113 protein-coding genes, 17 tRNA genes, 1 rRNA gene, 1 pseudogene, 1 riboswitch and 1 other annotated feature (1 of these 134 running past the window's edge) are annotated in these 114,107 nt (G+C 50.3%); of the genes and pseudogenes, 27 read left to right on the top strand and 105 right to left on the bottom strand.

The window, feature by feature from the left end:
* The 12 genes from KJS57_RS18725 to KJS57_RS18665 form a co-directional block, all read right to left on the bottom strand.
* Nucleotides 1-222, bottom strand: the beginning of a protein-coding gene (locus KJS57_RS18725) for a hypothetical protein (RefSeq protein WP_244861620.1). The gene continues 552 nt to the left of window position 1, outside the view; 222 of the gene's 774 nt are visible here — the first part of the coding sequence; it begins with the start codon at nt 220-222; its stop codon lies off the left edge, out of view.
* Nucleotides 209-517, bottom strand: coding sequence for a hypothetical protein (locus KJS57_RS18720; RefSeq protein WP_213655952.1), 309 nt, complete (start codon nt 515-517; stop codon nt 209-211). Before KJS57_RS18720 ends, KJS57_RS18725 begins: the two co-directional genes overlap by 14 nt.
* Nucleotides 518-877, bottom strand: coding sequence for a cold-shock protein (locus KJS57_RS18715; RefSeq protein ID WP_213655951.1), 360 nt, complete (start codon nt 875-877; stop codon nt 518-520).
* Between the two features lie 2 nt (nt 878-879).
* Nucleotides 880-1,251: a hypothetical protein gene (locus KJS57_RS18710; protein ID WP_213655950.1), complete on the bottom strand. Its 372-nt coding sequence runs from the start codon at nt 1,249-1,251 to the stop codon at nt 880-882.
* A gap of 317 nt (nt 1,252-1,568) precedes the next feature.
* Nucleotides 1,569-1,778: a hypothetical protein gene (locus KJS57_RS18705; RefSeq protein WP_213655949.1), complete on the bottom strand. Its 210-nt coding sequence runs from the start codon at nt 1,776-1,778 to the stop codon at nt 1,569-1,571.
* The gene (locus tag KJS57_RS18700; RefSeq protein ID WP_213655948.1) at nt 1,771-2,160 is read right to left on the bottom strand and encodes a hypothetical protein; all 390 of its coding nucleotides are present in this window, start codon (nt 2,158-2,160) and stop codon (nt 1,771-1,773) included. Before KJS57_RS18700 ends, KJS57_RS18705 begins: the two co-directional genes overlap by 8 nt.
* A gap of 414 nt (nt 2,161-2,574) precedes the next feature.
* Nucleotides 2,575-3,345 (bottom strand): hypothetical protein, encoded by a 771-nt coding sequence (locus tag KJS57_RS18690; RefSeq protein ID WP_213655946.1) that lies wholly within the window; start codon nt 3,343-3,345, stop codon nt 2,575-2,577.
* A gap of 270 nt (nt 3,346-3,615) precedes the next feature.
* Nucleotides 3,616-4,035 carry a hypothetical protein gene (locus KJS57_RS18685; protein WP_213655945.1) on the bottom strand — a complete coding sequence of 140 codons (420 nt, stop codon included), beginning with the start codon at nt 4,033-4,035 and terminating at the stop codon, nt 3,616-3,618.
* 13 nt (nt 4,036-4,048) lie between these two features.
* Nucleotides 4,049-4,501, bottom strand: a complete 453-nt coding sequence (locus KJS57_RS18680; RefSeq protein ID WP_213655944.1) for a helix-turn-helix domain-containing protein — start codon at nt 4,499-4,501, stop codon at nt 4,049-4,051.
* Nucleotides 4,502-5,297: 796 nt separating this feature from the next.
* Entirely contained in the window at nt 5,298-5,654 is a 357-nt protein-coding gene (locus KJS57_RS18675; RefSeq protein ID WP_213655943.1) for a hypothetical protein, read from the bottom strand.
* Entirely contained in the window at nt 5,647-5,835 is a 189-nt protein-coding gene (locus KJS57_RS18670) for a hypothetical protein (RefSeq protein WP_213655942.1), read from the bottom strand. The genes KJS57_RS18675 and KJS57_RS18670 overlap by 8 nt, the downstream gene beginning before the upstream one ends.
* Before the next feature lie 93 nt (nt 5,836-5,928).
* A complete protein-coding gene (locus KJS57_RS18665; RefSeq protein ID WP_213655941.1) occupies nt 5,929-6,444 on the bottom strand; it encodes a hypothetical protein in 516 nt (171 codons plus the stop codon).
* A gap of 151 nt (nt 6,445-6,595) precedes the next feature.
* On the opposite strand from KJS57_RS18665, the gene KJS57_RS18660 reads away from it, so the two are divergent.
* Complete coding sequence (locus tag KJS57_RS18660) at nt 6,596-6,847, top strand: XRE family transcriptional regulator (protein WP_213655940.1); 252 nt, start codon at nt 6,596-6,598, stop codon at nt 6,845-6,847.
* Nucleotides 6,848-7,088: 241 nt separating this feature from the next.
* Here KJS57_RS18660 and KJS57_RS18655 read toward each other — a convergent pair whose 3' ends face one another.
* The 4 genes from KJS57_RS18655 to KJS57_RS18640 form a co-directional block, all read right to left on the bottom strand.
* Nucleotides 7,089-7,403, bottom strand: coding sequence for a hypothetical protein (locus KJS57_RS18655; protein ID WP_213655939.1), 315 nt, complete (start codon nt 7,401-7,403; stop codon nt 7,089-7,091).
* Nucleotides 7,404-7,450: 47 nt separating this feature from the next.
* The gene (locus tag KJS57_RS18650) at nt 7,451-7,744 is read right to left on the bottom strand and encodes a hypothetical protein (protein ID WP_213655938.1); all 294 of its coding nucleotides are present in this window, start codon (nt 7,742-7,744) and stop codon (nt 7,451-7,453) included.
* Between the two features lie 119 nt (nt 7,745-7,863).
* Entirely contained in the window at nt 7,864-8,892 is a 1,029-nt protein-coding gene (locus KJS57_RS18645; protein ID WP_213655937.1) for a tyrosine-type recombinase/integrase, read from the bottom strand.
* Nucleotides 8,893-9,118: 226 nt separating this feature from the next.
* A complete protein-coding gene (locus KJS57_RS18640; RefSeq protein WP_213655936.1) occupies nt 9,119-9,475 on the bottom strand; it encodes a HesB/IscA family protein in 357 nt (118 codons plus the stop codon).
* Nucleotides 9,476-9,676: 201 nt separating this feature from the next.
* On the opposite strand from KJS57_RS18640, the gene mqnE reads away from it, so the two are divergent.
* Both mqnE and KJS57_RS18630 read left to right on the top strand, forming a co-directional pair.
* On the top strand, nt 9,677-10,783 hold the full coding sequence (gene mqnE / locus KJS57_RS18635; RefSeq protein WP_211026028.1) for an aminofutalosine synthase MqnE: 1,107 nt from the start codon (nt 9,677-9,679) through the stop codon (nt 10,781-10,783).
* 48 nt (nt 10,784-10,831) lie between these two features.
* Entirely contained in the window at nt 10,832-11,899 is a 1,068-nt protein-coding gene (locus tag KJS57_RS18630; RefSeq protein ID WP_213655935.1) for an NAD(P)/FAD-dependent oxidoreductase, read from the top strand.
* A 23-nt stretch (nt 11,900-11,922) separates the two neighbouring features.
* Here the strand turns inward: KJS57_RS18630 and KJS57_RS18625 are convergent, their stop codons facing one another.
* A complete protein-coding gene (locus KJS57_RS18625; RefSeq protein WP_373316843.1) occupies nt 11,923-12,150 on the bottom strand; it encodes a YuzB family protein in 228 nt (75 codons plus the stop codon).
* A gap of 95 nt (nt 12,151-12,245) precedes the next feature.
* Between KJS57_RS18625 and KJS57_RS18620 the strand changes: the two genes are divergently transcribed.
* Nucleotides 12,246-12,491 carry a NifU family protein gene (locus KJS57_RS18620; protein ID WP_211026008.1) on the top strand — a complete coding sequence of 82 codons (246 nt, stop codon included), beginning with the start codon at nt 12,246-12,248 and terminating at the stop codon, nt 12,489-12,491.
* A 78-nt stretch (nt 12,492-12,569) separates the two neighbouring features.
* Here KJS57_RS18620 and KJS57_RS18615 read toward each other — a convergent pair whose 3' ends face one another.
* The 7 genes from KJS57_RS18615 to KJS57_RS18585 all read right to left on the bottom strand — a co-directional run bounded on the left by KJS57_RS18615 (nt 12,570) and on the right by KJS57_RS18585 (nt 18,827).
* Nucleotides 12,570-13,343 (bottom strand): SDR family oxidoreductase, encoded by a 774-nt coding sequence (locus tag KJS57_RS18615; protein WP_213655934.1) that lies wholly within the window; start codon nt 13,341-13,343, stop codon nt 12,570-12,572.
* Nucleotides 13,344-13,522: 179 nt separating this feature from the next.
* Complete coding sequence (locus tag KJS57_RS18610) at nt 13,523-14,386, bottom strand: MetQ/NlpA family ABC transporter substrate-binding protein (protein WP_211026004.1); 864 nt, start codon at nt 14,384-14,386, stop codon at nt 13,523-13,525.
* A gap of 56 nt (nt 14,387-14,442) precedes the next feature.
* Entirely contained in the window at nt 14,443-15,111 is a 669-nt protein-coding gene (locus KJS57_RS18605) for a methionine ABC transporter permease (protein ID WP_213655933.1), read from the bottom strand.
* Nucleotides 15,111-16,136, bottom strand: coding sequence for a methionine ABC transporter ATP-binding protein (locus tag KJS57_RS18600; RefSeq protein ID WP_213655932.1), 1,026 nt, complete (start codon nt 16,134-16,136; stop codon nt 15,111-15,113). The genes KJS57_RS18605 and KJS57_RS18600 overlap by 1 nt, the downstream gene beginning before the upstream one ends.
* 100 nt (nt 16,137-16,236) lie before the next feature.
* A riboswitch (SAM riboswitch) is annotated at nt 16,237-16,396 on the bottom strand.
* Nucleotides 16,397-16,490: 94 nt separating this feature from the next.
* A complete protein-coding gene (locus tag KJS57_RS18595; protein ID WP_213655931.1) occupies nt 16,491-17,207 on the bottom strand; it encodes a Cthe_2314 family HEPN domain-containing protein in 717 nt (238 codons plus the stop codon).
* A gap of 97 nt (nt 17,208-17,304) precedes the next feature.
* Complete coding sequence (locus KJS57_RS18590) at nt 17,305-18,249, bottom strand: COX15/CtaA family protein (RefSeq protein WP_211025995.1); 945 nt, start codon at nt 18,247-18,249, stop codon at nt 17,305-17,307.
* A 212-nt stretch (nt 18,250-18,461) separates the two neighbouring features.
* The gene (locus KJS57_RS18585; protein WP_211025993.1) at nt 18,462-18,827 is read right to left on the bottom strand and encodes a thioredoxin family protein; all 366 of its coding nucleotides are present in this window, start codon (nt 18,825-18,827) and stop codon (nt 18,462-18,464) included.
* A gap of 152 nt (nt 18,828-18,979) precedes the next feature.
* Here KJS57_RS18585 and KJS57_RS18580 point away from each other — a divergent pair, with 152 nt between their 5' ends.
* Entirely contained in the window at nt 18,980-20,422 is a 1,443-nt protein-coding gene (locus tag KJS57_RS18580) for a DUF2515 family protein (protein WP_213655930.1), read from the top strand.
* A gap of 31 nt (nt 20,423-20,453) precedes the next feature.
* On the opposite strand, the gene KJS57_RS18575 is transcribed toward KJS57_RS18580, so the two are convergent.
* The 11 genes from KJS57_RS18575 to KJS57_RS18525 all read right to left on the bottom strand — a co-directional run bounded on the left by KJS57_RS18575 (nt 20,454) and on the right by KJS57_RS18525 (nt 32,471).
* The gene (locus KJS57_RS18575; protein ID WP_213655929.1) at nt 20,454-22,103 is read right to left on the bottom strand and encodes a putative polysaccharide biosynthesis protein; all 1,650 of its coding nucleotides are present in this window, start codon (nt 22,101-22,103) and stop codon (nt 20,454-20,456) included.
* Between the two features lie 16 nt (nt 22,104-22,119).
* Nucleotides 22,120-22,602, bottom strand: a complete 483-nt coding sequence (locus KJS57_RS18570) for a DUF456 domain-containing protein (protein WP_213655994.1) — start codon at nt 22,600-22,602, stop codon at nt 22,120-22,122.
* Between the two features lie 10 nt (nt 22,603-22,612).
* The gene (locus tag KJS57_RS18565) at nt 22,613-23,371 is read right to left on the bottom strand and encodes a Cof-type HAD-IIB family hydrolase (RefSeq protein WP_211025987.1); all 759 of its coding nucleotides are present in this window, start codon (nt 23,369-23,371) and stop codon (nt 22,613-22,615) included.
* Nucleotides 23,372-23,892: 521 nt separating this feature from the next.
* Complete coding sequence (locus KJS57_RS18560; RefSeq protein WP_213655928.1) at nt 23,893-24,774, bottom strand: metal ABC transporter permease; 882 nt, start codon at nt 24,772-24,774, stop codon at nt 23,893-23,895.
* Nucleotides 24,774-25,748 carry a metal ABC transporter permease gene (locus KJS57_RS18555; RefSeq protein WP_213655927.1) on the bottom strand — a complete coding sequence of 325 codons (975 nt, stop codon included), beginning with the start codon at nt 25,746-25,748 and terminating at the stop codon, nt 24,774-24,776. Before KJS57_RS18555 ends, KJS57_RS18560 begins: the two co-directional genes overlap by 1 nt.
* 5 nt (nt 25,749-25,753) lie before the next feature.
* The gene (locus KJS57_RS18550) at nt 25,754-26,512 is read right to left on the bottom strand and encodes a metal ABC transporter ATP-binding protein (RefSeq protein WP_213655926.1); all 759 of its coding nucleotides are present in this window, start codon (nt 26,510-26,512) and stop codon (nt 25,754-25,756) included.
* Between the two features lie 41 nt (nt 26,513-26,553).
* Entirely contained in the window at nt 26,554-27,528 is a 975-nt protein-coding gene (locus tag KJS57_RS18545; protein ID WP_244861619.1) for a metal ABC transporter solute-binding protein, Zn/Mn family, read from the bottom strand.
* A gap of 372 nt (nt 27,529-27,900) precedes the next feature.
* Nucleotides 27,901-28,290 carry a hypothetical protein gene (locus KJS57_RS18540; RefSeq protein ID WP_213655925.1) on the bottom strand — a complete coding sequence of 130 codons (390 nt, stop codon included), beginning with the start codon at nt 28,288-28,290 and terminating at the stop codon, nt 27,901-27,903.
* Between the two features lie 155 nt (nt 28,291-28,445).
* Entirely contained in the window at nt 28,446-30,488 is a 2,043-nt protein-coding gene (locus KJS57_RS18535; protein WP_213655924.1) for a peptidoglycan D,D-transpeptidase FtsI family protein, read from the bottom strand.
* Between the two features lie 342 nt (nt 30,489-30,830).
* On the bottom strand, nt 30,831-31,982 hold the full coding sequence (locus tag KJS57_RS18530; protein ID WP_213655923.1) for a transglutaminase domain-containing protein: 1,152 nt from the start codon (nt 31,980-31,982) through the stop codon (nt 30,831-30,833).
* A 48-nt stretch (nt 31,983-32,030) separates the two neighbouring features.
* Nucleotides 32,031-32,471 carry a hypothetical protein gene (locus tag KJS57_RS18525; protein ID WP_213655992.1) on the bottom strand — a complete coding sequence of 147 codons (441 nt, stop codon included), beginning with the start codon at nt 32,469-32,471 and terminating at the stop codon, nt 32,031-32,033.
* Between the two features lie 217 nt (nt 32,472-32,688).
* Here KJS57_RS18525 and KJS57_RS18520 point away from each other — a divergent pair, with 217 nt between their 5' ends.
* Both KJS57_RS18520 and KJS57_RS18515 read left to right on the top strand, forming a co-directional pair.
* Nucleotides 32,689-33,837 carry an MFS transporter gene (locus tag KJS57_RS18520; protein ID WP_213655922.1) on the top strand — a complete coding sequence of 383 codons (1,149 nt, stop codon included), beginning with the start codon at nt 32,689-32,691 and terminating at the stop codon, nt 33,835-33,837.
* A gap of 769 nt (nt 33,838-34,606) precedes the next feature.
* The gene (locus tag KJS57_RS18515) at nt 34,607-34,954 is read left to right on the top strand and encodes a toprim domain-containing protein (protein WP_211026020.1); all 348 of its coding nucleotides are present in this window, start codon (nt 34,607-34,609) and stop codon (nt 34,952-34,954) included.
* A 22-nt stretch (nt 34,955-34,976) separates the two neighbouring features.
* Here KJS57_RS18515 and KJS57_RS18510 read toward each other — a convergent pair whose 3' ends face one another.
* The 3 genes from KJS57_RS18510 to trpS form a co-directional block, all read right to left on the bottom strand.
* Nucleotides 34,977-35,576 carry an SCO family protein gene (locus tag KJS57_RS18510; protein ID WP_211025967.1) on the bottom strand — a complete coding sequence of 200 codons (600 nt, stop codon included), beginning with the start codon at nt 35,574-35,576 and terminating at the stop codon, nt 34,977-34,979.
* A 13-nt stretch (nt 35,577-35,589) separates the two neighbouring features.
* Nucleotides 35,590-36,531, bottom strand: coding sequence for a heme o synthase (gene cyoE, locus KJS57_RS18505; protein ID WP_211025965.1), 942 nt, complete (start codon nt 36,529-36,531; stop codon nt 35,590-35,592).
* Between the two features lie 276 nt (nt 36,532-36,807).
* The gene (gene trpS, locus KJS57_RS18500; RefSeq protein WP_213655921.1) at nt 36,808-37,791 is read right to left on the bottom strand and encodes a tryptophan--tRNA ligase; all 984 of its coding nucleotides are present in this window, start codon (nt 37,789-37,791) and stop codon (nt 36,808-36,810) included.
* Between the two features lie 69 nt (nt 37,792-37,860).
* Nucleotides 37,861-38,117: a binding site (T-box leader), on the bottom strand.
* A gap of 139 nt (nt 38,118-38,256) precedes the next feature.
* Between trpS and KJS57_RS18495 the strand changes: the two genes are divergently transcribed.
* Nucleotides 38,257-39,234, top strand: a complete 978-nt coding sequence (locus KJS57_RS18495) for an aldose 1-epimerase (RefSeq protein ID WP_213655920.1) — start codon at nt 38,257-38,259, stop codon at nt 39,232-39,234.
* 162 nt (nt 39,235-39,396) lie between these two features.
* Nucleotides 39,397-39,633, top strand: coding sequence for an alpha/beta-type small acid-soluble spore protein (locus tag KJS57_RS18490; protein WP_211025960.1), 237 nt, complete (start codon nt 39,397-39,399; stop codon nt 39,631-39,633).
* 88 nt (nt 39,634-39,721) lie between these two features.
* Here KJS57_RS18490 and KJS57_RS18485 read toward each other — a convergent pair whose 3' ends face one another.
* The 7 genes from KJS57_RS18485 to KJS57_RS18455 form a co-directional block, all read right to left on the bottom strand.
* Entirely contained in the window at nt 39,722-40,141 is a 420-nt protein-coding gene (locus tag KJS57_RS18485) for an O-methyltransferase (protein WP_213655919.1), read from the bottom strand.
* Nucleotides 40,142-40,337: 196 nt separating this feature from the next.
* A complete protein-coding gene (locus KJS57_RS18480) occupies nt 40,338-41,417 on the bottom strand; it encodes an NAD(P)/FAD-dependent oxidoreductase (protein ID WP_213655918.1) in 1,080 nt (359 codons plus the stop codon).
* A gap of 183 nt (nt 41,418-41,600) precedes the next feature.
* Nucleotides 41,601-42,458, bottom strand: coding sequence for a MurR/RpiR family transcriptional regulator (locus KJS57_RS18475; RefSeq protein WP_213655917.1), 858 nt, complete (start codon nt 42,456-42,458; stop codon nt 41,601-41,603).
* 69 nt (nt 42,459-42,527) lie between these two features.
* A complete protein-coding gene (locus tag KJS57_RS18470; protein WP_213655916.1) occupies nt 42,528-43,235 on the bottom strand; it encodes a hypothetical protein in 708 nt (235 codons plus the stop codon).
* A 28-nt stretch (nt 43,236-43,263) separates the two neighbouring features.
* Nucleotides 43,264-45,405 (bottom strand): hydantoinase/oxoprolinase family protein, encoded by a 2,142-nt coding sequence (locus tag KJS57_RS18465; RefSeq protein ID WP_213655915.1) that lies wholly within the window; start codon nt 45,403-45,405, stop codon nt 43,264-43,266.
* Between the two features lie 44 nt (nt 45,406-45,449).
* Nucleotides 45,450-46,748: a citrate transporter gene (locus tag KJS57_RS18460; protein ID WP_213655914.1), complete on the bottom strand. Its 1,299-nt coding sequence runs from the start codon at nt 46,746-46,748 to the stop codon at nt 45,450-45,452.
* A gap of 67 nt (nt 46,749-46,815) precedes the next feature.
* Nucleotides 46,816-48,165, bottom strand: a complete 1,350-nt coding sequence (locus KJS57_RS18455) for an FAD-dependent oxidoreductase (protein WP_213655913.1) — start codon at nt 48,163-48,165, stop codon at nt 46,816-46,818.
* A 225-nt stretch (nt 48,166-48,390) separates the two neighbouring features.
* On the opposite strand from KJS57_RS18455, the gene KJS57_RS18450 reads away from it, so the two are divergent.
* Together KJS57_RS18450 and KJS57_RS18445 are read left to right on the top strand one after the other, a co-directional pair.
* Nucleotides 48,391-49,095, top strand: a complete 705-nt coding sequence (locus tag KJS57_RS18450; RefSeq protein WP_213655912.1) for an N-acetylmannosamine-6-phosphate 2-epimerase — start codon at nt 48,391-48,393, stop codon at nt 49,093-49,095.
* Nucleotides 49,092-50,030: an ROK family protein gene (locus tag KJS57_RS18445; protein ID WP_213655911.1), complete on the top strand. Its 939-nt coding sequence runs from the start codon at nt 49,092-49,094 to the stop codon at nt 50,028-50,030. The genes KJS57_RS18450 and KJS57_RS18445 overlap by 4 nt, the downstream gene beginning before the upstream one ends.
* A gap of 57 nt (nt 50,031-50,087) precedes the next feature.
* Here the strand turns inward: KJS57_RS18445 and KJS57_RS18440 are convergent, their stop codons facing one another.
* Nucleotides 50,088-51,011 (bottom strand): copper amine oxidase N-terminal domain-containing protein, encoded by a 924-nt coding sequence (locus KJS57_RS18440; RefSeq protein ID WP_213655910.1) that lies wholly within the window; start codon nt 51,009-51,011, stop codon nt 50,088-50,090.
* Nucleotides 51,012-51,146: 135 nt separating this feature from the next.
* Nucleotides 51,147-52,949: a M3 family oligoendopeptidase gene (locus KJS57_RS18435; protein WP_213655909.1), complete on the bottom strand. Its 1,803-nt coding sequence runs from the start codon at nt 52,947-52,949 to the stop codon at nt 51,147-51,149.
* Nucleotides 52,950-53,088: 139 nt separating this feature from the next.
* Here KJS57_RS18435 and KJS57_RS18430 point away from each other — a divergent pair, with 139 nt between their 5' ends.
* Together KJS57_RS18430 and KJS57_RS18425 are read left to right on the top strand one after the other, a co-directional pair.
* The gene (locus KJS57_RS18430; protein ID WP_211025936.1) at nt 53,089-53,262 is read left to right on the top strand and encodes a YycC family protein; all 174 of its coding nucleotides are present in this window, start codon (nt 53,089-53,091) and stop codon (nt 53,260-53,262) included.
* A complete protein-coding gene (locus tag KJS57_RS18425; RefSeq protein WP_211025934.1) occupies nt 53,259-53,489 on the top strand; it encodes a hypothetical protein in 231 nt (76 codons plus the stop codon). Before KJS57_RS18430 ends, KJS57_RS18425 begins: the two co-directional genes overlap by 4 nt.
* 24 nt (nt 53,490-53,513) lie before the next feature.
* Here the strand turns inward: KJS57_RS18425 and KJS57_RS18420 are convergent, their stop codons facing one another.
* Both KJS57_RS18420 and KJS57_RS18415 read right to left on the bottom strand, forming a co-directional pair.
* Complete coding sequence (locus tag KJS57_RS18420) at nt 53,514-54,212, bottom strand: DUF2225 domain-containing protein (protein ID WP_211025932.1); 699 nt, start codon at nt 54,210-54,212, stop codon at nt 53,514-53,516.
* A 41-nt stretch (nt 54,213-54,253) separates the two neighbouring features.
* Nucleotides 54,254-54,637 (bottom strand): globin domain-containing protein, encoded by a 384-nt coding sequence (locus KJS57_RS18415; RefSeq protein WP_211026016.1) that lies wholly within the window; start codon nt 54,635-54,637, stop codon nt 54,254-54,256.
* A gap of 386 nt (nt 54,638-55,023) precedes the next feature.
* On the opposite strand from KJS57_RS18415, the gene spoVV reads away from it, so the two are divergent.
* The 3 genes from spoVV (at nt 55,024) to KJS57_RS18400 (ending at nt 58,624) form a co-directional block, all read left to right on the top strand.
* Nucleotides 55,024-56,265, top strand: coding sequence for a dipicolinic acid transporter SpoVV (gene spoVV, locus KJS57_RS18410; protein WP_213655908.1), 1,242 nt, complete (start codon nt 55,024-55,026; stop codon nt 56,263-56,265).
* A 67-nt stretch (nt 56,266-56,332) separates the two neighbouring features.
* The gene (locus tag KJS57_RS18405; protein ID WP_211025928.1) at nt 56,333-57,136 is read left to right on the top strand and encodes an NAD kinase; all 804 of its coding nucleotides are present in this window, start codon (nt 56,333-56,335) and stop codon (nt 57,134-57,136) included.
* Nucleotides 57,137-57,163: 27 nt separating this feature from the next.
* Nucleotides 57,164-58,624, top strand: coding sequence for a S41 family peptidase (locus KJS57_RS18400; RefSeq protein ID WP_211025926.1), 1,461 nt, complete (start codon nt 57,164-57,166; stop codon nt 58,622-58,624).
* A 388-nt stretch (nt 58,625-59,012) separates the two neighbouring features.
* On the opposite strand, the gene KJS57_RS18395 is transcribed toward KJS57_RS18400, so the two are convergent.
* Both KJS57_RS18395 and lipA read right to left on the bottom strand, forming a co-directional pair.
* Complete coding sequence (locus KJS57_RS18395; RefSeq protein WP_213655907.1) at nt 59,013-59,354, bottom strand: YutD family protein; 342 nt, start codon at nt 59,352-59,354, stop codon at nt 59,013-59,015.
* Between the two features lie 20 nt (nt 59,355-59,374).
* Nucleotides 59,375-60,274 carry a lipoyl synthase gene (lipA, locus tag KJS57_RS18390; protein WP_211025734.1) on the bottom strand — a complete coding sequence of 300 codons (900 nt, stop codon included), beginning with the start codon at nt 60,272-60,274 and terminating at the stop codon, nt 59,375-59,377.
* 288 nt (nt 60,275-60,562) lie between these two features.
* Here lipA and KJS57_RS18385 point away from each other — a divergent pair, with 288 nt between their 5' ends.
* Nucleotides 60,563-61,549: a M23 family metallopeptidase gene (locus tag KJS57_RS18385; RefSeq protein WP_213655991.1), complete on the top strand. Its 987-nt coding sequence runs from the start codon at nt 60,563-60,565 to the stop codon at nt 61,547-61,549.
* Between the two features lie 69 nt (nt 61,550-61,618).
* Here the strand turns inward: KJS57_RS18385 and yunB are convergent, their stop codons facing one another.
* On the bottom strand, nt 61,619-62,506 hold the full coding sequence (gene yunB / locus KJS57_RS18380; protein ID WP_213655906.1) for a sporulation protein YunB: 888 nt from the start codon (nt 62,504-62,506) through the stop codon (nt 61,619-61,621).
* Between the two features lie 148 nt (nt 62,507-62,654).
* On the opposite strand from yunB, the gene KJS57_RS18375 reads away from it, so the two are divergent.
* Nucleotides 62,655-62,792 carry a hypothetical protein gene (locus tag KJS57_RS18375; protein WP_211025729.1) on the top strand — a complete coding sequence of 46 codons (138 nt, stop codon included), beginning with the start codon at nt 62,655-62,657 and terminating at the stop codon, nt 62,790-62,792.
* A gap of 108 nt (nt 62,793-62,900) precedes the next feature.
* Here KJS57_RS18375 and KJS57_RS18370 read toward each other — a convergent pair whose 3' ends face one another.
* Nucleotides 62,901-65,060 carry an alpha-galactosidase gene (locus tag KJS57_RS18370; RefSeq protein WP_213655905.1) on the bottom strand — a complete coding sequence of 720 codons (2,160 nt, stop codon included), beginning with the start codon at nt 65,058-65,060 and terminating at the stop codon, nt 62,901-62,903.
* A gap of 194 nt (nt 65,061-65,254) precedes the next feature.
* On the opposite strand from KJS57_RS18370, the gene KJS57_RS18365 reads away from it, so the two are divergent.
* On the top strand, nt 65,255-66,082 hold the full coding sequence (locus KJS57_RS18365; protein ID WP_213655904.1) for an AraC family transcriptional regulator: 828 nt from the start codon (nt 65,255-65,257) through the stop codon (nt 66,080-66,082).
* A 37-nt stretch (nt 66,083-66,119) separates the two neighbouring features.
* Here the strand turns inward: KJS57_RS18365 and nadE are convergent, their stop codons facing one another.
* The 15 genes and pseudogenes from nadE to KJS57_RS18290 form a co-directional block, all read right to left on the bottom strand.
* Complete coding sequence (gene nadE, locus KJS57_RS18360; protein ID WP_213655903.1) at nt 66,120-66,938, bottom strand: NAD(+) synthase; 819 nt, start codon at nt 66,936-66,938, stop codon at nt 66,120-66,122.
* Nucleotides 66,939-66,955: 17 nt separating this feature from the next.
* Nucleotides 66,956-67,570 carry a nicotinate (nicotinamide) nucleotide adenylyltransferase gene (gene nadD, locus KJS57_RS18355; RefSeq protein WP_213655902.1) on the bottom strand — a complete coding sequence of 205 codons (615 nt, stop codon included), beginning with the start codon at nt 67,568-67,570 and terminating at the stop codon, nt 66,956-66,958.
* Between the two features lie 16 nt (nt 67,571-67,586).
* A complete protein-coding gene (locus tag KJS57_RS18350; RefSeq protein ID WP_213655901.1) occupies nt 67,587-69,047 on the bottom strand; it encodes a nicotinate phosphoribosyltransferase in 1,461 nt (486 codons plus the stop codon).
* Nucleotides 69,048-69,641 (bottom strand): cysteine hydrolase family protein, encoded by a 594-nt coding sequence (locus KJS57_RS18345; RefSeq protein WP_373316840.1) that lies wholly within the window; start codon nt 69,639-69,641, stop codon nt 69,048-69,050.
* Between the two features lie 33 nt (nt 69,642-69,674).
* A complete protein-coding gene (locus tag KJS57_RS18340; RefSeq protein ID WP_211025717.1) occupies nt 69,675-70,451 on the bottom strand; it encodes an NUDIX hydrolase in 777 nt (258 codons plus the stop codon).
* Between the two features lie 193 nt (nt 70,452-70,644).
* A pseudogene (locus KJS57_RS18335) lies at nt 70,645-70,890 on the bottom strand (SDR family NAD(P)-dependent oxidoreductase); the annotation flags it as partial.
* Between the two features lie 88 nt (nt 70,891-70,978).
* Nucleotides 70,979-71,122: a hypothetical protein gene (locus KJS57_RS18330; RefSeq protein WP_213655900.1), complete on the bottom strand. Its 144-nt coding sequence runs from the start codon at nt 71,120-71,122 to the stop codon at nt 70,979-70,981.
* On the bottom strand, nt 71,119-72,213 hold the full coding sequence (locus KJS57_RS18325; protein ID WP_213655899.1) for a GerAB/ArcD/ProY family transporter: 1,095 nt from the start codon (nt 72,211-72,213) through the stop codon (nt 71,119-71,121). Before KJS57_RS18325 ends, KJS57_RS18330 begins: the two co-directional genes overlap by 4 nt.
* Nucleotides 72,210-73,412, bottom strand: a complete 1,203-nt coding sequence (locus KJS57_RS18320; RefSeq protein WP_213655898.1) for a Ger(x)C family spore germination protein — start codon at nt 73,410-73,412, stop codon at nt 72,210-72,212. Before KJS57_RS18320 ends, KJS57_RS18325 begins: the two co-directional genes overlap by 4 nt.
* 41 nt (nt 73,413-73,453) lie before the next feature.
* The gene (locus KJS57_RS18315; protein ID WP_244861617.1) at nt 73,454-74,992 is read right to left on the bottom strand and encodes a spore germination protein; all 1,539 of its coding nucleotides are present in this window, start codon (nt 74,990-74,992) and stop codon (nt 73,454-73,456) included.
* 125 nt (nt 74,993-75,117) lie between these two features.
* Nucleotides 75,118-76,929, bottom strand: a complete 1,812-nt coding sequence (locus tag KJS57_RS18310) for an FAD-dependent oxidoreductase (protein ID WP_213655897.1) — start codon at nt 76,927-76,929, stop codon at nt 75,118-75,120.
* Nucleotides 76,930-77,073: 144 nt separating this feature from the next.
* A complete protein-coding gene (locus tag KJS57_RS18305; protein ID WP_213655896.1) occupies nt 77,074-78,348 on the bottom strand; it encodes a MerR family transcriptional regulator in 1,275 nt (424 codons plus the stop codon).
* 621 nt (nt 78,349-78,969) lie between these two features.
* Nucleotides 78,970-80,028, bottom strand: a complete 1,059-nt coding sequence (locus KJS57_RS18300) for a Gfo/Idh/MocA family protein (RefSeq protein ID WP_244861616.1) — start codon at nt 80,026-80,028, stop codon at nt 78,970-78,972.
* Between the two features lie 346 nt (nt 80,029-80,374).
* The gene (locus tag KJS57_RS18295; protein ID WP_213655894.1) at nt 80,375-81,175 is read right to left on the bottom strand and encodes a TrmH family RNA methyltransferase; all 801 of its coding nucleotides are present in this window, start codon (nt 81,173-81,175) and stop codon (nt 80,375-80,377) included.
* A gap of 36 nt (nt 81,176-81,211) precedes the next feature.
* Nucleotides 81,212-81,886 (bottom strand): potassium channel family protein, encoded by a 675-nt coding sequence (locus tag KJS57_RS18290; protein ID WP_211025696.1) that lies wholly within the window; start codon nt 81,884-81,886, stop codon nt 81,212-81,214.
* Between the two features lie 126 nt (nt 81,887-82,012).
* On the opposite strand from KJS57_RS18290, the gene sspI reads away from it, so the two are divergent.
* Entirely contained in the window at nt 82,013-82,246 is a 234-nt protein-coding gene (sspI, locus tag KJS57_RS18285) for a small acid-soluble spore protein SspI (RefSeq protein WP_211025694.1), read from the top strand.
* An 85-nt stretch (nt 82,247-82,331) separates the two neighbouring features.
* On the opposite strand, the gene KJS57_RS18280 is transcribed toward sspI, so the two are convergent.
* The 4 genes from KJS57_RS18280 to KJS57_RS18265 form a co-directional block, all read right to left on the bottom strand.
* Nucleotides 82,332-83,915: a peptide chain release factor 3 gene (locus KJS57_RS18280; RefSeq protein ID WP_213655893.1), complete on the bottom strand. Its 1,584-nt coding sequence runs from the start codon at nt 83,913-83,915 to the stop codon at nt 82,332-82,334.
* Between the two features lie 153 nt (nt 83,916-84,068).
* Entirely contained in the window at nt 84,069-85,517 is a 1,449-nt protein-coding gene (locus tag KJS57_RS18275) for a DUF5050 domain-containing protein (RefSeq protein WP_213655892.1), read from the bottom strand.
* Nucleotides 85,518-85,688: 171 nt separating this feature from the next.
* Nucleotides 85,689-87,236, bottom strand: a complete 1,548-nt coding sequence (zwf, locus tag KJS57_RS18270; protein ID WP_211025688.1) for a glucose-6-phosphate dehydrogenase — start codon at nt 87,234-87,236, stop codon at nt 85,689-85,691.
* 237 nt (nt 87,237-87,473) lie between these two features.
* Complete coding sequence (locus KJS57_RS18265) at nt 87,474-88,289, bottom strand: YwmB family TATA-box binding protein (RefSeq protein ID WP_213655891.1); 816 nt, start codon at nt 88,287-88,289, stop codon at nt 87,474-87,476.
* A 128-nt stretch (nt 88,290-88,417) separates the two neighbouring features.
* Here KJS57_RS18265 and KJS57_RS18260 point away from each other — a divergent pair, with 128 nt between their 5' ends.
* The 3 genes from KJS57_RS18260 to KJS57_RS18250 are packed head-to-tail and all read left to right on the top strand — an operon-like array spanning nt 88,418 to nt 92,149.
* Complete coding sequence (locus KJS57_RS18260; protein WP_213655890.1) at nt 88,418-89,518, top strand: endospore germination permease; 1,101 nt, start codon at nt 88,418-88,420, stop codon at nt 89,516-89,518.
* On the top strand, nt 89,508-91,004 hold the full coding sequence (locus KJS57_RS18255; RefSeq protein ID WP_213655889.1) for a spore germination protein: 1,497 nt from the start codon (nt 89,508-89,510) through the stop codon (nt 91,002-91,004). The genes KJS57_RS18260 and KJS57_RS18255 overlap by 11 nt, the downstream gene beginning before the upstream one ends.
* Before the next feature lie 5 nt (nt 91,005-91,009).
* A complete protein-coding gene (locus KJS57_RS18250; protein ID WP_244861623.1) occupies nt 91,010-92,149 on the top strand; it encodes a Ger(x)C family spore germination protein in 1,140 nt (379 codons plus the stop codon).
* 46 nt (nt 92,150-92,195) lie between these two features.
* On the opposite strand, the gene KJS57_RS18245 is transcribed toward KJS57_RS18250, so the two are convergent.
* From KJS57_RS18245 to KJS57_RS18215, 7 genes are all read right to left on the bottom strand, one after another.
* Nucleotides 92,196-92,846, bottom strand: coding sequence for a response regulator (locus KJS57_RS18245; protein WP_435530092.1), 651 nt, complete (start codon nt 92,844-92,846; stop codon nt 92,196-92,198).
* Nucleotides 92,824-93,912, bottom strand: a complete 1,089-nt coding sequence (locus KJS57_RS18240) for a sensor histidine kinase (RefSeq protein ID WP_211025678.1) — start codon at nt 93,910-93,912, stop codon at nt 92,824-92,826. Before KJS57_RS18240 ends, KJS57_RS18245 begins: the two co-directional genes overlap by 23 nt.
* Nucleotides 93,913-93,931: 19 nt before the next feature.
* Entirely contained in the window at nt 93,932-94,582 is a 651-nt protein-coding gene (gene liaF, locus KJS57_RS18235) for a cell wall-active antibiotics response protein LiaF (RefSeq protein ID WP_211025676.1), read from the bottom strand.
* Between the two features lie 111 nt (nt 94,583-94,693).
* A complete protein-coding gene (locus KJS57_RS18230; protein WP_213655887.1) occupies nt 94,694-95,395 on the bottom strand; it encodes a PspA/IM30 family protein in 702 nt (233 codons plus the stop codon).
* A gap of 3 nt (nt 95,396-95,398) precedes the next feature.
* A complete protein-coding gene (locus KJS57_RS18225) occupies nt 95,399-95,926 on the bottom strand; it encodes a PspC domain-containing protein (RefSeq protein WP_213655989.1) in 528 nt (175 codons plus the stop codon).
* A gap of 5 nt (nt 95,927-95,931) precedes the next feature.
* A complete protein-coding gene (locus KJS57_RS18220) occupies nt 95,932-96,606 on the bottom strand; it encodes a PspA/IM30 family protein (RefSeq protein ID WP_211025672.1) in 675 nt (224 codons plus the stop codon).
* Between the two features lie 60 nt (nt 96,607-96,666).
* Nucleotides 96,667-96,963 carry a hypothetical protein gene (locus KJS57_RS18215; protein WP_213655886.1) on the bottom strand — a complete coding sequence of 99 codons (297 nt, stop codon included), beginning with the start codon at nt 96,961-96,963 and terminating at the stop codon, nt 96,667-96,669.
* 355 nt (nt 96,964-97,318) lie between these two features.
* Here KJS57_RS18215 and KJS57_RS18210 point away from each other — a divergent pair, with 355 nt between their 5' ends.
* The 4 genes from KJS57_RS18210 to KJS57_RS18195 all read left to right on the top strand — a co-directional run bounded on the left by KJS57_RS18210 (nt 97,319) and on the right by KJS57_RS18195 (nt 101,138).
* Nucleotides 97,319-98,596 (top strand): ArsB/NhaD family transporter, encoded by a 1,278-nt coding sequence (locus tag KJS57_RS18210; protein ID WP_213655885.1) that lies wholly within the window; start codon nt 97,319-97,321, stop codon nt 98,594-98,596.
* 428 nt (nt 98,597-99,024) lie between these two features.
* Nucleotides 99,025-99,378, top strand: a complete 354-nt coding sequence (locus KJS57_RS18205; protein WP_213655884.1) for a hypothetical protein — start codon at nt 99,025-99,027, stop codon at nt 99,376-99,378.
* A 107-nt stretch (nt 99,379-99,485) separates the two neighbouring features.
* Complete coding sequence (locus tag KJS57_RS18200) at nt 99,486-99,980, top strand: cation:proton antiporter regulatory subunit (RefSeq protein WP_211025663.1); 495 nt, start codon at nt 99,486-99,488, stop codon at nt 99,978-99,980.
* Nucleotides 99,981-100,286: 306 nt separating this feature from the next.
* Nucleotides 100,287-101,138: a YitT family protein gene (locus KJS57_RS18195; protein WP_213655883.1), complete on the top strand. Its 852-nt coding sequence runs from the start codon at nt 100,287-100,289 to the stop codon at nt 101,136-101,138.
* A 159-nt stretch (nt 101,139-101,297) separates the two neighbouring features.
* On the opposite strand, the gene KJS57_RS18190 is transcribed toward KJS57_RS18195, so the two are convergent.
* The 26 genes from KJS57_RS18190 to KJS57_RS18065 all read right to left on the bottom strand — a co-directional run.
* On the bottom strand, nt 101,298-103,142 hold the full coding sequence (locus tag KJS57_RS18190) for a DUF2264 domain-containing protein (protein ID WP_213655882.1): 1,845 nt from the start codon (nt 103,140-103,142) through the stop codon (nt 101,298-101,300).
* Nucleotides 103,143-103,187: 45 nt separating this feature from the next.
* On the bottom strand, nt 103,188-104,327 hold the full coding sequence (locus KJS57_RS18185) for a glycoside hydrolase family 88 protein (RefSeq protein WP_373316839.1): 1,140 nt from the start codon (nt 104,325-104,327) through the stop codon (nt 103,188-103,190).
* Nucleotides 104,328-104,363: 36 nt separating this feature from the next.
* Nucleotides 104,364-106,196, bottom strand: coding sequence for a heparinase II/III family protein (locus tag KJS57_RS18180; protein ID WP_213655880.1), 1,833 nt, complete (start codon nt 106,194-106,196; stop codon nt 104,364-104,366).
* A 291-nt stretch (nt 106,197-106,487) separates the two neighbouring features.
* Nucleotides 106,488-106,991 carry an anaerobic ribonucleoside-triphosphate reductase activating protein gene (nrdG, locus tag KJS57_RS18175; protein ID WP_213655879.1) on the bottom strand — a complete coding sequence of 168 codons (504 nt, stop codon included), beginning with the start codon at nt 106,989-106,991 and terminating at the stop codon, nt 106,488-106,490.
* A gap of 5 nt (nt 106,992-106,996) precedes the next feature.
* Nucleotides 106,997-109,177, bottom strand: coding sequence for an anaerobic ribonucleoside-triphosphate reductase (gene nrdD / locus KJS57_RS18170; protein WP_213655878.1), 2,181 nt, complete (start codon nt 109,175-109,177; stop codon nt 106,997-106,999).
* Between the two features lie 196 nt (nt 109,178-109,373).
* Entirely contained in the window at nt 109,374-110,105 is a 732-nt protein-coding gene (locus tag KJS57_RS18165) for a class I SAM-dependent methyltransferase (protein WP_213655877.1), read from the bottom strand.
* Between the two features lie 21 nt (nt 110,106-110,126).
* Nucleotides 110,127-110,981: an aminoglycoside 6-adenylyltransferase gene (ant(6), locus tag KJS57_RS18160; RefSeq protein WP_213655876.1), complete on the bottom strand. Its 855-nt coding sequence runs from the start codon at nt 110,979-110,981 to the stop codon at nt 110,127-110,129.
* 61 nt (nt 110,982-111,042) lie between these two features.
* Nucleotides 111,043-111,900, bottom strand: coding sequence for an alpha/beta fold hydrolase (locus tag KJS57_RS18155; protein ID WP_213655875.1), 858 nt, complete (start codon nt 111,898-111,900; stop codon nt 111,043-111,045).
* Between the two features lie 194 nt (nt 111,901-112,094).
* Nucleotides 112,095-112,174, bottom strand: a tRNA-Leu gene (locus KJS57_RS18150).
* 34 nt (nt 112,175-112,208) lie between these two features.
* Nucleotides 112,209-112,285, bottom strand: a tRNA-Arg gene (locus tag KJS57_RS18145).
* A 12-nt stretch (nt 112,286-112,297) separates the two neighbouring features.
* Nucleotides 112,298-112,383 (bottom strand) — tRNA-Leu (locus KJS57_RS18140).
* Between the two features lie 11 nt (nt 112,384-112,394).
* Nucleotides 112,395-112,468 (bottom strand) — tRNA-Cys (locus KJS57_RS18135).
* Nucleotides 112,469-112,479: 11 nt separating this feature from the next.
* Nucleotides 112,480-112,554 (bottom strand) — tRNA-Gly (locus tag KJS57_RS18130).
* A 6-nt stretch (nt 112,555-112,560) separates the two neighbouring features.
* Nucleotides 112,561-112,635: transfer RNA gene (locus tag KJS57_RS18125), tRNA-Gln, on the bottom strand.
* Between the two features lie 22 nt (nt 112,636-112,657).
* Nucleotides 112,658-112,733, bottom strand: a tRNA-His gene (locus KJS57_RS18120).
* Between the two features lie 27 nt (nt 112,734-112,760).
* Nucleotides 112,761-112,834: transfer RNA gene (locus KJS57_RS18115), tRNA-Trp, on the bottom strand.
* 8 nt (nt 112,835-112,842) lie between these two features.
* Nucleotides 112,843-112,927 (bottom strand) — tRNA-Tyr (locus tag KJS57_RS18110).
* A gap of 5 nt (nt 112,928-112,932) precedes the next feature.
* A tRNA-Thr gene (locus KJS57_RS18105) sits at nt 112,933-113,008 on the bottom strand.
* A 23-nt stretch (nt 113,009-113,031) separates the two neighbouring features.
* Nucleotides 113,032-113,107, bottom strand: a tRNA-Phe gene (locus tag KJS57_RS18100).
* An 84-nt stretch (nt 113,108-113,191) separates the two neighbouring features.
* A tRNA-Asp gene (locus KJS57_RS18095) sits at nt 113,192-113,268 on the bottom strand.
* Between the two features lie 33 nt (nt 113,269-113,301).
* A tRNA-Met gene (locus KJS57_RS18090) sits at nt 113,302-113,375 on the bottom strand.
* Between the two features lie 37 nt (nt 113,376-113,412).
* A tRNA-Val gene (locus KJS57_RS18085) sits at nt 113,413-113,488 on the bottom strand.
* 60 nt (nt 113,489-113,548) lie between these two features.
* Nucleotides 113,549-113,623, bottom strand: a tRNA-Glu gene (locus KJS57_RS18080).
* Between the two features lie 21 nt (nt 113,624-113,644).
* Nucleotides 113,645-113,736, bottom strand: a tRNA-Ser gene (locus KJS57_RS18075).
* 3 nt (nt 113,737-113,739) lie between these two features.
* Nucleotides 113,740-113,815 (bottom strand) — tRNA-Asn (locus KJS57_RS18070).
* Between the two features lie 65 nt (nt 113,816-113,880).
* Nucleotides 113,881-114,107 (bottom strand): 23S ribosomal RNA (locus tag KJS57_RS18065); the annotation flags it as partial.

The raw sequence follows: 114,107 nt of genomic DNA, 5'->3' as shown, positions 1-114,107 counted from the left end.
AACGGCATTCTTCTCGATCCGGTCGGCGTGTTCCCTATAAACTTCGACTGCACGGTCAATCTGGAGCTGGTAGTTGTTGAGCGTCGGAAAATCCGCCTTAACCGCGTATCCCTCGGCGATTAACTCCGCCGCCCTTTCGGGCTCAACCGCATACACATAGCCGGCTTTCCGCGACTGGTCGGCGTGGTGGTCGCGTAGCATATAAACGTTATTCATTTCCATGTGCAGTTACCTCCTGGTCTTCTTCGTATGGTGTTGCGTTGAACGTTTGCCAGTCTACGTATGGCGACCTGTTACTCTGGATAACCAGAACAGCGTCCGCGCCGATTGTTTCGCGAACATACGTTACGGCAACCGCCAGCGAGTAATTGACGGCCTCGTCCGGCTTCACGTTTGAATAGTAGCGCTGAAATTGTTTCGACTCTCCGTCGATGAATACGGTTGTATCCGTAGAATACTCGCAGAACCCGATTTCATAAACGCGATGCAAGATTAAACAATCCGCAGGTTTGTTCATTTACTTCATACCTCCGTCTAATGTTATTTTGATTGCGGCAGGCTTGCCGTCTTTCTCGCCTAATTCATATCTCACACGTTCGCCCGGTGCAAACTGTGTTAATCCCGGCTCGGCGGCGTCCGTTATATGAAAGAAAATGTCTTTGCCTGCGGCTTGCTTGATGAATCCGAATCCGCGATCATCGCGATAAAAAATGATGGTTCCGGTCAAACGTCCAGGACTTGCCTCGGTTGACTCCAATTTAGGGCTAGGCTCCGGCTGCGCGACCGGCGATCGGTAGTCCGTAGGTACAACGCGACTATAAACCTCCGTCATTCCTTCTGCCGGCAGGCCCTTCCAGGTTTTTGATTCGATAAACATTCTTATTCCTCCGCTTCTTTGTCTTCGTCGTCTTCCGCATCCTCCGGCAACGGGTCGGCCCATTGCAACCGCACTTTCTCGACCTTACCTAACCGTGGATGGTACGTCATTTCACCAGTAAAGCCGCCGGCCCTGGGCGTGTATTCAACCCGGCCGCGAATGTTGCAATCGTAAATAACGCGATCCAACGACATACTGCGCTTCAATACGCGGAGCATATAATGGGCGTGCTCGTCCGCAATCTGCTTGAGTGGATACGCTTCATATGTCGCGATATTCCTATCTAGTACCGCGCCAGCCTCGTTTACGAGCGTTGTATGTACGCGCGTCTTATCGCGGTCTGTGAATACGTACTGATAAACGGTTACGGTCATTTGCGTCATCCCCTATTTCATACTTGCGTATCGAGATATCGACATCGGATTGAGTCGGCACCGCGCCAAACCTTGCACCGCACGTCTGTCTTATTCATCGCCGCCAGCAACGCGCAAGTGCATCCGTCAGAGCTGCGAAAATATGGACAGTAACGTTTTGCGTCGTCTTGTTTTTCATTCATCCGTCAACCTCCCCTCCGTAAAATCAGCGCATATTCGGTACCCTTTTCTGCAATTTCCCGCGATTTAAGCACGACAAATAACCCGGCATGGACTTATATCCTCCGGGATAGAAGAGCGCTAAAACTGCGCAATATTTACGATAAAGGTACGCCGAACAAGTGACGCGCCGACCGCTTTCTAGCGGAAGGAATCCGGTACTGCCGCGCATAGATAACGCCGTTCTTTTGATACGTCGCCGACTCGGTAAAGTCCGGATACGAGCGCCTAATCTTGCGCATGACTTCCGCGTCCTCCGTGTAGCCGGCGAGGTATGCTGAGTTGAGCCGCCAAATTGCGTTATTCACCGGGGTAGCCTCCGTTTCGAACGAAGGTTGTGCTCGTGACTTCGTATGACTCCGGCCAGGTACCGGCAACGACGGCAGCCCGCAACGTGAATAAGACAATGCCGCGGATTTCCGGTTTAGTGACGCCCCATTTCGTCATAGGCGAGAACTTGCGGCAGGCAAGCGTTGCCAGGCGCTCGACCAGCGAGTAAAATTTCGCGTCTTCCATTTTGGCGAGGTGGTGCGGCTCGTTCGACTCACGCTCGACAAAGGTGAGGATCTCCCATAATATGCCGCGATCCGCTGCGCTACGTGCAATGTACGGCGCGACTTTGAGCGGGCGTTTATTGTCCGCGTACTTAATGATTGTTACGTGTCCCTCTTGGCTTATGGTAACAGCCATGAAATTCATCCTATCAGCGGCCTAGCAGTTTTGCCGTGAATTTTTCCTGCGTGATGCCCGAGGATTTGCCGCCTCGTACGGCGCCCAATTTAAACCGTAAGCTGTTCGGATAACTTTGCGCGACGAATCATCTCAACCGCGTCATCATCGCCGTACAGTTGACTGACTCGAATGCGCACTCTATCAGATACTGGACGTCTCTCTTTCTCTATCTCGCATAGCCATGTTGGACTAATCCCCAAAGTCTTAGCAAACTCCGGCTGCGTCATCCCTTTACTAATCCGAATAGCTCTAATTGCGAATCCATTCATTATGTTTAACTCTCCTTTCTTATAGAATATTCGCTTTGACCCCAAATAAAAATTAAAGTTACCGACGGTTTACCCGTCTATATAGTATTGGAATTTGGTTTGATTACGCGGTCTTACTTTGCTTATTGAATTTCGTCTGTGCGCGGTTACGTTCTACTTGGCAGAAGTATTTCTCCTTATATTGTGGATGTACCATAATCTCACACATCTTAACGCGACCCGGTTGCTTACTATGTGAATAGAAGGCGTTCCCGCAAAACACGCACGTACGAACGCGGCGGTAATTCAATGTATTAATCGCAAGCCTAACGTTCTCCGGCGTGCGCCGCTTGACCGTATTCTCACGGTTCCAGGCGCTACCGTCCGCATAGGTTCGAATAAACGCCTCCGGATGCCGTTTGATACGCGTCAGTCGCCCGATAAGTTCGTCGCCGGTCATCGCAACGGATTCGTCAAACAGCGCGGCCTCGACGGGCCTGTCCGTGATAAACGTATCCTCGTATATCCCGATTTCGATCGGATCGCCTTCATCCGGCCGCTCTGTCAATAACCGCGATTCGAGCGCTCGGCGCTTGAGTGCTTCGCGATGATTTCGTTCCGGACCACTGACTGGAAATTCTTCCTTTCTTTCGGGAACTTCGCGCACGTTCATTATGTAATCCGCGAGGATATCGCCGATCGTTTGGTGAGCCGCGCCTTTACGGATTAACGCCGGATGCGTCATTTTCCACGTCCAGAACGCCAGCCGCGGGCATCCCTTTGCGAACAAATCCTCCGTAAACTGGCGTACCAGCTCGGCGCGCCAGGCCGTGGGCGTATCACTGTTCTTAACGATGAACTCCCATACTGCTTTACGTGCTTCCTTTCGAGTCATAGACGGCACCTCCGTATAAGTTGTGAGCGATTCCCGCAGACGGATCGCGGGCTCCTTTATTATTGTTTATCTCTCTTTAACGCGAAGAAAATCTATTAATATCCTCCACTCTTATCCGCGTCAAATATCTTTATAATCAATTGTCCCGCAAGGTTCAGTGAACGTTAGTGAACTTAACCGAAGCGGTATATTTATTCTTGTTATTCGTTGTTGTTACTTCGTTCTTATTACTTTCCTATAAACGGATTGCGACGGTTCCCGTAAACGGATTTAGGCTGCTCCGTCTGCGGGAATCGCTTCCTCAAACGGGTAAAATAACGGCAGATATATCTTCTTTACATTCCCGCGCCAAGGGATCATTTTTGTTATGAGTAACCCCTCGGTTTCGAGAATCTGGCAAAGCGGCTTAATCCGGTCCCCGTGAATCCCGGTATCATTGCGAATTTGCGCCACGGTCGGAAACGCCCACATATAATAGTCGTTCGCCTCCGTTCCGTTCACATATGCATGGAGATATAGAAGCAAGAATACCGCATCCCGCGCCGTCCCCTTATCGTACTTTGAGCCAAGCTCCCGCAATTGAACGCGGAATAGGTCGTGAAGAGACGGAGAATATCCGCCCCTCCCCCGCGCTAATACGGTTTCCTTCTGCTGGATCGCAATTTGCGCCAGCCGTTTCATTTCGTTCATGATTGCACCTCCCTTAGTAAGCGAAATAGTATGCTTCGCCCATTTTCTCGCACATATCGATGGCAAGTGCGCAGTCTAGGTCGTAGTCCCCCGTATTGATTCGCGCAATTTCTTCTCCATCAGGTCGCGATAAAATGAGCGAGTCGTCTCCGGTTTCATTCCACACAATTTTAATTTGCGGCTCGGGCGGGGTGTATTGGATCGGCAGGGAATCTATCGTGAATCCCTGCTCTCTTGCGCTGTTCAGCATAATAAACATCGCGTACGCCTTTTCAATAACTTGGGCCGACCGAATAGGTTTTCCATTCTCAAATCTGCGCAGCGTACTCACGCTTACTCCTATGCCCTTTGCCACAACGCCCGCGGATATCCCGTAAAACTCGCGCGCCTTCTTGCACGTCCCACCGATTGCCGCCCATATACCGCCTTTACTTTCTACGAACTGATCACGTGTCATCATTGCCATTTTCATCGTCTCCCTTTGGTAAATTTATAGTGAGCGGAATTTCTGCCTTCACTGACTATGTTGCCGCTGGTCGCCATTTCGCACAGCTTCGGTCAACTTTTTTGCGGCTCTTAATATATCCGACGGGCTGCCCACTATATTTCGCACATGTTTCGTCCAATTTATCCACCTTGGTTCCCTACTTATAGAAACGACGGTCGCGAGACTTTCGTACACTCTGCCGCTATCCATAAAGACGACGCCCGCCCATTCCCCGCACAACGTTCGGAAAATTTCGCACCTACGATAATATAGAAAGTCAGCGCGCGATCTCTCACACTTTCTCGTAAAATATTTTCGTCGGATATGGTATTATTTCCGTGGGATTTTCTCCCCGCACACTTTTCGCAAAAATAAATAATAAAATTCTGAAACCATTTCAAAACACGAACGTACATTCTCGTATAAAACAAAAACGGAAAAGGCGTGCCCGAGCGGAATCATCCGCCACCCTCTCCGTTCCTTATCAAATAATCGCGGCTTTCACGTTCCGGAGTTGCCGCTCCGAGCCGCAGGAATTTACGTACCCGGTCGATAATTGGCGTTACCGACCGGAAGGTTGTCCGATAGTTTGGCGCCTATCAGACGTTTGAAGCGTCCCGCAAGGCGATGTATCAGCGTTTGGAGCCACGGATACTACGGGTTAGACCTGGGAAGGCTTGGCCGCCGTGTTACCGCACAGCGACCGGTATTACAGCGCGCGTCCTCTCCCCTTTCGGTGTTGCAGCACCTTAAACTAGGTTCATCGAGGGCGCAATCAGACGTAAATAGCATGATCGCCGGGCGTCCGCACTAACTGGCGCATGTAATCGAGCGCAGACATACTCCGCAACTTGCCGACGATCTCCGCGATCACAGCGATCGGTTCGCGCTCCTCATCGTGAATGAAATCTACGCTGTTGGAGAGCGGATTAACAGCGTATAGGGAGTCGAGTAGTCTATTCGCAAGCGTAAAGTAAACCGCCTCCCCTTCCGCATACATTACGTAGGCCGGACCGCTGTCAGATGGCCCATCGACCAGATAGCCGTTTATAATCTCGTAATCGTGCGTACTATCGTAGGGGCCGCGGACGAGCGCGACCTCCGTCATAACTGCAAAAGTGATATTACCCATTAATAACGCCCCTTTCGGCGAGGATTTGGCGGGCGATCGCGGATTTATAGGCGTATAGCCGCTTATAACGGAGAGCCGGCGGTCTTGTAGCGGACTGGCCGCGAAGAAAGTCATATCGGGCCCGTCCGTATTGGTTCGCCTTACGCGTGAAAAACGCGATTCGATCCGGGACGGGCTTCACGATGCGACCTCCTTCACGAAGATAGCCAGCGCCCATATTAACGCGCGGAGAAACGTCTTGAACTTACGTTTATTGATTCGCGGATTAACGGATTTATGCCGGTAATAGTTCGGAGTGTATGCGGTCATTAGCGATCACCTCCTCGTTTACTATAAATCCGATAGCTGCGGCCTCCGAGAGCGTTAGTGAGATCGACCCTAGAACGCTTTTCGCGGAAATCCCGGTAATCTGGCGGAAATGGTCAGCCCCGGCGGATAGCTCCTGCCGCAATTCCAATAAATTGACGACATAGCGACCGGAAAACGGATCGTAGACATAACGCGCTTGGAACGTTGTCGGCTCCGGTTCCATTACGGCAGGCATTTCGCGGAAACAATTCGGCTTAGTTGGGACCGTCAGGCCTAGCGCTTCGACTTGTTCGGCCGTCGCGTCTACGGAGTCCCCCGCCCATTTACGGTTAAGCCGCGGAAAGATCGCGTAAAATATCGAGGGATGAACGGTGATCTGCTGCGCGTTTCTGCCGCCGCCGAGCGTTGCGTTGATGAGCTTCGTGCGGCAGTTCTTGTAATATCCGAGGGAATAGAGCGGAACGAGAATGATTTTTTTCATAAATGAAACCTCCGTTATACTTATTTCGTATTACTCTTTGAGTAACACTATACTACTCGCTGAGTAGTACGTCAATAGTACATACGAAAAAAGTTTTACGGCGCCTGTTTTACGCGATATAATTGAGTTATCTATTGAAAGGGGCGTTAGCATGAAAGGAATTAAATTTAAACTGTCAGACACTCTTGACGAACTACGGACGACACGCAATCGCATCGCAGTTGAATCCAAAACGCGCCCGGCGACCATTCTTGACCTAGCTGCGGGGGAGACAAAAACAGTCAAGCTTGAAACACTGGTGAATATACTCGACGCGTTAAACGAAATTGCTCGCGAGGAAGGAATTAAGCGCGTAATTGTAATAGACGACATTATCGAATACATACCGGCCGCCGACCGTTGAGGTTGCGGCTTTTTTATCGTGCGTTTACCGCTATATTTACGGCGGATTAGCGATCTTGGGCGCGGAGGAGTATAAACGGGAGGGGGAACGTAGTTGAGGCGTTATTTTGACGCAAATAAAAACGCCAGCCTAACGGAGAGGCTCCGCATATGCTGGCGTTTAATTTTACGTAAATTCCGCAGGTTCGCTTCAACTTGCGGTCGAAAGCGGCGCGAATACAAGAATGAGGCGGGAGACTGGCCTAGTATTGGCCCGTCCTCTGTTTCAATCCTTCAATAAACTCTAACTCTACCAGCTTTTGAAGATCGATATTTTGACTGTCTGAAAGGTCGATCAAGGCTATTCCAACAAGTTCAAAATCATAACCATCAATATTGACCTTCCAAGTGTCGAGAGCTTGTTTTGTTTTCTCTACACTAGCGGCAATTCCTTGAGACTTTAATCTATCCACAAGGCTATGAATTGTTTCCTCAACTACCGTCAGCTTTGCCTTAGCAACACTTCTTTCGCCGTTAGCAACTCTAAGTATCGATTCCACTTTATCTTCAAAACTCATATAGCACCATCCTTCACTTTAAAATAGAATATATGAAAACTATACCATTACCTACGGGACACAGGACATTCCCACCCGCGCATCAAATATTCGCGAATGAAATCTTTTAAATCTTCCGGGTCGTTTGATTCCAGGTATACCGGTTCAAGATGAACCCAACATTCTTCATTCTCGTAATTTATAACCACATTAACTACCTCGTACTCCGAAGGACCTCGGAAAGCAATATCCTTAATCTTAAATCCAACACTGGGAATCGGCTGAGCCGCGAATGATTTAATAAGCTGACGCCCCGTTTGACCGTCTCCCGTAGTAACTGACTGCGAAAGATGAATGTCCATCGTATCCCCTCCAAATTACCTAAATCATACCATCCCATAAACGAAAAAAGAACCCCTCGACATAGCCTCTACGTTTGATTACGCAAAGACCCGCCGAGGGGTTCCGTTATAGGCGTGAATTAATACCGTTTCTTTATAAACCGAGTAGTAGGCGAAAACTCGTCGTGACTCCTGCGCAAATCGCTTGTATCCATCTGGACATAGCGCCGCATCGTCCGCATATCGGCCCAACCGCCCATTTTCTGGATGGTGAAGGGGTCGCAGCCGTTAAGGACCATAGCGCGAGCCCATGTATGCCGGTAAACGTGCGCTGTCATCTTCTTTCCGGATATACCCGCTTTCGCCCCGTAATATTTAAGTCGCTTATTGAAGTTATTCGCGTTTACGGGCTCACCGAACGATGACATAAAGATGCGATCCGTCGAAAAGAACTGTTTATTCTCTTCGATAAGCTGCAGCAATAGTTTCGCAACGTGTGCCGAAATCGGTACCATGCGCGGCTTCCGGTTCTTGTTCATTTCGCCAGACAGAACGATAAAGCGCGTTTGAAAGTCGATATCACCGGCGCGAAGCCCGAGTAATTCCGAGACCCTGCAACCACTGTCAAGAAGTGTCACGATCCCCACGTAATCCCGAAAGCCTACGAAGTCCCGGCGGTTCGGCTGCGCTAGTATCGCCTTTACTTCATCGTCCGTCAGGCAATTAGTAAGGTCGACATCCTGGCGCAATAGCTTCACTTTCGCGAAAGGATTGTCCTCGATGAGTTCGTCACGCTCCAACTGATTGAATATTGCTTTCAACGTCCGAAGCCGAATATTTACGGACGTATCCGACAAGCCGACATCCTCAGTCTTTATGTTCCTATGTCCGTCGTATCGGATATGATCGTATTTCATATACGTGATATGATCCCGAATAATCTGCGGACTAATCTCGTCGACATATTCAATATCCGGATGCGCCTTTTTCACCCAATCCGTAAAATACCCGTAGTTTTTCGCATAATCAATTAGTGTTCGTTCGCGCAGCCCCTCCGCCTTTTTAGCAGCGACCGCGAAATCTAACGCCTGCTCAAACGTAATCCGCGGAAACTCTTGAATCGTGCGCGCTCCGTTAGGTACGCGTCTTTCCCGTTTCTTTAACGGCATAATAAAACGACCTCCATCGCGTGTATTTACGCAATAGAGGCCGTGATCCACAACCCACAAACGGCGTTTTAAGGGTTGTTAATGTACATGATTCGGGATTGATAACGCTCAATTTTCCGCTGTTATCCGCAATCCCAAACGTCCGTTCGCGTGGTGGCTTCCGTATCGGCTTTCGTTCAGATCACCGGAACAGAAAACCGTGAAAGCCGCGCTGTGTCTGCGTTAATCAGTCGCAAACTTCCGGACGGCCCTCTTCGTTACGCATACGGAACGATTGACCGCAGCCACAAGAAGCGATGGCGTTCGGGTTGTTGATCGTAAAGCCGCCGGACATGCCCGACTCCTGGAAGTCAATTTCAAGCCCGTTCAGATAACGGACGCTCTCCTTGTCGACCACGACCTTAATACCTTTAATATCCTGGTAAATGTCGCCTTCGCCTTCCTGATCATCAAGTCCCATGCTATATGAAAAGCCGCTGCAACCGCCGGGATTCACTCCGAGACGGAGAAACATATCAGGCGTTTCCTCTCCGGCAATCATTTCCTTAATCCGTTGTACAGCACTTTCAGAGATTTCAATCATCGTTACCCCTCCTTTATATACAAAGTATACTCCACATCCTCGTTCCCCTCAAGCGAGTGTGATTTTTATAGCAGCGTCTTTCTTTTACGCCTGTTCCATGTGTTGTCCCTTTTCAAAACGGGGTTTATAATAGGAAAGTGGTTTAATATGCCTGTAATGATGGATCCGGATGGATCCTCCAAAGGAAACGGAGGTATCGTCATGTTCACGACCGCAACAACGAACATCGATAGAAGAATGGCTGAAATTGTTGAGAAAGTAAAGCAAGGGGAACGCTTGACCCTCGAGGACGGGGTATACTTATATGAGAGCGACGATTTGTTGACCATTGGACAGTTAGCCAATGAGGTCAATTTAAGAAAGAATGGGAAAAAAGTTTACTTTATCGAAAACATGAGTCTCTACTTCACCAATATTTGCGAATCGCATTGCGCGTTCTGCAATTTCCGCAAAGACCAGGGCGAAGAAGGCTCTTATACCTTATCCGGCGAAGAAATGATCGCCTACGTGGAGCAGCATATTACTCCGGGCGTACGCGAATTCCATATCGTGGGCGGACATAACCAGCACGTTCCGTTCCAATACTATGTAGACTCTCTGAAGGCGCTCAACGATCGTTTCCCCGACATTACGCTCAAAGCGTATACGGCGGCGGAAATCGAATTTTTCACACGGATCAGCGGGCTTAGCACGAAGGAAGTCCTAACGGAACTGCAAAAAGCCGGGCTGAAATCCTTGACCGGAGGCGGCGCGGAGATCTTGTCCGACCAGTACCGGGAAAAAATGAAAGTGGAAAAAGCGAACGTGGACCAGTATCTGGATGTCCATCGCACAGCCCATAAGCTGGGGATGAAGACGCATACGACCATGCTCTACGGCTCGATCGAGTCTCATGAGGACCGGATCCGCCACATGATCCAGATTCGCGAGCTTCAGGACGAAACCGGCGGGTTCATGGTATTCATTCCGTTGTCGATGCAGCCGCGCAACAAAAATGCGGGGATCATGCGCCGGAACTCAGCATACGAGGATCTCAAGACGATCGCGATCAGCCGGTTGATGCTGGACAATATTCAGCATATCAAAGCTTACTTTATCAACATCGGGGTCCAGTTGACCCAGGTAGCTCTGACCTTCGGCGCTTCCGATGTGCATGGCACGATTTTGAAAGAGCAGATCAGCCACGCCGCGGGCGCACTGACGCCGGACGGATTAACCCGGAAAGAGCTAGTGTGGCTGGTTAAAGGGGCCGGACGGATTCCGGTCGAGCGCGACACCTTCTATAACGAAGTCCAGGTATATGAATAAAGCATAGCGGGCTCCCAAAGCAGCCCCTGCAGAAAGGAATACGAGGAGATGAAACAATTCGTTATTCTGGGTGGAGGCTATGGCGGAACCACCATCATTCATGAACTTTTTAAAGGACATATTCCTACGGATATTCAAATTACACTGATCGACCGGATGCCGTTTCAAAGCCTGAAGACCGAATACTACGCTTTAGCCGCGGGCACGGCGTCCGATCACGAGCTAAGGGTCCCTTTTCCTCATTATCATGGACTAAATATCAAGTATGGCGAGGCCGTCTCCGTCGATCTGGAGAATCGGAGAATTCATTTCGCGGAAGAGGGGGAACCCCCTCTGGAATACGATCAACTTGTCATTGCTTTGGGCTGTACCGATAATTATCACAATATTCCAGGGGCGAAGGAATTCTCCTGCAGCATCCAATCGTTCTCGGCGGTACGCGAAACTTATATGAAGCTGAACAATGCCAAGCCTAACAGCAAAATCAACATTGTCGGCGGAGGACTCAGCGGCGTCGAGATTGCCGCCGAGCTCCGGGAGAGCCGTCCCGATTTGGACATAGCGCTCATCGACCGCGGATCTCGCCTGCTATCGGCTTTCCCGCCGAAAGTGTCCACCTATGTTACGAAATGGTTCCACGAACACGATGTGGAGACGCTGTCCCATATCTCGATTCACTCCCTAGAGCCGGGAGTTATCCATCATGAGAACGGGAATCTGCTTTCGGATGTCACCGTATGGACGGCGGGAATCCGGCCGGTGGACCTTGTACAAAACCTGAACGTTGCCAAAGACCGTCAAGGGCGCGTGCTTCTCGATGAGTATTATCAAATCCCGGATTACCCGGAAGTTTTCGTCTGCGGAGATTGTGCCAGCCTGCCTTTTGCACCGAGCGCTCAGGCTGCCGAAGGCCAGGGGCACCAAATTGCGCATATTGTGTCCGCACAGTGGCGCGGCGAAACACCGAAGCTCCAACCTATCAAACTCAAGGGAACCCTAGGCTCCCTCGGCAAAAAAGCCGGATTCGGCTTAATGGGCAAAGCCCAGGTTACCGGCAGGGTACCCCGCTTGCTAAAGAGCGGTGTGCTGTGGATGTCGAAGCACCATCTTGGATAAGCCGGAGTGAAATCATAACAGGGCTATTCTAACGCCTCAATCTCCTTGATGAGTTTCAGAATAGTCTCATACAATTGTTCGGCGGTTTCGGCCGCCACCGTTTCTCCATTGACCAACGCGTAGGGAGACATGTAGCACATGCCGCAGCCCGTAAGGCAGCCGTACTCGATAACTTCACAGCCGTGCTGTTCTTTTAGTCGGTTCAATATCGTATCGGTTCCAAACCCGGCATTGTTTGCACAAAATTCAATAATTGGTTTCAGGCCGTATCTCTCCCGTCAGTGAAGCATTTAAATTTAAAGGTTTTTGTAATATAATATATAGGAAAGGAAAGGAGTTGAAAACAATGAGTGAAAACGTACAAGATAAATTGTATGACGAGGTGCTGGAAGTTTTGGACAAACTTCGTCCCTTCCTGCAACGTGACGGCGGCGACGTCGAATTGGTCGACGTGGAAGACGGAATCGTCAAATTGAGATTGATGGGTGCCTGCGGCAGCTGCCCAAGCTCCACCATCACCCTCAAAGCCGGTATCGAACGCGCACTGTTTGAAGAAGTAGAAGGCGTTCAAGAGGTCGTACAAGTATTTTAAGATATACATCAGCACAAATAACACGGTCCTCCGGCATCGCCGGAAGGCCGTGTTTTTATTTAGTAGATCTACCGATAGTTAAGAGGGCTTGACCCATGGACGAATCGGATCGAGTCCCCCGGAAATGTCCATGATGTTACCGGTAATAAAGTCGGAATCCGTATGACAGAGGAACGAAATCACGCGGGCGATGTCTTCCCCGCTCCCCGGACGGCCCAAAGGCGTTTCTCCGTCGGATAGCTCGCGCGCTTCAGCGATGGAAATCTCTTTGTTCCGGCCGCGTATATCTCCCGGGCATACCATATTCACAGTTATTCCGTAAGAGGCCTCTTCCACCGCCAAGGTTTTCGTAAAAGAGACAAGCCCGGTTTTGGCTGCGGCATACACCGCGCGATGCGGCCAAGCCCGGGATTCCGACGCATGGCCGAACCCGAAATGAATGATCCGTCCCCAGCCTTTGTCCCGCATCCCCGGAAGGACCAGATGATCCAGCAGCATCGTGCCGACCAGGTTGCCGTCAATCATCGCCAGAATATCTCCCTGACTGTAGTCGGTGAACAACCTGCGCTCCCGGATGAACGGCCCTGCATTGTTCACAAGGATATCGATCGTCCCTAGGCTATCCTGGACTTGACTTGCGAGCGTCTCAATTTCTTCCCGCCGAGAAATATCTGCCCGGACGGCGATGCACCGGACACCGAGCTTTTCAATTTCGGATTGAAGAGCGCGCGCTTCCGATTCACTATGTACATAATTCAGTGCGATATGACAGCCTTGTTCCGCCAGCGTCAACGCGGTTTTTTTGCCCAAGCCTTTGGCGCTTCCCGTAATCAGGGCGACTTTTCCCACCAACGTCCTTCTCCTCCTCACCAGTACCTTCTTTTCAAGTATAAAAGATTTAAGACATTCTCACAAACGGGTTTCCGGTGAAGGGCAACGACGTCCTCCGGGACAGTTCAGGTATATAAACAAATATCCCGCTGCATCTAAGCAGCGGGATGGTCAGGCGTTTAAGGCTAATTAGTCATTTATTAAAATGCCGGTACCAAAGCACCTTTGTAGGTATCCTGGATAAATGTCTTAACCTCTTCGGAAGTCAACGCTTTAGCCAGCTTTTGGATCGCTTCGGAATCTTTGTTGTCCGGACGGGATACCAAAATGTTGGTGTATGGCGAATCAGCATCCTCGATGAACAGCGCATCTTCAACCGGGTTGAGGTCGGCTTCAAGCGCATAGTTCGTATTGATCAGCGCCAGGTCCACTTCTTCCAATTGACGAGGAAGCATTGCAGCATCAGCTTCGATGAATTTCAGGTTTTTCGGATTTTCGGTAACATCCGCTTTAGTAGCCATGATTCCTGCATCTTCTTTAAGCTTGATCAGACCTTGTTTTTCAAGCAGCAGCAGAGCGCGTCCGCCGTTCGTTGCATCGTTCGGGATCGCTACTTTCGCGCCGTCAGCAATTTCGTCAGCCGATTTCAGCTTCTTGGAGTATGCACCCATCGGTTCTACGTGCACGCCGACAACGGATACCAGATCAAATTTGTTTTGAGCGTTTTGCTCGTCAAGGTATGGCTGATGTTGGAAATAGTTTGCATCCAGTTGTTTTTCGAATACTTGAACGTTCGGCTGTACATAGTCCGTAAATTCTCTGACTTCCAGCTCTACGCCCTCTTCCTTCAGCTTCGGAGCAATAAACTTGAGAATATCCGCATGCGGTACGGTTGCGCCAACGACCAGTTTAACCGGTTCGGTTGCAGCCGGAGTATTCGCGGCGTCGTTCCCTGCAGCCGGCGTATTGCCTGCCGCGGAGTTGTCGTTCTTTGCATTGTTGCCGCAAGCGGCGAGTACCAGAACCAAAGCCAGCGTCAATAACGAAAAAGTCCATTTCTTCATAACAGTATGACCTCCTAATAGTTTTTGAATAAGGATTTAATCTATATAAGGTTTCCTTATTTCCTCGTAAAATGAATCACCAGCCGGTCACCAAGCATTTGCAGCACTTGCACCAGGATGACCATGAAAATAACGGAGACAATCATAACTTCCTTCTCGTAGCGGTAATACCCGTAACGAATCGCCAAGTCGCCGAGTCCGCCGCCTCCTACCATACCCGACATCGCGGTGTAAGATACCAGGGTAACTGCGGTAATGGTCATGCCTGCGATTAGGCCGGGCAACGATTCCGGCAGCAGCACCTTGCGGATGACCTGAAAGGTCGTAGCTCCCATCGCGTGCGAAGCTTCAATGACCCCGCGATCCACCTCGCGCAGCGCCGTCTCGACGAGACGGGCAAAGAACGGAGCGGCTCCGATCACGAGCGGCGGAATGGTTCCTTCCACTCCGGAAGATACCCCCATAATCGCCCGGGTAACAGGGATTAGAGCAACGATCAGAATGATGAACGGTACGGAACGGATAATGTTGACGATGAGGGACAGAATCCGATAGACCCACCCAAGAACCGCCGAACTGGAGCGGGAAAAGGTATATAAGAGCACACCCAGCGGCAATCCGATCAGAAACGTGAACAGGGTGGCATAGCCCATCATTTGCAGCGTATCCGTAGAAGCTGTGCCCATTTCGGCCCAGTCGATTTTAGAAAAGTCCAACCCCCACATTACCCGATCACCTCCACATCAAGATCCCGTTCTCTTAACAAAGCAAGCGTCCGCCCCACTTTCTCGTCGTCTCCTTCAAAGGAAACCGTCAGTTTGCCGTACGGCACGTCCTTGATCGTTGAGATCGTCCCCTGCAGAATCGCGAAGTTTACGCCGGTTTCCCGGACCACCTGGGACAACACCGATTCATACGTCTTGGCGCCGAGAAATGTGATCTTCACCAGTCTCGCCCATTCCGGATGAGGCACCGATGCCGCCAGCTTCAAGCCTTCTTCCCCGGCCGAGCCGGCTGCGTCACGGTTGATGAACTCCCGTGTTACGAAATGACGTGGTTTCAGAAATACCTCGGTAACCGGCCCTTCTTCCACGATGCCGCCTTCATGAATGACCGCGACGCGGTCGCAAATGCTCTGGATGACATGCATCTCATGCGTGATCAGCAGAATCGTCAAATTGAATTTCCGATTGATATCAAGCAGCAGCTTCAGAATGGAGTCCGTAGTCTGCGGATCCAGGGCCGACGTAGCTTCGTCGCACAGCAGCACATCCGGATCGCTGGCCAAGGCCCGCGCGATGCCTACCCGCTGCTTCTGTCCGCCGGACAGCTGGGCGGGATACTTGCCTCGATGCTCTTCCAGCCCGACCAGAGCCAGCAGCTCATTCACCTTGGCTTGAATCTGAGCCTTGGGGGTGCCGGTCAGCGTCAGCGGAAACGCAACATTATCATACACCGTAGCCGAAGACAGCAAGTTGAAATGCTGGAATATCATTCCGATCTTCCGGCGGTGCTGTTGCAGCTCCCGCTTGCCCAGCTTGGTGAGATCCGTGCCGCCGACCCAAACCTCGCCCTGGGAAGGTCTCTCCAGCAAATTGATGCAGCGGATGAGCGTACTTTTACCCGCGCCGGAGTGGCCGATCACCCCGAAGATTTCCCCCTTATTGACCTTTAAATTAAGCCCGGATAACGCGGTGGTCATCTTCTTTTTGCTGCCGTATATTTTAGTGAGCTGTTTGAGTTCAATCAAACTTATAGCCTCCTGTTTGCGCAATTTTTCCAAGTAAATCCAATAAAACAGAAAAGAGCCCCACAGATTCAAAGGGCTCTCTTTACGTAAAGACAATGCCTTCTCATCTGTCAAAACCTGCGATGCATGCACAACGCGATTTTGAAGGAATTAGCACCATGACATTCGGGTATCGGCAAGACGGAACCGTAGCTCCCTACCTGATTCGAATCGGTTGCTGGGCTTCATCGGGCCTTTCCCTCCGCCTCTCTCGATAAGAAAAATATGAAATTATTTCTGAAACTAGTTTAGAGTATAGGAGTTTTGCCCTGTTTTGTCAAAGGAAAAAATACGTAGCCCGATCGGAAATATATTCTATCTCCCCGAAACCTTTTTCCAGCGCTGATTTGCATAGGAAAAGGACGCTTCCAGCGTTTCGCAAACCATAAGATAACCTTGTTCCAGATCGTGCAGATGACGGTCCAGATCCTCAAGCTCTATTTTCCCGTGCAATGTCTGATGCCGCTGCCAAAGATCGTCCTTCATTTCCGAATTCATGTAGTGGATCTCCGTATTCCGGCGCTGTCTCAGGAGGGCGAGCGGTTCTTTGTATTTTTCTTTAATGGCAACCAGCCGATCTCCCAGCTCCATATGTACCTTCATGTACCGGAATTGCCGAAGCACCGTGAAGTAAGAGAAATGCGCTTTTACTTTGGAGGTTTTGAGATCAAACAGCTCGTTCAACACCGTACCCAGCTTGTCCAGCGTGGCAAACACGCGAATGAATCCGTCCTTGTAAAAAAATACATATCGCGCATAATCGCCCCGCTCGGCCGGATCCATATCCTGCTCCGAATCGTGGACAACCTTTTTCCGGAAAAAGGAGGCCGCATGCAGACACTGCTCCAATTCATCCAGCGAAGCGATCAGACCAAGCGTCCAAATTTCGAGCTTCCGAAAATCATGGGTCGGGTCTTTATGAAGCTCCGTTTCTTTTTGCAGCAACTTCGTCAATTGTACCATGGCGTCGATAGCGTCCTTCAGCAGACCTTCATTTTCTCTTGGCGGTTCGCCAAGCAAGCTTCGCAGCATATTGTTTCCTCGCTTCCGTCAATGAATCCGGGTATCCGTTCTCCCTGCCTATTGTATAACACTTCCCGAATGTCTCTAAGCTCATTCCTGCACAATGTTATTGAGCACGTCCGTCCTTGTTTCTGCTTAACTGCCAAGTTCTGACGCTCATATAACAAAGTACCCCGAACAAGGCCGCCAAAACAATGATATGGGCAAGAGAGGTAAACAAATACACTTCATAATTGTTCAGCGTGAACACAATACTCGCGCCAGTGAATACCTGCACCAGGATCAGCACGGTAGCCGCTACGCCGAGTGAACGAATTTCCCGGTTCCCCGGATGTTTACGATAGGCAAAATGACCGACCGTGGCTACCAGGATTAACAGCAGCGCAGCCGCAACCCGGTGAATGAAAGCGATGCCGACACCGCCCGAAAGTTCCGGGATGAGTTCCCGGTTACAGAGCGGCCAGCCTGTACAGCCGCCGGCGGAATCGGTATGGCTCACATAGGCGCCGATATATACCACGATGTATGTGTAGGCTGTAGCGAACCAGGTCAAATTACGGAATCCGCGGGAAACATACAGTTTGGTCGGCGCGGGCTGCTTCCCGTTCTCCCTGGCTTCATCTTCGCGAATGCCAAGGACGAGCATCACCGAGCTGGCGAAAGCTATCAGTGAAAAGCCGAAGTGCAGCGCCATAACTGCAGAAGACGTAGGAAATATGACCGCCATCGCGCCCATAACGGCTTGAACCATGACAAATACAAGCGCAAGAAAAGAATAAATCTGCAGATCCCGGCGTTGCTTCCGGTACATCCAAAACGCCACAAAGGCCGCCAATGACAACAAGCCCGCGGCTCCGCTGACTGCCCGGTGCGAGTATTCGATCAAGGAGGCGATCGTGTGGGCCGGTACGAATTTCCCGTGGCACAGAGGCCAATCATTGCCGCAGCCGAGGCCCGATTCGGTCTTGGTAACCACGCTTCCGCCCAGTGTTGCCAAGAACATGACTAAGCAAGAAATATAGCTAAGCCATTTCAATTGCTTCGTATTCAAAATGCTCACCCGCTATATCAGTGTAAGGAGATACAAACATCCATAAATCATAATCATTATACCTGATCGAATAGAGCTAATCATAGAGAAACTGTGACAAAATGTTCACAAATACAAACATCGCCGCCTGTACGAGCCAGGGGCGATGTGATTTTTGTCGTTTGAATAATGTGAAATACGTGCTCAAAAAGTCAGGTTTTCAGCTGGGCCGATTATCCGTCTTTTCGTTCCGGCGTATCGTGTAATGTATGGTAAACATCAAGCGCCTTGTTCAGGAAATCCTCGATCTCCTCGCGCGATTTGCGAAGCTTGTTGACGAAACGGATCAGTTCACGGCCGTCCGCATAAGCGACAAAGCTGGGGATTCCCAAAATGTTCTGTTCCTGGCTAACGTCCCCTACCTTGTCCACGTCCACCTCGATCAATGCTATTCTGTCACCGTATTTCTCTTCAATTTCAGGCATAAACGGATCGATAAATTTGCAGTCTACGCACCAGTCCGCTTTAAAGACCGCTACTACGAGATTGCTGGATTGAATACTTACGTTAAATTCAGCTGCGCTTTGCACCTGTTTCATTAGCTTCATTCCTTTCTGCCTGTAGTTTATGAACTCCTTTACTTAGTCAACCAAAACCCGGAGTGGAAGTCAAATTTTTGGCCATACTTATAATGGATGTTCAAAGTAAAATACGTGATGCATAAAGTCTCTACAAAGAAAGCGGGGATACCATGAAGCAAAGCCCACGTAATCCGGACGGTCCGGCTTCGGCCCCCGGCCTCAAGGATTTTTTGCGGCGGCTGCCTTCCGTGATCGGGGAGGCGGTAAAGGGCAAAGCCGCCGGAATTGCCGAATCCAGCCGGCTGCGCGAAGAGCGGCTTTCCCTCGAATGGAATGAAGCCTCCGCCCGAACGGTGGCGACGGAGCTTGAAGATTTGCTGCGCCGGGGTCCCGCGGCCAGAGCGGCCCGGGAAGATGCCTGGAGTGAGGCGGACCGGGAGCTGGCGGAGGAAATCGCCTTGGCAACCGGCCGGGCGGGGGCAAGCAATATTACCCGCACGGAGGCTTATCTGGCATGTTATCAGGCCTACCCGGAGCTCCATTGGGCGTTCCTAGCCCATATGGTATCCAGAAATGCCGGTTGGAATATGACCGATCTGCGCGGAAGGTTGGCCGATCTCCTGGACGAGAGCGAGAAAAAGGCGTACTACCGCTTTTTGGAGCGCAGCAATGCGCTGATCTTCCAGGACGCCTATCCGCAGCTTCTTCTATATATTAAGAGCCGGGAGCTCGGGTCCAGCCGGTTTCATCTGCTCCCCTATTTCCACGTATCCGAGTTTATGCGCCCATTCTGGGAGCGCTTCTGGATCGACCGGGGGAGCGCGTTGCTGACGGTAGGGCTAATTATCAATGAGCAGAATTATATCGAGAAGCGGGTGATCCGCCATCCTTATTACCAGAAGCATATTACCGACAAGCTGCCCTTCCACCTGAACAGTCTGGCCGGACTGAATCAGGTGGTGTTCCCGCTGCTTGAGGCGGAGCCCGCAGATGCGGGCGGGGAGAAAGCGGCAGGCGGAAGCGGGCAGGGAGCGGGGAATGTCGAGACCGCGGGCGAAGCGGAGAGTGAGAAAGCCGCGGGTGAATCGGGAAGAGAGGATCACGAGGACGGGAGTGATCCCGATGGGATGGAGGGGGGCCGTGCCAGATACGAAGTGCGCCGCCTGGCGGGGCGCGTCGTATCCGACTTCGGCAGCCTCCCGGACCGCATCGCGCTAGGCAAGAGCCTGTACGCGATGCTCATGGGCCTCCGCGCCGTGCGCAGCGGCGCGGAGCGCTTCGCCGCCAGCGTGCCGCACAGCGGCTCGCGCGGCGACTATTGGCCGGAATTGTTCACGGCCAATAGCAAAGAAGCACTGACCTCTGCGATGCAGGGGTCAGTGCTTCTGGAGGGCGAGACGCTGCCGCCGGGCATGCGTCTCTTCAGCCCCAAGCTGCTGGACGCTTGGGGCGACACCCCCTATGAGCCAATCTCCCGGGAGGATTGGCTCAAGGACCACAGCGCGCTGGATGGCATCAGCGCGCCGCAGCCGCCGTATTTGTGCGACATCAGTCGCGAGCATCGCGGCGGCATCCTCAAAGCCGCGCTCGCCCACGATGTCGCGGGCGATTAGGACGGCGGGCAGCCTTAGTACGCGGCCTGCCCTATTTCGCTACGCCCGATTGTCCCGAGCGCTGCAACCGCATCAGCGGGGTCAGCACTTTACGCAATGGCGCCGGGTAACCGGACAGCTCGTCTTTGCGCACGACACGCAGCAGAATCAGCAGGATCGGATATAACCCGACCACGGCAATACCGACGATGGCACAAGTGATGAAGAATGCCACCCGTCCCGGCATCAGCGGCAGAAGAACATTATTAGCCGCTTGGTTCAAGCCGTAGCCTGTCCCTGCCAAAACGGCACAGGTCGCCAGAAACCCAACCCAACGGGTCCCCATCATCGAGAAAGGTACGATTTGCTTCATCACTCTAATGTTAAGGACCGTAATGACGAAGAAACACAGTCCCGTCGATATAATAATGCCGTAGATCCCCCACATTTGGGAAAACACATAGCTAGTAGCAAGCTTGACGGCGATCCCGATGCCCACATACACCATCGAGCGGTTAGCCTTGTTGATCCCGAGCAGAATGGAATTGCTCGTCATCATCGTAATCTGGAAGATGGTCATCACCGTCAATAATCCAACGATGCCGCTCCCTTCCCGGGTACTGAACAATAAGCCATTGACGGAATAGGCCGCAGTTCCGAGCGCCAGGATGATCGGCGCACCGGTCAGCACGGAAATACGCATCGCCAGCGTCACCTGCCGCTGTAAATGCTGGGAATCTCCGCGCGCAAACGCCGCGGAAATGATCGGAACGAGCGACTGGCTGAGCGCAATGGCGAGAATCGGCGGAATCCCGGCAATCATTTGCGCCCGGGTTCCCAGAATCCCTAAAATATTCGTCGCCTCGTGCGAACCCAGCTGTCCGCTGAGAAGCGGCTTCAAGATTGAATTATCGATAAAATTGACGGCAGGTACCGCCAGGGCGGTAAGCACGATCGGAATCGATAACTTGAAAATATCGGCATAAATCCGGCTCAAGGACAGCCGTTTCTCCGGTACATGGCTCCCGTTCACCGCAGCACTGTTGCGGTCGTTCCTTTTCACCCGCATGCTGTAATACAGCATTACGAAGAGCGCGGCTACTCCGCCGATGACCGCCCCGAAAGTGGCCCCGGCCGCTATATTTTGCTCCGAGTACCCCCAATGAAAGAACAGGAACGCCAGAACAATCCCTGTGACGACCCGAACGATCTGCTCAATAACCTGGGAAACGCCCCCCGCGATCATGATGTTTCTTCCCTGCAAATAACCGCGGATCATCGCGATCAACGGAAAAATAAGCAAGGCAGGCGCTAACGCCCGGATGGCCACGACGGATTCGGGCACTTCCGATTTTTGCGCATAGTACGGAGCGAGCAGATACAGCATCACGAACATGATAACCCCGGCAGCTGCGGCGAAGATCAAGGCCGCCTGATACACGCGTCTCGCCTCTTCCGGCCGATTCAGGGCGTGCCGTTCCGACACCATTTTGCTCAATGTACTGGGAATCCCCGCAGTTGCCAGTGTCAACAGCATAAAATAAGCGGCATTCGCCTGCGAATATGCCGCATTCCCGACACTCCCGAGAATATGCTCCAGCGGCACGCGCTGAAACAGCCCGAGTACCCGGGCGATCAACGCGGCACCTGCGAGTATTAATGTTCCTTTGACAAACGATTCCTTGGCATTCTGGTTAGACAAAGAAAATTCCTTCTTTCTAGACGATGATCCAAATGATGAAAACAATAATCATGGCGAGTTGGAGTATCACTTTTACGACGATGCTGCTAAAAAGTCCGACAACGGAGCCAACCCCGACTTTAAAAGCTTTGGCGAGCGACTCCCCCTTGATTAACTCGCCGATCATAGCGCCGAGCAACGGACCGATAATAAGGCCGAAGGCGGGGATCACGAACGGGCCGACGATGATGCCGATCGTGCTGAGCCAAACGGACAGCTTGCTGCCGCCGAACTTTTTGACCCCCCAGGCGCCCACGGCGTAATCCGCCACTAGAAGGACCACGACGATCAGGGTCTGAATAATCCAGAAAAACCAGCCGAACGGTTCAAACGAGAAGAACCAGCCATACACGAAAAAGGCAAAGTATATCGCAAGAACCCCCGGTAAAACGGGATATACCGCTCCCGCCATCCCGATCACAAATAAAGCGATGACCAATATCCAGCCGAGCACAGCTATCACCTAGACCTCACTCTCCCGCCAAAATATAATCGCGGATGATCCGCGCAATGCCGTCATCATTGTTGGAGTCGGTTACCACGTCCGCATTCTCTTTAACCGCAATCTGAGCATTTCCCATCGCCACGCCGAGTCCGGCCGCTTGAATCGCAGCGAGGTCGTTAAGGCTGTCGCCGATAGCTACGGTCTCCGACATCTCGATGCCCAGCAATTTGCAAACGGTACGAATGCCGCTGGCCTTATTGATGCCTGCCGGATTAATCTCGAGGTTATAAGGCGACGAGTTCGTGATTTCTAGTCCGCCCATGTCCTGAAGCTGCAGCATGATCTTGTGGCGAATCTCGTCATCCTCGGTGTGATAACCGAATTTGAGCCATTGATTGCGATCCAGCAATTCCGGCTCCCAGCTGTTCTCGTTGTAGCTTCCTTCCACCGCATAGGCCCAGAACCATACATGATGCTCCTGTGCGATATCATACATCCGGGCAATGATCGTCTTGTCAAACAATTCCCGGTGATAAAGCTCATGAGGCGATCTCCAAACCTCACTGCCGTTGACAGTGATCATGGGCGTTTCAAGGCCGAGTTGGTCTCCAAAAGGAACCGCCTCATTATAGCCTCTGCCGGTAGATAAACAAACGTGTACCCCTGCGGCGGCCGCCTTGTGGATCCACTTCTCCGTTTCGGGTGAAATTTGATGATTATCGGTCAGCAGTGTTCCGTCCATATCGAGCGCCAGTAATTTATACTTCAACAGAAAATCCTCCATTCAGCCCAGTTCGCATATTTGCTTCCTACCTTGTGAATTCATGGGTCTTCGTTAGCATAACGCCATTTTATCATAAACGCCCGAACCCAACAAAGACAGTTACCGCATTCCCCTGTCCCAATATGTGCCTATGGAACTCAGCCATCCTTATTTAGTCAAAATAGAGCCGTTTGAGATTCTTACGAACCCTGGTAACCATATTTCGAGCTAAACGGAACTTTTCTCACCTAAAATTACTCAATAACGCCGTTGGAGTTCCTTAGATCAGGTCGATGGCCATTTTTACGCTAATATGCTCTTTACGATTCGTTAGAAGTTCGCCCATGCCGGAACCGTCCATTTGTGGATCTCCTCTCCGTGCCATTAACAACCGTCCACCAATGATTAACCGCCCCTCCGGTCCTTTCCGACTCAAAAAAGCAGGCTCTCGTCCTTCCGACGAAAGCCTGCCTGAATTCCACTATTTAATTGGATCCGCCATTTCGCATCATTCGCAACAGCCCATCATCTACTTCATCCGTTTAAGCCGATGCCGCCTTTAAGCTCCGGCGTTTTTGGTAACGCGCCACCAGACCGTGCAGCGGTGAAAATACGAAGGCCAAAACGAAAAGGAGTCCGGCGACGGTGATCATGGAGCCTGCAATTGAAGCGTCCAGCCATTTTGCTGCGTAATATCCGCCTGCTGAGCTGACTGCACCGATCAGCACGCTGTAAAGCAGCATAACACTGAGCCGGTCGGTCAGCAGGTAGGCGGTAGATGCCGGAACGATCAGCATCCCGACAACCAGAATAGCGCCCACGCTTTCAAACGAAGCTACCGTCGAGAGCGATACCAGTCCCATAAGCAAGTAGTGGAACAACGCCACAGGAATGCCGACGGCCGCTGCCAGCGCGGGATCGAATGCGCACAGCTTAAACTGTTTATAGAACAACCCGATTACTACAAGGACAAGCAACAATGTCCCGCCCAACAGCCATACGGCAGCCGGTCCCATATCATAACCGTTTATGATCAGCGTATCCCACTGCACATATGCGATTTCTCCGAAGAGGACGCAATCCAGATCCAGATCGATATGAGCCGCGTTCCGGCTAATCAAAATGACTCCGATCGCAAACAGGGCGGTGAATACAATCCCTATAGAAGCGTCGGATTGCAATCCTCCGTTTTGAAGACTCTGGATCAGAAATACCGTAATCAAGCCCAAGACGGCCGCTCCAGCCAGCATTAGAATCGAATCCCTCGAGTTGCTGATTAAAAAGGCGATCGCGATGCCCGGTAAAACGGAGTGGCTGATCGCATCTCCGACCATCGCCATTTTCCGGAGAACGAGAAAGCAGCCCAACACCCCGCAAGTGGCCGCCACCAATGTGCCGGTCAAAATAATCCAAAAGTCAGCCATTAATCACCACTCCTTTCCGCCGCGTGTGCCCTATTGGAGATAACGGCCCGTTCACCATCCATAACCACCGTTTCAAAGCCGCGCCTCACTTCATTCCGCTGGCGTATGCGGCGAAGCAGTTTGGACGCCAGCCCTCTGCCCGGCGCGAAAACGACGGAGACCAGAAATAAAGAGGTTGCCGCCAGCACGGTCACCGGTCCCGTCGGCAAATTCGACAACGTGCCGCTGATCAAGGTACCTGTAACACCGGACAGAGCGCCGAACACGCCAGCCAGGACGATCATCACGCCCAAGGCATAGGTCCAGTAACGTGCGGCTACCGCAGGCGTGATCAGCAGGGCGGCGACAAGTACGACACCGACCGCCTGAATACCAACAACGACGGCTATGACCGTCATCAGGAGCAGCAATTGTTCGAACAGGCCGACCTTGATCCCCATCCCCCTTGCAAAACCGGGATCAAAGCTGACCAGTTTAAATTCCTTGAATAACAGGGTACAGACGGCGATCAAAATCAGAGATACGATACCGACCAGGTATACGTCGGACAACATCATGGAGGCCGCCTGCCCGAACATATACTTATCCAGTCCGCTTTGATTGCCGTTGCCGCTGTGCTGAATTTTGGTCATCATCACGACCCCGATGCCAAAAAATACGGACAGCACAATCCCGAGCGCCGCGTCCTGTTTAATCCGGGAATAGCGGGTGATGGCATGAATTCCGAACGTCGCCAGCATCCCCGAGACGATCGCTCCGAGCATGAAGAGACCGATTGACTTCACCCCGGTGAGCATAAACGCGATACAAATCCCAGGCAGCGCGGCATGAGCCAGCGCGTCGCCGAGAAGGCTTTGTTTGCGCAGGAAGGTAAATGAACCGATGACTCCGCTCCCCAGGCCGAGCAGCAACGAGCCCATCAGAATCCATTGCATATTAGGATCAGTAATCCAATTTATAAATGTTAATAGCATGAGGTCTACACCTTCCCCACTGGGACGGCCGCGAAATCTTGCAGCATGGCGATTCGGCCGCCATAAGTTTTCTGGAGGTGATCCGGCGTAAATATTTCCTTCGTCGGTCCCGCCGCTATCAGTTCTCCGTTCAATAGCAGGACATGATCGAAATACTCCTGGACTGTGGACAGATCGTGGTGGACGACCAGAACGGTTTTTCCTTGCTCTTTAAGCTCATGCAGCAGCTGGATGATCGCCTTTTCTGTAGTAGCGTCTACCCCGGCGAACGGTTCATCCATGAAGTACAGATTGGCGTTTTGAGCCAAAGCTCTAGCCAGAAATACCCGCTGCTGCTGGCCGCCCGACAATTGGCTAATTTGCCGTCCCGCATAGTCGGCCATACCGACTTTGCTCAAGCATTCTAAAGCGATTTCCCGTTCCTTGCTTCCGGGCCGGCGGAACCAGCCCAGATGCCCATAGCGTCCCATCATCACCACATCCAGCGCATTCGTCGGAAAATCCCAATCCACCGATTCCCGCTGCGGCACATACCCTACGCTTTTGCGCATCTCCCGGTAGGGACGGCCGAAAATGCTCACTTCGCCTTCCACTTTAGGGATCAGGCCGAGCACGGCCTTTAACAACGTGGATTTCCCGGCTCCATTCGGTCCGAGCACACCGATCAGCTTTCCGGACGGAATTTGGAACGATACTGAATTCAACACCGGCTTTTTCTGATAAGCCACCGTTAAATGATTCACTTCTAAAGGATAGCTGGCCATTTGTTTTCTCCTTTTTCCGGGCTAAGCTTCACCCAGTCCTTTTATTTCAACGCTGCAGCAATGGTGTTCACGTTATGACGGAGCATTTTGATATAAGTGTCCGCATCCGAACCCGGCTCTCCCATAGAGTCGGAGAACAATTCGCCGCCGATTTTGACGTCATGCCCCATTTCCTTCGCTCCGGCAATGACCGCCTCCATCGATTTCGTAGGAATGCTCGATTCTACAAATACCGCCTTGATTTGGTTCTCTACGAGAAAGTCACGTAACTTGCTCACATCCTTCGAACCGTACTCGGAAGCTGTACTGATTCCCTGAAGCCCCATCACCCGGATACCATATGCGTCTCCAAAATATCCGAATGCATCATGGGCCGTTACCAGCACGCGTCCGGCTTCCGGAATTTCGGCGATTCGTTCCCTGACCTCGGCATCAAGCGCATTAAGTTCCGCTATATATGCTTCTGCATTCTGCTTATATACCGCAGCATGATCCGGATCATATTCAACCAGCGTATCCCGGATCGTCTCGGCAGCCGATACCCAGTGCTTCACATTGAACCAAATGTGAGGATCGTATTGCGAACCGCCGGCATCCTTGCCTGAACGCAGCACGGAGGGATCGATATTCTTCGAAACGGCAACCGTCGGTTTACGCTGTTCCAGCTTCTCGAAGATTTCCTGCATCTTTCCCTCCAAATGAAGTCCGCCGTACAAAATCATATCCGCATCGTCCAGTTTCTGAATATCGCCTTGGGAAGCTTTATAAAGATGGGGGTCCACGCCAGGTCCCATCAGGCCTTGCACTTTCACCTCTTCGCCGCCGATTTCCTGAACTACATCCGTAATCATGCCGATCGTCGTCACGATGTGAATAGGGCCCTCGCCTTCCGCACGTTGCTGATGACCAGGCTCTCCCTCCACTTTGGAGCAAGCCGCAATCACGATAAAGGCCAGTATGCTCAGCGTCATTTTTGCCCGCTGCAGCGGGCTTTTCTTTACCTTCAACTCATCCACTTTGATCTCTCCTCCCGCATGTCACTTTCACCGGTTATTTGTTGTACAAGTAAACACTTGTTTCCCATAAGCTTAATTTTTAGTCATATATAAAAATGTTTCTCTAAGGCAAATTCTAAGGTATAAACATACAAAAAAGCAAGAGAAATTCTTCTTTTTTTTAGTGAAGTGAAATCCTCAATGGATATACCCCTGCCCAATTGTGATAGGTTAGAGGTCATTTTTAATATACTAAACTATAAAGTAATTGGAATCCGTGGAACAAAAAAACAAGAGCACTTTAGCGTGAATGCCTCAGTGATCTTGTTTAATATGAATAAAGAGATATAAAAAGTTATATTAGTAAAAGGGCAATTATTCCTTTTTAGAAAATTATCTTTCTTTTATAGAAGCTGTAACAGATGCATCAGAAGCAGCAAAAATGCTTACATCTGCCTGCAGAATATAGGTTGCGTTCTTATCAAGCCATACATCTGTAGATTGGGTTTTATTGTTGTAACTAACATCAAAGTAAGCAATTTCCTCACCGGTGTCTACACCGGTTTTTTTAATCAATACGCCATCCCCTCCATAACCATCTCCTTTACCGCCGGAATACGTAACTGTGAATTTCATGTATTTCCCTGAGCCCGTTATTGTTATTGACTTAGCTGCATTATCTTTACGAGTAGAGGTTACGCTACCTGTGGTAGCTGCAAAAACACTTGTGGCAAAGGAAAACAGGAATACGAGCGACAACATAGCAATAGACAGTTTCTTCATTTTTCTAATCCTCCCATATTTTAATATATTCACACTATCATTATACCTCTTAATTCCATTTTTTCAATATATTATTTTATTTAATATTAAACAAATAAAAAACACCGTTCGTACCGGACACTTAAACCTCAGTACAAACAAGTGTTTTAAATTAATCATTCGTTCGCCAAATTCTTTTGGGTTTTCTTCGGTACTCCATCCAACCCATACTCTTGATCATAAGCATCGAAGATTTTGCGTGCCACTGGCGCGGCACTCCAACCGCCAAAGCCGCCTTCTGGAATAATAACCGCCACAGCAAGCTTCGGGTTCTCGCGAGGTGCAAAAGCGATAAATACGCCGTTATCTCTATTTTTCCCTTTAGCATACTGCTCTGAGGTTCCTGTTTTCCGGGCAAAATCATACGGGAAGCCTTTAAATGCCGAGCTAACATCCGTCTTCATCCCGCTGATAACTTCTTTCCAATAGGCTTCCTTAAAATTAACCTCATTAAGCACCGTAGGTTTAAATTCTTCGATGATGTTGCCGTTCTCGTCCGTGATTTTGCTGACGAGATGCGGTTGCATCCGTTTGCCATGAGTTGCCAGCGTAGCTGTGTACTGAGCTAACTGCATCGCTGTATATCCTCCGTTCTGACCGAAGGAAGAGTATACCAACCGGGATAACGCTGTTTCGGACTCCTCATTGTAGCCTAATGTGCCAAGGAATTCCCTCGGCAAATCTACACCTGTAGATACTCCGAGGCCAAACTGCTTCATGTACTTATCCCATACCCCTATGCCATCTGCCTTATACTTGTTATATAGTCTTTCGCCCACCATTTTGACCATGAACGTGTTGGACGAGTGAAGAATCGCCCCGGACGGATCCAATTGTCCATAAGCACGGCTACCCGAGTTACGTACACTTGATGAATCGTTTCTGCCGAAGTAAGCGATACCCCTGTCATTATAATGTGTGGTTGTCGTAAACAGATTTTCATTAAGTCCGATCAAGACAGATAAAGGTTTAATAGTTGAACCAAGCAATACGTTCGAACCAAAACCATGTCCCGATTGGCCCGAGCTATAGGGGGTAATCGTCCCATTCTGATAATTCGAATTAATTTTATCCCAATCTTCCGGATCAATCCCGCCACTTTGCCACACGTTTGTATCATAATCAGGCATACTGGCCATGGCCACTACATTGCCAGTATCGACTTCCATCGCTACAGCATAACCGGTTTTGGCATTAGGATGGGTTTCACCGGATACTGGATTTTTATGAACCCAATCAATTTGATCCAAAATTGCTTGCTCTGCGATTAATTGAATATTTTTGTTAATCGTTGTGTGCAAGTCATATCCCTTTACCGGCGGAGTCACTTCCGGGATACCTGTTGCCATGTTGCGGGGATCGATCGGCACGCTTTTGTATCCGTTTTTCCCACGAAGTTGTTCCTGATAATAAAGTTCCAGCCCATCATAACCGACGAGTTCTGTTTCTGTATATTGCAGTGCCGGGTCCGTTTCTTTTTGCTCCCGAATATCACTATAGTACTTGAGGTCGGAAGCCTTGGTAGTTGACGCATTGGAGAACTTTTTCATATACCCGACCGTTTGCACCGCCACCGTATCCTTATCATAGTGACGAATGCTTTCCTCAACAACCTCGATGCCCGGGAACTGATCCTTGCGCTCGAGGAAATAAGCTATTTCCTCTTTCGTCAAACCAATCTTGAGTCTACGAGCACTAAAGCCACCGCTTTGTCGGTAGTCCAAATCCATCGCCTTGACGATATCTTCCTTGGACATTTTCTCTGCATTCGGGTCACCATATTTATCAAAAACCTCTTTCAACTTATCGGCCAAGACCAACGCTTCCGGACGATTTTCTTTCCCTCGGTCAGTCGTGCTGCTGTAATCCTTCTGTAAGGTGATATACAGCGACTGTACCGGCGTAGAGTAAGCCAGCTTCTCTCCCCCGTCCGCGAAAATGGTTCCCCGGATCGGCGATAAAGGCACGTCTTTTACTCTCATGGCCGTCTCTTGCTTGGACAGGCTAGGTCCTTCTACAAACTGGAGAATGGCAAGACGAACGATAATAACCGTAAAAATAGCAAATGCGCTGAAAAAGAACATATTCAGGCGGATATTAAAATGACGTTGCATCGCGGCTTCCTGTTCGCGCGGGTCGTCGGAATATACACTTTTCATTTCCGTTTCTCCTTATTCCATTGATTCATCCCTTATAGAGGTTGTTCAAAAAGTCATCTTTCCACGACGAAGCAGATCATGAAGCGGATTCGACGTCGAATCTTGAATTCAGCCGGGCCTTCCGTTGCTCACGTACTAAAGCGTACGCTCCGCTACTCAGTCCCTATCTTCATCCAACCTTCTTGGTCCTGCAAACCTGACTTTTTGAACTCGCACTTATATATTAACATAACGAAAAAGGGCATGGCGAAGTTACAGCGGTTCCCAGTTTTTTCGCTCATAAAAACTCCAGCTATTTCACGGCCTTTCCCAGGAAATAACTGGAGCTTTATCGTTAAGACGCTATACGATCTTATCGGGGATATGCGTCTCGTTAAAAGCGGGCGGGTTGAACCAATTACCGCTCCCGGCCCAGGTCGAATCGAGAGGAATCCATTGCTCCTTCTCGGATAAGTACACCTCGTTCCAGGCATGCGGGCCGTATCCTCCCCGGCCGTCGTAGCCGAGTCCGGTAACCACTTTGACCTGCAGACCTTGAGAACGGGCCATTACGGCATATAGACGTGAATAATCGATACATACGCCGCGCTTGGAATCATACGTCATTTGCGGCGTTTGCTCACGCCAATTCCCGTTTTTCTCGTAGTCCTCGACCTTATCATAATCGTAGGTCACCCTTGAGCCGACCCAGTCATAGAGTAGGCGTGCTTTTTCCTCGTCGCTTTGGGCCCCTTCGGTGATTTTGGCCGCGGCCTGTCCGATATCCCGTGGAATGTCGGCGTCGATTACTTCGTATCTTCGCTGCAGTATCCCGTTCAGCTCTTCTTCGACACCGCGGGTAAACACCGGAAGCTTTTCTTTGATCAAATTGCCGGACAGCGGTTCAATTACGCTGCGGGCTCCCTGCTGATAAACGGGGGAAGCTTCCACATAGCGGCTGAACCCGCTGTCCGGAAACAGCGTCACCGAAATGAATAATACGGCGATGACGAACAGGCATCTTGCCGCACCGATCACCGCGCCGATTCCCGCTCCGGCCAACCGGCTGAGCAGCGTTGCGGGACGCTCTCCTCCAAAGACCAAGCGCCCCAGCCAGGAGCTGCCACCGAAGGCAAAGGCGGATACGAGGCCAAGCACGGTGCGAATCAGCCAATAGCTTAGCATGAACACCACGGCAACTCGCATCAGCGGGAAATCACGGATCGCCGTAAGCAGCGTGTAATAGATCTGCTCCCATTTGTTCAAATCACGCTCCGGCAGCGTGACCCCGGATAACCAGCTCTGTACCAGCGGTGCCAGCCATAACGTTAGCGGTATAGACGCCAGTATTCCCAACACCGACAGCACGCCTCCGCTCAGCAAAGACACCAATCTTCCGGCGCTGCGCGAGGCGCCTCGCAGTAAACCTTGCAGTATTGAGAACAGCAGGATGAACAACAACAAGGCGGTAACCCAGTTGAAGTCTCCCAAGCTATGCAACCAACTCTCCGTCATCGTCAACCTCCGTTCTGGATGTCCTGTTTCTTCTTCATCAAGAGGATCTTATTGAGAGTTCCGTTTCGCTTCTTGGATAAAAGCTTCCAGCGTATCGCTTACTTTCCATTCGCCCAAGGAAACGCCGTGAAACATCACTTTAACTTTGTCTGCGCCTTCCGAACCGCTGACCTCCAAGTTCGGGGTCGTAATGGTGAACGTACCGTCCGGATTCCGGTTCAGCTTCGCTTCGCTAGCTTCCTTTTTCATCATATTCAATGCTTCGGTTTTGCTGATATCCACCGCCTGCTCTTTAACCGCTCCCACCGCGTCGCCGATATCCTTCAGGGAAATTCCGCTGTATACGATGATAAATGCGGCGATGACCAAAACAAGCGCCCATTTCACAACCGTCTTCACCAAATTTAAAATCAGGAACAGTACGACCAGAGCTATAACAATAACCAGCCAGTTCTGTTTCAGAAATTCAGTCCAGACTTGCAAATTCAAATCCAACATGACCCACGCTCCCAAAGTTCTTTAATATCAGTTCAGGCACGCATGCCTGCATGCTTTATACATTATACATGATGGCCCAGTCCAATGTCAGCTTAACCCCGTTTTTCCGCAAAAACCAAGAAATAGGACGAATCCCTCAATCCGGTAATAAGTTCGTCCTTGGAAACGTACAAGTAGATCATAAGAACTTTCCAGGGAGGCACAAGGAATGAAAATGGCATTTTGGCTTTATTTCTTTATGTTTCTCGCTTTTTTCGATCTGCACGCCCAGTATCCCATCCTGACGCCGTTTGCTTTATCGCTTGGTGCGGCTCCGACTTTCATCGGCTGGATGATGGGCATTTATGCCCTGACGCACTTGCCGGGCAATCTTCTGGCCGGTCAGGGCGTTGACCGGCACGGAAGCCGGGGCTACATGATTTTCAGCCTGATCGGAGCCGGCTGTATTCTGCTGCTGCAGGCGCATGTTACTATGCCTTGGCAACTCCTGGCGCTCCGGTCGATCAGCGGTTTCGTGCTGGCCTTCTTATCCCCGGCATGTCTCGCGATGCTCGCTTCCCTGTCCAAAAACTCGGTCCAGCAAGGAAAACTGATGGCCGGACACGGAGTCGTGCATACGCTCGCCTCGGTCGTCTCCCCGGCCGCCGGCGCATTTTTGGTTGCCCGGACCGGTTACTCGCTCACCTTTCAATCCTTAGGCTGGCTCTTGATTGTCACGGGCATCATCGCCATATTCACAATTCATGAGCCGAAGAAGGAGAGGTTGACCCCCTCTTTAAACGCAAAGCATATTCCCGTCAAAATCAACATCATCCCTTTGCGCTACTATGTGCTTCCGCTAGCCGTATCCTGCTCCCAGGGGATTCTCTTCTTCGAGCTGCCGCTGCAAGCCGGAGGTACGTCGGGTATTTTGCATACCGGCCTGTATTTCTCGATCATCAGCCTCGGGGCGCTCGTCACTTTGTCCATGCTCTTCCTGAATCGCTATAGCCCGTATAACCGGGTACTGCTGGGTATTTTCGGCATTGCTCTGTCCTTTTTCGCTTTGGCGGCGCTGGATTTCATTCCACTCCCCGTGTCGCTCTTTGCCCTTGGAATGGCCAAAGGGATTACCTTCCCCGCGATGGCCTCCATGTTCATCGACCTTAGCGGCGGCAAGCGGCTGGGAACCGTATTTTCAGTGCAATCCATAGCCATGTCCATCGGCTCGTTCATCGGACCGATCACGGCGGGCATGCTTCACGAGACCCATTCGCCATATTTTTTCGCATTTCTTCTGCTGATGGTCGTCCTGATGTTTACCCCGCCCACGAAACGGCGGGATACACCGGCCCCTCCAGCTATCATTGGAACCTGACAGAACGTCTCAAAAGTTCTTACTTACCTTAACCGGAATAGTTGACTTGCCTTGTAAACAGTTTGTTTTTTGGCTTCCGAAATTTGGCTGTGGCAGAGTGGGTAAGGCAGGCAGGGCGGCCCACTGAGAAATAACTGGATTTTCTACAGTTATTTCCCCACAAAAATTTCTTTTAGATAAATTAGATGTAAAACCTCCCTCTATTTTCGCCGATCATGCCGGATTCGGGCCTTAAAGAACAAATTAACTGTAGTTTTTCCAGTTAATTTCGATTATCCGGCAGATTGGGGGAAATTAACTGTAGGTTCTCCAGTTAATTTGTTGGGAGTATGCACCGTCCTCTGTCCATAGGTCCGAGCCCACCTCATCTAGAGCATTAGGGGTCCACTGCTGCCCGAATAATTTTTCACCCATAGGCTGGCACACAGAGCACGGGCCATTGTGCCACATAGTATATCGTGTAGTAACCGATCGAAATGAAAGTGGGGTGAACCTATGGGCTACGTTAATCCTTGCGGACCAGGACCGGGGGTAGGAGGCATATGGACATCGACAGGAGCCATCCTCGTTCTGTACATTTTGCTTGTCATCATTCTCCGCTCTCCTTTCTTCTACTAATAAGAAAACAGAGCACGGAGCTGTCTGACGTAGTCGCTGGCTACGGAGGGCAGCTTTGTTATTTTTGCATGATAAACCACACGGGGTATAAACTAAGTAGGTGCCTCCTTCTATGGACGCATGCATTAGACAGATAAGGCAGGTGATCACGTTGTCCATCAGCATCATCGTAGAAGGCAAAAACGACCGCAGCAAACTAAGGCGGCTTCTGAACGGGGAAGTGCGAATTCATTGTACCTTCGGGACGCTCAACTCGCAAAAACTGGAGTCTCTGCGCAAGAACGTTAAGGGGGACGAGCTATATCTGTTCCTTGATAATGATCCTTCAGGCAAAAGAATCCGCGGTGTGCTGAGAGACACTTTTCCGGATGCCGAGCAGATCTATACCCGCCGGGGTTATGCAGGCGTAGAAGGCACCCCGGACGAATACGTTATCGCGCAATTGGAAAAGGCCGGCCTGGAGGAATTTATTGTTTATCCCCCGGCCAGCCCTTTTTGATTGATGATCACACTAAATTAATTTATTCCTTAGCCAAATCGGCTACCGCCTTCGCAATTTCGTCGGCCGTTACTTCCGGCCGGTAAATTTCCCGCAGGTTTCCGTCCCGATCGACCAGACCGATCAAATCCATATGGACGAAATTGCCGTCCCGGTCCTGGTTAATGAGAATTTTAAACGAGTTCATCGCCAAATCCATAATTTTTTGCTGGTCCCCCCGCAAGAAATACCAGCCCGAATAATCGGCTTTAAACTTATCTCCGAAGGCCTTGATTTTCTCTCGCGTATCTCTCTCCGGATCAAAGGAGATCGAAACAATGGAGGCGTCTTTGGCAAACAACCCCTTTTCTTTCAGCACATCCTGCACTTGGCTTAACCGGAACGTAGTCACCGGGCATACGTCCGGGCAACTGGAGAAGAAGAAATAGAAAAGTCGAACCTTACCGTTCGTATCCTCCAAGGTTACGTTTTTTCCGTCCACATTTTCCAAGTTGAAGCTTTCCACCGGGCGGATGACCGGCAGCTTTGGCTTGGCAAAAGAATCCCATAATAGATACCCCGCCAAGACTACGCAGATCGCCAGCAAAATCCATGTCCATTTGTACTTTTTCAAAAGGGTCATGACGTCTCCTCCATTACAACCATACCGTATCCAAAATCATCACGATCAAAGCGATCGTCAAATAGTTGACCGAGAACAGAAATACCTTTTTGGCCCAACCTTCATCGTCAGTTGAACGAAATCCTTTGAGCGCCATGAAAAGCCAAGCTACGGACAGGATTTCTCCGATAATAAGAAACCAGATCCCCGTATAATCATAAAGATACATTAATACCGGAATCGGAATCAGTAACACGATATACGGAATCATTTGTATTTTCGTTCTAGGAATGCCTTTAACTACAGGCAGCAGCGGGAAGCCCGCAGCACGGTATTCCTCGACGCGCCGGATGCCGAGCGCCCAGAAATGGGGAGGCTGCCACAGAAATAACAGGGCGAAAATGAGCCAAGCTCCCATATCGATATTTCCCGAAGCGGCGACGTATCCGATCAATGGAGGCATCGCTCCGGAAATCGCACCGACCGACGTGCTCCAGGTGGAAGTACGCTTCAGCCAAAGCGTGTAAACAACGACGTAAACAAACATGCCGACAACCCCGAAGGCCCCGGCAAGCAGCCCTGAAAAGGCGAATAGTACGGCCAAGCCGATAATGCCCAAAGCAACGGCATACCAGAGAACGGTCTTCGGCGATAGCTTGCCCACCGGTAACGCACGGTTCTTGGTGCGGGCCATTTTAGTGTCCAGATCCCGGTCAAAGTAGTTATTGAAGACACAGGAGGACGCCATAACCAACACAGTCCCGATCAGCGTTAAAATAAGTTTTCCATATTGAAGGTCCCAATGGGAAGCCAGCCAAAACCCGGCGAATGCCGCGATCAAGTTGGAGCGGAGAATTCCCGGCTTCGTCAACGCAACAAAATCTTTCCAAGTTGCCGATTCCCCCGGGGGCGAAGGTCTTACAGAGGACAGCGTCGCCGATTCCGCAGGAGAATGGTAACTGAATTGTTTATCCACTTTTGATTGTGCCTCCTAATTTATGAGATAGAGGTTCCGTATATATAAACCACAGAAAATTCAATGATTTTCAGCCCTTGCTATAAACTTTATCATATCAAAATGCGAAAGTGTTTGACAATCATTTGATCATTGGTGTTTATTATGACAATTCAGTGACATCTATATATTGATTTAGCTATATAAGTTGAAAAATGGATAGCAAGTAAAAAATCCGGACAAATTGTCTGCCCGGATTCTCTTGATGTCACACTTCACGTCTCGCAAATTGATTTCTTATTCCGGCAAGAAGCCCATTACGTTCTGCACATCGCGCAGCGTCTTCTCCGCCATTTCCGAGGCTCTCTCCGCTCCTTGGCGGAGAATATCGCGGATCTCCCCGGACTCCCGGATTTCCCGGTAACGCTGCTGGATCGGTTCCAGCGTTCCGACCACAACTTCGGCCAGGTCCTTCTTGAACGGACCGTACATCTGCCCTTCGTACCGCTGTTCCACTTCGGCAACCGACAACCCGGAGCATTGACTGTAAATGGTGATCAGATTGCTGACCTCCGGCTTATTGGCGGGATCGAACTTCACTTCACGCCCGGAATCGGTCGTAGCGCGGCTGATCTTCTTACGGATGTCGGCAGGAGAATCAAGCAGGTAAATCGCGCTCCCCGCATTCGGGTTGCTCTTGCTCATTTTGTTCGACGCATCGTCCAGCGACATGATCCGAGCCCCCACCTTTGGAATGTAAGGTTCGGGAATAGTGAAGTATTCGCCGAAGCGGTGATTAAAGCGTCCAGCCAAATCCCGGGTCAATTCCAAATGCTGCTTCTGATCTTCTCCAACGGGAACCAAATCCGCATTATAGATCAAAATATCGGCAGCCATCAGAGCCGGATACACGAACAGGCCTGCTCCGACAGATTCCTTACCGGCTGCTTTATCCTTGAACTGGGTCATCCGCTCAAGCTCGCCCATCGAGGTCAGGGTAGTCAGAATCCATCCGAGTTGGGAATGCTGGCGCACATGAGACTGCATGTACACATTCGCCTTATTCGGATCGATTCCCGCCGCTACGAACAGAGCTGCCACCGCTTCCGATTGCTCGCGCAAGTCGGCAGGATCTTGTGATACTGTAATTGCGTGAAGATCAACGACCATGAAGTTGCAAGTATAATCATCCTGCAAGGTCACGAAATTTTTCAAGGCTCCAATATAGTTGCCTAACGTAATTTTACCGCTAGGCTGGATGCCGGAAAGTACTCTTTTCATCTAAATCAGCCTCCAAGAAATATAGTGTAAGGTCAGGGTTTACAGAAAAAACAAAAAGGCCCCACATCCTCAAGGGACGTGAGACCGTGGTGCCACCCTTATTCACCGGGAAAATAACTTCATGACATAAATCGTCATCAGGCTCCCGGCCTTATCTTCCGTAACGTGGAATCAGACGGCCGGCATACTGCGTAAGGAAGAATCCTTTCCGGTTCTGCACGGCGCTCAAGGGTCCATTCGGCAAGGTTCTTCCTCCGGTTCGCATCAACCACCGGCTTTCTGCAGAAATGAAACTTTTGCTTACTTGTCCCTGTCATCGCATTACATTTATTCACCCATTAATATAAGCTCATCATATAGTTCTTCAAGCCGCCATGTCAAATCCATTTTTCGTCCCGGAAAAAAAGTGTTATTATAGTCTCAAGCTTAGGGTTACGATTATTATGTGGGAAAAGGAGCAACGATATGAAAAAAGTGACCAAAGGGCAATGGAATGGTTACGATACGTATATCTTACATAGCCGCGAACTTGAAGTCACACTGCTACCCCGCCTTGGCAATAATGTCATTAGCATATGGGATCATGCCCGGCAACGCGACGTTCTGCGCCGTCCGGAGGAAGACGATCTTGAGTTCTATCTGCAAAAGCCGTATCATTTCGGGGTTCCGCTGTTAATTCCCCCAGGCCGAATTCGCAGAGGGCATTTTACGTATGCCGGTCAGGAGTACCAATTCGACCAGAATACAGCAAATGACAATCACATCCATGGACTTCACCGCACTCAGGCATGGTGTGTCAGCGATATCGATGAGGACGAAGACGGTTGCGCGATTACCACGGAATTTATGACGAGTGATGATCCCAACTGGATGCGCCAATATCCGGTTCCTTTAAAACTGGAGATGACCCTTCGTTTACAGGGGTCTTCCTTGAAACAAACTTTTAAAATAAGTCATTTGGGCGACCAGCCCGCACCTTTTGGTTTAGGCCTTCACACCTGGTTCCTGCTTGACGGAGAGCCTGATCAATGGACTCTGAAGCTGCCGGTAGACAGCATCTATTCATCCGATGAAGAATTAATCACTACCGGGGAAACTGCTCCATTGGGAGAACTCGCGGCATTGAACGACGGATTGAATATGAAAGGCAGAAACTTTGATACGATGTTTAAAATAGGTCAGAATCCCGTTCTTGCCGAATTGATTCGCAGCGACGGATATGGGCTGCATTATTCCGCGGACCCGGCCTATTTCAAACACTGGGTTCTCTATACAAAAGGAGAAGCGGATCAATTCCTTTGCATCGAGCCTTACACCTGGCTGCCGGACGCTCCGAATTCCGGACTTCCGGATTCAGAAACCGGCCTGATCGATCTTCAGCCGGGGCAGACGCTGGAATTGAACGTAAACCTGGATATGATCTATCCTTCTGAAGAAGCTTAAAAGCATCTTATAATAAGGAGCCATCTCCCTAACGGGAAGTGGCTCCTTATTTGTTGCTGGGAGAAATGCAATAATTACCACTGCTATAGTTTGACGATAAGCCGAATATTTTGCGCTCCAGAAACCATACTAACATCACAAAGGCCAAAGGAGGTGACAAATATGGCAGGTCAAAACCAAGGCCGCGGTAGCCGCTCTAACAACCTTGTAGTTCCTCAAGCAACTGCTGCATTGCAACAGTTGAAATATGAGGCAGCTCAAGAATTGGGCGTGCAAATCCCGCAAGACGGTTACTATGGGAACTACACTTCCCGTGAAACCGGCTCCCTCGGGGGTTATATCACAAAACGTCTGGTACAATTGGCAGAGCAGCAATTGTCGGGTCGTTCGAACCTGTAATCGGTTTTCAGTTTCCCCCTATACCATATAGGGAGACAGGCGGTCTGCGCTAGCAGGTCGCCTGTCTTTTACATTATAAGTTCATAAATCAGGAAGATACGTCAGCATCTTGGTATGTATGAATATGATTCTTTCGCGGATAACGCTGAATCATCAGATTAGCCATGTTGTAATTGGATTCTAGGATGGCGTCAACGACAATCATGTCCTGCCTGATTGCAAAGTCATAGCTGATTTCCCCATGGGTCCAATATTTCTTGTATCTTAATGCTTCAATGGCCATCGTACGAAAAGAATGAAGCTGAGTTGCCGATAATCCGGCTTCCTCGTCCACCATGCGGCCGTTCCGGCCTGCGATCGGATGATGTCTAATCCCGAATTTTCCGATCCCGTTGTTTCGGATTTGGATGAATACGGTCCCCGATGTCATTCCGCCAAGCTCTGATTCCAACTCTTTAAAGACCATATCCACCTGTCTAGCGAGTGATAGCTGATCGGTATTCAGCATATTCACCCTCCCTTCCCGTGTAGTACCCTAGCACCTTAGGGCTTACGTCTCATTATAGGACATACTTATATATGCATCAACAATATACAACAAAAATGGTTATTTATTACTATGCAAAATATGACTTTACCCCCTTTCTCTTCTATAATTCAACATATTTTCCGTTCTTTCGACATGCGAAAATTATCCTTCCAAGTCACTTCCCTCCCCACCGCAAAAATCGGGAGATTATTTTCAACACATCCATCTGTGTAGTGAGCAGCTTCTCTCCCCAATACCCATTCATCTTTTTTACGAGCTTATCTTTTTGTGAATTATTCATCTTTTCATACCACTTGCGGAGAATCATCGAATTTTGGTAACTTTCACGTATTTCTTTTGTTGTTTCGATATAGGATCCAAGACCGCATAAGTCTTCCGCCGCATAAATTCCCGACAACATCGCAGGGAACTGGCCAAATCCAAACAAAGGCATAATCGTCCCAAGGCAATTACCCGTAAACAATGAATTTCCTATTCTGGGCTCATTGCACTGCCCGATCATGTAGTTGTTCACTTCAAAATGATCGGTTATCTTAAAATTTTGTCCTAAATCCGAGCATACACGTTCATAAAACAGCTTCCATTTCTCGTCGCCGCTGTCGGGCGTGGAATGCAACTCATCCGGGAAGGCAATCACGAGGTTAGCCTCTGTCTCCGAATAAGGAATCAAATATCCGTAGCCTTTCGGGGCGTAGCGGTCATCCAGCCAGCACATCACGCAGTAACGCGAAAAATCTCCTTCTACCGTTGCACCTTTAAGTGTGACTGTAAGATCAACCTCGAAATTTCTCATTTCGGATGCGTATTCCGCATCGCCTGTCGCCACGATGACATGAGTATAATCCCTTACCAGCTCTTCATAGGTATGCTCTGAATGATAATGAATGTTCGACTTGACCTGGCGGCCAAGCTGATTTTCGAAAGAGTTCTCATGTCGGCCGCGGATATTGCTGAAACCCAGGTGTCCGCTCAATTTCGCCTGTTCGTGCTCGGAGTGAATGATGAACTCGCCGATATGCCCTGTCGGGTGAAGATAGATTTGATATTGATCCGCCAAATAGGAGATCTCGTCACGAACCGGTCGCGAAAAAATCGTAAGCAGCACCTCTCCGTTGACGAATCGGTCCCCGATGCTTCCCCGCTTCTCGAAAATATCCGGATATATTCCCAACTGCTCCAGGCGAATAGCGCAGGCCAACCCTGATAACCCGGCCCCCATAATCGCTACCTTCATATTGGTCTCCTCCTAAATCTGTAACTAACTACCCCACTTCTTATTTTGTCCTCGACCTGCTTTGTCTAAGCATCAAGCAAGTTATAATAACTCGAAGCCGCGGTACGAATTAGCTCCTATTCAAGACAGATAACAAAAAGCGGCTAGCCTCCGTCGGCAAACCGCTTTTTTGGGAATTTTCTATCAATAATACTCCGTCACCGAAGGGCGACTGGAAATAATGCCCTCGCTGTCCAGCTTCTTCTTCAGATAGGATTTGTCCGAGGATATAAGCAGGCTCGTGACGGCATCCACTACAAATAAAAATGTAATGTGATTCGACATCATCGCACTGTTGCTGACCGACATTTTGTCCGGTACGATGATATTCGTTTCCGCGGCCTCGGTAACCGGCGAAGAATCATAACAGGTGATGGCCACCGTCTTCGCCTGATTCATCTGCGCCGTGGAAACCGCGTCGATGATTTCGGGCGTCGCGCCGGAACGGGTAAACGCGATGACGATGTCCTCCGCCGTAGCTTGGGACGCCGCGATTTTCATCGCCCTGCTGTCGTTGCTGGCCTCGGCGCTGATTCCGATCATCGTCAGACGGTTCTTCAAAGCCATAGCGGGCAAGAAGGAATCAAAAATGCCGAATATATGAATGCGTCTGGCCTTCTTCAGCATTTCCGCCACGTTCAGCAGCGCCTCCTCGGAAACCATAGCCGACGTATTGACGACCAGCTCGTTGTAATCGAGAGCCAGTCCATCGATCGGCGTGATTTCGCGGCGTTCTTTTTTCCGCGTCTGCATTTCCCGGTAGAATGTATCCTGGGCAATGGCGATCTTGAAATCGTTAAAGCCCTTGAAGCCGATCTTCTTGCAAAACCGGTTGATGCTCGTTTCCGATACGCCGATTTCATTGGCAAGCGCCGTAATCGTATGTTGGCTGATAAATTCGGAATTGTGAATCACAAATTGAGCGATCTGGTTTTCACCGTAAGTAAACTTTTGCTTAAGCGAAATGATCTTTGCAATCACCGCGGGTACTTGCGAAGCCATGATATGTCCTCCTGCATTTGCGAAAAAACGTCCTGTAAAAACGTTCTCACGCAATAAACGATTTACTTATTATAGCATATGGAGTCCATTCTCGCCCAAAATCATTTTCCACTTTTTCACATTTTCCGTAAACTGCTCCATTTTCATATGGCCTGTCTGCATCAAATAAATATTATCCAATAGGCTGGGTAAATAAGGCAAGCCGAGAAGACCTTTGCAGAAGGCGTGTGCTGCAATTTCGCTGCTCTGCAGAATCGTCGCCGTTCTGCGGAAGGGGCCGATTTTCAGGCACTCCACCGGCTCCAGCAGTTCATTCGTAAATTGCCCGCTGCGGTACTCCAGCAAGTGATAGTACTCATGTGCCAGATGGATGTCCACAATCCTGTCGAAGGTAACCGGACCAAGCGCTCCCTCCGCGGCCTCAGCCGCCATTTGAAGCTGGTGCATGGATTCCCGGTAAACGGTAATCTTCGGCACCTCCCCGCTCCAGTCCAACTGGGCCCGGAGCGCGACCTTGAAGGCTCCCGTACCCGCCGCGGCCGCCAAGTTAAACTTCACGCCCGCTTGATCGAGCAGCTCCCGGATATCCCGGCCTTTCAACCGGTCCGCGGCTTCCCTGCCCATGTCCAAGGAACGGGACAGATAATATCCGTACTTGTCGGGCGCGATTTTATGAAAAACCGGATCCCGCTCCAGCTCGGCCAAAGCCAGCACCTCATCGCTAAGCCCCAAACCGCGGATCTTGAAGACTTGTTCCTTATTTCGTACCCCCGTCATGGCTCCATCAGCTCCCTTCCGCTTCCGGTTATTGATACGCTACCGCAAGCCAAAATTCCTCTTCACCCAGCATTTCCGTCTCCATATCCAAAATGGACAACATTTGCTCCTTCGTCTGCATTCCGGTCAGATCGAGCATTTTTTCCCGGAAAAATAAGAATACCTTCGGAATTGTCGCATTTGCATCCGAATAAATCGTGTGGTCATCCAGGAAAGCCACAAAGGCATCATGCCGCTGCTTCTTGGCAAACTGACCGTAATGAACCCCGGCCTGCTTGAACCGGACCACGCCCTCCCTGTCTACCACGCTGACGGAAGTGCGCTTCTTCTTCAGCAAGCCGAAGAAGGATTTGCGAATTTCCTCGCTGGCGAACAAATGCCAGCGGCCGGTTTGGGCAGCCAGGACCATCGAATCGGGCGGCACGTCCACAGAGCTCGCCGCAATACTTCGCATTTCCTCTTCCGTCAAAGCCGCCTGTCCCAAATCCTTGGACCGGAGCTCGGTTGAACCGGTAGCGATCGCTCGCAAAATGTTCTTCTGATTATCGATCTCGATCATGATTTCAACGGTTTCTTCGCTCGCACCGGACTGAACGATCTTATCCATCACATCGCTGCGAATCCGCTTGATATCCGCTTCGATCGGGTTGATGACCGTCCGTTCGATCTGCTCCTTGACCATAGCCAGAGCTACCCCAATCGTCGAGATAAAGGGCGCATTCTTGGCGATCTGCCATTTCATTTGCTCTTTCTCGGCCATGGCAGGTATCAGGACGGCTCCGCTGCCGCCTCCGCCGACCAGAGTGACGAAAGAACGGTCGAGCTCGTACTCGGCAATCATTTCATTAACCGTCTTCATTGTCTTCTCGATGGCGATATCCATCACCTGGCGGGCTGCCGACTCTCCGGACATTCCCAGATGCGCGCCCAAAGCGTCCCACGCCAGTTCCGCACTTTGCTTCCCGGCGTACGCATAGTCCCCTTCCGGCACGTAGCCGAGCAGGTTAGCCGCTCCCGCCAGCGTAAAGGAAAACTCCCCGCCGCTCCCCCGGACAATGGCGTATTCGGCGGCGTCACCTTCGCGCGGACTGATGAACAGAACTTGCGCATCCTTCAATTCGCCCGGATCGGCGAAGCATTCATAGGCCTTCCCGGCAATATGGGCACTCCGCGGGCCGACGTCGACGATCTTGCCGCCTGACACGCGGATCATACTGCCGCCCGCTATGCCCAAGGTCCGGACATCCAGGGACTGCAGGTAGGTGCGGTGTCCCCCGACCTGCGCGTTTTGGATCATGACCTTGCCGTTTTTGATGACCGAAATATCCACGCTCGTTCCGCCGACTTCAAAAAAGATGCCGTCGGATATTTTCTCGTACATCAGCGCCCCCGCGACGCCGGCGGCCAGCCCCGAGAGCATCGTCAGGATCGGACGCTTGCGCACCTCGTCGATGCTCATAACCCCGCCGTCGCAGCGCATGATCATCAGCTGTGAGGTGATGTTCGCGTTCTTGACCGATTTCTCGGTCATATTGGCCGTCTCCATCATCTTGGGAATCAGACTGGCGTTGATTACTGCCGTCCTGGTCCGAGTCCGCAGGCCGTATAACTGGGAGATTTCATGTCCGCCGGTCGCGAACACGCCACGCCGGTTTGCCGCTTCGACGACGCGCAGTTCACTCGTCGGATCATCCACGCTGTAGGCTTCCGAAGCTACGATGACTTCGGCCCCTTGAGAAAGCAGATCCTCCAAGCCCTGCTCCACGGCTTCATCCTTCAAGTTTTTGGAGTCCTGGTACGTATGGTAGGTCTGCAGGTTTTTACCTGGCGCGAGTTCGATCTGTCCCGGATTGGACTCGCTGCGCGCGCTCAATCCGTCCATTCCCGCCCCCATGCCGAGGATGCCGACTCTGGCGACATCCCCTTCCAGCAGAGCGTTGGTCGCCTGCGTTGTCCCGTGGGCGATGAAAGCTACATCCTCCGGAGCAATGCCTTTACTCTCCAAGATGCTTTGCAAAATCTGCACAATTCCCTTCGCCACACCGTCCTCATCGTGATGGGTGGTCGGAATTTTCATTTTTTCGATGATCTCAAACGTTTCATTATCCAGCACGACCGCATCCGTAAACGTACCGCCGACATCAATGCCAACCCTTACTTTTCGACCCATTTCATATCTCCCTCCTATCTCTCTATATCCATGGCGTCTTTATTCTAAAAAACTACGAACGAGCCCCACACCATGGAGATCAACACGGCTGCAACCATCCAGGGCAGAGTCCGCTTCAAAATTTCGTTAATGTCACTCTTCGTAAAATCGGCCACCCAAACATTGTGGGAGTTGGTCGGATCGGAAACGGACTGCACATTGCTGACTACCCGAAGCGCCAGCATAGCAGCGATCGGCGTCATGCCCGCCCCTACGAACAGAGCGGCGATCCCGCTACCCAGGCCCCACACGTTAAGCGGACCGCGGTAAATTGCCAGCGGCGACAAAATCGTAAAGAACAGGATGTACATCCACGGGCTGTTCGGCAGCACCGATTCGATGACCGGCGAAATGATCGCCGTAACCTGAGGCGCCATAACCGCATTGACCAGCATACCGATCCCGATCATCAGCCCCAAGGCTCCGGCCACATCCTGAATTCCCTCCACCAGGGAGCTGGAAAGCACATGTACCGGACGTTTCGGCCAGGACAGCAGCAACGTGGCAACCGCACCGATGATGACGGCAGGCACGATGTCCATTTTAAAGGCAAAAACCATAATTACAGGAACCAATGGGCTGATCAGAGCGATGGTTGGCACTTTTCGACCTCCTTCAGGAGTCGGAGAAGTAGCCGGCATGGCCCATGCTTTGCGTCCGCGTCCATCGCGGCGGGCATAAAACACGATCATGATCATGCTGATTACGATAAGCGGTAAAGCGGCGATCAAAGTATAGTCAGCAACGGTGGAAACCGGCAGACCCATGACATCCACGTAAACCGCCCAGTTGGAAACGTTGAACAGTACCCCGACGCCTACGGAAGTCAGCAGAACGACGGAGGCAAGAAATTGACTAATTCCGGCGGTCAGCATAATCGGGATAATGATCGTCCCTACGAGAATAACCATTCCGAGACCGCTTGCCGCGGAAAAAATAACCGATGCCGTAACGAAGAACAATAGGGCGATCAGCACCGGTTTGTCGCCGGCCAGCTCGGCAGCTTTACGGATAATAGCCTTGGTAATCCCGACTTTATTCAAGATCTGGCCGAACCAGGCGCCGAAAATTAGCCCGGCTATCGCCGTAGACAGCCGCATGGAGCCTTGGGCAAGAATCGTCCCGCTAAGCGTGGCCGTATCGGGAGTACTGGAAGACCAAGGCACGCCCGCGATCAATGCAAACAGAATCGCCATACATGGCAGCGCCAGAATCGTCGGCAGCTTCCGGGTCATCATCAGCGCCGAAAAGACAAGAAATACGACTAAAATGCCAATTGCCTGTACCCACATCATTGAACTCATGGTTCAATCCCCTTTATCATTCAAATTAAGAAACAACCGGTTTCTATCGTTAGTTCTCTTGTCCAAATTAAAGCTCCAGGTACGCGCCTTGCTTTTTCAGTTCGCTTTGTACCCGGGTTACGTCAACCTGCTGGACATCCAGGTTATGCAACGCTGCCTGCGCTGCGGCAACCCCTCCGGCATGCCCGATGGCGCCGGTCGTTGGCGTTGTTCTGACGGCGGCCTGGGCTTCGAAAGTGGCGGACAGGCAACGGCCGATAACGATAACATTTTTGATAGTCGGCGTAATCAGGCAACGGTAAGGAATGCTGTACATGCCGCCCCATTCCAGCTTTTCATGCTTCGTTCCTTCACCGTCGGGACTGTGGATATCGATCGGATAGCCGGAATGGGCAATCGTATCCTCAAACTTCGTCTGCGACAGAATATCTTGCGCCGTCAACGTATAGAGGCCGATGATTTGTCGTGATCCGCGCACGCCGATCGCTGGGCCGGTAGATTCCACGACAGCGTTTTCAAAACCGGGAACGTATTTTTTCATAAAACGCTCCAATTCCCTGCATTGCTTGCGACCTTCCGTCTCGGCCCGGCTTAGGCTCCATGCATCCGTACCGTCATGCCCGAGAATCCGCGTCGTGTTCATGATCACCTCGCCCGGTGTATTCGTTTCGAAGAAGAGAATATCCTCCCGCGGAATGGAAATCTCGCCGTTCTCCTTCGCTTTCTTGAACAGACTGACAAAGCCGGCGGTCGACAGCCGCGGAGCTTTCTCAATGATCGAGGTGTCGCCATTGTAAAGCGGAAAATCCTCCGGATGGGCATGGATATAAGCCTTCACTTTAGGAATATCGACGTTAATCATCTTCATCTTCAAGGTCATCGGCTGGGTCGCTCCATCGCTTTCGCGTCCTTTCGTGAAAGGAGCCCCCGCACGAACGGACAGGTCGCCGTCCCCCGTACCGTCGATGAAGACTTTGGCGGACAGCTTGCTCAACCCGGACTTGTTGCAAACCGTAATTTCGGTAATCCGCTGGTCCTCCGTATGCACCTCAGCCAGCATCGTGTGGTACAGAATCTGTCCCCCATTCTCCAGGATCATGGATTCCAGTTCTACCTTCATAGCCTCGGCATCGAACGGAGTCACCGAGTACGTGAACCCGACCGTATCAAAAATATGCCCCGGCGATTTGCCGATCCCTTTCAGCCTTTCGATCAATTCATCCGTAAATCCCTGAATAGCCTGCTTCTCCCCGGCATGAAAAGTCATCATCGGGCCGACTCCATTGGCGGTCAAAGTACCGCCCAGATAGCCCTGCTGCTCCACGATCAGCGTCTTTGCGCCCGACTTGGCGGCCGCCACTGCGGCCATCGTACCGGAAATGCCGCCGCCCATTACTATGACGTCAAACGACTCCATCTTGGCAATTCCTCCTCAGTATGTGGTTTGCTGTTTCTTGAGTTCTAAAGTAGCAGAATAATTCCAGCTTGTAAATGATTATGTTTATTTTTTTCTAAATATCCGTTAAATTAGAAAATTATTTTCTTTACATGTTTGTTTAATGATTTTATACTTTGAAATATCTAGTTGTATGCGCTTTATATATTTTTAAAGACTATATTTATTAAAGGAGTCAAAAAGAATATGGAGAAAATACTGGAACAGTTGAAAGGACAACTGATCGTATCCTGTCAAGCTTATCCGGGAGAAGCGCTGTACGGAAGCCATATCATGACAGCCATGGCGAATGCCGCCAAGAACGGAGGAGCTGCGGCCATCCGGGCCAATTCGCCGCAGGATGTGGCTGCTATTAAAGAAGGCTGCGGATTGCCGGTCATCGGCATCTGGAAACGGGACTATCCCGGCTCGGACGTTTACATTACTCCGTGCCTGTCCGATGCGGAGTTGCTGTTTGCTGCGGGCGCCGATATCGTCGCCGTGGATGCTACAGAGCGGGTGCGGCCTAATGGAGAGACACTGGAAACGTTGGTGTCCGGCGTCCGGAAGCAGCCCGGCCGATTACTGATGGCCGATGTTTCGACCTTGGAGGAAGGAATCGCCGCCGCCGCGCTGGGATTTGATTTGATCTCCACGACCTTGTCCGGCTATACCCCTTACAGCCCGCAGAGCGAAGCCCCTGACTTCCAGCTGTTGAAGGATCTGGCTGCCGCCGTGCAGGTACCGGTCATCGCCGAGGGGCGGATTCAGAATCCGGAACAGGCCGCCGAAGCGCTGCAGGCGGGTGCCTTCGCTGTCGTCGTCGGAACGGTGATTACCCGTCCACATTCGGTGACGGAACAATTCGTCCGTACCATCAGGGGGGCCGAGTCAGCCGGTAATGCCCGATGAACCGGATAAGAGGCGCCATCGGCATCGATCTCGGAGGCACCGGCATCAAATCGGCGCTAGTCGGCGCGGACGGCAGCGTCAGACACTTCCGCACTACGCCGACTGAGGCCTCGCGGGGCCGAGATGCCCTCCTTGCCAAACTGTACGACATTATCGAGGAGCACCGGCGGACCGCTGAACAGGAAGGAATGCAACTGCTCGGCATAGGCATAGGAACCGCCGGTTCGGTCGACCGCTCCGGCACGGTTTCCTATGCGACGGAGCATTTACCCGGCTGGACAGGAACCCCACTAAGGCAACTGCTGGAGCAGGAGTCCGGGCTCCAGGTCACCGTAATGAACGATGTCCATGCCATCGCGTTGGGTGAACAATGGAAAGGAGCGGCTCAGGCCATTCCCGATTTTGCATGCGTTGCTATAGGTACGGGAATTGGAGGATGCATCGTCAAGGGCGGCACGATCGAAGGCGGAGACGACGGTTATGCCGGCGCCTTCGGTCACCATATCGTCGCCATGGGCGGCCTTCCATGCACTTGCGGCAATCGTGGCTGTTGGGAGAACTACGCTTCCGTGACCGGGCTTAAGAATCTGATGCGCGAACATGAAGCCCCGGATTCCTGGGTTCAGGATCCGAGGGAGCTGTTCGCGGTAGCCCGCGGCGGGGATGCGCGGTCACTGGATCTTGTCGGCCAGTATTCGGAAGTTATCGCAATCGGTCTCGCCAATCTGGCGCACATTCTTAATTGCCGCCGCTTTCTCCTCGCTGGAGCCATTACCGCTCAGGGAGACTTCCTGTTGGACAGAATCGGCGAGCATGTGCGCCGTATCGTCATGCCCGTCTACTGGGGCGACGGAATTCTCCTTCATGCCGCCGTGTTAGGTGAGCATGCCGGGGTCGTCGGTGCAGCATCTTTCGTAGCGGGTATGAGAAATTAAATAGCTTCCCATGACATAAAAGCCGGCAAGGTGTATCCCTGCCGGCCTTCTGTCATATTATTTTGATTGTTCTTCTTCGTAAACTACTACGGAACCGGATTCCGCTTCCCATTTCACCTCTGCCCCCAGAGCTTCACTTACGAAACGGGCCGGGACCAACGTGGTGCCCTTTACGGTCGTTGAGGGAACTCCCAGTTGCTTATTCTCCCCGTTGACAAGCGCCGTTTTGCTGCCGAGTATCAACTTAATGGTGATGTCTTCCTTTGTAATCGTGATTGTTTTCGTTTTCTCGTTCCAGTTTACTTCCGCCTGGAGCGCTTCTGCAATGGTTCTGAACGGCACCAGCGTATTCCCGTCTTGCACTACCGGAGGCACCGCCAAGGCCGACTCTTCTCCGTTTACAAACAGCTTCACGCCATGTTTGCCGAGCTTTTTATAATACTTGCCAAGCTGCTTGTATCCATCGAGGTTTTTCACATTCGCTTTGATGGCTTCCTTCTGGACGTAGACCGCATCCGTTACGCTTCCTTGCTTGTCCAACAGATCTGCGGCTTCGGATAATGCAGCTTCGGCCTCGATGATCGCCTCCAGCTCGGTTCTCATTTCATCGGTCAAATGCGCGTCGTATTTACTCAGCAAAATCTCGGCAACCACCGCGCCGGCAGGCTTATCCTTAACATTTTCAATCGTGTGCAATAACCCCTTATATCCTTGAGGCCCCCGCTTGTTATCTGTATATGTCGCATCGGTAACGGTAACTTTTTCTTTTTCTTTCGCTTTCTGCTGCTTTTGATTTTCGGAATTATTGATTTTTTCCGTTTTGTCATTTACCGGTTTACCGCTAGGTTTGTTTTGCTTCGAAACTTCCTCTTTTTTGTCCGGTTTGGCTCCCTTGTTGTCGTTTTTGGCAAAGACCGGACTGCCGACCAAACTTATAGCCAGGATGCAAGTCAGAGCGATGACCCACGTTTTCTTTTTCATTAATCCGCCTCCTTAATCTGTCTTAAATTCAATATCGGCATCACGTTTATTATGTTTAGTTGAAAAATATGGTATCGGTGCAAAAAGCCCCGCCATCAGGATAATCCCTGACAGCGGGGCTGCGCTCAATTGATTTTACTTTGTCAGTTCCAGGAACAGCTTCACATCTTCCACGACTACAGACACGGCTTCACGCCAAAAATCAGGCTTTTTCAGGTCTACATTCAGATGTTTAGCCGCCAATTCTTCAACGGTCATCCGGCCGGTATCCATCAACAGCGCGTCATATTTGTCGGCAAAACCGGCTCCTTCGCGAGCGGCAAGCGCATAGATTCCGGTACTGAACAGGTATCCGAATGTATACGGGAAGTTGTAGAACGGAACACCCGTAATATAGAAATGCAGCTTGGAAGCCCAGAAATGCGGGTGATATTCCCCTAATGCTCCGCGGAACGCTTCCCGCTGCGCTTCTTCCATTAATGTGCACAATTCCGACGCTTCCAGCAATCCCTGCTTGCGCTTCTCATAGAACCGCGTTTCAAACAGGAAGCGGGCATGGATATTCATGAAGAAGGCGATGCCGCTTTGAATTTTGTCCGCCAAAAGGCTGATTTTTTCCTTTTCACTGGCCGCATTCCGGACCAGGGCGTCCGCCACGATCATTTCCGCAAAGGTGGAAGCCGTTTCGGCTACATTCATGGCATAGTCCTGATTGAATTGCGGAAGCTCATCCATCAAATATTGATGATAAGCGTGACCAAGCTCGTGCGCCAGCGTCGCCATGTTCGAAACCGTGCCCCCGAAGGTCATGAATATCCGGGTTTCCTTGCTCACCGGCAGAGAAGTACAGAACCCGCCCGGACGTTTACCGGGACGATCCTCCGCTTCGATCCAGCCTTCGTTAAAGGCCTGCACCGCAAAATCCGCCAGCTTCGGACTGAAGTTCCGGAATTGCTTGACGATTTCGGCTGCGGCCTCGTCATAGGTGATTTTCCCCGTAACCTCGCCCAGCGGGGCATCCACATCGCTCCAATTCAGCTTTTCCAGGCCTAACAGCTTTGCCTTCCGTTCCAAATAAGAGACGAAGATCGGTTTGCTTTCCTCAATCACCTGCCACATCGTATCCAGCGTTTCACGGGACATCCGGTTAATATCAAGCGGCTCCTTCAAGACATCTTCCCAACCGCGCTTATCGTATACTTTCAACCGGAACCCGGCTAACCGGTTCAAGGTGTCCGCAGCATAATCGGCAACCCCGCCCCAAGCCTCTTCCCATTTGCGGAATGTCGTATCCCGGACGCTCCGGTCAGGATCGTCAAGCTTGTTCGCCGCTTGGCCAACAGAAAGAGTCACGGTTTCTCCATTGTCATCGGTATAGGGAACGCCTACCTTGGCGACGATCGTATCGTAATGCTGACCCCAGCCATGATAGCCATCCACGGCAAGGTCCGAGACCAAGCTCTCCAGATCAGGCGATAACTTTTCTTTTGCCGCATGCCGCTTTTCACTTAACACAAACGAGATCGGCGAAATTTCGGGACGTGCCATCCATGCTTCCCACACGGAATCTTCCGTCATCTGAAGTATATTTTGAAACAGCGTCATCACAGTTTCGTACTTCGCTCGAAGCGCGGTCACTTTGGATTCAAGCTGCACTGCTTTTTTGTCGTGCTGGTCCTGTGCCGTCAAACACTCCACAAAACCCGAAGCTTCCAAAATGCGACGGGAAGCGCTCTGCATGCCTTCGATCATGTCATCGAAGCGGCCGGTATCCTCCGCATGTTTAGGAGCCTCGGCCCCTTTCAGACCTTCATTCAACGAGGAAAGATCTTCCTCCAACTGGTCAAGGAAGGACCGGAAAGCCTCTGAGGAAGAACCTCCCGTAAAAATCTTTTCAAGATCCCATGTCGGCGTAACCGGATTACTTAATTGTTCCATCGCTATATTCATCCTTTCTTGTCCCCCGTATTGATCCCGGGCGGAATAAAAGTGTATAACTATAAGTACATATTTGCCCATTTGAGCTGTTCGACAACGGGGCGTATACTAAGTAACACATTTAGGAGGTAATTTTATTATGAAGCCATTGCAAATCTCGCCGGAAACCGCAATCAAGCTGGCTGCCGAACTGAAGGTGCCAATCGAGCATCTTATGCATATGCCGCAACATATATTACTGCAAAAAATCGCGGAGCTAGCCACGAAGGAAGCCGCTGGCCAGCAGGCCGACAAACCGGATCAGTCATCATGATTCCTTTTGAGAAGACGCTGCCCTACGACATCATCATGAAAGATGTCTATGTACTCGAATGCCCGTTCTGCGGAACAAACAATGTCCTGCTTCCCCTTAAGCCGCGCGATATTATTCAGGTCCATGAGGGAAAAAAGAAGCTGCTTGTCTTCCCATGCTGCGGAAACAAAGTCATGCTCTTGGACAGCGATAATGATTATTTGCTGACAGACACCGTTCTACGTTAAGAAATGTAAAACAGCGGGGTTACATTAACCCCGCATTTCCTCCGGCAATTCCTGCCCACCGTTCAGCATTTCCTCGCGAAGCAAAGCCCACTGTTCCCGGCAGGCCCGAATCATGGCCGCGTCCATAATCCGCTTGTCATTGATGACGCGGGAGAACCATTTCACCGCATCGTTGTTATTCCCCGTCCGGCGATGAAGCTCACCGATCAGGTACATCAGTCGGGCATCGCTGCCTTGCATATCCTCATTTTCATAAACCCGGATATAGGAGTCCAGGGAATATTTCAGAAACCGCTGCTCCTGCTCCTTGTTGTCCTGATACCTGTAAAGCCAGGCAATATGATGCAGCAGGCTCGCGACGATCCGATCCTTTTCCCCGATCGTTTGAGCACATAACAATCCCAATTTGTACGTTTCGAGGGCCGTATTCCAATCGCGATATCCGCCGAAATCACGTTGTACGAACCGTTTTCCGATGACTTCCTGGAACCGGCTCCGCTGCATATCGTTAATTTTTGGATTGAAATTTTCCGTCGACGCGAATCCGCAGGAAGGACAAATCCGCACTACATAATAATCCGGATTCTCCGCCCGGTAATATCCGCAAAAATCCGTATCCGTCCGTATAGCCCGTTTAAAGCTCTGACGCACACGTGAGGTTGAGAAAACGGCTTCGCAATGGCTGCATGTCACCTTGATCTGGTAAAGAGGTTCTAATTCCACAGGATTAACTTCCTTTCGTATCCGTCTAAAATAAGTGCGCGTTATTCCTCTGTTGTATTGACGAAATGAAAAGCTGGGCCCGACAAACGTTTAAGTACGAATTCCCGCAGCGGTTCCTCGACCCCTATCTCCTCCAGAGCATTGCGCATGCATCCAAGCCAGGCTTCCGCCCGTTCCGGCGTGACCGGGAAAGGGAGATGACGAGCCCGCATCATCGGATGACCGTATGCATCGGAGTATAGGGACGGCCCCCCAAAAAATTGCGAGAGAAACATATACTGCTTCTCCATCACCGGATAAATATCATCGGGAAAAAGCGGACCGAGCAGAGGATTCTCCTGCACTTTCGGATAGAACGCCTCCACCAGCCGCCGGATGGTATCAGCTCCGCCCAAATTATCGTAAATGCTTAAACTTGGATTCAATATATCTCCATCTTTCATACGAATTATTAAAAAAAGTTTATACTGTCCTTATTATACCAAACTTATGGCAAAAAAAAATAAAAGCTCCGAAACGGAGCTTCTACGTATAAGTGACCTCTTGAGCAGAGGAATGTCTAGTAACTGCGCCAATCCTCTTCACCGGAACGGACTAGAGAGGCGCGAATGACGTATACAAAGGCGCAAACGAGAACACCGGCGACAAAGCTCATCTTCAACACTCCATCCATGTTCGACTTTATAGGCACATTTTAACATAAAGAAACGAAAAATACAGCCTCTTTTTGTAATCGCTTTCTTTGTTTTTTGGTGCTGTTTGTCCCTTCGAATACATACACTTCACTAAGATCCTAGTGGAGGCGTTACTAATGAATTTAAAGCGATGGAGCACTCTATCCTTGATCGCCGCAACGCTGTTTATGGCGGTGCTTATGCTAGCGTTCCCTCGCGCTTCGTGGGAAGCCGGAATAAGAGGGCTCGCCATTTGGTGGGACGTGCTGTTTCCGTCCCTTTTTCCATTCTTCGTCATTTCCGAGGTCATGCTTGGCTTCGGAATCGTGCATTTTCTCGGCAAGCTGCTGGATCCGCTGATGAAGCCGCTGTTCCGTATTCCTGGAAGCGGCGGATTTGTGGCCGCCATGGGTTTTGCCTCCGGCTATCCCGTCAGTGCCAAGTTGGCTACCAAGCTAAGAGAACAGCGGCTCGTTAGCCGTGAAGAGGGAGAGCGCCTCGTCGCTTTCACAACATCTTCGGACCCTATTTTTCTGATCGGCGCCGTGTCGGTCGGCTTTTTTGGTAATCCTAAACTGGCTGGCATCCTAGCCATTTCCCATTATGGTAGCGCGTTGCTGCTAGGGGTGCTGATGCGCTTTTACGGGACCCAGGGCGGAGCTGGCAACCAAGAGCAGCCCTCTTCAAAGACCCCCCGCCCCTCATTCAGTCTCCGGACCGCGCTGAAGGCGATGCATGAAGCAAGGCTGCAGGACGGGCGCAGTCTTGGCGAATTGCTCAGACAAGCCGTCGGTTCTTCCCTGCAGCTCATGACCGTTGTCGGCGGATTGGTCGTATTTTTCTCCGTCGTCCTGGAGGTATTAACGGCCTCCCATGTCATGAACGTATTGTATTCCGGCGTCCGGCTGCTGCTCCCGGCTGTCGCCCTGCCCTCCGATCTCGCAGAGCCGCTGGTCGGCGGGCTGTTTGAAGTAACGCTTGGCGCCAAGGCAGCGGCGGCTCCTGCGGGAGTTCCGCTTATGTTCAAGGCCGCGGCCGCCGCCTTTATTCTGTCCTGGGGCGGACTGTCGGTCCATGCCCAGGTGGCCAGCATCTTGAACGGAGCGGATCTTCGCTATTTGCCATTCCTAATCGCCCGCCTGATTCATGCCGTTTTGTCCGCAGTTCTTCTGCTTCTGATATGGAACCCCCTGATGGGCCATCTCCCCGCCTTTTTCCCGCTAACTTCAGAAACAGGGACGATATTCTTCGGATGGGGAGGCGTTCCGAAAATGATTTCACTGATGGTGGTCCTCATCGCCTCACTCGTTATTGTCTCGCTGCTTGCCGGAATCATTCACCGGATCGTGCCGGGAATAGGGAAGCGGGCAGGAAAATGAAACGTTGTGTTCTGTTTCGGAATTGATTATGATCGTTACAAAAGGAAAAATAAAGGAGCCTGTCATCTTGAGATATTACGTTCTGGACCGCGGAGATCAGTTGTCCGTTGACTTAAGCGAATCCTTCCATAAAATGGCGTCCGAGCAAGGACTGCAACTGGATGCCGAATCTCCGGATATCGTCGTATCGATCGGCGGTGATGGCACGATGCTTCATGCCTTTCATACTTTCATCGACCGGATTCCTTCAATCGCCTTTGTAGGCGTTCATACCGGACATCTCGGCTTCTATGCCGACTGGAAAGCGGATGAAATTCCCGAATTGATCCGGATGATGAGCAGCCATAAAGATGAAGGGATGCTAAAGCCCCGGATTGTCCGTTATCCGCTCGTAGATTTGGAAATTCGCAAAAAATCGGGAACTTCATCTTATATATGCTTAAATGAGTTTACTCTCAAAAGCGTTGACGGGACCGTCGTAGCCCAGGTGGATATTAACGATCATTTGTTCGAGATGTTCCGCGGTGACGGCATTTGCGTTTCCACCCCATCCGGCAGTACGGCCTATAACAAAAGTCTGGGGGGAGCCATGATCCACCCTTCCATCGAGGCTTTGCAAATCTCGGAAATCGCTTCGATCAATAACCGGGTTTTCCGGACCATGGGATCCGCTCTGGTGCTGCCGAAGCATCATCATTGCGATATTTATTCCAGAAAAGAGCAGAACCTGCTGCTTACTGTAGACCACATTAATTTGCCTATGGATGATCTGATTTCCGTCCGCTGCCAGGTGGCCGCACAAAAAATCAGCTTCGTGCGTTATCGGCCTTTCCCTTTCTGGAACCGGGTCCGGAACGCTTTCCTGGGCTAACACTTTTTTAGCAAAGGATAATCATTTATGAAATTGAACAAGTTTTACCGCAAAGCCCTCATTCCGCTGCTGGCGATTCCGTTGCTGGGCCTTCCCCAAGCGGCGGGCGCAGCGGCGGACAGTGCAAAAGCCGCCGAAGAGGCGGGGCAAACCTCCGAGATGGAGATTATTCAAGAAGTGCTTAATTATTTGGACGCTTATAATATCGAGGGAGCAGACAGGGAGTTATTTCTCGAGAACGCGATCCGGGGAATGGTTTACACCTTGGATGATCCTTACAGCGATTATTACACCGCTGAAGAATTGGCGGAATTCGAAGACAGCGTGAATCAGGAATTCGTCGGCATTGGAGTAACACTCCGGTTTACCGGGAACAAGCTGTATATAACCGATGTGCTGCCCGGTTCCCCAGCCGGTTCCGCGGGGCTGAAGAAGGGAGATATCATTGCCAAGGTTGACGGGGAACCGGTCAAAACCGGCGAGGATATTCTTCGGATACAGGGTGAAGAGAATACGAAAGTGCTTTTGGGAATAACCCGCGGCAACCAGAACCTCTCGCTCTCCGTCAAGCGGTCTCATTTCTCCCTTCCTTCCGTTACGGGAAGCTACATTCCGTCGGGCAGAATCGGCTATATCACCTTATCCTCCTTCTCCGAGAATGCGGACAAGGAATTTGCAGCCGAGCTGGACAAGCTCCGCAAGGCGGGGATGAGATCGATGGTGCTGGATCTCCGGGACAATCTTGGCGGATACGTGGATTCGGCGGCCAACATCGCCAAGTATTTTATGAAGAGCGGTACATTAATGTACACGTCCGGACAAAACGGTGAACTCGAAGCGGTGACCATTTCCGGCGGACAAGATATCGGAATGCCGGTTGTCATTTTAACTAACGAATTGACCGCCAGCGCCTCCGAGATATTAACAGGTGCCCTGCATGATAATGGGATTGCAACAGTTGTAGGGACTCAAACCTATGGAAAAGCACGAATTCAAAACGTCTTTACGCTCTCCAACGGCAGCTCCCTGAAGCTTACGGTTCAGCGGTACTTTACGCCGAAGCGGGAGGACTTCAATCATGTCGGCCTTAAGCCGGACATCGAAGTGATGAATAACGCTACAGCCCAGTTGATCACAGCCTTGAACAAGGCGGGAGCAAGAACCATTGAACTAAGCGGTAATGCTTCTTCACTAACTATTAACGGCGTGGCTTTTAGCGGTTATGTCGATACCTTGCAAAGCGGCGACAAACTCTATGTCCCTTCCCGTATTCTTGCAGCGCTGCTCAAAGGCGACGTAGCGTGGAGTGCTTCCACCCAGAAGCTGACCGTCACGAATGCCGCCGGAAGCAAGGCCGGGTTTACGATCGCGGCGAAAACCGCCAAAATGATCGATGGGGAAACCTATGTGGAAATTCATGAGTTCCAGAAGAAGTTCCCTGACATCAAATGGAGCTTCAAACAAGGCACGCTTCACTTATCCAAATAAGCTTATCGTATCGCCATCTCACATCGTCATCGCAATTATAAGCATCATTCTTGGAACCTGGGCCATTTGGCTTCGGGTTCTTTTTATTTCCTTTTGTTCTAACTTAGAACCTTCAAAACCTTCATTCATTGCGGTGATCTAACAATCTAACATGCTAACGGACATGAGGGCCGCTAACTGCCCCAAATTTTACTTTTCTAGACGCTAACGGACATGAGAGACGCTATTAGCCACTGTTTCATTCAAAAAGTCACTTTTTCTACACTTTAACGCCCCTGGTGTCCGTTAGATTTTCAAACCGCCTGTTTGACCGCAAATAACGGCCACCATGGCCGTTAAATCTCCAGAGAGTTATTCTGCTCCGCTGGAAATAAAAAAACGGCCCCGATCAAGATTCGGGAACCGTTTTTTCTTCGCCTGACGGCTGTTTTGCTGCCGGGACGTTTTCTTTGGTATTTTCTTTGACTTTCTGGAGCACAAAATATTTGCATCCGAAATTGCAGTATTCGTTGATATAGTCCGTAATGCCCGAGTAAGCCGTGTCGCGATTTGCTTTTGGGTGATTATCGCGTAAAAAGCCCTTTAAGCGCAGCTTTTCGTAACCCCAATCCCCGATAATATAATCGTATCTATCCAGGACCTCACTGTATCTTTGCTTAAATGCTTCCAGATCCCAGGCATCCTTGTAATTCTGAATCAGTTCATAGTTTTTGCCGCCGATTTGAATCAATCGCCATACCTCCTTACCCGCTAAACGGAAGCGGATGCACCTTCTTTATGGCTCTTCGCCGATTTGACCTGCTCATGGGCATGGTAGGAGCTGCGGACTAGCGGTCCGGACTCCACGTGGCTGAAGCCGCGCTTCAAGCCCTCTTGTTTTAGCTCCGCAAACTGCTCCGGAGTATAGTATTTCTCCACCCGCAGATGCTGCGGGGAAGGCTGCAAGTATTGGCCGATCGTCAAAATATCGCAATCCACAGCACGCAGATCATCCATCGCTTGCAAAATTTCGTCCCATTCTTCGCCTACCCCAAGCATAATGCTCGATTTCGTAGGAATGGACGGCTTCATCGCCTTGGCGCGCTGCAGCAATTCGAGGGACCGACGGTATTTCGCCTTGGCCCGGACCCGGTCCGACATCCGCTCTACCGTTTCAATATTGTGGTTCAAAATATCGGGTTTGGCTTCCATTACGATTCGCAGCGACTCTTCATTTCCGAGAAAATCAGGGATTAACACTTCCACGGAGCACAGAGGCAAACGCCCTCTAATGGCATGAATCGTTTCCGCAAAAATCCGGGCTCCTCCATCGTTCAGATCGTCCCTGGCGACACTTGTCACTACGCAGTGCTGCAAATTCATATTTTCAGCCGCCTCGGCTACCCGCTTCGGCTCCTCCAGATCGAGCTCGGTCGGCATTCCGGTATTCACCGCACAGAAGCGGCAAGCACGGGTGCAGGTTTCGCCCAGAATCATAAAAGTGGCCGTACGGTTAGCCCAGCATTCATATATATTGGGACACCGCGCTTCTTCACAGACGGTATGCAGCGTCTTGGAGCGCATCATATTTTTAATGTCCTGATAATTATCTCCGGTTGTCAGCTTAATTCGAATCCAGTCTGGTTTAGGTTCACTCACGGGTTTTGGCAAATCTGGAGACCTTCCTTCTTGTGGAATAAGCTATAGCGCCATTTATTATATCATGAATTCACTGGAAATACCTACTTTAAAAGGTTGTTCAAAAAGTCATCTTTGGATGCTTCGCCAATTTCATAATTCCCCTGCCTCCTCAAAATTATGAAATCTGCACTAAAACTGGAATAAAAACACAACCTTTGCATCAACCTAAGTGACAGCCAACCCAACCAAAGGAGGAGATCTTCCTTGAGATCTTTTGTTATTTCCGGCGGTAAAATCATTCGCATCCTTATCTGCGTTATGGTGCTTACCTCGCTGTCGACGGTCCCCGGCTTTGGCGCGGCTGCCGCCAAGGCTCCCGGAACACCGGCAACGTCCGCCGGCAAGAGCATTCACGAACTAAGGCAGACCCTGTATCAAGAGACCGGAATGCTGACACAGATTCCTTGGTACTGGCTTGCAGCGATAGATCAATATGAACGCACGATCACCCCGCGAAAAAAGATGGAGTCCACAAAAAAACGGCTTGTGGACCTTAATTTCAAAGGCGCTGTCTGGGCCGGACCGCTTAACCCCAATCCCGAGGATACGGTTCCCGCGACGATCGGATTATTCGGCGGTCTCGGTAAGGACGCCACCGCCGACGGAGCGGCGGATCCCAGTAACGACCGGGATGCGTTGTTCACGCTAGCAACCTATCTTAGCAGCTTCGGGTATGAGGACGAGGATTTTCGCATAGCGTTATGGCGTTATTACCAGAATGACTCCTCGGTAACGAGAATTCGCCAGTTTGCAAAAATCTATAAAACCTACGGCCGGGTTGATCTGTTGGCCAGCGCATTCCCCCTTCCAGTGAAAAGTGTGTACACCTTCCGGGACACATGGGGCGATCGACGGGGCTGGGGCGGCCTTCGAACCCATGAAGGCACCGACTTATTCGCCTCCTATGGCGTACCTGTCCGCAGCGTCTGTTACGGAGTCGTCGAGACGAAAGGCTGGAACCCCTATGGCGGCTGGCGGATCGGTATTCGGGATTTAAATAACCGATATCATTACTACGCCCATTTGCAAGGCTACGAGAAAAAGATCGAGGTCGGCGACATCGTCGAACCCGGTCAAACGATCGGCTGGGTTGGCAGCAGCGGATACGGGCCTCCCGGGACCCAAGGACGATTCGCGCCGCATCTTCATTACGGAATTTACCGGGACACCGGGACGACGGAATGGGCATTCAATCCCTACCCGCTTCTACGACAGTGGGAAAGAGCGGACCGCCTAAAAAAGTGACCCCTGCCCTGTCTTCTTCATATAGATCCGCCCTTTACAATAAAAAAGACGCCCTGGTGGGCGTCTTTTTTATTTATGACTGTCGGACTGTTCCGGGCTTTCGGCACTCCCTGCATTTCCGTCGCCTTTACTCCCGCTACCCGTGTTTCCTGCCTCTCCATCCGTGCCGGAGGAGTCCTTCTCCGCTTCATCGGATTGCACCTTGGTCCCCGAATCTTCCGGAACTGCGGGCAGCGCGATATTCGGCGCACCGGCCTGATCTCCCACTGGATTCCCCTTGCCATCGTAATAATACATAGGGACATCGCCGACAACGAGCAGATAAGATACCGGAATCTCCGTCTCCACGGCCTGCGGTTCCATATCAAAAGGCACCACGACGGCAAGTTCCGTGCGTACGCGCAGATAAACCTCAACTAAAATATTGTTGATGCCTGCATCCTGCCGCCGGGTGTTTAAATCGACCTTAACGTCGCCTTTCGGCTCGATCTTGATTGGAATCCCGGGTCCGAAGGAGGCAAGAATCGGACTGCCGAGCGCCTGCCCAAGCGGGATGTGCTCCGATAACCGGGAAACCTCGTCGAGCGTGGTCCGGACCGTCTGAATCGTATCGGAAGTAATTCGCATGTGAGCGGAATAGTTCAGCATGAAGCCCGAAACCTTCCCCGCATCATCGGTCTTCCAATCGATCAAGTTCCCCACCTCTTGCTCGTTCGCGACCTGCGAGGTGATCGCCTCATTAATCGATTCCGTGGCGATTTGCTTCACCCGGATTTTCGCCAGATGCATGATCGGCTCCTTCATATGGCGCTCGACATATTGAAAAAACTGAAAAATGGCAATAAACGTAATGGCCAGGACGACAAGCCAAATCTTTCGCCTGCTAAGCGGCCCCCTTCGCCGCCCTCTGTGCCATCTTCTTCTCCGGCTGCGAAATCCCCTTCTAAACCGCAGCATTCCTTCATCCCCCCTGCTTTGTCCACGGCGGAACATCTATACAGGTTATGCTGGACAGGGTGAAAAAAGAAGGCCGGGCTGCCACTTGCCATTGATCGTTGATCCTTCAGTACCGATAATATATGATGCAATTAGGAGGGGAGAGCAAATGAAACAATTAATGCGCAAAGCCGCAAAGGCATTCGGGCTTTCCGTAATCAGCTTAATTTTAGGAGGATTTGCCCTCCTATGCGTCTTTGGCATTTTGTTCTTCTTCGGAGTATGGTATTACGACAATTTTATGTGACTCTCTTCAGTTCCCCGAGTATTCTTAAAAGAAAAAGGATCAAGCAAAGGGGTATCGCTCCCCTTCCGCTTGATCCTTTTCACTTTGATTAATTGATTGCGAAGCGAACTAACGCTCCACCGCCTTCAACTTGAATTTCGTGCTGGCGTAGTCGCCCTTCAGCTCGGGGATCACGAGCCCAAAGTTCATCAAGCGGTCACCCGGCCATACGCCGTCCAGACCCTCCACGGAATAGTCTAACTCCGGATTCAAGCCTTTGAAGCGTAATCTTTTCTCCGGCGGATGCGGTTCGGCCAATACTCTGAAAAAGAAAGCGATCGCTTCCTTCCGGTCTGGCGAAACGAACATCCATGCCGACTCCGTGCTTTCGAACGGACTGAGCAGCCGGTATAGGTCGCCCTGCTGTACCAGCGAGCGAATCCCCTTATATTCCTTCACCTGCTCCTTGACGATCTCCTTTTCTTCTTCCGTGAACTTGGTCAGATCCAGCTCGTAGCCGAAATTCCCGGACATCGCGACGTCGCCTCTCATTTTGAGCGGGGTCATCCGATCCACCTGGTGGTTCGGTATTGCGGATACATGGGCGCCGATCGAGCTGACCGGATAGACCAGGCTGGTTCCGTACTGGATCTTCAGCCGCTCCACCGCATCGGTGTCATCGCTGGTCCAGGTTTGCGGCATGTAATACAACATGCCGGGATCGAATCGGCCGCCGCCGCTGCTGCAGTTCTCGAACAGAATATCAGGAAAGCGGGAGGTCAGCCGTTCCAACAGCTCGTAGAGACCCAAGATTTGACGATGAGCGATCTCCGACTGGTGTTCCGGTGCAGCCGCAGCCGAACCGATCTCCGTCAAACTACGGTTCATATCCCATTTGATGTACGCAATCGGAACCGTGCTGAAGATGCCGCTCAGCGTCTCATAAATATATTCGCGCACTTCGGGCCTCGAGTAGTCCAGCACCAGCTGCCATCTTGCTTCCGTTCTGCGTCTGCCTTCCACATGCAGGCACCAGTCCGGATGTTTGCGGTACAGCTCGCTTTCCGGGGAGATCATCTCCGGCTCGAACCATAGACCGAACTTCATTCCCAATGCATTGATCTTTTCCGCGACTTCCGTCAGTCCTCCCGGCAATTTTCTCAAATCCGGCGTCCAATCTCCAAGAGACGTTCTGTCGTTGTCCCGTTTTCCGAACCAGCCGTCATCCAGTACAAACAGCTCAATGCCCATTTCCGCGCCCGCTTTTGCTATGTCTATCAGCTTTTCCGTATTAAAATCGAAATAGGTGCCTTCCCAATTGTTCACTAGAATCGGCCGCTCCCGATCCCGGTGTACGCCGCGGCTCAGCCGCGTACGGTACAAGCGGTGATACATTCTCGACATCTCTCCCAAGCCGTCCGCCGAGTAAACCATAACGGCTTCCGGTGTCTGAAACGTTTGTCCCGGCGCAAGAACCCAGGTGAAATCGAACGGATTAAGACCGATGGAGAACCGGGTCGATTTGAAGGAATCCACTTCTGCAACTGCCGCGAAATTTCCGCTGTATACAAAGCTAAGGCTGTAAACCTCCCCATGATCCTCATCCGCTCCCGGCTCGGCCAGAGCAATAAACGGATTCAACTGGTGCCCGCTCATCCCGCCTCTGCGGCCTTCGATGACAGTTCCGCCGGGACCCAGCGGTCGCCGCTGAATATGCGCTTCACGGGACCAGGAGCCGGCCAGGTAAATCATGTCCAAGTCCGAGCGCGGCAAATCCACGCTCGCGCTGAGCGCCTTCAGAAGCTGAAGACTCTGCCCGCCTTTATTTTCAAATCGGACCGATCTGGCGATCGCGTCAGAATGCCGGAACACGCTGTAACTGAGCGTCACCGCAAGACCGGTGTACTCATCCTTCAACTCCAGCTCTAGAGTTTCGGCCTCGTCATCACTCTCGGTATAGAGACCCGGCAAGCCCTCCAGTTGCGGTTTACCGGCAATAATACGGTATCCCTGATATACTAGCTCCGTAATTCTTGATCCGTCTTCCAGCCGTACTTGATAGGCCGGATTGCGGAAATCGCCCGAACCGTATTGCGGATACTCTTGCGGAAGACGATCCAGAAGAAGCGGGCCATCCATATTGATCAGACTTTGCGGATGCTCTTCCATACGCAGCTTTTTGCCCCAATAAGCGTGTGCCGGATAGCCGTTTACGATTTGTAGAATATAGCTCATCCGCTCCGATTGCAGATGAAAAATTCCTTCTTGTTCATAGTAACGAATAGCCATATAAGGTTGATCCCCTTTTCCTTAAAATAGTTTGAGGAAATGTGCTCTCTCCATCTTAAAGCCGGGCCTTCCCCGCAGTAAATGGAACATGACTATGGAAATATGGCATAATGATAGATGATTGTACATTTTCCGATAATATTGTACGTTAAATATGTCATTGTACTTGATTGAATATAGAGGACTGAATCATTATGATGGAATACCTGGCAGGCAACCCCTCATTTTTGGATCTGCATATTACGCAATATGGATTAGAGCAGTGTTGGCCGCAGCATGATTACGGGCCTGCCGTAAGAGATCATTACCTCATTCATTTCATACTTGATGGCCAAGGTATTTTCGAAACGGGGAACCGTACCTATCACCTCAAAAAGGGCCAGGCCTTTCTCATTGTTCCGGAAGCCGTCACTTATTACCGGGCCGATGCCGCCGATCCTTGGACCTATGCCTGGGCAGGCTTTCAAGGCATCCAGGCGGAAAGCTATTTGCGGCAGGCCGGACTGTCTATGGAATCTCCGATTCTGGATCGTATCGACCCCGATACCGTGGAGCGTTGTATCCGGCATATGCATGATTCCAGAGCCCTCCCGAGCGGACGCGATTTGAAGCTGACCTCGCTCCTGTACTCGCTGTTCTCCCATATGGCCGAAACCAATCCGCCCCATGCCCCGGAGTCCAGGAAGGACGATCGTCAGGACAAGTATGTTAATAAAGTGGTTGATTTCATCGGCACCAATTACGGAAACAAAATCAGTATTTCCCAAATTGCCAATTTTGTCGGGCTGGACCGAAGCTATTTGTGCGCTGTTTTCAAATCCCGGACCGGTTCCAGCATCCAGGAATATTTAATTGCTTTCCGGATGAACAAGGCTTGCGGATTAATGGGCAACAGCCTGCTTTCGATCGGCGACATCGCCAGATCGGTCGGTTACGAAGACCCGTTATTGTTCTCCAAAATGTTCAAAAAAGAAAAGGGCCTTTCCCCCAGGCAGTATCGTACCGCATACTTTCCGGGTTAAGGCCCCTTTTCGGGAGTACCATTTATATGTTAATTGTTTATTTCCACCATTCGTCAAAAGGCGTAGCCGGAAGTTCCCGTTTGTGCATCGTCACCGCATACCGCTTTTCGATATTGGCCTTCGCCTGCGGTTCAACCTCTTTGCCCGTAAGGTACTGGTCCAGCACCTCATACGACAATCCGAGCTCCGTTTCGTCCGCTTGCAACGGTTTGTTGTCGAGCAAATCCGCTGTCGGCGTCTTTAAGTACAAGCGTTCCGAGGCGTTCAGCTCCTTCAGGAGCTCCCGTCCTTGTCCTTTGGTCAGCCCCGCCAGCGGCATAACGTCGGCGCCGCCGTCACCGAATTTCGTGAAGAAGCCGGTGATGGCCTCCGCCGCATGATCCGTACCGATCACCAGGCATCCCTTCTCTCCGGCGACCGCATATTGAGCGATCATCCGCATCCGGGCTTTGACGTTTCCTTTGTTAAAATCCGACATCCCGCTGCCGGCCATGTCCGCGAATTGTTCGGCAAAGGCGTCCACCGAGGACTGAATGTTAAACTCGAACGATTCATCGGGCTGAATGAATTCCAAAGCTTCCTTAGCGTCCACTTCATCCCGTTGGATCCCATAGGGGAGACGGACGGCGTAGAACGTAGCCTCAAGCCCCTCTGCCCGCAGCTCTTCGACCGCAAGCTGGGCTAGCCGCCCCGCCAGCGTCGAATCCTGCCCTCCGCTGATTCCCAGCACATACCCTTTTGCTCCCGCTTTTTTGCAATATGCCTTCAGAAAATCGATACGCTCGCGGATCTCCTCTTTGACATCAATCACCGGTTTTACCTGCAACGCCCCGATAATTTGTTCTTGTGTATTCATCTTGTTCCTTCTCCTCTCTATTTATATAATTGATGATTCTTAATATAAGAATAGCAATTGTCGGGCACCAGATACCGGGGTTCCCCGCCAAGCCGAAACTCTTCCCTGATATAGGTAGAGCTAATTTCCATGGCTAACCCTTTGTCAATAAGATGAAAGGTATGACCGTCATCGGCATTTCGGAGAATCGGCGATTTGCTGATCGCCGACAGCATGTTGATTCCGTCTCTTGCCATGACAATAAACTTGTTCTCGCGAATCAATTCTTCGGACTTCTTCCACCTGCCCGCTCCGATATCCAGCAGCAGGTCCGCGCCCATAATAAAGTAGATTTCGTCGTCCGGAAACTTGTTCTTGAAATGCTGCAAGGTCAAATAGGTGGCGATTTCCCAGCCTGCTTGCTTCATTTCATAATCGTCCGGGACAAATTTATCATTCCCTGCAATGGCCAGCAAAATCATATTCCAACGGTGCTCATCGCTGACATTCATCGATTTGTCCGGCCGTTTATTGGAGCATGGCAGAAAAATGACCTTATCCAGTTTGCAGCGATGGGCAACCGTGCTGGCTGTCCAAAGATGCACATTCGTAATCGGATCGAAGGAGGATCCGTAGATTCCGATTTTCCCCATAGCCCGGTCTCCCTTCTCAGGCTTGCATGTTTTCGCTCACTTTTTGGCGGATCTCTTCAATCCGTTTCATTTTATTGTCCCAGCATTCCTGGCTGAGGTCGACTGGATATTCGGCCGGATTCAACAGCCGCTTGTATTCGTCCCACAATACGTTCAGGTTCTCTGCCGCAAACTGCTTGATTTCCTGCAGCAAAGGGAGCTTATAAACCAGCTTTCCATCCGCAAAAATGGTCTGATGCAGCTCCCTCGCCTCGAAATTCGTTACGAATTTGGCGATATGCGTGTGAACGGGATGGAACATCTTGAGGCGTTCCTCCTGCTGTGGTTCTTCATGCTCCAAAGCGATATAATCGCCCTCCGACTTCCGATTGCCTTTGTTGATGATGCGAAATACTCTTTTCCGGCCAGGCGTCGATATTTTTTCAGGATTCGAGCTGATTTTGATCGTATCGACCATCTCTCCATGCTCATCCTCGATGGAAATCAATTTGTAGACCGCTCCGAGAGCGGGCTGGTCATAGGCCGTGATCAGCTTGGTGCCGACGCCCCACACATCGATTCTCGCCCCTTGGGCTTTCAGGTTCATAATCGTGAGCTCGTCGAGATCGTTGGTCGCGTAAATTTTCGTTTCGGGGAAGCCCGCTTCATCAAGCATTCTCCGCGCTTCCTTCGACAGATATGCCAAATCGCCGCTATCCAGACGAATGCCTTTGAAGTTGATCTTATCCCCAAATTCCTTGGCCACCTCGATCGCCGTAGGCACACCCGATTTAAGCGTATCGTACGTATCGACCAAAAATACGCAATCTTTATGACACTCCGCATATTTGCGGAAAGCTGTATACTCGTCACGGTAAGCCTGGACCATCGCATGGGCATGCGTTCCTACGGTAGGAATTCCGAACAGCTTGCCGGCCCTTACGTTCGAGGTAGCTTCAAATCCCGCAAGGTAGGCGGCTCTCGCTCCCCAAATGGCGGCGTCCATTTCTTGCGCCCGACGGGTTCCGAATTCCATGCTGATTTCGTCTCCGATCACTTGCTTGATCCGCGAAGCCTTCGTTGCGATCAGCGTCTGAAAGTTGACGATATTGAGCAGTGCGGTTTCGATCAATTGCGCCTCCGCCAACGGAGCCTCAATCCGCATAATCGGTTCATTGGCGAATACGAGCTCCCCTTCTTGCATCGACAACACGTTTCCCGTAAAACTAATACCTTCAAGATAAGCAAGGTAGTCCTCGCCGTATCCCTCTTCTCTTAAATAAGCCAAATCGCTCTCCGTGAAGCGGAATTCCGAGAGGTAACGGATCACCCGCTCCAATCCGGCAAAGACGGCATAACCGTTCTGGAACGGTATTTTACGAAAATAAACTTCAAATACCGCTTTACGCTGGTGAATATTGTCCTTCCAATAGGCCTGTGCCATATTGATTTGATATTTATCCGTATGCAGGGCGAGACTGTCGTCAACGTAGCTCATTTATAACTCCTCCTTCAGATGATGGGGTCGGATATCCGCGCCCAGCGATCCTTTAAAATGGCGCAAGGCCCAGGCATGGCCTTCCTGATCAAAGCTTGCAACCGCAGCTTCATGGATCACCAGGTCAAAGCCCCTATTGTACGCATCCACCGCCGTATGGAGCACGCAGATGTCGGTGCAAACTCCAACCAGATGGAGCTCCGTGATTCCCCTTGCGCGGAGTTGGAGCTCCAGATCGGTGCCCGCAAACGCGCTGTATCTTGTTTTATCCATCCAATAGACATTCGCTGCGGTCTTGTTAGCCTGATACAAAGCATCAAGTTCCCCGTAAAGCGTACGGCCCTTCGTTCCATCGAGATTATGGGGCGGAAACAGTCTGGTTTCAGGATGCAGCGTGTCTCCCTGCTTATGAAGATCGATGGCGAAAACTACATAATCATTATTCTGTATAAACTCGCGGGTAATATCCGTGATCGGCCCTTCAATGGCTTGCCCGGGAGCCCCGCAGGTCAATGCGCCGTCCTCGGCGACAAAATCATACGTATAGTCGATATTAATCAAAGCCCGATGGATCACATTCATTTCCTTCGTCATTTTCGTTTCCTCCCCTAAATGATTATCAAGAATTTACTTTCTGGAATGGTAAAGCGATGTATTCACATCAGCATCAATAAAACGGTAGAGCTGGGTCGGCTTTTTGGAAGTCCGCGTCGTCTTCTTCCCGGTGATCTCCCGGATGAAGGGCAGCGACTTTATTTTTCTGGCAAAAGCGGCATCGAGAGAGATGGCTGAATCGTTCGTCACGGTCAAAAGCACGGCTTGAAGCTCGGAATAAGTGAACTCTGACGGCAAGAAGTCCTTCGCCGCTGTCGTTTCAAGCAGCTTATGCCGGATTACTGAAATCGCATCCCGGATAATCTCCGCATGGTCAAAGGCCAGATCAAGCTTCAGAACCTCTTTTACGGAAAACAACTCTACCTCGCTTGCGTCATCGTTCGCCTGACGCTTGGCAAGCTGATGTTCAGGTACGATGGCAAAATGGGCATTTGAAATGATCCATCCGCGCGGGTCACGTCCTGGGGCATCATATACCCCGAAATGCTCAAGATGAATATTCTCTACCCCCGTCTCCTCCATTAACTCCCGTTGAGCCGATTGAAAAGCGGTCTCGGCCGGGTCGACGAATCCGCCGGGCAGAGCCCATTTTCCCGCTTCAATATTCAGCTTGCCTTCGCTGTTCGTCATACTCCGCTTGATTAGCATGAGTTTGAGATCCATGACAGGCGGTTTAAACATTTCCCGCTTCTCGGGCAAAATCGAGAATACCGCGATATCCGAAGTATAACCGTCCGGGGTTCTATACTTTTTCACATCGTATTGCTGCATTGCTTGCTCATTCGACATTAGCAAAGATTCCTTTCTGCCATTTTTAACTTTTAACATTTAACGTTTTGTTAATTGTATTATATGCAGCTATTTCCATCTTGTCAATCCTGGCTAAAAATTTTTCGATAAATAAAAAAGACTGAAGAGAAACCGGAGCCTCTCCGGTGACCCTGCAATCTTTTGTGGTTTGAGTTATTTGGGAGCGTGCAGTCTATTGCGCCGTATAGCCTCCATCGACAAGTAATGAAGTGCCGGTTACAAAATCATTTTCACATAAAAAAACAATGGCATGCGCGATTTCTTCCGGCCGGCCGAGTCTTCCTATAGGATGCCTTGCAACAAGACCATCGTAAAAATCGCCAAGGGCTTCTCTATTAACCATTCCGGACTCGACATACCCCGGGCATATGGCATTAACTCGTATATTTTTACCGGCATATTCGTGAATAATCGATTCCGGTTATATCGTCCCCAACCCCGTTCTCACACATACCGCCGTAACTTTATCGACGAAATAGAGTCATACTTATCGCATCAGCCGCGTCCTAATTCCGTTTCTTGCTTTTCTTTTTCCATCGAATCCAGGTAATCACGGAGCCGAGCAGCGCTCCAACCAGCAGCGTAAGCTGAAACTTCCAAGGCGCGGCAAGAAGATTGCGGGATTCCCAGGAAAAAAAGTGTCTGATCATGTCTTGAGCCCCGCGATCCATTTTCTAACCGGTAAAGCGAGCAGCACAATGCCCGGCAATACAAGAAACATAGGAACCCACACGTGGTAGGGGATGATTTGCTTCGCCACCTGCAAATGCTCCGTAAAGCTGATCACCATGGTCATAGATACGAACAAGGCCATAAGGGACGCAGTCACGACCATGGGCTTCTCGCTCTTCCCCCCAATTAGGTAACGCAAACAGACGGCTGCCGAGAAAAGATGCACCGACATTTTAATAAAAGCGTTCACCACTAAATAAATAATTCCGATCGCATCCAGGTTATCGAAATAATTGATATTGGACAGCTTGAGCAAAGCAAATGCCGGATACATCATTTGTTGAAACGCCATCTCTCCCAAACCCGAAACGGCTAACAGGTCCATCAACGCAATGCTGAAGCCGGCCAATAGGGTTCCTCCCGCCGTCCAAAGCGCCAACCCTTTTTTTTGCCCTACATAACTCCAAATTATTGCAAACTCGATACTCTCCCCGAACGTTTGCATAAGGCCGAGCGGCCAAACGGCTTTCCAAATTCGTCCCCACCCCTCTCCAACCACGGGAAGCAGATTGGCAAAGTGAAACGTGCCTGAAGAGGCCAGCAAAGTGACTTCCAACATTATCGATATATAGATCAGCGGGAGGAAAAAGCCGGCCAGTCTAGCGATCACTTCTATCCCGCCCAGCAAAGCATAAATAACTACGCCCAAGAAAGTAAATCCGATAATCCAATCGGGGGTGCGGTTCAAGATGGTCACCGGGAAAAGAAAACGGACATCGCTAATAATGCGCGCTGCATTATAAATAAACAGCAACGGAAAGAGCCAGGCCAGCGGAGTTCCCAACCATTTTCCGAATATCCAGGGAAACCACTCCACCAGTGTCAAACCTCCGGTCGCCTTGAAAATAAACAGGTAGATCAGCACCAGTCCTGCGCCGAATAATGTGGAAATCCCCGAAGCTATCCAGGCATCCCGCCCCGCATCGGAAGAGAAGCCAAATATAAGTGTGGTTCCCAATTGAAACAACGCCAACAGCGCAAACATCTCATATTTCGAAATCTGCGTCATTTTTGCTCCACCTCGCTGTCGCTGATCTTTATTGTTTTATTAGTAAGACCGTTGCGCAATACCCTGACATCCACATCGATCTTGGTTTCCATCTCTGAAAACAAGGTGTCCCATTGCTCCCGATAAGACTTTTTCCAAGTCAGGGGATATCTGCGGTAAATGGACTGCCCAAATCCAAAAATGTCGCTTTGCAATTCCCTTTGCACCTTTTGGATGGATCCTGTGATTCTGTTTTCAATTTGTTTTTTAAATAAATCAATCACAGATTTCGTGTTTTCGGAAATTTCCAGATCCATGTCGGAAGTATTTTCATAAATATTTGCACTCACATCGGCATGAAGCCTTACCTCCATTTTCCCGGATTCCCCTATCTTCATTTTTCGGGAAACATTCACCTTCTCCAGTTCCGCACTGATTCTTCCTTTACGCCTGCCCTCTTCAATTTCTATCGTCACTACGCCCTCTTTAACTGTATCGAGAACCCAGTGCAAGCCCCGCGCCTCATTATCATCGAGCTTGCCAATCATTTTGTCTTCTTTGAAGACGGCGCTCCCCGATATGACCAAATTTTTATATGGGCTTTCCCCGTTTTCGGATGCGGTAATTTCCAGAATCGGCGCAAACGGCTCCACCCCCTCGGATTGCAAGGCGTTCAGGAAATCGACCAGCCGGACCGTAGGGAGTACACGCCGCTTGAGTTCCTCAAAAATCACCTCTGAAGACAACCTTTCGAATTTTGGCAGATAATTCAATACATCGGAAGCCGTTGTGGCCGAAACGGCAAAGTAGCTCTTCATCTGCGATTCCCGGTAACGTTCAAAGAAATCCAGAACCTGGCTTACTCCGCTCTCGGCCATACTATGGCCAACGATAATGACTCTTGAGTGGGAGAAAAAAATTTGACGAGGAAGCTTTTGCTGGATGCTCCGGTACGTCTCCATGACGGTAGCCCCCTCCTCGGAGACGACCCAGCCGGAGGTATCGGCCAACTTAGTTGTCCCCGCTCCCCCTTGCGAGGAACCGGTTCCTATCAGCAGAGGAACTGCCAACTGCAAGGAGAGCCTGATGTTCCCGTTATTTCCTTGATCTATCCCGATCGCCGAAACGATAGCGATATCGTTGACTTCCCGATTACTCCAGCAAGCCGTCAAGCTCATCGACATGGTCGCTATCAACAGAAGAATAGCCGCTTTTCGCATAATGTGTTCCTTTCAGAAAATATCTCGGGCACCGGCAGTTCTTACGATTTGGGAGGCCGTGGTCTCATATTCCCCTTCATCCGCCGAAGGTTTGCCTTTCCGGTCTGCAAGGGGCGCTCCTTCATGCTCCACCATGGAAAACGTACGAATACATCTTTTAATCCGGCGGCCTGCAGAGGAATGATGGGCGACAAATAAGGGACACCGAAGGAACGAAGCTTAACCAGATGAATCAGGAGAACGAGCAGGCCCAGGAATATGCCGTACAGGCCCAACGATCCCGCCAGAAGCATCATAGGAAAACGCATAACGCGAAAAGCTAATCCCTGGCTGTAGATAGGGAAAATAAACGAGGCGATCCCGGTAAATGAAACGACGATGACCAGCGTCGCCGAAACAATGCCTGCCTGAACGGCGGCCTGGCCGATCACCAGGGCGCCTACGATACTCACCGCTTGCCCCACTGGCCGAGGCAGCCGTATGCCGGCCTCCCGTAATCCTTCGAAAGAGGCCTCCATCAATATCGCCTCGATAAGGGCCGGAAAAGGCACCGCCTCCCGCGAGGCGGCGATGCTAAGCAACAGGCTGGCCGGAATCATCTCCTGATGGAAGGTCGTTAAGGCAATGTAAATGGATGGAAACACCAACGCGCCGATCGCGAGGCCCAATCTCAGAAAACGGGTCATCGTCGAAAAAATATAATTTTGATAATAATCTTCGCTAGCCTGCAGCGTTTCAACAAATAATCCAGGTACCACCAAAACAAAAGGAGTATTATCTACAAGGATGACCACTTTGCCTTCCACGATGCCGCTGACCGCACGATCCGGCCTTTCCGTATTGATGACTTGCGGAAACACGCTGAAAGGGTTGTCGCAGATCAGTTCTTCGATATAACCGCTCTCCAATACGGTATCTATTACAATTCTTTGAATCCGTTGTTTGACTTCATCCACTAACCCCGGCATGACTACGGAATCCAGATAGACCAGCTCCATATCCGTTTTGGACAAGGTGCCTACCTGAATTGACTCCACCTTTAGATCCGGGGTAGCTAACCGCCTGCGAATCAGAGTCGTATTCGTTTGCAGACTTTCCGTAAACCCGTCCCGTGCACCGCGAATGACCGGTTCGGAAGCCGGTTCCTCAACAGATCGCTGCTCCCATTTGCTTAAGCTGACGAGAAGGATCTTCCGGCAGCCGTCCAGGATCGCTATCGTATCCCCTTTGCATAAGCCGGTAAGTCCCTGTTCCAATTCCATTTCTGTCCTTAACTGCCCGGCATCCGACGAGCTTCCGGACAAATCCTTGGCGTTCCCCCCGTTCCCGGCCGTCTTCAGAGTCCCCGATAAATCCTGCTCCGATTCCATCCGGCTTAACGGATCAATAACTTCCATCTGCAGTCTCGTATCATCCGTCATGCCCGCAATAAAAATGAGATAGCCCTGTTTACCGGACTGCAGCGTAAATTTATGGTATTCCACATCCGAGCACCGTTCCATCTTCCCTTGGAACAAGGCCAGATCTTCCTCCAGTTTTCCGGTAAGCCCAGTACCGTCTTCGCGAGCCTTGCTGTTCAATCCCCAGGAACCCCTTTCCAGCCGACACTAATTATCTGAAGTATGATTATTTTTCCATCAAACTATTCGGAATTCAAAAAAGCACGGAGCGTTTGCTCCATGCTTTAGAGGGATCCTGCAGGGGGTTACTCCCCGTCTATGGCTGCTTTAGCGGCATGTTCTCCGCTTAGGCGACCGCTAGTTAAGGCATATTGAACTGCGCTGCCGGTCATATAAACCTGGTTATACAGGTAACGGTTCGCTGCTTCACCGCCCGCGTATAGATTATTGATCACCGAGCCGTCCTCTTTAAGAACCCGATAATTCTCATCCACCTTCACGCCTCCGAAAGTCCCCATGGTTCTTGGATAGAACTTGAACGCGTAAAACGGCCCTTTTTTTACGGATACCAGCATTTTTGCGTCTTTCTTGAATAAATCTTGGCCGGAAGCCACGCCTTCATTGAACGTATCCATTGTCTTTATAAGAGCCGCTTCCGGAACTTGCATCGCGGCAGCCAGTTCTTTAACGGTATTCCCGACCGCGATTTCATCATTCGGTAGCTGTCCTTCAATCGATTTGATCACATCAGCATTGGCTTCGCTTGAGTCAATGACCACCCAAACTTGCCCGTTGTCGGCAGCCTTGTTCGTCACGACGGCGTAATGACTGTTTTCATTCATATAGCGCTCGCCTTGTTCATTCACATACATCTTCGTCGGATCCCATTCAAGGACGCGCAATTCTGGAACGCGAGCCGCTATGCCCAGGCCGATAATCCACGGATCTTCATAGAGCGCTGCCCCTAACTTTTCCGCCATCACAATCCCGTCGCCCGTACTGCCCGCCGCCGACGCAGATACGTCCATCACTTCCACGAATTCCGGCAGGAAACGCTTCATAAGCTCTTCGCTTCTGGCGAATCCGCCGGTGGCGATGATGACCTTCTTGGCATGAACGGTCAGCGTTCCTTCGGCATTCTCAGCTTTGACGCCTACCACATTGCCTTTGTCATCGGTCAATAATTCCGTTGCCTTGGTTTCTGTTAAAATATCGATTCCTTTATCGTTCAGCGTTTTCTCCATATTCGCAATTATAGTCGCACCGCTCTTTTCAGGGAAATGCAGGCGAGCCACAGGGTCGACGCCAAAGCCGGCCACGTTCACGTACTTATGATTCATGTAATCGACCAGCCAATGGGTCGTATCCACGGCATCGTCCATAAATTTGCTCACGCGGTCGTAATCCGGATATTTACCGTCCGGATTACTTGTACTCTGGCGTTCCTTCCAAAGCTTCAGCCATGATTCCGGCGAATCCTCAATGCCTTGCTCCTTCTGGAATCGCGTGCCCGTCGCCCCAATCGCTCCGCCGGATAACGCCGTAGATCCGCCCAAAGTACCCATTTTTTCGAGCACGATGACTTTCGCTCCGTTCTCAAAAGCCGACCCGGCGGCTGCCAAGCCTGTCCCTCCACCGCCGATGACGACAACATCCGTGGTCAACTCATTTTCCTGATGCGGTTTATCCTCGGTTACGGCTGCAACCTTAAGGGTATCTACATCTCCGCCGGCCTGTTTGACGCAGTCTTCAACCGCAGCCAAAATAGCCTTCGATGAATTGGATGCGCCGGACACCATGTCCACAGCCAAGGTTTGCCCGTCCACAATCTGCTGCGGGATGCGTTCCAGGGCTTTATCGCTAAGCCCTTCCGTTTCGCTGTTGTCCTTCACAGTCACGGAAATGATGGAGTTCTCGTCAAACACGACCTCCACCGTAACATCCCCATTGTTACCGGCAGCCTTTGCCGTATAAGTGCCCGGTTTATACTTGCCCGAAGCCGATGCCGCCTCCGCCCCCGAGTTCTTGGCCGTCTCGGATTTGGAGCAGCCGAATACGCTCAGTACCATTAGAAGCCCCAGCAGCAATAAGCCTACCTTTTTCGCATTCATTTTCATGTCCTGTTCCCCCTTGATTTATAAAACTCATGAATATAATCATGATTCTATATGCTGGGGTTATGACGACGTCAATATGACTTTGTGAAATTATGCACGTGAATAAGCGCGTAAAAATCGAAAATTTGGGGTTAACCCGACATTTCAAGATATTCTATTATGCTTCAGTTTGACTCCCTGTTGGACACCCGAACAAAACACATCAAAATTGGCCTTTTTCTTGCCTACGTACAAAGTCAGATATTGTTCTTTTCCTTGAATGTCGATATACGGATTGTCTTCAGTGATCGGACCCAACTCCGAGACATCCAGCTCCGTAAAATTCAATTGTTGCAATTTACACAGCATTTTGTCCCAATTGAAAAGCTCCCTGAGCTTAAGCGGAACATGGAGATAATCCTTGCAATACGGCCCCAAGTGAGGATAGGCTCCCACAAGCAGCCCCTCTTGTTTCAGGAACGGAGAGACGATATCCATCAGATCCCTGTCCGCGGTTTTGGCATAGGTTTTGCTCATCCAATGGTCGACGATGATATCGATCGACGCAGGAGCAAAGGGCAATCGGTCCAACTCGCAGCAGAAGAAGATAATGTTGCTATGCTCCTGCTGAAGCTCAATGTTATTTTTCATATTACTAATACGCTCTTTGTCATGACAAATAAGAATGTAAGTACAGCTTTTCGGCAAAAATTCAATGTATTGCATTAAAAACCGGCCGACGCAATTGTCCAGCTCCATAATATATCCAGATTGGCTTCCGTGATTTTGAATGTAATCGATTAAGGTAGACGTTCCGTTATACAAAAAGTTAATGTACTTGGGTGAAGCAGCCTCCAGGAAATCTTGTTTCGGCGGAATCTTCTTCTTTTTGCCGACTGCCGCTTTATCTACATAAATTCCATCCTCGATGTATGAAATATATCCGCATTCACACTGAAATTCGGCTTCCATCAGCATGTTTCTTTCAATCGTGCCCCCGTTAATGTCCAAGGCTGATCTGCATTCAGGGCATTGCAAAAGCGGTGTAGAGGATATGGGAAATCCTATTTTTCTATGTATGCTTGCTTTATCCATCTTCAGCTCGTGGATCCGTTTCTTTAAATGTCCGTCGATCTCTTGGAATTTTAATTGCTCGAGCCGGACTTGTTCCTTTTTTCTTTCCAACAGGGATAAGTAAAAACTTCTAAAGTCATTCGACTTTTCTCCCTCGAGCCGGTAAAAGCACAGAATCTCCTGAATTTCTGTCAGCGAAAAATCCAGCTGCTTCAGCTTCACGATCTCTTCGAGATCTCCGCTATCCTCTTCCGTAAACCTATACTGGGAGCCCTGCTTTTCCGCAACAAGGAGCCCCAGATCGATATAATGGCGAATCGTATCTTGCGTAATATTGTTTTTTTTGGCAAATTCACCGATTTTCATGTTTGCTGCTCCTTTAGGACCGTTGATGTATTGTGAATAAAATCACAAGTTATAGTAAAGAAAAACCTCTGTTTGTACCAGAGGATCGCGATAGAGTACTTCTATAGGGTTTATATTCGTTTATATTCTCCCTCTCTCCCGATAAATCCTGCTGAAATGCTATGAGTATATGAAAATTAGATAGGGGAGCTCCCTCTCTTATGACGCGAGGAAATTCAAATTCTAACGGACACAGAAGCCCTTATCTGCTCAGAATCGGGGATCCCGGGAAGCTAACGGACACAGGAGACGCTAACCGCCGTAAATTGTCCTTCATCAAGGCTTTTTGGACATTTTAAGGGCTGTGGCGTCCGTTAGGTTTTTTTATAGATGATTTTCGCCTCAATAAGGTCTGCGGTGTCCGTTAAGTATGGGTTCCCCTTGGCTCAACCAGCCTTCGACGGACGATTAGTCGGCTTTCGGCTTCACTTAACTCCATTCAGCTCAATTCTGTTCAGGCCAATCCGATCGTCCCGACCGACTCATAAAGGTCCGTTCTAAGCCTGATTGAAGCAACAAGCCCCGGTTCTCTTGAACCGGGGCTTGCATCATCAGCTACAACTTTCCAATATATCACGAACTTTAGATGCTTCTATGAATCACGCTTTTGGTTGCGGCAGCCTCAAAAATCGTCTCGATCAGCACCAGTACACGATGTACTTCCTCGTTCTTTACTACTGGTTCCGATGTTCCTTCGATGGCGGAAATATAGTTGGCATAGAAGCTTTGAGCTGCAGGGGCCGGTTTCTCAATCGGGAGGGTAAGTGTGGACTCTTCGGACGGCGGCGCCATCGTCTTGGTCAACCCCTGACCCGCTTGGATCGGTTTCGGCTCAACGTGGGCAACATCCGGATTCCGGGTGATAATCTCCCCGCTCAAATCCCAATCTCTGATTACTGCGGTACCTTCCGTCCCTTTGATATACCAGCGCGGCAGCTTCACGTAGTTGGTCGTCCCCACTTCAATGAGTGCCGTCAAGCCATCCTTGAACGTGATGTAGCTGGTAAAGCCGTCATCTACTTCGGTACCCAAAATATAACTTAACGTAGCAGCTACGCTTTCAATTTGGCTGTCCGTAATCAGAAGAAGTTGGTCCAGTAAATGTACGCCCCAATCCAGCAGCATACCTCCGCCGTAAGCCTTTAGCTGGCGCCAGTCCCCGGGAATGCCGTTGGCTCCCTGAACCCGGGATTCCAAATGGAACAATTCTCCCAAGGTCTTCTTGTCGATGATCTCTTTGGCAATTCGAAAATCATCATCCCATCGGCGATTTTGATGCACCGAAAACAAGCGGTTCTCCTGTTTCGCTACTTCGACAATATCCATAAAATCGGAGCTGGTTATCGTAACCGGTTTTTCGCAAATGACATGTTTACCAGCCTGCAGCGCTTTAATCGCAATCTCTTTATGAACGTCGTTAGGCGTGGCGATCAGAACCACATCCACGGACTCATCGGCCAGAACGGCCTCCAGGCTTGGATAAGTCTTATGGCCACTGGCTTCGGCCAGGTCCATCCGATACTCCACGATATCGTATACGCCGATAACGGCAACCTGCGGCTCGGATTCCATCAATTTGACGTGATAGCTGCCCATGCCCCCGTAGCCGATAATAGCAACATTGTATATCCGATGATCCATTGTCAATCTCCTTCTCTCTACTTAATTGTGCCTAAACATGCTCTGCACGATTAACCATCTGACAAATCTTACTCCCAATACACATACAGTATAGGATTCAGTAGAATAAACGAAAATGGCGGAATCATACTCTTTTTGTACAAAAACTACTTTTTCATTGAAGCCTTATTGTTTCGAGTCCGACAACAAACGCTCGTAAACCGAAATCCCATTTGCTAGCTTGCCATGCAAAGTCGCAATTAATCTATTAAATTAGTCTCATTAAAAAAAAGACTGGAGCAAGGTTCCAGCAAAGTGCTGCTGAACCTCTCCAGTCTTTATTATTGTTTAGGATCGTTGGCCGCCATTATCGGCCGGTCGAGAACTCCCGCTGCCGCAGCGCTTCGTACAGCAGCACCGAGGCGGCCATCGCCACGTTCAGCGATTCGGCGCGGCCGCGCATCGGGATGATGAGGCCGTCGTCCATGAGGTCGCGGACTTCCGGACTCAGGCCGCTTCCTTCGCTGCCGAACATCAGCCATACCGGCCCGGTGAAATCGTACGCGTAGCAGTTCACCGCTGCCTGCAGGCTGGTGCCGGCCAGCCGGATGCCGCGAGCCTTGGCCTGCGGCAGCAGCTCGCCCAGCTTGCCGTGTACCACCGGCAAGTGAAAGAGCGAGCCCATGGTGGCGCGCAGCACCTTGGGCCCGTAGATGTCGGCGCATCCGGCGCCGACAATAACCCCGTCCGCACCGACCGCGTCGGCGGTGCGGATAATGGTGCCGACGTTGCCGGGATCCTGCACGCCGTCGAGCACCACAACCAGGCCGCCTGCCGTATCCAGCAGCGGCTGCAAGGCCCCGCCGGCTTTGCGGACGACGGCGAACACCGGCTGCGGCGTCTTCGTATCGCTGCATTTCCCGATCACGGCTTCAGACACCGCGATCCACTCCACGTCCAGGCCTGCCGATGCAGCCTCGGCCAACTCGCCGGGAATTCCCGCCTCCGCCTCGTAGCAGACGCATTCGATATCCGCTCGCGCCTCCAGCGCCTCCTGGACGAGATGGATGCCTTCGATGAGGAACTTGCCCTGCTTATCGCGCTGCTTCTTCTCAAGCAGTCCCGCCCATTCTTTTACCCGCGGATTTTGCGGAGACAATATTTGCATGTCCGGTTCATTCCTTTGCCAAAATCATTTCCTCGATCAAGCCTCCGAATAGGCCAGCTCCATCTTGGTCAGGTCATTCTTCTCGCCGACAATGACGAGGATATCGCCTTCTGAGAGGCGGTCGCTGGAGGATGGAGAAATATTCATCTTCGATCCGCGTTTGATCGCCATCACGTTGCAGCCGAATTTGGCGCGTACGTTCAGTTCCTTCAGGTTTTGGCCGAGCATGGCCTTGGTGGCCCGCAGCTCGACAATGCTGTATTCATCCGACAATTCGATGTAATCCAGAATATTCGGAGAGGTCAGATGATGCGCTACGCGCAGCCCCATGTCCCGCTCCGGATAAATCACTTTATCCGCGCCGATCTTTTGCAGCACTTTCCCGTGCAGCTCATTCTGAGCCTTGACTACAATCAGCGGGCCGCCCATATCTTTCAAAATAAGCGTCGTGAGAATGCTCGCCTGGATATCTTCCCCGATCGCCACGACCACGACATCGAAGTTGCGGATTCCGAGCGCCCGAAGCGCTTCTTCATCGGTGGAATCCGCCGATACCGCATGAGTCACTATATTCGACACCGCCTGGGTATGCTGTTCGTCCGCATCGATCGCGAGTACGTCAAACCCCATTCCGCTGAGCGCTTTAGCTACACTTAAACCGAACCGTCCCATGCCGATTACGGCAAATTGTTTTTTCTCCGTATGAGCCATTTCTTCACCATCCTAGAGACTTATGGATTGATATAGTATATCACAATGTCATGCAAACTTGAATTTTTGGCCCCTTGACCGGGAACGTTAAGTTTTGGGCGATCACTATTTCAAGGAGGGTTACCAATGCCAATCACCATGAGTTTGCGTGAAGCCGTCCTGCATAAAATCCACGGCAAAAGCGAAAGCGGAATGCGCGACATGATCGAAGGCTCAATCGATGCACAGGAAGCCGCTTTGCCCGGTCTCGGTGTAGTGTTTGAGGTGATCTGGAAGAACATTGATCACACCAAACAGGATGAGTTGGTTTCCGTGCTGCAAGACCAGCTGGAACACAGTAATCTTAAGCCGTTGAAATAAGACCCTGCCCGAAAAAAACAAGCCTTCAGCATTCCGCTGAAAGGCTTGTTTTCATGAGATCAAAATCTCTGGTTTCCTGGATGGCTTATGGAGCCGTCTCCAAAAACTGTGCGTCCGGATTTTTCTCCATCGCCGTACGCATCGCATATTCATTTTCGAACAAGGCGACATAGTTGCCTTTTTTATCTTTTACCAAAGTGGAATTAATGCGGAACTTCGAAGGATCGACTTTGTCCGCGACAATCCAGCGGGCAAATTGGAACGGCATCCGCTGAAGCATCACATCGACTCCGTATTCGCCCTTCATCCGGTATTCGAACACTTCAAACTGCAATTGTCCGACAACGCCCAGCAGCGTATCTTCAAAGCCTACCGTGGTGAAGACCTGAATCGTCCCTTCCTCGGTCAACTGGTCGATCCCTTTTTGATACTGCTTATGCTTGAGGGCATTCTTGACCGTAACCTTTGCGAAGATTTCCGGCGAAAAGGTTGGCAGTTCATCAAAGGTAACTTCCCCGCCTTGACTAAGCGAATCTCCGATCCGGAAAATTCCCGGGTCGAACAAGCCGATAATATCGCCCGGATAAGCCTCGGTAACAATGTCCCGGTCCTGAGCCAAGAATTGCTGCGGCTGGGACAGCTTGATTTCCTTGCCCACCCGAACATGCTTAACTGACATTCCGCGCTCAAACTTGCCGGACACGATCCGAAGGAATGCGATCCGGTCCCGGTGCGCCGGGTTCATATTGGCCTGGATCTTGAACACGTAGCCGGAGAATTTCTCGTTCGTCGGTTCAACGACCCCCGTAGTGCTCCGGCGCGGCTCCGGTTTCGGTGCCAGTTGAAGGAAGTTCTCGAGGAATGTCTGTACGCCGAAATTGTTCACCGCACTGCCGAAGAAAACCGGCGTCAATTCCCCGCGTTTCACTTTTTCAAGATCAAACGGATCGCCCGCTACATCCAGCAGCTCCAAGTCCTGGCACAACTGGTCGTGCAGGTAGTCGCCCGCCATTTCGCGAATGACCGGATCCTCGTAACCATCCACTTTCTTCACTTGAATGTTCGAATGGTCGTCGCCCTGGAACAGTTCCACCTGATTCTTCATCCGGTCATAAACGCCGCACAATTCCCGGCCCATGCCGATCGGCCAGTTCATCGGAACGGAACGGATACCGAGCACTTGCTCGATTTCCTCCATCAATTCGAACGGGCTGCGTCCTTCGCGGTCCAATTTGTTGATAAACGTAAAAATCGGAATTCCCCGCTTGGCGCATACCTGAAACAGCTTAATCGTCTGCGCTTCGACGCCTTTGGCGACGTCAATCAGCATCACGGCGCTGTCCGCAGCCGTCAAAGTCCGGTAGGTGTCCTCACTGAAATCCTGGTGGCCCGGCGTATCCAAAATATTGATACGATGGCCGTTATAGTCAAACTGCATGACGGAAGATGTCACGGAGATTCCCCGCTGCTTCTCAATTTCCATCCAGTCGCTTGTTGCGTGCTTGCTGGCTTTCCGGGCTTTAACCGATCCCGCTAAACGGATGGCGCCCCCGAACAAAAGCAGCTTTTCTGTTAATGTCGTTTTCCCTGCATCCGGGTGGGAGATGATCGCAAACGTTCTCCGCTTATCCACTTCCTGCTGCAGCAGTTGTCCCAATGCGTTGCTCATTCTCACTTTCCTCTCGCTTCTACAAAGTCATACCTGTTATTGTAACATATTTTGGCTTGACTTACGCAGATACGGAAGCTGGAAATTGAATTCTATAAGCCTAATTTTGAAATGAACGCTGAACAATCACCTATCATTCTTATTTAGGCGCTTTTACTGATTTACGGTATATAGCTTCTCCGGCTTCACTTGGCCGACCAGCGAAACACGGTACAGCTCCCGCTTGATGATTCGATGGCCATCTTTCGTATAAATAACCGTATAGTACATGTAATTTCCTGCAATCTGAATCTCCTGAACGGAACCGCTTTTCGGAATAGTCACAAAAGGAACTGGCTTAGGTTCGTCATCCAAGGCCATTTTGTAAATATGACTGGTCCCTCTGAAATACATATAAGCAATATTATTTTTGTAATTGATAACCTCTATGTCAATCTCATTTACCTGAGTAAGGACGTCAGCGCTTTTTATCTTCAGGGTATCCTGTAGAAGCGAACCGGCTTTTAACGGAATGGTCGTAATCTCTCCTGAGAAACCGCTCATCCTCAAGTTATCTCCGATAACGGTCATATTTCTGCCTCTCAAGTAAAACTCGGCAATCTTTTGCCCGGCCGTCGTATAGATGTAAACATCATTCCAGTCCGCTGCGATCAGCCAATCCCCTCGAATTTGAAGCCTGCCTACCTCAACATCACCGAGCTTCTTCAATCCCGAACCATCCAGCTTCATTTTGTACAAACGTTGTTGATCCTGCCAGTTTCCAAAATAAATCCAGCCCTTATCGATGACAAACACACGCGCCAAATCATTTTTCTTCCCAACGATTGATTTCTTCGTACCGTCCATTTTAATTTTGTAAAGGGAAAATGCGTCGTGAGAGCCGGAACCCGGATTATCTCCCAAGAAATACAGCCACTCCCCGTATGGAACCAGATTATAAATACTTTCTCCACTTGCAATCTGTTTGGTTTGCTTTGTTTTTAGATCATATCTGTAAAGCACATCCTGCTTAATCGATTGTTTGACATAAAAATGATATTTGTCCGTACTTGCAACATGTCCGAAATCAGCCAGATTCCCGTTTAACTGGTCTTGCTGTAGAGACACATCACTGGATACAGGTGCTGGAATGGGGAGTATAACATCCGGATCCGGTTCCCCATTCCATATAAGGTAAGAGGTATTGACCAGTCCGTCCCATTTATAAGTAATCCCAAAGGCCTCGCAGATCCCCTGCAGCGGTATGAATAACGTCTCCTCTTTGACGACGGAAGCGGTCTTGAACTGGCCGGCTTTTCCGTTTACCCGATACAATGTCTCTCCCGATTTAAACTCAAGCTTCTTTCTGTCATAAATTATAATTATCTCATTTCCGCTCTGTTCAACTCTCATATGTAAGGAATCCGATAAAAAAGATAACGGGACGAAAACGACATCATTTTCATCAAAAAACGGCTCTTTTGAGAACTCCGTAACCTTTTCCCCATTGATTTCGATCCGTAGCGGCAACCCCGGTGTTGAAGTACCTGCAGAAGCGAGCGCAGGGAATAACATGGCTATGCTCAAAAAGAATGCTATGACCCTTACACCAATTTTTTTCATAATTTCACTCCTCGCTTTTTATATACCATATCCTACCATCCGTTTGAAAATTTCGGAATACAATATATGGAAAAAATCTAACTACTTAAATTGTTAAACAACGCAAAAAAAACCGCCCTCAGGTTCTCCCGAAGGCGGTTTGTAGTCTCACATCAATTTATTTGGTTCAGGTTACGGCGTTACCCAAACGACATTATCTTCTTCCTGGCCATTGACCGGCCACCAGTGGAATCCATCCTTGGCGAGCAGTTCATGGGCTTCTTGCGGACCCCAGGAACCGGCAGGATAAGAACTGATATCTCCCGGATTTTGCGCCCATGCCGATGCGATCCGGTCGATGAACGCCCAAGCGGTAGCCACCTCGTCCCAGCGGGTAAAGTAGGTGGAATCCCCGTGCGCCGCATCAAGGATCAGACGCTCATAGGCTTCCGGCGAGTTGATCCCGACCTGGCAGCTTTGGCAGAATTCCATCGCCAAAGGTTCGATCTTGGAATCGGAGCCTGGCTTCTTCGCGTTGATCTTGATATAGATCCCTTCCATAGGGTTTACACGAATAACAAGCAGGTTCGGCTCCAGGTTATGCTTCTGACCCAGATATACGTTCGTCGGCATTTGCTTGAACTCTACGACAACTTCAGTTGTCTTAACCGGAAGACGTTTGCCTGTACGGATATAGAACGGTACGCCGGCCCAGCGGAAATTGTCAACGAATACTTTCGCCGCAAAGTAGGTTTCCGTGTTGGAGTTCGGGTCCACCTTATCCTCCTGGCGGTATCCAGGAAGCTTCTTGCCTTTGCTTTCGCCTTCCGTATATTGACCGCGAATGACGCTCTCTTTCACTTCCACAGGGGAAGCGTACGGACGCAATGAACGGAGAACCTTCACCTTCTCGTCCCGGATATCTTCCGGGTACAAACGGCTAGGCGGCTCCATCGCAATCATGGTCAGCATCTGCAGCATATGGTTCTGGCCCATGTCGCGCAGAGCTCCCGAATGATCGTAATATCCGCCGCGTTCTTCTACGCCCACAGTTTCGCTAAGCGTGATTTGAATATTTGCGATATGCTTGTTGTTCCAAAGCGGCTCAAAGAACGCATTGGCAAAACGGATTACTTCAATATTTTGAACCATCTCTTTGCCGAGATAGTGGTCGATCCGGTAAATTTCTTCTTCTTTGAATACCTGATTCAGTTCTTCGTTCAGCTTCTGTGCGGAGAGCAGATCGTAGCCGAACGGCTTCTCGATGACCAGCCGGTGCCAGCCGCCGCTGCTAAGCATGCCGCCCTTCTGCAGGTTGAAGGATACGCTACCGAACAGCTCCGGCGCAAGCGCCAGGTAGAACAGCCGGTTACCCGGAATGCTGAAACGGGATTCCACGGATTCGGTCAGTTCGCGAAGCTCGTGATATCCGTCAATGTTGTTGATGTCCAGAGATTTGTAGGAAAAATGCTCAGCAAACTGCGTCCACTTCGATTCATCCTCCACTTTATAACGGCAAAATTCCTGAATAGAGCGATGAACGTCATCCCGGAATTCCTCCTGCGAACGCGGACGGCGCGCCACGCCGATTACGGCGAAGTCCTCAGCCAGCTTTCCTTCGCGATAGAGTGAATATATAGCGGGAAAGAGCTTGCGGCGTGCCAAATCTCCGGTTGCCCCAAAAATAAAAAATACCGCTCCTGGTGTCTGCAGTGATTCTAGATTTTGAATATCAGCCATGGCTCCTCATTTCTTTCTATGTAATATAGTGAATATTTATTCAATTACCCACCAATGATATGAATTTACACGGCATCACTGGATGTGATGTAATTTTAGCATATTCACATAAAGGATGCCATCATATTCATATCAAAAAATGACGGTATTTCAGAAAATTCATCTAATATTTATCTAATATTTACATTGCCTTCACTTATAGTGCGAGTTCAAACAGTCAGGTTTTCAAGACAACCTCTAATATTCAATTGTCAGCAAGGGTGAGCCTAACGACAATTCCTCCATCCCCGTTTCCGAATTGCGGTGAACGGCCATCTGCAGCGACACGGTCTTACCGCCGCTAATCACGGATATCGGCAGCTCGGGAATGTAGTAAGTCCGGCTGACGGTGTCTGCGTCATTATAATTTTCCACAAGGCCCATTTTTAATGCATGAGCAGCATAATCCTCCAGCTCTTGCATTCTGTCTTCAATCGATGTGCTCACGATTTCACCCGTATCGGGAGATTCCCCGGTCTCCGGCTTCATCGTCCCCTGCAAAGCCGCGTTCCAGTGAATGGACACTCCCTCATCCGCAAGCGATTCTCCGGAAACCGTCTGCTCGGATTTCATTTCCTTCAATGTCTCCATGCCTTCCCCCTCCAGTCTAAGAATGACATAATAGGTCCCTTCCTTGACCGGCGTAACCGTTAGTTTGGAGCGGATTTCCATCGAACGGCCATACGCGGAATAAACCTCATGATCTTGTACTGTCTCCGGTTCAACTTCGGACAGACCCAGTCGGGTGGCGAGCACTCCTATCGCTTCTTCCGGCGCCAACAGCGTGTTCCAATCCCCCTGCCATTTCACCGTGCCCTTCATTTCTTCATGAATAGAACCGGTGCCCAGAGCAAGCAGTTTGTCCCACTGAGCGGCCGCAGCATCGACGGGACCACCTTCTTTCACTGCGGTTGCCTGGTCTTTAGCCAAGCTGCCCAACAGCAAAATCAGCAACAGCACGCAACCCGCCAATATGATCGATCCGTTCCTCCACTTTTTCACCGGAATAGGCATCTTCATTTCCTCCGCTACTCTATTAATCTATGAGAACAGGATGTCCTGATAGAGAGCAACTTATACCTGCATATCTTTTCTTGATTTGGATACCATATACTGAAATTTTCGAAGAAAGGAGCCTGTAGATGATAAAATCGCCAAAGCCCTCCATATCGCAAGCCATTATGATGGTTATGCTCACCGTGGGGATCACCAACCATGTATTTGTTATCCCGGCTTTGATGCAGGCCGCCAAGCGGGATGCCTGGTTTTCCGTCATTCTCTCCATTCTTCCATTCGGCATATTTACTTGTCTGCTCATCTTTATTACAAACCGGACCCGGAGTAAATCGTTGCACAGCTGGATCAGCAGCCGGTTTGGAGCTTTCCCCTCCTATTTGTTCCGCGCGGTCCTTACCATTTATTTTTTTACGATAGCCTGGTTTACCTTATTCGACACGATCACATGGACCAAGAACACATTTTTGCCTTATACCCCGACCTGGGCCACTCTGATTGTACTTCTCGGACTTTGTTTAGCAGGGGCAACCCTTGGTATAAAAACCATTGCCGTAGCATCGGGACTGCTTCTCCCCCTCGTTGTCGTCTTAGGCTTTTATGTCGGAATAGCCAATGTGGAGTTCAAAGACTACAGCCTTTTATTTCCTATTCTTGAATTTGGCTGGGGGCCTCCGGTAAAAGGCATGGTGTATGCCTGCTCCGGTTTGTTCGAATTTTTCCTCATTTTGTTCATCCAGCCACACCTCGAAAAGCCATTAAAAAAGAAACACTTCGTCCTGTTAGCCGTAATCATTACCGGCCTTACAATCGGGCCGCTTACCGGAGCAATCTCCGAGTTCAATCCATATGAAGCCTCGCTGCAGCGGTATCCCGCATATGAAGAATGGAGAATTGCCGGATTTGGGAAGTATATATCACAAACCGATTTTTTCTCCATATATCAGTGGCTTTCCGGGAGTGCTATCCGGATATCCTTCGCTCTGTTTGCTGCCGCTGATTTATGGGAGTTCAAGAAGTCCAAGTCCCGCTTCATTCTGCTGCTAGTTATGGCTATTACCTTAATTCCGCTGGGAAATTACGTTTTCAACGATGTACAGTTTCAATTTATGATATTCCATTATATTTTCCCGGGAAATTTAATGCTGATGAGCGGTCTTACCCTGCTGCTCGCCATCGCTGCTCTTCTGCCCGGCCGCAAAAAAGGAGGCTCCACTCATGAAACATGATCCGGGATCCGGGTCACCCGGCAAACCTCTAATCATAACTCAAGAATTGTTTAAGGAATATTTCGAGAACTCGGCAGACGTAATGCTTCACTGTTTTAACGCCGCAGGTTCCGATTTGGACACCCAGCCTGTGATCCTTGCATTTTCGGCTGGAATGATCGACTTCAAGCAACTGAATCAGCTCGTGCTTCCCGGCCTTGCCGCCATTTTCAGGGATTATCCCGCGGCTGTGCCAACTGAGATCGAGCATAATAACCACCTGCCATTGACTCCCGTACAGATCGACAGCTTACATGATATCGCTTATCGGATATACAGCGGAAATCTGATTGTCTTCATAGAGAAGCTGCAATCCTGCTTTAGTCTGGATATCTCTAATCCTCCAGCCCGTTCTCCGGAAGAGCCCTTGACCGAATCCTCGATCAAAGGCCCCCGCGACGGTTTCACCGAGGAATTAACGACCAACATTGCATTGATGCGTAAGCGGCTTCGCACCCATTCGCTAAGTATCGAGCAGTTGGTGAAAGGGCGGCGCGGCGAAACCCGGATTGCTCTTTTTTATATCAACGATATCATCAACCCCGACATTCTGGAGGAAATCCGCAGCAGATTGAACGGGATCGATACGGACGCCATTATCGGCACCTCATTCATTGAAGCAATTGTTTCGGGAAAAAAAGGCCACACCTTATTCCCTCTAACCGATTATACAGGTAGACCGGATTTTGCTGCGGACGCCTTGTTATCCGGTAAATTCGCAGTTATGGTCGACGGATCGCCAATGGCGATTATCGCTCCCGTAACTCTGATGAACCAGCTTATTTCCCCGGAGGACGCCAATACGGCCTATTTTATTGTATCCCTGCAAAAAATACTGCGGATTGCAGGTCTGTTGATTTCCTTCTTTCTGCCGGGCTTCTATATTGCGCTAACGACCTTTAATCTGGAGCAGATTCCGCTGCCTCTGCTGGCGACCATCACCAATTCGAGACAAGGATTACCGTTTCCAATTCCGCTCGAAACTTTTATTATGCTGTTCCTGTTTGAAATCTTTAACGAAGCGGGGCGTCGGCTGCCTAAAGCTTTGGGCCAGACAGTTACCGTCGTAGGGGGCTTAATTATCGGAGATGCGGCGATCCGCGCCGGAATTACTTCACCGACCATCATTGTCACCGTGGCTATAACGATCGTAGCGGCGTCCGCTCTGATCAATCAGACGCTCAGCGGGAGCGCTTCCCAAATACGGTTGGTAATCCTGGTCCTCTCCTCTTTGCTGGGCATGTTCGGTTTCATGATCGGAACTTTCGCCGTCGTACTGTATATTTCATCGCTGGAGACATACGGCGTTCCCTACCTGGCGCCTATTTCTCCCTTCCATAAAAAAGACTTCCTCGTGGCCGTTATAAAAGAGCCGGCGGATAAGAAAATACAAAGGCCACATTATCTGCGAACCCAAGATGACAAAGGAAGGGGGAACCAGTCTTGAAAGTCATGTCCGTCCTCTTAATGCTCACGCTTCTGCTCACCGGCTGCTGGGATGTCAAAGAGGTTCAAAGCGTCAACTTCATCACCGCGCTCGGCGTAGATTACGTCAAGGATCACTATGTGATTTATGCCCAAATGCTGGACTTTTGGGAAATTTCCCGACAGGATACCCCTTCCAATACCGGAAAAGCGAAAATATGGATTGGCAAAGCTGAAGGAGCAACGATGACGGATGCGCTTAACAACCTATATCCCGCCTCTCAGCAGCGTACGCTCTGGACTCATGTCAAAACGATCGTCTTCTCCAGGTCATTGCTGGAGAGCCATTTATCCGAAACTGTAGCGAGCCTGCTTCGTTCCCGTGACTTCCGCTACACCCCCTGGGTGTTTGGAACGGACCAGGAGATGGGCCAACTGCTTTCAAGCGTATCGCTGCTCAATCATTCCGTGATCAACTCCGAGCTTATGGATCCCATGGAAGTGTTCAAGCAATATTCCTCGATCGAGCCGATCCAATTAATCAAACTCATTAATGGGATTAACGAGCCCGCCGGGCGAGCGCTGCTTCCGTCGATTACTATAACTGACGAGGTTTGGAAAGATTACAACGACCCGATCAATCTTGTGAAGCTGAACGGAGCATTCTGCATTTCAAAAGGAAAAAGCACGGGTTTTATGGACATGGAGCACTTGAACGGAGTGAGATACACTTCCTTCAGAAAAATGTACAAATATCCCTTAACGGTGGACATGCCGGACGGAAGCCACGTCGTACTTAATATTGTGGACTCCAAGTCGAAGTCTCATTTCAAAATTAAAGCCGGCGTTCCTGTTGCCGGGATGAAGATAAAAGCCCGTATTCATGTTGTAGAAGTCAATAAGGAGAGCAGCGCAACCGCTCAAAAAATCAAGGAGTTAGCCCAAATCGCGGTTGCTAAAGAGGTAAGAACTACATTTGCCGAAGCCCGGCAGAAGGATATCGATATTTACGGACTCGAGAAAAAATTGTACAGAAAGCATAATGCCAATTGGAAACGACTGAGCTCCGGCACGTCTAATTCCCTCATCTCAAAAATTGATTTGGGGGATGTTGAAGTTAATTTAAAGGTCGTACACGCCACTTCCTACAAATTGTCCGATCATTAAAAAAGAAGCAACCCGGCATACGCCGCCGGGCTGCTTCTTTCATATTTCATTCCGCAAGGCCGTTCTTGTAGGCATAGATCGCAGCCTGGGTGCGATCTTCGACACCCAGCTTGGCCAGAATGTTCGTAACGTGGAACTTCACTGTCTTGATACCAATGATCAGATCATCGGCGATATCCTGATTCGATTTGCCTTGCGCCAATAAGCGAAGAACGTCCATTTCCCGTTCGGTGAGGTCTTCATGGGCCGGGGTTTCCGGTTTGGGTTGACGGAACCGGTTCATCATTTTGGAAGCAACCTGGGATTCCAATACGGACTGGCCTCTGGCCGCGGCACGGATCGCTTCCGCGATTTCGGAAGCCCGGGAGGTCTTCAGCAGATAGCTGAACGCTCCGGCTTCGATAACCGGATACATCTTCTCGTCGTCGAGATAACTGGTCAATACGATCACCTTGCATTCCGGATACAGCGCGAGCAACTGCCGCGTCGTCTCGATGCCGTCCATCCCTTCCATCACCAAATCCATCAAAACGACATCAGGTCTATACTCCTGAGCCAGCCGAATTCCCTCTTCTCCGCTGCTGGCCTCGCCGACGACTTCAATGCCTTCCTCGGTGCCCAGTACGGCTGCAAGTCCGATCCGCACCATCTCATGGTCGTCAACCAGCAGCACTTTAATCAACTTCTCCATTTCCATCTCCATGATGATCGTCCCCCCCGATTTCCTCATTCAATAACGGTATTGTAATTTCAATGCGCGTTCCCTTGCCCGGAGCAGTAATGAATTGAATCGAACCGCCGATCTCCCGAACCCGCTCCTGCATCGTCGACAAGCCATAGGAGGCCTGCTTCTTGTCATCAAGTTGAAAGCCTATTCCGTTGTCTCGCAGCGTAACTTTAACCGCCGTATCTCCCTTCCGGTGGATCCGGATCTCCATTTTGTCGGCCTTGGCATGGCGCAGCGTATTGGACATCGCCTCCTGGATGATGCGGAACAGATGATTCTCGATTCCTTTCCCGAGATTGAGCTCCTCATCCATTTCAAGCGACAAGTCCATCGGCACCTTGGTCTTGAGTTCTTTCACAAGCTCGCGCAAGCCTTGCGACAACTCCTTCCCCTCCAAATATACGGGCCGTAAATGCAGCAGCAGCGCTCTCATTTCGGATTGGGCCACAGAGGCCATCTCTTCGATCAATTCGACCTGGCGCTGGGCCTTGTCGAAGTCTTTATCCAGCGTTCGTCCTACGGCCGTAGCCGTCATGGAAATCGCGAACAACTGCTGGGATACCGCATCATGAAGCTCTCGGGCAAGCCTTTGCCTTTCCTCCACGATCGCCGAAACTCTGGCCTGCTCTGCAAGCTGCGCGTTATGTGTGGAGAGCCGCTGCAGCGAGCTCACCTGCTCTTCCCAACGCTTGCCGATCCGCTCCAGTTGCTCCCCAAGCCCCCCGATCTCATCGACGCCAAGCTTCGGCACCGTTCCGGTCTGATTGCCCTTTTCCCATTGAAGCAAAGCATTCCGCAATAGATCAATCTTCCGCTTCTGACGGTATCCCTGAAAGAAACCAAAAGCCGCTCCAACGCTGAGCAGCAGGGTCAGCAGCGTCAATCCGGCCTGAATCCCCGTTCTCCAACTGGTTGACGGCTTGAAATATCCATATGTATATAGAACATACACAATAACGGCCAGTAAAACAAAGCACAGGAGAATCCCCTCCCGCATACTTCGGGAAACCATGTTCCCAGGTCTTTTATTCTTCATGCGGAGCGATCCTCCCGACTTAAATTAATCGTATATCTACATCTCCCACTAAATAGGAAATGATAATTTTCACTTTTTGGTCGCGCTCTTCATAATTCGGCGATTTCCAGTATAACCGGTTCAACATTCCCGTTTCCCGGTCATGACCAAACTCAATCTGTCCGAACAATACGAACGCTTCGATCTCGACACCATAATCCTCGGACACGGCCAGATCAATATCGCCGACAATCCCCTGAAACATGAGGATGTTGTTTGTGCCCTCCATAATGGAAAGTGACATATCGATGTCAATTTCCCCCAAGATGTGCCACATGCTTGTATTTCTCAAAGTCCAAGGATCACGATCCCAGTGAATGCTCGACGTGATGCTCTGTTTTTGCATATAATTGCCCTGGGGTTGTGTTTTGCGAATTTTTGCATAATATAAGCCTAACGAGACCATGAGAATCGCAACGACCAACATGAAATGATCCAGCAGGATCAACCCTCCGCCTACGGCCATTAAAATGTATCCCGTTTTGACCTCTTCCCCTTGGCGAACCTTGTAGATTCCGTATCCTAAAACAAATAGGGCGACGATGGTTAAAAAACTCAGCCAGTTGCCGAAAATCATCAAAAGGCCAAGTCCGATCAATCCGATGGCGAGGAACCTTTTCCGCTTATCCATGCCGCACCTCCTGCCGGTCATAAGTTGGAAAAGCCATAACGGTATGGAATCCATACCGCATGGCTTTACCATGGTCTAGCATAACACATTGTCCTACTTACTGTGTAGCTGTTACTCCGCGCTTTCTTCGCGTTTCTCAGCCGGGCTCAGTTTAGCTTTCAAAGCTTCGAGCTGAGCATCTACTTTCAACTGCTTTTCGGCATCGGCCGGGCTGATATAAGTCGAAGGTGTTGTACCCCGGTAGACTGCGCCGGACACTTCCGCCTCAGCTTCCAACTGCATGATTTTCTCTTCCATCCGGTGGAATCCGAGCGAAGCGTTGCCGCTTTCGATCGAGTGCAGCGTGCTGATTTGGGACATTTGCTTTCTAGCCTTAGCCATTTGCGCACGGCTTACCAGCTCGTTACGTTTGTTGCGCAGTTTGTAGAACTCATCCTTCATTTCATGGAGCTGCTGTTTCAACTCATTGGCTTGCGCCTCGGATTGAGTATGCAAATCGCTGAATTCTGCTTGCTTTTGATCGAAGTGAATTTTTTCTTCAAGCAGCTTGCGTGCTACTTCTTCCTGCCCGTTTCTCAGAGCGATTTCGGCTTGCGCCTCTCTTTGGCTGGAAATACGGATAGCTTCATCAAGACGCTGCTTCATTCTGCGTTCATTAGCCATTTGTTTAGCTACGGTTACCTCGGCGTCACGGATTTCTGCCTCCATATCGCGCAGGTATTGGTTAAGCATTACGATTGGATCCTCTACCTTATCCAACATGTCATTGACAGATGCCTTCGTGATATCTTTAATTCTTTTGAATACTCCCATTGTTTACACTTCTCCCTTCTCATAGTTGGAAAGCTTTTTACGAAGCTCTTCCAGTTCTTTTTTCATGGCTTTCTTTTCGATATCTTGCATCATGGAATCCAGATTGGAGGCCTCCGCCCCGTTAAATCCGGAATTCCCGGCATTTACGTTGCCGTTGTATGGATTGTTGTTTCCGTAAGGTTGGTTGGCGCCATGGGCGTTGCCTCTAAATGGAGGCTGCGGGGGACGCTGCGGGCCCCATCCGTATCCCGGACCACCCGGTCCGCCCGGCATTCCGCCGCCGTAACCGCCTGCACCTCCATTGCCATTCCAACCGTTGTTATGAAAGTATGGATCGAATGGTTCATAGGGCTCTTTTGAAATGACAAGCGATGCAATCAGGTATATGAAGATCGTCGTCCCACCCGTGAACGGCACGCTGATGATCGTCAAGATCCGCAGCGCCGTAGAGCTGATTCCGAAGTATTCGCCCAGTCCGCCTAGCAGACCGGTAAACCATCTATCCCTTCTGGAACGGTATAAACTACCCATCTTCATTACTCCTCTCCTTTGTTATTCAGCTTCTGCTTCAAACGGGAGAGCTCCTGTTCCAGAGTCGATTGGATCGCGGATCCGGCCTGGTTTACGAAGTCCTGACCTGCTTTGCGCAAATCGCGTAAGCTCCGGGCCTCCCATTCCATATCGGATACCCGGTCCTCCAGACGATTGAACATTTTCGGAACGTCTTGTGTCCCGTATCCGTTCATCCGCTGGTTCATCCGCTGCTGCAAACGAAGAGTTTCCATTCTGGCGTAATAGTACTGCCGTTTGCTGTAGACCACCTGATATTCGGTCTTCAGCTCATGAAGCTGATGTTCAAGTTCCTGAAGCGACTCCAAACTCTGCGTGTAAAGATCGGTATACTGCTCGATTTTTTCGTCGTATAACATCTTCTCCTGCAGCGCAAGCTTGGCTAGATGTTCTTCACCTGCCTTCAGGGCAAGCAGCGCCTGTTCCTCACGCTTGTTCCGCATAGTCGTCGCCTGATCCACCTGCTGTTTCAGTTGTTTGGTGTGACCGGCGTATTGATGATGAAGCTTCTCGGCTTCCGCAATTTCCTGGCGGGTCTCGATCAGGAATTGGTCGATCAAGCGTACCGGATCCTGTGATTGTTCCAGGCGTTCATTCAAGTTTGCTACTGTAATATCCCGTACTCGGCGAAATACACTCATGCTCTTTTGTCCCTCCTAACCTTTCGGCTATTCTTCTATCAAATGTATTCGTATATATGATTAGTAACCCCGCTTGCCTTTGAGGGAGGAAATCCCGTATACGATCAATCCGATTCCGAGCACCGGAACGATCAGCCAAGCCAGCTTGGAGATCAAGGATATAATCCCCAGGAACAGAACGATCCACCCGAAAAACGCATTTCCGCGCTTTATTCCATAGTAGCCAAGAGCGATCATCGCTACCGCGAGTACCAAGCCGAACAGGCTACCCAGGAACGGAGTCAATTTGCCCAGCAGAATCAGAACGCCAAGGGCAATAAGTATTATCGCAAAACCATTGGGCCGATTTGTTCTCATTGTTTATCACCGCCTCTCATTTGTTCAACCTTATGACTCTATTTTAGGCCTGAATGGGTTTCTTCAAAACGGACCGGGGACGGTTTTTGAACCTAGACCAAAGTCGAGGTAAGGTTCCGCCTCAGGATAGACAGGCGATTCTGACGCCCCCCGGTTTTCAGTCTTTACTTTTCAAATAGCCCATAATATAATGATAAATGCACTAAAAACAATAGAAAACGACAGTTATCGGAGGAGCCTGCCATGTTGTGGGCTCTTTTTGCCTATTTTCAGGCTTATAAGGCATAATTCCGCCCCTTCATGGCAATCTATACAGTAGTCCGAATTGCTGTTTACCCAACCGAGGAGGAGTAATATGGAACATCAAGCTATTTGGGCAATTGCCATCTTTTTGCTAACTTATGCACTTATTATTTCAGAGAAGATTCATCGGACACTACTGGCCATGGTCGGAGCCGTACTGATGATCGTGCTGGGTATCATTGACCAGGAATCGGCCATCCACCACATTGATTTCAATACGCTCGGATTGCTGATCGGGATGATGATTATCGTCAATACGACGGCGGAAACGGGTCTCTTCAACTATATAGGGATTTGGACGGCCAAGAAGGCCAAAGGTAATCCGCTTACGATCTTGTGGCTTCTCGCCCTCATTACGGCGGTAGGCTCAGCCTTTCTCGATAATGTCACGACCATTATTTTAATGGTGCCTGTGGCATTCAGCATTACTCGCCAGTTGAAAGTAAAACCTTTTCCTTACGTTTTCGCATTGGTTATCGCCTCCAATATCGGAGGTACAGCTACGTTGATCGGGGATCCGCCAAACATTATGATCGGCAGTGCCGTAAAAGAACTGACCTTCATGGCGTTCCTGCAAAATCTGGCTCCGGTTGCCATTCTGATTTTAGCGGTGACATTGCCGCTCTTCATTCTGATTTTCCGGAAAGGCTTGAAAACCTCAAACGCACTTCGCGAGGGCATGATGAAAATGAGCCTGAATGGGCTGATTTCGGACCGGAAGCTTTTGGTGAAATGCCTGACGATTCTTGGGCTCACCCTGGTTGGATTTTTCCTGCATCAAACTTTCCACTTGGAATCCGCAACCGTAGCCTTGGCCGGAGCCTTTCTCCTTCTGTTGCTTACAGGCGAACATGTGATGGAAAGAGCTTTCCGCACCGTCGAATGGCCGACGATCTTTTTCTTCGTGGGACTGTTCGTGCTTGTAGGCGGACTGATCGAAACCGGAACCATCAAGCAGCTGGCGGAGCGGGCTATCGATTTAACCGGGGGAGACCCGCTGTTTACTTCGATGCTCATTTTGTGGCTGAGCGCCATAGCCTCCGCTTTTCTGGATAACATACCGTTTGTGGCCACGATGATTCCGATGATTCAGGACATGGGAAGCATGGGGATCAACAATCTCGAGCCGCTTTGGTGGAGCTTGGCACTAGGCGCCTGCCTCGGCGGCAACGGCTCGCTGATTGGAGCGAGCGCCAACCTGATCGCTGCCGGCATGTCCGCCAAGGAGGGAGAACCGATTAGCTTTATGAAATTCTTAAAATACGGTTTTCCGCTAATGCTGCTATCCGTTGCGATAGCAAGTGTTTATATTTTGATTCGCTACTTTTAAAGCCTGTTCAGCACCGAGAGGTTGGATGAAGGAGGGACTGAGGAGCGGAGCGTAGGCAAAGCCTACGTGAGCACCGGAAGGCCCTTCTGAATTCAAGATTCGATGCCGGATATGCAGCCTGAGACACTTCGTGATCAAAAGATGACTTTTTAACTACCTCTTTCAATATGTGTTCAAAAAGTCGACTTTTCAGCACCGAGAAGGTTGGATGAAGGAGGGACTGAGGAGCGGAGCGTAGGCAAAACCTACGTGAGCACCGGAAGGCCGCCTGAATTCAAGATTCGATGTCGAATATGCTGCTTGAAGTGCTTCGTGATCAAAAGATGACTTTTTGAGCTACCTCTATAAAGTCTTAAATTCTTTGAGATAAAAGGCATTGTATGCTATCCTTTGAAGTAAGTAACTATAATTCAAAGGGAGGGATAAACATGAGGAAGCGGATCCCAAAGGTAGCCACAGTACTGGTTATTGCGTTTCTGACCTGCTTCATGTTTTTGTCCCTTCCCGTTCTTTCTTTGACTCCCGGGGTATCCGAGAATATGGGAAAGGATGCATTTGATACAGAGCAGAGCAATCGTTCCTACAAGGTAACTCTTCGTCTTAATTCTTCGCATCAGGGCAAGCTATTTATTGACAGAGCTCCATCTTCATTTCTGGCAGCCTCTGTATTGGCACTACTAACGCTTGTCATTCCGCGGGTTTTTCTTCGCCCGTTCTTTTACCTGTTTAAGAAACGTATTGTACTCATGCCGATCAAATTTACGAGTATGTTCGTGGCTTGATATTGGCTGCCTACGCAGTCTTATTAGGCCTGGGCCGGTGAATTTCCGGCATTATTATCCAAACCCTATCGGGAATGGTTACTATGAACTCTGGAGGCTTGAAGCTAATGAATCTCAAAGAAACGGATTTGCCGGGCATAGGTAAAAAATTTGTTGTCCAAACGCGCAGCGGTGAAAAATTGGCAATCATCATTCATGATGACGGCCGACGGGAAATGTATCATTATGATGAAGAAAATCCTGATGACCGTACTCGTAAGATTGTGTTGGATGATGACGAAGCAAGATACGTGTCGGCGATTGTCGGAGGCGTAACCTACCAACCAACCGCCCTTGAAAATATTGAAGTTGCGCTAGGCGGTCTTATTATCGAATCGTATCGTCTTGAATCGAATTTTAAAGCTATCGGCAAAACTATAGGTGAACTGAGAATTCGCCAGCGGTCCGGTGCGACCATCATCGCTGTGATCGAGAATAACCAGAAGAAGCACGTCAATCCGGGTGCGGATTTGATGCTTACGGCTAACGCTACGGTTGTCGTAATCGGAGAACGCCTGCATCAACAACAAATCAGACATATTCTGCTCAATGGCAGTGTTTGATTGAATTTATATCATACTTGGTCTGGCGGTCGCCCTCATTGCGGTCGCCAGGCTAATCTCTATTAAAACTTCGTTTTTCTTATCCGAATCGGCCCGTCCGCATTTATCGGAGTCAACTTAGCGCTTGGAGTCCTCTTATAAACCATATCCGCGTTTCTCATGTTTAACCGCACTGTGCCATTCCCGTCGCCGAAGCGATCGGCGCTCTTCTCCTGATTCTGTTGATTTGCCGAAACGAAGTACGTCAAAGAGATCGAAGAATTCGGCTTCCACAAATTTCGTTACCCTTGGAAAGGGGGAGTGAGCTTGAAAAACAAACTCACGGCCGAATCTCCAATGCACGACCGCCGATATCCATGGCGGATATATCCCTTTTTACTCAGACTGGCCGGCATCATCGCCGGAGCCTTGCTTGCCGCTGCTGGATTGGAACTGTTTCTTATGCCGCATGGCATCGTGGTAGGCGGGGTGACCGGCTTATCCGCGCTGTTTGCCCTAACGACGGAAATGAGGCTTGGCCTGTTCTTGTTCCTGCTGAACCTGCCGTTACTTGTGTTGGCACGCAAAAATATCGATGCTTCCTTTGCAATATTTACGGTGTGCGGACTGCTTGTATTCTCAATAGGTACGATACTGCTGCATCCATATCCGGCGCTCATGGGCGATCCGCTCCTTGCCGCTTTGATCGGCGGTCTTTCGCTGGGGCTCGGTCTAGGCCTAGCTTTGCGTTTTGGAGGCGCCCTCGATACGGCTGAGAAGGCCGCCGAAAGGTTTCGTTCCCTTAAACGAAAGAGTCTGTCGCCGGAGGGAATGTTGATGATGCTGAACTGCTTCATCCTGCTAGCCGCCGGGTTTCACTTTGGCTTTGAACAAGCCGTATATTCGGTAACCGCCTATATTCTCGCTTATGAATCGGTGAAAATACCGCTGTTTGGCTTAAAACTAAACGTCCTGGTCCAGATTGAAAGCCGGGAATGCGCCGAGATCCAAACTGCGCTGGCGCGCTATCTAAACCGCCGCGCTGCTTATGTCGGAGAAGCTCCAAGCAACGGCGTCCCCCAGATGCTGGAATACAAATGCCATCGATGGGAAATGCCTCGTCTTAAAGCGATCGTGAAAAATTGCGATCCGGACAGCGAAATTTCCATCCATTCTTGAGATTTGTACCATCATTTTCATGCCTCCTTTTTTGCTTTATGATTAAACGCAAAAAGTCCCCGACACCTGCCGGATCAATTCCGGCGGGATCGGGGACGTTTGTTGTTTTGCATTATTGAAGAGAAATCCAGATCTGTCACGTTTCAGCCTTCGGACTATTTACCCAATTCGCAGAGCTTCTCCATCTTCCAGTTTGATTACCACCGTGCCAGGCTCCACGGTTACTCCCAGCCCTTGCAGCGCTTCCTCAAGCTCCGGTCCCTCACCGCTCCCCGGCTGACCGTATACGGCCGCCGCGAGTATATGGGTTCCCGGCTCCAGCGCGGCCACTAACGTCGGGAGAACTGTGCGCGGATGCAGCAGGTTGGTATTCGCATTCGGATATACAATCAGACCTTCGTCATAACCTAGAAGGCAGTGAATTCCCGAATGGCCCGTAGCGTTGACCGCTCGTACATCCTGCCCGTTCACCTTCACGCCCTGCTCTTCCTGCAAGCCCAGCGCAAACCCGCCTTCGGCGGCATCCAGGCTGCGACCGGTCGTGATCCGGTGAATCCGAACATGCCACGGCAAGCCCGCGACGATCCAGGTCTCAACCTCTACATTGGACCAAGGCAGCCACCTTGCGTACAAGACATGGCCGCGAATCCAGGTTTCCTCATTCTTGCGGCGGACGCGGTACAAATTGTCACGTTCACTGAGCCCGAGCATCGAGTCCATGGCTGCTTGGCCGAGCCCCCATTCCGCTCTCGGCACGCTGAAGCCGAACGCCGAAGAGTAAGCAAACTTCTCATATTTGGCCGAGGTGTGGGTATGCTCATTCGACGACAAATGACCGGCATTAAAGGCGGTGACATGTCCGGTGCTTTTCTGGCGGCACAGCACCAGGTGAGGTTCTTCTTGGACGGACAAAGCAGGTAATGAGGGCAATTCCTGCTCCGGCTCGCACCAAAAACGCTCCGAATCCTCCAGGGCAAGCACCAGAAACGTCTTCAATGCCCAGTATGGAGAGCCCGGCGAATTATAGTTCTCCCCCATCACCAGATTGGGATAAGCATAGCCGACCGTCAGAACGCCGCCGGCGTCAAAGATCGGCTGCTTGAACCACCAGCGCAAATTACGCAGGATAAGTCCCTTCACCACGCCCGGAGTGAAGGTATCGGTCCAGGCCTCCGCGTAGGCAAATGCGCTCCAGAAGGCGGACTGGGCGAAACGGTACGTCATGCTGCGCCCGTAGGCGAGAGCGGCCCCGTCGGACGAAAACCATTGAATGAAATCTCCGGCAAATTGTTTTGCTCGTTCCTTAAATCGCAGGCAGCGTTCCGGATCTTCCTTCTCCATAAGCTTGGAGTAGACCAAGCCATAGTAATGGATCGCAAATGGCACATAGTAGTCGCTATGTCCTCCCTCCCCATCGCTATACCATCCGCAGCCAAGATAAAACTGCTCAATGCGCTGCAGGTTTTTCTCCATTTGAACCTTGTCGTACCGTTGGCCCGTCTTGTAAAAGCCCATATTGACCATGACATGAAAGAAAAGCCAGTTACAATCATGGCAAGGGTGGGAATTGATCGTGTTCAGCCAGTTATACAAATTGCGGCGCTGCCGCTCCTCAAGCGGCTCCCAGATCCGCTCCGGAATCATACTAAGCGCCATGCCGAGAACAGCCATCTCCACCAGACGTTGATCGTAATCTCCTACGTCTCCCCAATAATCTTTATGTTCCGGATCGGTTCCGCTGATGATTCCCCGCAAGCAGTCCTCCCACAATTCGTCCGTGCCGCCTCCCGCCAAATGCGGGACGATCCCCCAAAGAATGCGGGAGAACCCCTCCATACCGGCAATCTCTTCTCCGTATCCGGCACTGCTCCCTTTGATCGGGAGCCGGCTTCCTCCTGCAGCATACAGTGGTTTAAGCGGTCTTACGAGCTGTCGAAGCGCATCTTGGAGATCCTGCTTACTGTCCAGCGGATTATGTTCGATCGATTTCAAAATGCCTTCCATGGAGCCACGTCCTCTCCTTCATCTAGTCGCCTAGCATTCCCTTGCTTATTCCCAGTAAAACGGTCCGCAGCCTTTCAGGCGGGCAAGTCCTTCGACAAAATAGTAGTCGCCGTAAATGAGGGGTACATCCACATTAGATCCCTGCGGATAATGGCTGGTCCCATGAAGCAGAAGACCTTCCTCCGCCGGATTCTCCCAATCGCCGTAATTTTCGTACAGCGATTTGAGGATGCGCTCCCCTGCGGCAAAATAGACTCCTGCATCCTCTTGGCCGTCAAGCATCTGCGCCAGCAAAATGAGGCCGCTTGCCGCGCAGGAAGCGGCCGACGTGTCGCGCAGCTGCCGAAGCTCCTCCGGCGCGCGGAAATCCCAAGCGGGCACGTGATCTTCCGGCAAACGACTGAGGAAGAAATGGGCCGCTCTCATCGCGGCGGTCAGGTAGTCGTGCTTGCCAGTATGTTGATAGGCAAGGGTCAGTCCGTAAATGGCCCAGGCTGCGCCGCGGGACCAGGCCGATTCCGGAGCATACCCTTGTCCTCCCAGCCCTTCCACCTTGTCGCCCGTCACCGGATCGAAATTAATGATATGGTAGACGGAGCCATCCTTGCGGATAAAATGCTGTACGACCGTATCCAGATGCGCCTCTGCAATATGGGCAAAGCGCGGATCTCCGCTAACCCTGGAGGCCCAGAACAAGAGCGGCATATTCATGCAGCAATCGATGATGGCCACGCCTTCGTTCCGCTCTCCTTCCGACCATGGATTCCAGGCCCGAATATAGCGGCCCTTCAGATTAAAGCGGGCGGCAAGGTAATTGGCCGCCTTGAGCGCTCTGACCCGGGATTCCTCATTGCCGGTCAATGTGTAGTTCGCTACGCTGGTCAGCGTCCACATGAAGCCGAGATCATGATCCAGCCGGACATAAGCGTCCAGAACGCGGTCCAGCTTAGCCTCGCATTCCTCGGCAATGAGCTTGAGCTCCTCCTTGCCGCTCCCGTTATACAGCAGCCATAGCAGGCCCGGCCAGAATCCGGCGGTCCACCATTCGGGTTCGGCCAGATCATAGACTCCGCCCTTACTTGCGTGCGGAAAGTTCGAGCCGATTCTCGCCGTATTCCGCAGCGTCTTGTTCAGGGATTGATTCCAAGCCTCGTTCACCCATGCCAACTTCTTTGCCATTTGCATCAGTTCCTCCGCTTCGCAAAATATGATGAACTTTATTCAACTTATATTGATATTTGTAAATTTGAATTTGAACAATATCTCCAATTCCGTATTCGCCTCAGGCTTCTTCAGATGGAAGTCCAACGCATAGTAAACGGTGTCTTCCCCGAAATGATTGCGGAAGGTGATCTCGTTCACCTCAGTCCGCAGGCGTTCGAAATCATAATGCAGCTCCAGACCCATGGAGCCGAAGGCAAGGAGTAATACCCCCGCTGTCTCCGATTCCACAGGCTTGATCAGCGAAATGAAGCGTTCCGTCAAGCGCTGCGGGGCACTGGCAAACCGATAAACATCCTGCATTTCCAATTGAGGTAACGCCGTCTTGCGCCAAACCCAAGATCTCGTGAACGACTCCAGCCCTTCGCAGATATAAGCTGCTGATAGCTCCACCGCCAGCCTGATTTCAGCATCGCTGATCAACTGCTCCAGAATCGTTGCAGCTTTACCGCGGCCTTCGGACTGGAGCACACCATCGATGATCGGAACGGAATGTCCCTGCGAACCGTTGCAGTCATAAACATACCTGGCTTCCCGAAAATAATCCTTCGTATATTCTCCGCATCCGAGATCGGACAGAAAAAAGTCGCCCCCGCCGGCCAAAATAAACTGGCCCAGATCGTTATGGTTGTGCGGCTCGTCATTGTGCCCGCCTTTGGCGGCGAAGCCAAAAGTTCCTGCTTCCGTGTCCGCACGGGAGATCAGCCAGCCGGCATCTTCAAGCCAGAAATCGCCGGGGCCCCAATCGGCGCAATCTTCCGCAAGGCCGCGCCAAAGCAGATTGCGGAGTGCCGGGGCCCAGCGGCTGCAATGATCCTCACGGAAATCGGCGCGCAGCGATACCGGCGGAGATTGGACCTCCTCATACTTGGCTGCAAGATACCTCGACAATCCAAGCTGGACACTCGCATGCGGCAACGCATCCGAAAAATTGACGACCGCGTTGCCGCCAAGGAAGCACTTTTGTTGGAAACCCGCGATTCGGCGGACTTTCTCCTCGCTGAACCAGTCCAGCTTGCCCCCGCTGCGCTTCGACAGCAAATCGGAGTAATATACGAAATAACCAAAGCCGTAATTCCAGTAGCTTAAGCCTTCCAGACAGGCGCCGTCATCGCCGAAGCCCCGTAAATAAAAGCCCATACTGCGCTGCGTCTTCTCCAGAATCCGGGCCAGCCGTTCATTGTCACGCTCTTCATGAAGCAATAAAAGCGCTGCTGAGCCGATCGAACCGGCGCAAACCGCCGACCAATTATGCTCCGCCTCTTCCCAGCTATAAGGGCCGTTCTCCAGAAAAGGCTGGAACAGCCGCTCATCCACCATCTCTCCGATCACCGCGCGGAGCATCGGCGGCAGCCGTTCGCCGAGCAGCAGGCGAAGCTCCGCCAGCGTAAAGCCGGTCTCCGCCGCAAATAAATCGATGGCCTTCCGGGGCGACTCATCGTTGCTGAGATGAGCCGGTAAGCACCAGGTCACTTCGCCGCAAATCGACCAGACCGCATCTAGCAAGGCTGCCTCGTAACGTTCACACTCCGGCTCCAGCAGCGAGAGAATCGCAAATGTCCCCAGCCGCCTTCTTTTTTCGAAATATACCGACTCGTATTCAAGTCTTGAGCCCTGCTTGTAAAACAGCGAAAACAACGAATAGGTCAATTCCTCGGCCGGAGCGGCAAGCAGTCGCCTCCCCTCCGACGTGATCTCGGCAACATCCGCCGCGTAATCCCCGCTGCTTCGTACCATGTTCCAGAACGTCGCTCCGTCCCCTCCCGGATAATACAATTCCGGACCGGCAGGCGTCATGTTCCTTACAAGCTCCGCAAGCTTGGTGATGTCCATCGCGCTGCTCCCTTTTCTTGTACTTTGACTCTTTAATTTATCTCCCCTCTATCATAACGAAACCACCCAAATGTTCATAGTGAACATTTAGATATGATACTGAACTTTTCGCACCCAAAATACAGTTTATATCAGTTTAAATAGTTCGATATCCCGCATTCCAGAAAAATCCCGAGCCGTGGATCCGACCAGCAAGGGAATGATGGAAATGACGCTAGTCGCGACGACGGAATCCTAAAACCTAACAGCCCCCGCCTTGAACTTCAAGACGAGGGCTGTGTATATTTCTGATTATAGGGGCATTAGTACAGCCTGCTTTGTTCGCAAGCTTTCTTTCACGTCGATCACGCGTTGATTGTTGGAGCCCCTCCACTTTAACTTCAGATTACGCTGTTCCAGGATGAACTTTCCGTCGATAAGCACGTCGCAACAAGATAGCAGCTTCCGTTTGTTATCGTCCGCGATAATCTCTTCGAACGTATAACCGGACCAGACCCAGATATCCTTGCCGCTGCATTCGTTGCGAACCCTGGAAGCAAGCCGCAGCAGTCCATCAACATTCTGAAACGGTTCTCCACCTAATATGGACAAGCCGGTAATCTGAACATCCGGCATATTCAAATCGCCAATGATCTGTTCTTCCAGTTCTTCCGTATATGGCTTCCCGTAATTGAAGTTCCATGTAGCCGCGTTAAAGCAGCCCTTGCAATGATGCGTACAGCCTGATGTAAATATCGAATGCCGGAGTCCTCTTCCATTGATGACGTCAAATCTTTTATAATCCGCGATATTCATTAGGCTCACATATGCTTCACGCGGGAGAGCACTTCTTTTTGCTTGCCCGCATTAAACGGCCGTTGGCTCGGCTCCGACAAATACCCGCAGCAGCGCCGGATGACGGAAGAGGTTTTCGGATTGGCATTGCCGCAGTTCGGACATTCAAAGCCAGTATTTGTCGCTTCAAACTCACCTTCAAACCCGCACTCCAGGCATCGATCGGTCGGCGTATTCGTTCCAAAATAGGGCACCCGTTCATAAGCGTAATCCCATACCGCTTCCAGCGCCTCCGGATTGTTGACCATCGAATCGAATTCGCAGTACGTAATAAATCCGCCGCTTGCGTATTGAGGGTAATCCTTCTCGAATTGTATCTTTTCAAATGGAGTCACTTTCTTGTTCACGTCGAGATGGAAGGAGTTCGTATAATAACCTTTATCCGTCACTCCTTCAACACGGCCGAACTTCTCCTCATCCAGTCTGCAGAAGCGGTAGCACAGGGATTCCGCCGGTGTGGAATACAAACTGAAGCCGTAACCGGTCTCCTCTTTCCATTGCTCGGCTTTTTGGCTTAAGTACTGCACGATCTGCAGCCCTTTATTTCGTAATTCCTGATCGTCAAAAAGACAGGTTCCGTACAAAGCCATCATCGTTTCATGGATGCCGATATAGCCTAGCGAAATGCTGGCTCTTCCGTTCTTAAGCAGATGATCGATGGTATCCTCCGGTTGAAGGCGGCTGCCCGCGGCGCCCTCCATATACAAGATCGGGGCCACCTTCGCTTTGACGCCTTTTAAGCGCTCAATACGATACATCAGTCCTTCCTTGCACACTTCAAGAAGCTCATCCAGAAGGCGGTAAAAAGCGGCTTCCGAGCCGTTCGCTTTGACAGCGATCCGCGGCAAATTGGCGGTGACTACCCCCATGTTAAACCGGCCGTCATGGAGTTCCTCTCCGTTCTCCTCATATCTGCCCAAAAAAGAGCGGCAGCCCATCGGAAATTTGAAGGAGCCGGTAATTTCTTTGACCTTCGGTACGGAAATGATGTCGGGATACATTCGTAATGTACTGCATTTTAAAGCCAGTTGCTTGATGTCGTAGTTTGGATCCCCCGGCTTTAAGTTGACGCCCTCTTCCAGGCCAAAGATCAGCTTAGGGAAAATGGCGGTTTTCCCGTCTCTCCCAAGCCCGCGGATCCGGTTTTGCAAAATAGCGATCTGGATTTGCCGCTCCGCCCAAGACAATCCACGTCCGAAGCCGAATGTGCTGAAGGGGGTTTGTCCGTTGGCGCTCACCAGCGTATTGATTTCATATTCAAGAGATTGAAACGCATCATAGGTTTCTTTCTCGGTCAAACTTTTAGCATACTCAAAACAACGCGGGTACTTCTTATGTAATTTTTTATTTTCCCAGGAAATATCTATATCTTCGATTTCGTCTTTTTCCAGCATATACAGCCATTCCAGGCCTTTGCGATAGTGCTTTTTAAAAGATTCAAACACATAGGGGGCCAAAATTCTGTCTATTTCATTAATCGTATTGCCGCCATAGATGTGACTCGCCACTTGTGCGATAATCTGTGCCGTAATCGCTGTAGCGGTTGTAATAGACTTTGGTGTTTCGATCTGAGCATTGCCGAGCTTGAAGCCGTTCTCCAGCATTCCCTTCAGGTCAATCAGCATGCAGTTATAAATCGGGAAATAAGGGCTGTAATCCTGATCATGAAAATGAAGGTCCCCGCTGTTGTGGGCTCCGACAACCCGTTTGGGGATCATGTAGGTTTGGGCGAAATCCTTCGCCATGATGCCTGCCAGCAAATCTCGCTGCGTCGGAATGGTCGCCCCATCCTTATTGGAGTTCTCTTTCAGTACCTCTTCATTCGTGAGCTCCAGGAGTCCAAGTACCTTCTTATCCAGACTGCTGCGTTCACGCCGCTTCAATGTTCTAATTTCGCGATAGCCAATGTAGGCCTCGGCAGCGTCTTTCCTTCTGCTATTCATCAGCGCGGATTGAACTTCATCCTGAATATGTTCGATATCCACTTTCTCCAGCTTGGAGATTTTCCGCGTCACCTTGTCGGCTATCTTTTGTGCCAATTCGGAGTCGCCCTTTTTCTTCGTACTATTCATGGCCGCGCAAATCGCATCGATGATTTTCTGTTGATTGAATGCTACCTCTGAGCCGTCTCGCTTAATAACTATCATTTAATTCATCCTTCGTTATTGATTTTAAATTAGGTATTCGACTAAGGGCGAGTTTGGGTGTGTTACCCCGCTTGTCCAGAAAGTATACCCCATTAAAAATCAACTTACAGTGATTATAGACACTGCCGAAGGCAAAATACTACTATATATAGTATTGAAAACTTCATTGTGTATGACTATGGTATTGGGTCCTTCCTTATTTATCTGCGGCAATCAACAAAAAGATGGGTCTTCGGCTTGCATCCTTCCATTCCGGATCCTGCTCGATCTGGTAATCTTCCGGCTTAAGTTCGGACATCTCCCGAATTCGAAATCCCGATGTAATGAGCGCATTCACCTGCGTCGCAATGCTTCGGTGATACTTGACGACATCATGATCAAGAAATCTTGCATTTCGCGGCCCTTCTTCATGATAACGATCGACCGGCCAATGCAATTTCTCTCCCATCTCGCTGTAAACCCAGTCTTGTTCCGGAAGCGCGGTATACACCGGGTGCTCTACCGAATACACAAAGGTACCGCCGGATGCGAGACAGTGATAAACCTTGCGGCAAATGCTCTCAAAATCTCCAACATAATGGAGTGCGAGGGAACTGATCACCAGGTCAAACTCCCCCTCGGCATAATCGATATCTTCAATGGCGCTCCGCTGATATTTGATCTTCTCATCGCGGGTCATGCTTCTGGCACGCTCCAGCATTTTCTCAGAGAGATCCACGCCTACAACGTAACTGGCATCATGCTCCCGTACATATCTGCTGTGCCATCCATAACCGCAACCGAGATCAAGCACCTTTTTGTCCTTGAGTTCCGGAAGCATTGCCCGAAAAACGGACCACTCCCCGGCAGCATCCAACCCTCCTGTTGAACGGGGCATTTGGCTGTATTTCGTGAAGAAGCCTGGATCGTCATAGCTATTTTGTTTCATGGCAATCAACCTCCTTGTAGTTTACCTCAATGATGCGTAAATACTTTCAGTATACTTAGTGATAACCTCATCATAGTCGGGATAGTTATATTCAAGTCTTTCTGATACAGCTTTCGAGTATGTTCTAAATAAGTCATAACAAATTAATAACGACTGCCACATTTCCGGATACCCATTCTCCGAATAGGTGGATAGGAGCTTTTCCCAATGTTCATTGGAAAGATAACGATTAATAAACTTATAGTTCTTCCCCACACTAAAATTGTACCCTTGCTCCGACCCGATGTTCCAGGCCATCATCCTCAGCAAATTAGGTCTAGCAATCTCATTGAGATGATCAATCGCAAACAGGATCTCTTTTCTCGCTAATCCTTTTACTACATAGGTCGAACCCATCCAGAACTCATTACAACAATCGTCAAATTCTCTTGCAATAGGCTTTTTAATCCAATATTTATGATCGTTGGCGAAAACTTCATTCTTGAGCAGCAGGTCCTTGTCGAGCAACACTTCAACTAAACCATCGCTATTGGCAAAATAATCTTCCAACTCGTTAATGGGAATTAATGTCAGGTCTACTTTGTTTCCATCCTCAAAAATCATTATATAGGAAAACCAATTCCCCAATTCTGGCGGAAACAGATCCATATCTTCAGGCTTTTGCATCATGAGCATCTTACCGAAAACTCGAAGCCACTCATCATTTCCTTTGAAAGAATCAATATCTGTAACGAAATAAGAGAGGTCATAGTCTTGAAATCGATCAGGGAGAATGTTTTTGTTTGTGCGTGATCCTTCCAAAGTTACCAATCGAATTCGATCATCCTTAACAGCAAAATCCATAAGGAGTTTCATCATTTCTTGTTCACTTCTCAAGACAGTAACCCTCCATTTCGGAACCCTCGCAAATGAATACTATTTATGCAGTAGAAAGATCTCATTGCTCTTGCCGTTTTAAGAACAACACTAATGCATCGTCATACTCAACCGCATGCTTTCCAATCCATATGAGATGTCCCCAGGAGTCAAGAATACATTGTTCTGCTTGGGGAATATATGCCTTTGCATATTCTGCATGGCTTAAAGGTACTGAACGATCATTTTTACTGTGCATGATTAACGTCGGCGCTTGAATATGGGCCATTTCTTTGGAATAATCATGCTGCGTGTGCTCCAAGTCAATGAGAAAACCTGAATGAGAGCGTTGCCGGTTATTCATTTTGCGAAACTCTTCAATCGCCTTATTGTCTATTCGTTGTTTTACTTCTGAATAAGGCAAATTTGAGAAAGAAGATGCCATCAATCTGAACATTAATTTCGGGAACAGGTTGCTGAATACCGCCAGCATCCTCCAAGTTCCTTTTTCCCTATTCGGGTTAAAAATACGCATTGCAACTCGATATGCTTGATCCGCCGGTGCAAGCCATGGTTTTGTAACCGCACACTGCAACGTAAAACTAGTGACCCTGGCAGGAAATAAGGAGCAAAATAAAATACCGCTAGGTCCGCCAGCTGAGATCGCCATGACATGAACATGATCAATGGATAAATGATCCAAGAGCTCTTTATACAAGCTGCATGCTTGGATCAACTCCATCACTGGCGTAGTACGGCCATATCCTGCACGAGAGGGAGTAATAATAGAGAATCCCGACTCTAACAACCGTTCATAGCCGAATACCTCCTGGCACCCCGAGTGCCCTCCATGAAGAAGCAATATGGGGATTCCTTTGCCAATTACCGTGTATTCCAGTGTTGTGTCTCCAACTTGAAGTGTATGAATTTCCCGATTCATAGTCTTCACCTTCACCCTCGTTCTACTTCACTCAAATGTAAGTCTAACAGCAACACATAAAATTTCCATCTTTTTATTGCTCCTCTCTGGTAAAGGAAGGGCTGTTTTTTGCTGTTGCAGGCACGGAGAGCTCTCTCTTCAAAATAAAAAAAGTTCATCAGATAATATCTGATGAACTTTAGATTTAAATGTAATGCCGGTGAAGGGACTCGAACCCCCACGGTTTCCCTCACGATTTTGAGTCGCGCGCGTCTGCCAATTCCGCCACACCGGCATATTCATATTTATTTTCTTTAAGCGAGTTATAATGGCGTCCCCTAAGAGATTCGAACTCCTGACCTTTTGATTCGTAGTCAAACGCTCTATCCAGCTGAGCTAAGGGGACATAAATCAAAAGTGCGGAAGACCAGACTTGAACTGGTACGATAGTCACCTACCGCAGGATTTTAAGTCCTGTGCGTCTGCCGATTCCGCCACTCCCGCTAAAAAGAAAATGGAGGCGCCACCCAGATTCGAACTGGGGGTAGAGCTTTTGCAGAGCTGTGCCTTACCACTTGGCTATGGCGCCTTATAATAGAATGGAGCGGACGACGGGAATCGAACCCGCGACCCTCGCCTTGGCAAGGCGATGCTCTACCGCTGAGCCACGTCCGCTTAAAATGGCTGGGGATATAGGATTCGAACCTATGGATGACGGAGTCAAAGTCCGTTGCCTTACCGCTTGGCTAATCCCCAACGATTATTTTTTAGTTAAAAATGGGGCGATCGATGGGACTTGAACCCACGAATGCCGGAGCCACAATCCGGTGCGTTAACCCCTTCGCCACGACCGCCATAAAAAGTATTAAGTTATTAAAAATTGGCAGGGGCAGCAGGAATTGAACCCACACCAAAGGTTTTGGAGACCTTTGTTCTACCTTTAAACTATGCCCCTATAAAAAGTGGTGGAGGCTGATGGATTCGAACCACCGAACTCGTAGAGAGCAGATTTACAGTCTGCCGTGTTTAGCCACTTCACTAAGCCTCCAAGTATGGTGCCGTCGAGAGGACTTGAACCCCCAACCTACTGATTACAAGTCAGTTGCTCTACCAATTGAGCTACAACGGCATGTTACCTATTCAATAAATCAATGGTGGCTCGGGACGGAATCGAACCGCCGACACGAGGATTTTCAGTCCTCTGCTCTACCGACTGAGCTACCGAGCCGTATTAAAAGTTTCGGAACCTTCTACCTACCCCGGTGCTATACTCAGCAATGGTTACAGTGACAGTTTCCTTCGTGTAAATAAATGGCGGAGCCGACGGGATTCGAACCCGCGGTCTCCTGCGTGACAGGCAGGCATGTTAGGCCTCTACACCACGGCTCCACACTAGTAAATCTTCATCCCTCAAAGGGATAATTGCGGGGGCAGGATTTGAACCTGCGGCCTTCGGGTTATGAGCCCGACGAGCTACCGGGCTGCTCCACCCCGCGTCAGTTAAAATGATTATTTACTTGTCAAAGTAAATTATGGTGGAGGCTGAGGGGATCGAACCCCCGACCCTCTGCTTGTAAGGCAGATGCTCTCCCAGCTGAGCTAAGCCTCCAGGGAAAGACAAATTTAATTGTACCAGAAACCTTAGTGTTAAATCAAGTGAAAAGTTAAATGGTGACCCGTAGGGGATTCGAACCCCTGTTACCTCCGTGAAAGGGAGGTGTCTTAACCCCTTGACCAACGGGCCTTACTTATTAAAGAAAAATTATGGCGGAGAGAGAGGGATTCGAACCCTCGAGACGCTTGTGACGCCTACACGATTTCCAATCGTGCTCCTTCGGCCAACTCGGACACCTCTCCATATGGCTCCCCGAACAGGACTCGAACCTGTGACAACTCGATTAACAGTCGAGTGCTCTACCAACTGAGCTATCAGGGAATATTCATATTCAGATGATTGATCACCTGAAAACTGGATACGAAACTTAAATTTGCATTAGAAATTTGGATAAGCCCTCGACCGATTAGTACCTGTCAGCTCCATACATTGCTGCACTTCCACCTCAGGCCTATCAACCTCGTGGTCTTCAAGGGGTCTTACTAATTGGGAAATCTCATCTTGAGGGGGGCTTCACGCTTAGATGCTTTCAGCGCTTATCCCGTCCGCACGTAGCTACCCAGCTATGCTCCTGGCGGAACAACTGGTGCACCAGCGGTGCGTCCATCCCGGT

The sequence above is a fragment of the Paenibacillus vini genome, from assembly GCF_018403325.1.
GTDB lineage: Bacteria > Bacillota > Bacilli > Paenibacillales > Paenibacillaceae > Fontibacillus > Fontibacillus vini.
This window is presented reverse-complemented; position numbering and strand designations above follow the sequence as displayed.

Coding starts and splice junctions, on each gene's coding strand:
- KJS57_RS18720 (WP_213655952.1), bottom strand. CDS start 517: ATGAACAAACCTGCGGATTGTTTAATCTTGCATCGCGTTTATGAAATC.
- KJS57_RS18715 (WP_213655951.1), bottom strand. CDS start 877: ATGTTTATCGAATCAAAAACCTGGAAGGGCCTGCCGGCAGAAGGAATG.
- KJS57_RS18710 (WP_213655950.1), bottom strand. CDS start 1,251: ATGACCGTAACCGTTTATCAGTACGTATTCACAGACCGCGATAAGACG.
- KJS57_RS18700 (WP_213655948.1), bottom strand. CDS start 2,160: ATGGCTGTTACCATAAGCCAAGAGGGACACGTAACAATCATTAAGTAC.
- KJS57_RS18690 (WP_213655946.1), bottom strand. CDS start 3,345: ATGACTCGAAAGGAAGCACGTAAAGCAGTATGGGAGTTCATCGTTAAG.
- KJS57_RS18685 (WP_213655945.1), bottom strand. CDS start 4,035: ATGAACGAAATGAAACGGCTGGCGCAAATTGCGATCCAGCAGAAGGAA.
- KJS57_RS18680 (WP_213655944.1), bottom strand. CDS start 4,501: ATGGCAATGATGACACGTGATCAGTTCGTAGAAAGTAAAGGCGGTATA.
- KJS57_RS18675 (WP_213655943.1), bottom strand. CDS start 5,654: ATGGGTAATATCACTTTTGCAGTTATGACGGAGGTCGCGCTCGTCCGC.
- KJS57_RS18665 (WP_213655941.1), bottom strand. CDS start 6,444: ATGAAAAAAATCATTCTCGTTCCGCTCTATTCCCTCGGATATTACAAG.
- KJS57_RS18660 (WP_213655940.1), top strand. CDS start 6,596: ATGAAAGGAATTAAATTTAAACTGTCAGACACTCTTGACGAACTACGG.
- KJS57_RS18655 (WP_213655939.1), bottom strand. CDS start 7,403: ATGAGTTTTGAAGATAAAGTGGAATCGATACTTAGAGTTGCTAACGGC.
- KJS57_RS18650 (WP_213655938.1), bottom strand. CDS start 7,744: ATGGACATTCATCTTTCGCAGTCAGTTACTACGGGAGACGGTCAAACG.
- KJS57_RS18645 (WP_213655937.1), bottom strand. CDS start 8,892: ATGCCGTTAAAGAAACGGGAAAGACGCGTACCTAACGGAGCGCGCACG.
- KJS57_RS18640 (WP_213655936.1), bottom strand. CDS start 9,475: ATGATTGAAATCTCTGAAAGTGCTGTACAACGGATTAAGGAAATGATT.
- mqnE (WP_211026028.1), top strand. CDS start 9,677: ATGTTCACGACCGCAACAACGAACATCGATAGAAGAATGGCTGAAATT.
- KJS57_RS18630 (WP_213655935.1), top strand. CDS start 10,832: ATGAAACAATTCGTTATTCTGGGTGGAGGCTATGGCGGAACCACCATC.
- KJS57_RS18620 (WP_211026008.1), top strand. CDS start 12,246: ATGAGTGAAAACGTACAAGATAAATTGTATGACGAGGTGCTGGAAGTT.
- KJS57_RS18610 (WP_211026004.1), bottom strand. CDS start 14,386: ATGAAGAAATGGACTTTTTCGTTATTGACGCTGGCTTTGGTTCTGGTA.
- KJS57_RS18605 (WP_213655933.1), bottom strand. CDS start 15,111: ATGTGGGGGTTGGACTTTTCTAAAATCGACTGGGCCGAAATGGGCACA.
- KJS57_RS18595 (WP_213655931.1), bottom strand. CDS start 17,207: ATGCTGCGAAGCTTGCTTGGCGAACCGCCAAGAGAAAATGAAGGTCTG.
- KJS57_RS18585 (WP_211025993.1), bottom strand. CDS start 18,827: ATGAAACAGGTGCAAAGCGCAGCTGAATTTAACGTAAGTATTCAATCC.
- KJS57_RS18580 (WP_213655930.1), top strand. CDS start 18,980: ATGAAGCAAAGCCCACGTAATCCGGACGGTCCGGCTTCGGCCCCCGGC.
- KJS57_RS18565 (WP_211025987.1), bottom strand. CDS start 23,371: ATGGAGGATTTTCTGTTGAAGTATAAATTACTGGCGCTCGATATGGAC.
- KJS57_RS18560 (WP_213655928.1), bottom strand. CDS start 24,774: ATGGCTGACTTTTGGATTATTTTGACCGGCACATTGGTGGCGGCCACT.
- KJS57_RS18555 (WP_213655927.1), bottom strand. CDS start 25,748: ATGCTATTAACATTTATAAATTGGATTACTGATCCTAATATGCAATGG.
- KJS57_RS18550 (WP_213655926.1), bottom strand. CDS start 26,512: ATGGCCAGCTATCCTTTAGAAGTGAATCATTTAACGGTGGCTTATCAG.
- KJS57_RS18540 (WP_213655925.1), bottom strand. CDS start 28,290: ATGAAGAAACTGTCTATTGCTATGTTGTCGCTCGTATTCCTGTTTTCC.
- KJS57_RS18535 (WP_213655924.1), bottom strand. CDS start 30,488: ATGAAAAGTGTATATTCCGACGACCCGCGCGAACAGGAAGCCGCGATG.
- KJS57_RS18530 (WP_213655923.1), bottom strand. CDS start 31,982: ATGACGGAGAGTTGGTTGCATAGCTTGGGAGACTTCAACTGGGTTACC.
- KJS57_RS18520 (WP_213655922.1), top strand. CDS start 32,689: ATGAAAATGGCATTTTGGCTTTATTTCTTTATGTTTCTCGCTTTTTTC.
- KJS57_RS18510 (WP_211025967.1), bottom strand. CDS start 35,576: ATGACCCTTTTGAAAAAGTACAAATGGACATGGATTTTGCTGGCGATC.
- trpS (WP_213655921.1), bottom strand. CDS start 37,791: ATGAAAAGAGTACTTTCCGGCATCCAGCCTAGCGGTAAAATTACGTTA.
- KJS57_RS18495 (WP_213655920.1), top strand. CDS start 38,257: ATGAAAAAAGTGACCAAAGGGCAATGGAATGGTTACGATACGTATATC.
- KJS57_RS18490 (WP_211025960.1), top strand. CDS start 39,397: ATGGCAGGTCAAAACCAAGGCCGCGGTAGCCGCTCTAACAACCTTGTA.
- KJS57_RS18485 (WP_213655919.1), bottom strand. CDS start 40,141: ATGCTGAATACCGATCAGCTATCACTCGCTAGACAGGTGGATATGGTC.
- KJS57_RS18480 (WP_213655918.1), bottom strand. CDS start 41,417: ATGAAGGTAGCGATTATGGGGGCCGGGTTATCAGGGTTGGCCTGCGCT.
- KJS57_RS18475 (WP_213655917.1), bottom strand. CDS start 42,458: ATGGCTTCGCAAGTACCCGCGGTGATTGCAAAGATCATTTCGCTTAAG.
- KJS57_RS18470 (WP_213655916.1), bottom strand. CDS start 43,235: ATGACGGGGGTACGAAATAAGGAACAAGTCTTCAAGATCCGCGGTTTG.
- KJS57_RS18465 (WP_213655915.1), bottom strand. CDS start 45,405: ATGGGTCGAAAAGTAAGGGTTGGCATTGATGTCGGCGGTACGTTTACG.
- KJS57_RS18460 (WP_213655914.1), bottom strand. CDS start 46,748: ATGAGTTCAATGATGTGGGTACAGGCAATTGGCATTTTAGTCGTATTT.
- KJS57_RS18455 (WP_213655913.1), bottom strand. CDS start 48,165: ATGGAGTCGTTTGACGTCATAGTAATGGGCGGCGGCATTTCCGGTACG.
- KJS57_RS18450 (WP_213655912.1), top strand. CDS start 48,391: ATGGAGAAAATACTGGAACAGTTGAAAGGACAACTGATCGTATCCTGT.
- KJS57_RS18445 (WP_213655911.1), top strand. CDS start 49,092: ATGAACCGGATAAGAGGCGCCATCGGCATCGATCTCGGAGGCACCGGC.
- KJS57_RS18440 (WP_213655910.1), bottom strand. CDS start 51,011: ATGAAAAAGAAAACGTGGGTCATCGCTCTGACTTGCATCCTGGCTATA.
- KJS57_RS18435 (WP_213655909.1), bottom strand. CDS start 52,949: ATGGAACAATTAAGTAATCCGGTTACGCCGACATGGGATCTTGAAAAG.
- KJS57_RS18430 (WP_211025936.1), top strand. CDS start 53,089: ATGAAGCCATTGCAAATCTCGCCGGAAACCGCAATCAAGCTGGCTGCC.
- KJS57_RS18425 (WP_211025934.1), top strand. CDS start 53,259: ATGATTCCTTTTGAGAAGACGCTGCCCTACGACATCATCATGAAAGAT.
- spoVV (WP_213655908.1), top strand. CDS start 55,024: ATGAATTTAAAGCGATGGAGCACTCTATCCTTGATCGCCGCAACGCTG.
- KJS57_RS18400 (WP_211025926.1), top strand. CDS start 57,164: ATGAAATTGAACAAGTTTTACCGCAAAGCCCTCATTCCGCTGCTGGCG.
- KJS57_RS18385 (WP_213655991.1), top strand. CDS start 60,563: ATGGTGCTTACCTCGCTGTCGACGGTCCCCGGCTTTGGCGCGGCTGCC.
- yunB (WP_213655906.1), bottom strand. CDS start 62,506: ATGCTGCGGTTTAGAAGGGGATTTCGCAGCCGGAGAAGAAGATGGCAC.
- KJS57_RS18375 (WP_211025729.1), top strand. CDS start 62,655: ATGAAACAATTAATGCGCAAAGCCGCAAAGGCATTCGGGCTTTCCGTA.
- KJS57_RS18370 (WP_213655905.1), bottom strand. CDS start 65,060: ATGGCTATTCGTTACTATGAACAAGAAGGAATTTTTCATCTGCAATCG.
- KJS57_RS18365 (WP_213655904.1), top strand. CDS start 65,255: ATGATGGAATACCTGGCAGGCAACCCCTCATTTTTGGATCTGCATATT.
- nadE (WP_213655903.1), bottom strand. CDS start 66,938: ATGAATACACAAGAACAAATTATCGGGGCGTTGCAGGTAAAACCGGTG.
- nadD (WP_213655902.1), bottom strand. CDS start 67,570: ATGGGGAAAATCGGAATCTACGGATCCTCCTTCGATCCGATTACGAAT.
- KJS57_RS18350 (WP_213655901.1), bottom strand. CDS start 69,047: ATGAGCTACGTTGACGACAGTCTCGCCCTGCATACGGATAAATATCAA.
- KJS57_RS18345 (WP_373316840.1), bottom strand. CDS start 69,641: ATGACGAAGGAAATGAATGTGATCCATCGGGCTTTGATTAATATCGAC.
- KJS57_RS18340 (WP_211025717.1), bottom strand. CDS start 70,451: ATGTCGAATGAGCAAGCAATGCAGCAATACGATGTGAAAAAGTATAGA.
- KJS57_RS18330 (WP_213655900.1), bottom strand. CDS start 71,122: ATGATCAGACACTTTTTTTCCTGGGAATCCCGCAATCTTCTTGCCGCG.
- KJS57_RS18325 (WP_213655899.1), bottom strand. CDS start 72,213: ATGACGCAGATTTCGAAATATGAGATGTTTGCGCTGTTGGCGTTGTTT.
- KJS57_RS18320 (WP_213655898.1), bottom strand. CDS start 73,412: ATGCGAAAAGCGGCTATTCTTCTGTTGATAGCGACCATGTCGATGAGC.
- KJS57_RS18310 (WP_213655897.1), bottom strand. CDS start 76,929: ATGAAAATGAATGCGAAAAAGGTAGGCTTATTGCTGCTGGGGCTTCTA.
- KJS57_RS18305 (WP_213655896.1), bottom strand. CDS start 78,348: ATGAAAATCGGTGAATTTGCCAAAAAAAACAATATTACGCAAGATACG.
- KJS57_RS18300 (WP_244861616.1), bottom strand. CDS start 80,028: ATGGATCATCGGATATACAATGTTGCTATTATCGGCTACGGGGGCATG.
- KJS57_RS18295 (WP_213655894.1), bottom strand. CDS start 81,175: ATGCAAATATTGTCTCCGCAAAATCCGCGGGTAAAAGAATGGGCGGGA.
- KJS57_RS18290 (WP_211025696.1), bottom strand. CDS start 81,886: ATGGCTCATACGGAGAAAAAACAATTTGCCGTAATCGGCATGGGACGG.
- sspI (WP_211025694.1), top strand. CDS start 82,013: ATGCCAATCACCATGAGTTTGCGTGAAGCCGTCCTGCATAAAATCCAC.
- KJS57_RS18280 (WP_213655893.1), bottom strand. CDS start 83,915: ATGAGCAACGCATTGGGACAACTGCTGCAGCAGGAAGTGGATAAGCGG.
- KJS57_RS18275 (WP_213655892.1), bottom strand. CDS start 85,517: ATGAAAAAAATTGGTGTAAGGGTCATAGCATTCTTTTTGAGCATAGCC.
- zwf (WP_211025688.1), bottom strand. CDS start 87,236: ATGGCTGATATTCAAAATCTAGAATCACTGCAGACACCAGGAGCGGTA.
- KJS57_RS18265 (WP_213655891.1), bottom strand. CDS start 88,289: ATGCCTATTCCGGTGAAAAAGTGGAGGAACGGATCGATCATATTGGCG.
- KJS57_RS18260 (WP_213655890.1), top strand. CDS start 88,418: ATGATAAAATCGCCAAAGCCCTCCATATCGCAAGCCATTATGATGGTT.
- KJS57_RS18255 (WP_213655889.1), top strand. CDS start 89,508: ATGAAACATGATCCGGGATCCGGGTCACCCGGCAAACCTCTAATCATA.
- KJS57_RS18250 (WP_244861623.1), top strand. CDS start 91,010: ATGTCCGTCCTCTTAATGCTCACGCTTCTGCTCACCGGCTGCTGGGAT.
- KJS57_RS18245 (WP_435530092.1), bottom strand. CDS start 92,846: ATGGAAATGGAGAAGTTGATTAAAGTGCTGCTGGTTGACGACCATGAG.
- KJS57_RS18240 (WP_211025678.1), bottom strand. CDS start 93,912: ATGAAGAATAAAAGACCTGGGAACATGGTTTCCCGAAGTATGCGGGAG.
- liaF (WP_211025676.1), bottom strand. CDS start 94,582: ATGGATAAGCGGAAAAGGTTCCTCGCCATCGGATTGATCGGACTTGGC.
- KJS57_RS18230 (WP_213655887.1), bottom strand. CDS start 95,395: ATGGGAGTATTCAAAAGAATTAAAGATATCACGAAGGCATCTGTCAAT.
- KJS57_RS18225 (WP_213655989.1), bottom strand. CDS start 95,926: ATGGGTAGTTTATACCGTTCCAGAAGGGATAGATGGTTTACCGGTCTG.
- KJS57_RS18220 (WP_211025672.1), bottom strand. CDS start 96,606: ATGAGTGTATTTCGCCGAGTACGGGATATTACAGTAGCAAACTTGAAT.
- KJS57_RS18215 (WP_213655886.1), bottom strand. CDS start 96,963: ATGAGAACAAATCGGCCCAATGGTTTTGCGATAATACTTATTGCCCTT.
- KJS57_RS18210 (WP_213655885.1), top strand. CDS start 97,319: ATGGAACATCAAGCTATTTGGGCAATTGCCATCTTTTTGCTAACTTAT.
- KJS57_RS18205 (WP_213655884.1), top strand. CDS start 99,025: ATGAGGAAGCGGATCCCAAAGGTAGCCACAGTACTGGTTATTGCGTTT.
- KJS57_RS18200 (WP_211025663.1), top strand. CDS start 99,486: ATGAATCTCAAAGAAACGGATTTGCCGGGCATAGGTAAAAAATTTGTT.
- KJS57_RS18190 (WP_213655882.1), bottom strand. CDS start 103,142: ATGGAAGGCATTTTGAAATCGATCGAACATAATCCGCTGGACAGTAAG.
- KJS57_RS18185 (WP_373316839.1), bottom strand. CDS start 104,327: ATGCAAATGGCAAAGAAGTTGGCATGGGTGAACGAGGCTTGGAATCAA.
- KJS57_RS18180 (WP_213655880.1), bottom strand. CDS start 106,196: ATGGACATCACCAAGCTTGCGGAGCTTGTAAGGAACATGACGCCTGCC.
- nrdG (WP_213655879.1), bottom strand. CDS start 106,991: ATGAATATCGCGGATTATAAAAGATTTGACGTCATCAATGGAAGAGGA.
- nrdD (WP_213655878.1), bottom strand. CDS start 109,177: ATGATAGTTATTAAGCGAGACGGCTCAGAGGTAGCATTCAATCAACAG.
- KJS57_RS18165 (WP_213655877.1), bottom strand. CDS start 110,105: ATGAAACAAAATAGCTATGACGATCCAGGCTTCTTCACGAAATACAGC.
- KJS57_RS18155 (WP_213655875.1), bottom strand. CDS start 111,900: ATGAATCGGGAAATTCATACACTTCAAGTTGGAGACACAACACTGGAA.